Annotated in this window: 110 protein-coding genes, 1 tRNA gene and 3 pseudogenes (2 of these 114 cut by a window edge); 55 read left to right on the forward strand and 59 right to left on the reverse strand. The window is 73.0% G+C overall.

Features of this window, described 5'->3' with window-relative positions; translation table 11 throughout:
• The 4 genes in view from DER29_RS21350 to DER29_RS21365 are tightly spaced (at most 50 nt apart) and all read left to right on the forward strand, a layout consistent with a single transcriptional unit that may run on beyond the window.
• Nucleotides 1-317, forward strand: the final stretch of a protein-coding gene (locus tag DER29_RS21350) for a hypothetical protein (protein WP_121399474.1). The gene continues 2443 nt to the left of window position 1, outside the view; the window shows 317 of its 2760 coding nt (coding positions 2444-2760); its start codon lies beyond the left edge, outside the window; it ends in the stop codon at nucleotides 315-317.
• Between the two features lie 12 nt (nucleotides 318-329).
• Complete coding sequence (locus DER29_RS21355) at nucleotides 330-638, forward strand: H-type lectin domain-containing protein (RefSeq protein WP_121399475.1); 309 nt, start codon at nucleotides 330-332, stop codon at nucleotides 636-638.
• The gene (locus tag DER29_RS21360) at nucleotides 635-1501 is read left to right on the forward strand and encodes a peptidoglycan-binding protein (protein WP_121399476.1); all 867 of its coding nucleotides are present in this window, start codon (nucleotides 635-637) and stop codon (nucleotides 1499-1501) included. Before DER29_RS21355 ends, DER29_RS21360 begins: the two co-directional genes overlap by 4 nt.
• 50 nt (nucleotides 1502-1551) lie before the next feature.
• Nucleotides 1552-1881, forward strand: a complete 330-nt coding sequence (locus tag DER29_RS21365) for a hypothetical protein (protein ID WP_121399477.1) — start codon at nucleotides 1552-1554, stop codon at nucleotides 1879-1881.
• 127 nt (nucleotides 1882-2008) lie between these two features.
• Here DER29_RS21365 and DER29_RS21370 read toward each other — a convergent pair whose 3' ends face one another.
• Complete coding sequence (locus DER29_RS21370; protein ID WP_121399478.1) at nucleotides 2009-2302, reverse strand: hypothetical protein; 294 nt, start codon at nucleotides 2300-2302, stop codon at nucleotides 2009-2011.
• 26 nt (nucleotides 2303-2328) lie between these two features.
• Between DER29_RS21370 and DER29_RS21375 the strand changes: the two genes are divergently transcribed.
• The gene (locus tag DER29_RS21375) at nucleotides 2329-2637 is read left to right on the forward strand and encodes a hypothetical protein (protein ID WP_121399479.1); all 309 of its coding nucleotides are present in this window, start codon (nucleotides 2329-2331) and stop codon (nucleotides 2635-2637) included.
• 134 nt (nucleotides 2638-2771) lie between these two features.
• On the opposite strand, the gene DER29_RS21380 is transcribed toward DER29_RS21375, so the two are convergent.
• A complete protein-coding gene (locus DER29_RS21380) occupies nucleotides 2772-3239 on the reverse strand; it encodes a PIN domain-containing protein (RefSeq protein ID WP_158619071.1) in 468 nt (155 codons plus the stop codon).
• Nucleotides 3226-4053 carry a hypothetical protein gene (locus tag DER29_RS21385; RefSeq protein ID WP_148710097.1) on the reverse strand — a complete coding sequence of 276 codons (828 nt, stop codon included), beginning with the start codon at nucleotides 4051-4053 and terminating at the stop codon, nucleotides 3226-3228. The genes DER29_RS21380 and DER29_RS21385 overlap by 14 nt, the downstream gene beginning before the upstream one ends.
• A 78-nt stretch (nucleotides 4054-4131) precedes the next feature.
• Here DER29_RS21385 and DER29_RS35980 point away from each other — a divergent pair, with 78 nt between their 5' ends.
• The gene (locus DER29_RS35980; RefSeq protein ID WP_255421066.1) at nucleotides 4132-4257 is read left to right on the forward strand and encodes a hypothetical protein; all 126 of its coding nucleotides are present in this window, start codon (nucleotides 4132-4134) and stop codon (nucleotides 4255-4257) included.
• Nucleotides 4258-4552: 295 nt separating this feature from the next.
• On the opposite strand, the gene DER29_RS21390 is transcribed toward DER29_RS35980, so the two are convergent.
• Nucleotides 4553-4750: a hypothetical protein gene (locus tag DER29_RS21390; protein WP_121399482.1), complete on the reverse strand. Its 198-nt coding sequence runs from the start codon at nucleotides 4748-4750 to the stop codon at nucleotides 4553-4555.
• 86 nt (nucleotides 4751-4836) lie between these two features.
• On the opposite strand from DER29_RS21390, the gene DER29_RS21395 reads away from it, so the two are divergent.
• Nucleotides 4837-5034 (forward strand): hypothetical protein, encoded by a 198-nt coding sequence (locus DER29_RS21395; RefSeq protein ID WP_121400096.1) that lies wholly within the window; start codon nucleotides 4837-4839, stop codon nucleotides 5032-5034.
• Nucleotides 5035-5102: 68 nt separating this feature from the next.
• Here the strand turns inward: DER29_RS21395 and DER29_RS21400 are convergent, their stop codons facing one another.
• The 6 genes from DER29_RS21400 to DER29_RS21420 form a co-directional block, all read right to left on the reverse strand.
• Nucleotides 5103-5615, reverse strand: a complete 513-nt coding sequence (locus DER29_RS21400) for a hypothetical protein (protein ID WP_121399483.1) — start codon at nucleotides 5613-5615, stop codon at nucleotides 5103-5105.
• Complete coding sequence (locus DER29_RS21405) at nucleotides 5615-6208, reverse strand: hypothetical protein (protein WP_148710098.1); 594 nt, start codon at nucleotides 6206-6208, stop codon at nucleotides 5615-5617. Before DER29_RS21405 ends, DER29_RS21400 begins: the two co-directional genes overlap by 1 nt.
• Nucleotides 6208-6444, reverse strand: a complete 237-nt coding sequence (locus DER29_RS21410) for a hypothetical protein (protein WP_121399485.1) — start codon at nucleotides 6442-6444, stop codon at nucleotides 6208-6210. Before DER29_RS21410 ends, DER29_RS21405 begins: the two co-directional genes overlap by 1 nt.
• On the reverse strand, nucleotides 6444-6791 hold the full coding sequence (locus DER29_RS21415) for a hypothetical protein (RefSeq protein ID WP_121399486.1): 348 nt from the start codon (nucleotides 6789-6791) through the stop codon (nucleotides 6444-6446). Before DER29_RS21415 ends, DER29_RS21410 begins: the two co-directional genes overlap by 1 nt.
• A 74-nt stretch (nucleotides 6792-6865) precedes the next feature.
• Nucleotides 6866-7018: a hypothetical protein gene (locus DER29_RS34240; RefSeq protein ID WP_158619072.1), complete on the reverse strand. Its 153-nt coding sequence runs from the start codon at nucleotides 7016-7018 to the stop codon at nucleotides 6866-6868.
• A gap of 1 nt (nucleotide 7019) precedes the next feature.
• Nucleotides 7020-8483: a hypothetical protein gene (locus DER29_RS21420; protein ID WP_148710099.1), complete on the reverse strand. Its 1464-nt coding sequence runs from the start codon at nucleotides 8481-8483 to the stop codon at nucleotides 7020-7022.
• Nucleotides 8484-8540: 57 nt separating this feature from the next.
• Between DER29_RS21420 and DER29_RS35510 the strand changes: the two genes are divergently transcribed.
• Nucleotides 8541-8837, forward strand: coding sequence for a helix-turn-helix domain-containing protein (locus tag DER29_RS35510; RefSeq protein ID WP_121399488.1), 297 nt, complete (start codon nucleotides 8541-8543; stop codon nucleotides 8835-8837).
• Nucleotides 8838-9078: 241 nt separating this feature from the next.
• Here the strand turns inward: DER29_RS35510 and DER29_RS34680 are convergent, their stop codons facing one another.
• Nucleotides 9079-9228, reverse strand: coding sequence for a hypothetical protein (locus DER29_RS34680; protein ID WP_199729494.1), 150 nt, complete (start codon nucleotides 9226-9228; stop codon nucleotides 9079-9081).
• Complete coding sequence (locus tag DER29_RS21430; protein WP_121399489.1) at nucleotides 9225-9419, reverse strand: hypothetical protein; 195 nt, start codon at nucleotides 9417-9419, stop codon at nucleotides 9225-9227. Before DER29_RS21430 ends, DER29_RS34680 begins: the two co-directional genes overlap by 4 nt.
• 132 nt (nucleotides 9420-9551) lie before the next feature.
• Between DER29_RS21430 and DER29_RS21435 the strand changes: the two genes are divergently transcribed.
• The 3 genes from DER29_RS21435 (at nucleotide 9552) to DER29_RS21445 (ending at nucleotide 12512) form a co-directional block, all read left to right on the forward strand.
• Nucleotides 9552-9962, forward strand: coding sequence for a GntR family transcriptional regulator (locus tag DER29_RS21435; RefSeq protein WP_158619074.1), 411 nt, complete (start codon nucleotides 9552-9554; stop codon nucleotides 9960-9962).
• A gap of 997 nt (nucleotides 9963-10959) precedes the next feature.
• The gene (locus DER29_RS21440) at nucleotides 10960-11376 is read left to right on the forward strand and encodes an HPF/RaiA family ribosome-associated protein (protein ID WP_121399491.1); all 417 of its coding nucleotides are present in this window, start codon (nucleotides 10960-10962) and stop codon (nucleotides 11374-11376) included.
• Nucleotides 11377-11474: 98 nt separating this feature from the next.
• Nucleotides 11475-12512: an alpha/beta hydrolase gene (locus DER29_RS21445; RefSeq protein WP_121399492.1), complete on the forward strand. Its 1038-nt coding sequence runs from the start codon at nucleotides 11475-11477 to the stop codon at nucleotides 12510-12512.
• A gap of 125 nt (nucleotides 12513-12637) precedes the next feature.
• Here DER29_RS21445 and DER29_RS21450 read toward each other — a convergent pair whose 3' ends face one another.
• Entirely contained in the window at nucleotides 12638-13330 is a 693-nt protein-coding gene (locus DER29_RS21450; protein WP_121399493.1) for a hypothetical protein, read from the reverse strand.
• 165 nt (nucleotides 13331-13495) lie between these two features.
• Here DER29_RS21450 and DER29_RS21455 point away from each other — a divergent pair.
• From DER29_RS21455 to DER29_RS21465, 5 genes and pseudogenes are all read left to right on the forward strand, one after another.
• Nucleotides 13496-13568 (forward strand) — tRNA-Arg (locus DER29_RS21455).
• Nucleotides 13569-13736: 168 nt separating this feature from the next.
• Nucleotides 13737-14040, forward strand: a pseudogene (locus DER29_RS35515) (transposase); the annotation flags it as partial.
• Nucleotides 14041-14246: 206 nt separating this feature from the next.
• Nucleotides 14247-14531: pseudogene (locus DER29_RS35520) on the forward strand (cellulose binding domain-containing protein); the annotation flags it as partial.
• A 162-nt stretch (nucleotides 14532-14693) separates the two neighbouring features.
• Nucleotides 14694-15737: a glycoside hydrolase family 5 protein gene (locus DER29_RS21460; protein ID WP_233600135.1), complete on the forward strand. Its 1044-nt coding sequence runs from the start codon at nucleotides 14694-14696 to the stop codon at nucleotides 15735-15737.
• A 216-nt stretch (nucleotides 15738-15953) separates the two neighbouring features.
• On the forward strand, nucleotides 15954-17186 hold the full coding sequence (locus tag DER29_RS21465) for a hypothetical protein (RefSeq protein WP_121399495.1): 1233 nt from the start codon (nucleotides 15954-15956) through the stop codon (nucleotides 17184-17186).
• Nucleotides 17187-17376: 190 nt separating this feature from the next.
• Here DER29_RS21465 and DER29_RS21470 read toward each other — a convergent pair whose 3' ends face one another.
• Complete coding sequence (locus DER29_RS21470) at nucleotides 17377-17949, reverse strand: hypothetical protein (RefSeq protein ID WP_148710100.1); 573 nt, start codon at nucleotides 17947-17949, stop codon at nucleotides 17377-17379.
• Nucleotides 17950-18044: 95 nt separating this feature from the next.
• Here DER29_RS21470 and DER29_RS21475 point away from each other — a divergent pair, with 95 nt between their 5' ends.
• The 6 genes from DER29_RS21475 to DER29_RS21500 all read left to right on the forward strand — a co-directional run bounded on the left by DER29_RS21475 (nucleotide 18045) and on the right by DER29_RS21500 (nucleotide 23594).
• Nucleotides 18045-18602 (forward strand): DinB family protein, encoded by a 558-nt coding sequence (locus DER29_RS21475; RefSeq protein WP_121399497.1) that lies wholly within the window; start codon nucleotides 18045-18047, stop codon nucleotides 18600-18602.
• Nucleotides 18603-18687: 85 nt separating this feature from the next.
• A complete protein-coding gene (locus DER29_RS21480; protein WP_121399498.1) occupies nucleotides 18688-19581 on the forward strand; it encodes a septum formation family protein in 894 nt (297 codons plus the stop codon).
• A 187-nt stretch (nucleotides 19582-19768) separates the two neighbouring features.
• The gene (locus tag DER29_RS21485; protein ID WP_121399499.1) at nucleotides 19769-20947 is read left to right on the forward strand and encodes a sensor histidine kinase; all 1179 of its coding nucleotides are present in this window, start codon (nucleotides 19769-19771) and stop codon (nucleotides 20945-20947) included.
• Entirely contained in the window at nucleotides 20937-22112 is a 1176-nt protein-coding gene (locus tag DER29_RS21490; RefSeq protein WP_199729495.1) for a hypothetical protein, read from the forward strand. Before DER29_RS21485 ends, DER29_RS21490 begins: the two co-directional genes overlap by 11 nt.
• Nucleotides 22085-22798, forward strand: coding sequence for a response regulator transcription factor (locus DER29_RS21495; RefSeq protein ID WP_121399500.1), 714 nt, complete (start codon nucleotides 22085-22087; stop codon nucleotides 22796-22798). The genes DER29_RS21490 and DER29_RS21495 overlap by 28 nt, the downstream gene beginning before the upstream one ends.
• A 73-nt stretch (nucleotides 22799-22871) precedes the next feature.
• Nucleotides 22872-23594: a hypothetical protein gene (locus DER29_RS21500; RefSeq protein ID WP_121400097.1), complete on the forward strand. Its 723-nt coding sequence runs from the start codon at nucleotides 22872-22874 to the stop codon at nucleotides 23592-23594.
• Here the strand turns inward: DER29_RS21500 and DER29_RS21505 are convergent.
• The 11 genes from DER29_RS21505 to DER29_RS21555 form a co-directional block, all read right to left on the reverse strand.
• Nucleotides 23476-24456: a GlxA family transcriptional regulator gene (locus tag DER29_RS21505; protein WP_121399501.1), complete on the reverse strand. Its 981-nt coding sequence runs from the start codon at nucleotides 24454-24456 to the stop codon at nucleotides 23476-23478. The two genes, DER29_RS21500 and DER29_RS21505, sit on opposite strands and share 119 nt — an antisense overlap.
• 4 nt (nucleotides 24457-24460) lie before the next feature.
• Nucleotides 24461-25069 carry an isochorismatase family protein gene (locus DER29_RS21510; RefSeq protein ID WP_121399502.1) on the reverse strand — a complete coding sequence of 203 codons (609 nt, stop codon included), beginning with the start codon at nucleotides 25067-25069 and terminating at the stop codon, nucleotides 24461-24463.
• Between the two features lie 143 nt (nucleotides 25070-25212).
• Entirely contained in the window at nucleotides 25213-25971 is a 759-nt protein-coding gene (locus tag DER29_RS21515) for a 1-acyl-sn-glycerol-3-phosphate acyltransferase (protein ID WP_121399503.1), read from the reverse strand.
• A 162-nt stretch (nucleotides 25972-26133) separates the two neighbouring features.
• Nucleotides 26134-28194: a glycogen debranching N-terminal domain-containing protein gene (locus DER29_RS21520; RefSeq protein ID WP_121399504.1), complete on the reverse strand. Its 2061-nt coding sequence runs from the start codon at nucleotides 28192-28194 to the stop codon at nucleotides 26134-26136.
• A complete protein-coding gene (locus tag DER29_RS21525; RefSeq protein ID WP_121399505.1) occupies nucleotides 28194-28571 on the reverse strand; it encodes an SCP2 sterol-binding domain-containing protein in 378 nt (125 codons plus the stop codon). Before DER29_RS21525 ends, DER29_RS21520 begins: the two co-directional genes overlap by 1 nt.
• Before the next feature lie 132 nt (nucleotides 28572-28703).
• Complete coding sequence (locus tag DER29_RS21530) at nucleotides 28704-29306, reverse strand: hypothetical protein (RefSeq protein ID WP_121400098.1); 603 nt, start codon at nucleotides 29304-29306, stop codon at nucleotides 28704-28706.
• A gap of 222 nt (nucleotides 29307-29528) precedes the next feature.
• A complete protein-coding gene (locus tag DER29_RS21535; RefSeq protein ID WP_121399506.1) occupies nucleotides 29529-29945 on the reverse strand; it encodes a CBS domain-containing protein in 417 nt (138 codons plus the stop codon).
• Nucleotides 29946-30022: 77 nt separating this feature from the next.
• Nucleotides 30023-30463 carry a PPOX class F420-dependent oxidoreductase gene (locus tag DER29_RS21540; RefSeq protein WP_121399507.1) on the reverse strand — a complete coding sequence of 147 codons (441 nt, stop codon included), beginning with the start codon at nucleotides 30461-30463 and terminating at the stop codon, nucleotides 30023-30025.
• Nucleotides 30464-30620: 157 nt separating this feature from the next.
• Nucleotides 30621-31646, reverse strand: a complete 1026-nt coding sequence (locus tag DER29_RS21545; RefSeq protein WP_121399508.1) for an aspartate-semialdehyde dehydrogenase — start codon at nucleotides 31644-31646, stop codon at nucleotides 30621-30623.
• Nucleotides 31647-31905: 259 nt separating this feature from the next.
• Nucleotides 31906-33252, reverse strand: coding sequence for a pitrilysin family protein (locus DER29_RS21550; RefSeq protein ID WP_121399509.1), 1347 nt, complete (start codon nucleotides 33250-33252; stop codon nucleotides 31906-31908).
• The gene (locus tag DER29_RS21555) at nucleotides 33252-34544 is read right to left on the reverse strand and encodes a pitrilysin family protein (RefSeq protein ID WP_121399510.1); all 1293 of its coding nucleotides are present in this window, start codon (nucleotides 34542-34544) and stop codon (nucleotides 33252-33254) included. The genes DER29_RS21550 and DER29_RS21555 overlap by 1 nt, the downstream gene beginning before the upstream one ends.
• A gap of 89 nt (nucleotides 34545-34633) precedes the next feature.
• On the opposite strand from DER29_RS21555, the gene DER29_RS21560 reads away from it, so the two are divergent.
• A complete protein-coding gene (locus tag DER29_RS21560; RefSeq protein ID WP_121399511.1) occupies nucleotides 34634-35374 on the forward strand; it encodes a phosphodiesterase in 741 nt (246 codons plus the stop codon).
• Here the strand turns inward: DER29_RS21560 and DER29_RS21565 are convergent.
• A complete protein-coding gene (locus DER29_RS21565; protein ID WP_121400099.1) occupies nucleotides 35341-35556 on the reverse strand; it encodes a hypothetical protein in 216 nt (71 codons plus the stop codon). The genes DER29_RS21560 and DER29_RS21565 overlap by 34 nt on opposite strands.
• 92 nt (nucleotides 35557-35648) lie before the next feature.
• Entirely contained in the window at nucleotides 35649-36803 is a 1155-nt protein-coding gene (locus DER29_RS21570; RefSeq protein ID WP_121399512.1) for an alkaline phosphatase PhoX, read from the reverse strand.
• Nucleotides 36804-37107: 304 nt separating this feature from the next.
• Here DER29_RS21570 and DER29_RS21575 point away from each other — a divergent pair, with 304 nt between their 5' ends.
• From DER29_RS21575 to DER29_RS21590, 3 genes are all read left to right on the forward strand, one after another.
• Nucleotides 37108-38205 (forward strand): 3-deoxy-7-phosphoheptulonate synthase, encoded by a 1098-nt coding sequence (locus tag DER29_RS21575; RefSeq protein WP_121399513.1) that lies wholly within the window; start codon nucleotides 37108-37110, stop codon nucleotides 38203-38205.
• Nucleotides 38206-38879: 674 nt separating this feature from the next.
• Complete coding sequence (locus DER29_RS21585; RefSeq protein WP_199729530.1) at nucleotides 38880-39128, forward strand: hypothetical protein; 249 nt, start codon at nucleotides 38880-38882, stop codon at nucleotides 39126-39128.
• A 132-nt stretch (nucleotides 39129-39260) separates the two neighbouring features.
• On the forward strand, nucleotides 39261-39470 hold the full coding sequence (locus DER29_RS21590) for a hypothetical protein (protein WP_121399515.1): 210 nt from the start codon (nucleotides 39261-39263) through the stop codon (nucleotides 39468-39470).
• Between the two features lie 192 nt (nucleotides 39471-39662).
• Here DER29_RS21590 and DER29_RS21595 read toward each other — a convergent pair whose 3' ends face one another.
• Genes DER29_RS21595 through DER29_RS21605 form a run of 3 tightly spaced genes read right to left on the reverse strand, consistent with a single transcriptional unit; the run spans nucleotide 39663 to nucleotide 40882 of the window.
• Nucleotides 39663-40199, reverse strand: a complete 537-nt coding sequence (locus DER29_RS21595; RefSeq protein WP_121399516.1) for a DUF1360 domain-containing protein — start codon at nucleotides 40197-40199, stop codon at nucleotides 39663-39665.
• Nucleotides 40200-40235: 36 nt separating this feature from the next.
• On the reverse strand, nucleotides 40236-40556 hold the full coding sequence (locus tag DER29_RS21600) for a hypothetical protein (RefSeq protein WP_121399517.1): 321 nt from the start codon (nucleotides 40554-40556) through the stop codon (nucleotides 40236-40238).
• On the reverse strand, nucleotides 40556-40882 hold the full coding sequence (locus tag DER29_RS21605) for a DUF6158 family protein (RefSeq protein ID WP_121400100.1): 327 nt from the start codon (nucleotides 40880-40882) through the stop codon (nucleotides 40556-40558). Before DER29_RS21605 ends, DER29_RS21600 begins: the two co-directional genes overlap by 1 nt.
• 122 nt (nucleotides 40883-41004) lie before the next feature.
• Between DER29_RS21605 and DER29_RS21610 the strand changes: the two genes are divergently transcribed.
• Entirely contained in the window at nucleotides 41005-41439 is a 435-nt protein-coding gene (locus DER29_RS21610) for a hypothetical protein (protein WP_121399518.1), read from the forward strand.
• A gap of 26 nt (nucleotides 41440-41465) precedes the next feature.
• A complete protein-coding gene (locus DER29_RS21615) occupies nucleotides 41466-41795 on the forward strand; it encodes a DUF3817 domain-containing protein (RefSeq protein WP_121399519.1) in 330 nt (109 codons plus the stop codon).
• A 6-nt stretch (nucleotides 41796-41801) separates the two neighbouring features.
• Here the strand turns inward: DER29_RS21615 and DER29_RS21620 are convergent, their stop codons facing one another.
• Nucleotides 41802-42326, reverse strand: a complete 525-nt coding sequence (locus DER29_RS21620) for a DUF6232 family protein (protein ID WP_121399520.1) — start codon at nucleotides 42324-42326, stop codon at nucleotides 41802-41804.
• A 499-nt stretch (nucleotides 42327-42825) separates the two neighbouring features.
• Between DER29_RS21620 and DER29_RS21630 the strand changes: the two genes are divergently transcribed.
• Nucleotides 42826-43800, forward strand: a complete 975-nt coding sequence (locus DER29_RS21630) for a C40 family peptidase (RefSeq protein WP_121399522.1) — start codon at nucleotides 42826-42828, stop codon at nucleotides 43798-43800.
• Nucleotides 43801-43875: 75 nt separating this feature from the next.
• On the opposite strand, the gene DER29_RS21635 is transcribed toward DER29_RS21630, so the two are convergent.
• The 4 genes from DER29_RS21635 to DER29_RS21650 all read right to left on the reverse strand — a co-directional run bounded on the left by DER29_RS21635 (nucleotide 43876) and on the right by DER29_RS21650 (nucleotide 48221).
• Nucleotides 43876-44865, reverse strand: coding sequence for an RNA polymerase sigma factor RpoD/SigA (locus tag DER29_RS21635; protein WP_199729496.1), 990 nt, complete (start codon nucleotides 44863-44865; stop codon nucleotides 43876-43878).
• Nucleotides 44866-45299: 434 nt separating this feature from the next.
• Nucleotides 45300-46256 carry an N-acetylmuramic acid 6-phosphate etherase gene (locus DER29_RS21640; RefSeq protein ID WP_121399524.1) on the reverse strand — a complete coding sequence of 319 codons (957 nt, stop codon included), beginning with the start codon at nucleotides 46254-46256 and terminating at the stop codon, nucleotides 45300-45302.
• Nucleotides 46253-47167 (reverse strand): MurR/RpiR family transcriptional regulator, encoded by a 915-nt coding sequence (locus DER29_RS21645; RefSeq protein WP_121399525.1) that lies wholly within the window; start codon nucleotides 47165-47167, stop codon nucleotides 46253-46255. Before DER29_RS21645 ends, DER29_RS21640 begins: the two co-directional genes overlap by 4 nt.
• A 313-nt stretch (nucleotides 47168-47480) precedes the next feature.
• Nucleotides 47481-48221: a dTMP kinase gene (locus tag DER29_RS21650; RefSeq protein ID WP_121399526.1), complete on the reverse strand. Its 741-nt coding sequence runs from the start codon at nucleotides 48219-48221 to the stop codon at nucleotides 47481-47483.
• A gap of 101 nt (nucleotides 48222-48322) precedes the next feature.
• Here DER29_RS21650 and DER29_RS21655 point away from each other — a divergent pair, with 101 nt between their 5' ends.
• The 5 genes from DER29_RS21655 (at nucleotide 48323) to DER29_RS21670 (ending at nucleotide 50806) form a co-directional block, all read left to right on the forward strand.
• Nucleotides 48323-48961 carry a nucleotidyltransferase gene (locus DER29_RS21655; protein ID WP_121400101.1) on the forward strand — a complete coding sequence of 213 codons (639 nt, stop codon included), beginning with the start codon at nucleotides 48323-48325 and terminating at the stop codon, nucleotides 48959-48961.
• Complete coding sequence (locus tag DER29_RS21660) at nucleotides 48958-49233, forward strand: hypothetical protein (RefSeq protein ID WP_121399527.1); 276 nt, start codon at nucleotides 48958-48960, stop codon at nucleotides 49231-49233. The genes DER29_RS21655 and DER29_RS21660 overlap by 4 nt, the downstream gene beginning before the upstream one ends.
• Before the next feature lie 9 nt (nucleotides 49234-49242).
• On the forward strand, nucleotides 49243-50019 hold the full coding sequence (locus DER29_RS21665; RefSeq protein ID WP_121399528.1) for a metallophosphoesterase: 777 nt from the start codon (nucleotides 49243-49245) through the stop codon (nucleotides 50017-50019).
• Nucleotides 50010-50153, forward strand: a complete 144-nt coding sequence (locus DER29_RS34685; RefSeq protein ID WP_165947907.1) for a GPGG-motif small membrane protein — start codon at nucleotides 50010-50012, stop codon at nucleotides 50151-50153. Before DER29_RS21665 ends, DER29_RS34685 begins: the two co-directional genes overlap by 10 nt.
• A 158-nt stretch (nucleotides 50154-50311) precedes the next feature.
• Entirely contained in the window at nucleotides 50312-50806 is a 495-nt protein-coding gene (locus DER29_RS21670; RefSeq protein ID WP_121399529.1) for a TspO/MBR family protein, read from the forward strand.
• Nucleotides 50807-50872: 66 nt separating this feature from the next.
• Here DER29_RS21670 and DER29_RS21675 read toward each other — a convergent pair whose 3' ends face one another.
• Entirely contained in the window at nucleotides 50873-51649 is a 777-nt protein-coding gene (locus tag DER29_RS21675; RefSeq protein ID WP_121399530.1) for a M23 family metallopeptidase, read from the reverse strand.
• A 247-nt stretch (nucleotides 51650-51896) separates the two neighbouring features.
• Here DER29_RS21675 and DER29_RS21680 point away from each other — a divergent pair, with 247 nt between their 5' ends.
• The 5 genes from DER29_RS21680 to DER29_RS21700 all read left to right on the forward strand — a co-directional run bounded on the left by DER29_RS21680 (nucleotide 51897) and on the right by DER29_RS21700 (nucleotide 58178).
• A complete protein-coding gene (locus DER29_RS21680; RefSeq protein WP_121399531.1) occupies nucleotides 51897-53240 on the forward strand; it encodes an ABC transporter substrate-binding protein in 1344 nt (447 codons plus the stop codon).
• A 68-nt stretch (nucleotides 53241-53308) separates the two neighbouring features.
• Nucleotides 53309-54358 (forward strand): carbohydrate ABC transporter permease, encoded by a 1050-nt coding sequence (locus DER29_RS21685; protein ID WP_121399532.1) that lies wholly within the window; start codon nucleotides 53309-53311, stop codon nucleotides 54356-54358.
• Between the two features lies 1 nt (nucleotide 54359).
• Nucleotides 54360-55328 carry a carbohydrate ABC transporter permease gene (locus DER29_RS21690; RefSeq protein WP_121399533.1) on the forward strand — a complete coding sequence of 323 codons (969 nt, stop codon included), beginning with the start codon at nucleotides 54360-54362 and terminating at the stop codon, nucleotides 55326-55328.
• A gap of 61 nt (nucleotides 55329-55389) precedes the next feature.
• Nucleotides 55390-56436: a LacI family DNA-binding transcriptional regulator gene (locus DER29_RS21695; protein WP_121399534.1), complete on the forward strand. Its 1047-nt coding sequence runs from the start codon at nucleotides 55390-55392 to the stop codon at nucleotides 56434-56436.
• 62 nt (nucleotides 56437-56498) lie between these two features.
• The gene (locus DER29_RS21700; RefSeq protein ID WP_121399535.1) at nucleotides 56499-58178 is read left to right on the forward strand and encodes a glycoside hydrolase family 13 protein; all 1680 of its coding nucleotides are present in this window, start codon (nucleotides 56499-56501) and stop codon (nucleotides 58176-58178) included.
• Between the two features lie 74 nt (nucleotides 58179-58252).
• Here DER29_RS21700 and DER29_RS21705 read toward each other — a convergent pair whose 3' ends face one another.
• From DER29_RS21705 to xylA, 4 genes are all read right to left on the reverse strand, one after another.
• On the reverse strand, nucleotides 58253-59677 hold the full coding sequence (locus tag DER29_RS21705) for an MFS transporter (protein ID WP_121399536.1): 1425 nt from the start codon (nucleotides 59675-59677) through the stop codon (nucleotides 58253-58255).
• Between the two features lie 62 nt (nucleotides 59678-59739).
• Nucleotides 59740-60843 carry a DUF5925 domain-containing protein gene (locus DER29_RS21710; RefSeq protein WP_199729497.1) on the reverse strand — a complete coding sequence of 368 codons (1104 nt, stop codon included), beginning with the start codon at nucleotides 60841-60843 and terminating at the stop codon, nucleotides 59740-59742.
• Between the two features lie 40 nt (nucleotides 60844-60883).
• Entirely contained in the window at nucleotides 60884-62335 is a 1452-nt protein-coding gene (gene xylB / locus DER29_RS21715; protein ID WP_121399537.1) for a xylulokinase, read from the reverse strand.
• Nucleotides 62336-62346: 11 nt separating this feature from the next.
• Complete coding sequence (gene xylA / locus DER29_RS21720) at nucleotides 62347-63534, reverse strand: xylose isomerase (RefSeq protein WP_121399538.1); 1188 nt, start codon at nucleotides 63532-63534, stop codon at nucleotides 62347-62349.
• Nucleotides 63535-63609: 75 nt separating this feature from the next.
• Here xylA and DER29_RS21725 point away from each other — a divergent pair, with 75 nt between their 5' ends.
• Together DER29_RS21725 and DER29_RS21730 are read left to right on the forward strand one after the other, a co-directional pair.
• Entirely contained in the window at nucleotides 63610-64848 is a 1239-nt protein-coding gene (locus DER29_RS21725; RefSeq protein ID WP_233600097.1) for an ROK family protein, read from the forward strand.
• Nucleotides 64849-64975: 127 nt separating this feature from the next.
• Nucleotides 64976-66634, forward strand: coding sequence for a PP2C family protein-serine/threonine phosphatase (locus DER29_RS21730; protein WP_233600098.1), 1659 nt, complete (start codon nucleotides 64976-64978; stop codon nucleotides 66632-66634).
• Between the two features lie 81 nt (nucleotides 66635-66715).
• On the opposite strand, the gene DER29_RS21735 is transcribed toward DER29_RS21730, so the two are convergent.
• Complete coding sequence (locus DER29_RS21735; RefSeq protein WP_121399540.1) at nucleotides 66716-67249, reverse strand: MarR family winged helix-turn-helix transcriptional regulator; 534 nt, start codon at nucleotides 67247-67249, stop codon at nucleotides 66716-66718.
• 96 nt (nucleotides 67250-67345) lie between these two features.
• On the opposite strand from DER29_RS21735, the gene DER29_RS21740 reads away from it, so the two are divergent.
• A complete protein-coding gene (locus DER29_RS21740) occupies nucleotides 67346-68476 on the forward strand; it encodes a PP2C family protein-serine/threonine phosphatase (RefSeq protein ID WP_121400104.1) in 1131 nt (376 codons plus the stop codon).
• 32 nt (nucleotides 68477-68508) lie between these two features.
• On the opposite strand, the gene DER29_RS21745 is transcribed toward DER29_RS21740, so the two are convergent.
• The 9 genes from DER29_RS21745 to DER29_RS21785 all read right to left on the reverse strand — a co-directional run bounded on the left by DER29_RS21745 (nucleotide 68509) and on the right by DER29_RS21785 (nucleotide 79354).
• On the reverse strand, nucleotides 68509-69990 hold the full coding sequence (locus tag DER29_RS21745) for a sugar transferase (RefSeq protein ID WP_121399541.1): 1482 nt from the start codon (nucleotides 69988-69990) through the stop codon (nucleotides 68509-68511).
• Nucleotides 69991-70203: 213 nt separating this feature from the next.
• Nucleotides 70204-71964, reverse strand: a complete 1761-nt coding sequence (locus DER29_RS21750; protein WP_121400105.1) for a substrate-binding domain-containing protein — start codon at nucleotides 71962-71964, stop codon at nucleotides 70204-70206.
• Between the two features lie 143 nt (nucleotides 71965-72107).
• Nucleotides 72108-73145 carry a lactonase family protein gene (locus DER29_RS21755; RefSeq protein WP_121399542.1) on the reverse strand — a complete coding sequence of 346 codons (1038 nt, stop codon included), beginning with the start codon at nucleotides 73143-73145 and terminating at the stop codon, nucleotides 72108-72110.
• A gap of 132 nt (nucleotides 73146-73277) precedes the next feature.
• Nucleotides 73278-73880: an ATP/GTP-binding protein gene (locus DER29_RS21760; protein WP_121399543.1), complete on the reverse strand. Its 603-nt coding sequence runs from the start codon at nucleotides 73878-73880 to the stop codon at nucleotides 73278-73280.
• Nucleotides 73861-74250 (reverse strand): DUF742 domain-containing protein, encoded by a 390-nt coding sequence (locus DER29_RS21765; protein WP_121399544.1) that lies wholly within the window; start codon nucleotides 74248-74250, stop codon nucleotides 73861-73863. Before DER29_RS21765 ends, DER29_RS21760 begins: the two co-directional genes overlap by 20 nt.
• Nucleotides 74240-74659: a roadblock/LC7 domain-containing protein gene (locus DER29_RS21770; protein WP_121399545.1), complete on the reverse strand. Its 420-nt coding sequence runs from the start codon at nucleotides 74657-74659 to the stop codon at nucleotides 74240-74242. The genes DER29_RS21765 and DER29_RS21770 overlap by 11 nt, the downstream gene beginning before the upstream one ends.
• Complete coding sequence (locus tag DER29_RS21775; protein WP_121399546.1) at nucleotides 74659-77181, reverse strand: nitrate- and nitrite sensing domain-containing protein; 2523 nt, start codon at nucleotides 77179-77181, stop codon at nucleotides 74659-74661. Before DER29_RS21775 ends, DER29_RS21770 begins: the two co-directional genes overlap by 1 nt.
• A 230-nt stretch (nucleotides 77182-77411) precedes the next feature.
• Nucleotides 77412-78902, reverse strand: coding sequence for a catalase (locus DER29_RS21780; protein ID WP_121399547.1), 1491 nt, complete (start codon nucleotides 78900-78902; stop codon nucleotides 77412-77414).
• A gap of 32 nt (nucleotides 78903-78934) precedes the next feature.
• A complete protein-coding gene (locus DER29_RS21785; protein ID WP_121399548.1) occupies nucleotides 78935-79354 on the reverse strand; it encodes a Fur family transcriptional regulator in 420 nt (139 codons plus the stop codon).
• Between the two features lie 196 nt (nucleotides 79355-79550).
• Here DER29_RS21785 and DER29_RS21790 point away from each other — a divergent pair, with 196 nt between their 5' ends.
• The 5 genes from DER29_RS21790 (at nucleotide 79551) to DER29_RS21810 (ending at nucleotide 83845) form a co-directional block, all read left to right on the forward strand.
• Entirely contained in the window at nucleotides 79551-80144 is a 594-nt protein-coding gene (locus DER29_RS21790; protein ID WP_121399549.1) for a hypothetical protein, read from the forward strand.
• A 10-nt stretch (nucleotides 80145-80154) separates the two neighbouring features.
• Nucleotides 80155-81165: a hypothetical protein gene (locus DER29_RS21795; protein WP_121400106.1), complete on the forward strand. Its 1011-nt coding sequence runs from the start codon at nucleotides 80155-80157 to the stop codon at nucleotides 81163-81165.
• A gap of 236 nt (nucleotides 81166-81401) precedes the next feature.
• Nucleotides 81402-83060: a sodium:solute symporter family protein gene (locus DER29_RS21800; RefSeq protein WP_121399550.1), complete on the forward strand. Its 1659-nt coding sequence runs from the start codon at nucleotides 81402-81404 to the stop codon at nucleotides 83058-83060.
• Nucleotides 83061-83076: 16 nt separating this feature from the next.
• Nucleotides 83077-83385, forward strand: coding sequence for a hypothetical protein (locus tag DER29_RS21805; protein ID WP_121399551.1), 309 nt, complete (start codon nucleotides 83077-83079; stop codon nucleotides 83383-83385).
• An 88-nt stretch (nucleotides 83386-83473) separates the two neighbouring features.
• Nucleotides 83474-83845: a hypothetical protein gene (locus DER29_RS21810; RefSeq protein WP_121399552.1), complete on the forward strand. Its 372-nt coding sequence runs from the start codon at nucleotides 83474-83476 to the stop codon at nucleotides 83843-83845.
• A gap of 111 nt (nucleotides 83846-83956) precedes the next feature.
• On the opposite strand, the gene DER29_RS21815 is transcribed toward DER29_RS21810, so the two are convergent.
• Nucleotides 83957-85738, reverse strand: coding sequence for a glycoside hydrolase family 6 protein (locus DER29_RS21815; RefSeq protein ID WP_121399553.1), 1782 nt, complete (start codon nucleotides 85736-85738; stop codon nucleotides 83957-83959).
• A gap of 571 nt (nucleotides 85739-86309) precedes the next feature.
• Here DER29_RS21815 and DER29_RS21820 point away from each other — a divergent pair.
• Nucleotides 86310-87329 (forward strand): hypothetical protein, encoded by a 1020-nt coding sequence (locus tag DER29_RS21820; RefSeq protein WP_121400107.1) that lies wholly within the window; start codon nucleotides 86310-86312, stop codon nucleotides 87327-87329.
• Between the two features lies 1 nt (nucleotide 87330).
• Nucleotides 87331-88005, forward strand: coding sequence for a class F sortase (locus tag DER29_RS21825; protein WP_121399554.1), 675 nt, complete (start codon nucleotides 87331-87333; stop codon nucleotides 88003-88005).
• Between the two features lie 88 nt (nucleotides 88006-88093).
• Here the strand turns inward: DER29_RS21825 and DER29_RS21830 are convergent, their stop codons facing one another.
• Nucleotides 88094-93160, reverse strand: coding sequence for an NAD-glutamate dehydrogenase (locus DER29_RS21830; protein ID WP_121399555.1), 5067 nt, complete (start codon nucleotides 93158-93160; stop codon nucleotides 88094-88096).
• A 288-nt stretch (nucleotides 93161-93448) separates the two neighbouring features.
• Between DER29_RS21830 and DER29_RS21835 the strand changes: the two genes are divergently transcribed.
• A complete protein-coding gene (locus tag DER29_RS21835; RefSeq protein ID WP_121399556.1) occupies nucleotides 93449-95410 on the forward strand; it encodes a penicillin-binding transpeptidase domain-containing protein in 1962 nt (653 codons plus the stop codon).
• Nucleotides 95411-96500: 1090 nt separating this feature from the next.
• Here the strand turns inward: DER29_RS21835 and DER29_RS21840 are convergent.
• The 6 genes and pseudogenes from DER29_RS21840 to DER29_RS21865 form a co-directional block, all read right to left on the reverse strand.
• A pseudogene (locus tag DER29_RS21840) lies at nucleotides 96501-97416 on the reverse strand (arginase family protein); the annotation flags it as partial.
• Between the two features lie 87 nt (nucleotides 97417-97503).
• On the reverse strand, nucleotides 97504-98421 hold the full coding sequence (locus DER29_RS21845; protein WP_121399557.1) for a tetratricopeptide repeat protein: 918 nt from the start codon (nucleotides 98419-98421) through the stop codon (nucleotides 97504-97506).
• Nucleotides 98422-98645: 224 nt separating this feature from the next.
• Nucleotides 98646-100334, reverse strand: coding sequence for a methylmalonyl-CoA mutase (locus DER29_RS21850; protein WP_121399558.1), 1689 nt, complete (start codon nucleotides 100332-100334; stop codon nucleotides 98646-98648).
• A 108-nt stretch (nucleotides 100335-100442) separates the two neighbouring features.
• Nucleotides 100443-100856, reverse strand: coding sequence for an Asp23/Gls24 family envelope stress response protein (locus DER29_RS21855; protein WP_121399559.1), 414 nt, complete (start codon nucleotides 100854-100856; stop codon nucleotides 100443-100445).
• A 75-nt stretch (nucleotides 100857-100931) separates the two neighbouring features.
• The gene (gene meaB / locus DER29_RS21860) at nucleotides 100932-101867 is read right to left on the reverse strand and encodes a methylmalonyl Co-A mutase-associated GTPase MeaB (RefSeq protein WP_370040550.1); all 936 of its coding nucleotides are present in this window, start codon (nucleotides 101865-101867) and stop codon (nucleotides 100932-100934) included.
• A gap of 102 nt (nucleotides 101868-101969) precedes the next feature.
• Nucleotides 101970-103169 carry an acetyl-CoA C-acetyltransferase gene (locus tag DER29_RS21865; protein WP_121399561.1) on the reverse strand — a complete coding sequence of 400 codons (1200 nt, stop codon included), beginning with the start codon at nucleotides 103167-103169 and terminating at the stop codon, nucleotides 101970-101972.
• Nucleotides 103170-103230: 61 nt separating this feature from the next.
• Here DER29_RS21865 and mce point away from each other — a divergent pair, with 61 nt between their 5' ends.
• The 5 genes from mce (at nucleotide 103231) to DER29_RS21890 (ending at nucleotide 110966) form a co-directional block, all read left to right on the forward strand.
• Nucleotides 103231-103704: a methylmalonyl-CoA epimerase gene (gene mce / locus DER29_RS21870; RefSeq protein WP_121399562.1), complete on the forward strand. Its 474-nt coding sequence runs from the start codon at nucleotides 103231-103233 to the stop codon at nucleotides 103702-103704.
• Between the two features lie 284 nt (nucleotides 103705-103988).
• The gene (ccrA, locus tag DER29_RS21875) at nucleotides 103989-105344 is read left to right on the forward strand and encodes a crotonyl-CoA carboxylase/reductase (RefSeq protein WP_121399563.1); all 1356 of its coding nucleotides are present in this window, start codon (nucleotides 103989-103991) and stop codon (nucleotides 105342-105344) included.
• A 289-nt stretch (nucleotides 105345-105633) separates the two neighbouring features.
• Nucleotides 105634-106896 (forward strand): cell division protein DivIVA, encoded by a 1263-nt coding sequence (locus tag DER29_RS21880; RefSeq protein ID WP_121399564.1) that lies wholly within the window; start codon nucleotides 105634-105636, stop codon nucleotides 106894-106896.
• A 184-nt stretch (nucleotides 106897-107080) separates the two neighbouring features.
• A complete protein-coding gene (locus DER29_RS21885; RefSeq protein WP_121399565.1) occupies nucleotides 107081-109369 on the forward strand; it encodes a hypothetical protein in 2289 nt (762 codons plus the stop codon).
• A 307-nt stretch (nucleotides 109370-109676) separates the two neighbouring features.
• A complete protein-coding gene (locus tag DER29_RS21890) occupies nucleotides 109677-110966 on the forward strand; it encodes an AI-2E family transporter (RefSeq protein WP_233600099.1) in 1290 nt (429 codons plus the stop codon).
• 84 nt (nucleotides 110967-111050) lie between these two features.
• Here DER29_RS21890 and DER29_RS21895 read toward each other — a convergent pair whose 3' ends face one another.
• Nucleotides 111051-111638 carry the 3' portion of an alpha/beta hydrolase gene (locus DER29_RS21895; protein ID WP_121399566.1) on the reverse strand. The gene runs 222 nt beyond the window's last position, so the window shows 588 of its 810 coding nt (coding positions 223-810); its start codon lies beyond the right edge, outside the window — the gene reads right to left on this strand; its stop codon occupies nucleotides 111051-111053.

A 111638-nucleotide genomic window follows, 5' to 3' on the forward strand; every position in this document is an offset into this window, starting at 1 on the left:
CCGTGCCGCTCGCCATCCGCGCCGAGGTCAACGGCGGCCTGCTGCGCGCCCGCGTGTGGCCGAGCAACAGCCCCGACCCGGGCATCTGGCAGGCCACCGCCATCGATAGCGCCCTGCCGACCGGCACACGGGCCGGGATCGTGGCCCGCCTCATGACGGGCAACACCAACGGCACCGTCACGGTGCGAGTCGACAACGTGTCGGTGCAGCAGCCGCAGCTCGTCACCCTGTCGGCGCGCGGCGTCGGCGGGGTGCAGCGGGCGTGGCCGGCCGGCACCGAGGTGGACGTCTGGCAGCCCGCGATCGTGGCGCTGTAGGAGAGGAGACACGTGACGCACTGGAAATCGGGGATGCGGTTGACCCCGGCGCGGCTCGGGGAGCGGGAGTCCGGAGAAGTGCTGGTGTCGTTCACCGGCACCAGCAACACCAGCCACAGCGTGGTATTCGCGGAGCCGTTCTCGGCGCCGCCACGGGTGTGGGTCGAGATCACCTCCAACCTGGGGACCACCGCACAGTTCGAGGCCCGGCCCATCAACATCACCGCTACCGGGTTCCAACTGTGGATCAACGTCACAGACCTGGCGCGCACTGCGCAGACCTTCACCAACGTCCCTGTGCATTGGATGGCTGAGCTATGACGCGCGCACCGCAAAATCTGCTGGCGGTTCGCCGCCTGTTGCTCGACCACCTCAACATCGACCCGGACGCGGTCCGCGGTCAGGACCTCGAACCCGCCGAGGTTGGCATCGTCGGCGACCCCGCCCACCGGGGCGGCTACCACTGCGGATCCGACCGGGTCGTGACGCGGGACTACTCCGTCGTCGAGTCGCCCCGGGACTCCGCCGGCCTGACCCTCGACGCGGCGGCCCTCGACGTCGGCCTCTTCGAGGTCCGCGCCGGTGGCCGTACGCACAACCTGCGCACCTTCTCCACCTGGTGCGTCGCGCAGTGCGTCGCCGGCACCCCGGACAGCCGCGACATTCGGGAGATCATCTACTCCCCGGACGGCAAGGTCGTCCGACGGTGGGACCGCCTGCGCAAGCGGACCAGCGGCGACAGCTCGCACCTGTGGCACACCCACTTCAGCTTCTTCCGCGACTCGATCAAGGCGAACCGGGACCAGACGCCCCTGTTCCGCCGCTACCTGACCAGCATCGGCCTGACTGTCGCCGGCGGCGGGAGCGGCCTGACCACCCTGGGAGACGACATGATCGGACTCAAGTACGGCGACAGCGGGGAGCACGTCAAGGCCCTGCAGTACACCCTGGAGGCCGCCGGCTACGACGTGGGTGCCGTCGACGGCGGCTACGGCGCCAAGACCGCGGCCGCCGTTAAGGCCGCCTGCGGCGGGCCGGACGGCCGCTACTTCGGCGGCATCCACTACTCCCGCCTGCTGGTCAAGGTGGCGCAGGCACACGGCGGCCAGGAAACGCCCAACCCCGCCAGTGGCGTCACCATGCCGCAGGTGCTCGGCGAGCTGGCCCGCCGCCTGGCGCCGTGACGACCCCATCCGACGCCCGACCGCCGGGCGGCGACGCAGGAGGCAGCTTCTTGCTCTGGAGGGAAGTCGACCGCCTCGACAGACGCGTCGACGAGGTGGCCACGCGCGCCGAACGGCTGATCGCCGAAGCTCGAGCGGAGCTGGCCGCCGACGTCGACCGCATCAGCGGCCGGGTTGACCGCCTGGACGAGCACGGCTCACGCGGCGTGGAGGCCCTGCGGCTGGAGGTGGCGAGGCTGCGCGGCGACCTCAGCGCGCACGAGGAGATGCACACCCAGGCGGCGCGGGAGCAGCGGACGGCGCGACGCTGGACGATCGGCGTGGTGGCCGGCCTCATCGCTCCGCTGTATCCGTTCGTCATCGCTGCGGTCCTCCGGTGACCGAACAGCTGCGGTACCGAGGGGCCGGGCGGGACGTGGAGGGTTGGGGGCACACATCCCGCCCGGCGGTGGACAGCCGCGCACCTCGACCGTCCACTGTAAACAGGCGTCCAAGATCCGCTAGGCGTTACGTCGACAGGCGGGCACGAACCTCGGCCGCGTGTGCCTCGGCGAGACGCATGTCGGCGCCGGCCGCACGCAGCAACTCCACCGTCGGTCCGCTGATCCCGTGCGGGTCCGCGAGAGCCACGCCGGCCTGAATGCCGAGCAGCTCCGGGTCGGTGGTCACCGCATGCACGGCGGCGATCGCCTCATCGCGGGGCGCGTCTCGGTCAGAGCCGATGCCGTAGCGGCCGGCGACGCCCGATAGCTCGGCCAGCTTGATCCGCTGCCACGCCGGCAGCGACGGCACATGCACCATTCACCGACCGTACCGAGGAGGTACCCATGACCAGCAGACCCCGTCCCGTCCTCATCATCACGATGGCCCTCGCCGCACTGGCCGCCGTGACCGGCTTCGCCGGGCTCGCCGACCTGCTTCCGGCCACGGTGATCCTGTGGCTGCTGCTGGTCCAGGCGGTCGCGGTCGCCGTGTCGGGCGTCTACCTCCAGTCGGTGGTGACGCCGCTGTCCGACCCCCGCGCCAGCGACGGCACGCCGCTGCGCCGGCTCGCCATCGGCGGCCGCGTGCCGCCGGCGCCGGGCGTGAGCCGTGGCGACGACCAGGCGCCCCCGTACGGACACCACGGCCTGTAGGTCCTGTGACGCACGCGAGCGGCCCTTGCTCTCCCTGCGGGGAGGACAGGGGGCCGCTGCTGCGTGTCAGGTCCCACAAGCACTCCAGGCGATGCCCGTACACCCACGCCCCGGGACACAGAGCGCGTTGGCGCTCAGATCGTGCCGTCGAACAGGTCAGGACCGCCGTACTTGTAGGGCTTGTCCACCCAGACGCCGTCGACCTCTGTGCCGCACGGGAACCCGCCGTCGAACGTCATGAAGGCGTTCGCCTCGCCGATCACCGCCGAGGCGAGGTGGATAGCATCGGCCGGCTTCAGCCGATAGCGCCAAGACAAGTCGCGGGCCTTGAGCGCCACCGGCCGGTCGAACTCGACAAGCAACAACCGCGGGTTGTCGATCATCCGCCGGACGCGGTTCTCCCTGGCCATGTCGAAGTCAGCCGACCTCGGGGCACCGCGAACCTCAACCAGGATCAGAGGTGACGTCATGACGGTCACTTGGCCGGCGTCGGCGAGCCGCAAGAGATCCGCAACCGGCTCGTATCCCTCAGTCTGATTCAGGACGTAGAGGAAGGCGCAAGAGTCGAGGTAGACGGTCGAGGGGGTGTCAGGCCGACCCACGTAGGCCCTCCAGGTAGGTGACGGGGTCCAGGCCACCGGTCAGATCCGGGTACGCGCCGACCAGATCGGCCAGAGGCTGGGTGGCCTCTGGGAGGGGCTCGATGCTGGATGCACGCAGAAGCAGGATCTGTCCTGCGTCGTTACGACGGATCCGGCCGCGGACGTTGACGTTCTTGCCGAGAACCTCGCGCGCGGCGTCGACGAGTTCCTCTGTGGGCAGGTCAACCTGGATGCGACGGCCGCCGCGCTGGGCCCAAAGGCCCGCGTAGGGCTTCTTGTGGACGCTCATGCTGTCGATACGGCCGGTGACCGAGCCGATCGACTCCCGGCGGATCTGCAGTGCGCGGGTGAGGTTCACGGAGGACCGCCGGGTTACCAGGATGGTCTTCTTGGGTTGGCCGTCGACGAGCAGGGAGAGGCGCATTCCGCTCTGTTCGGTCACGCCGAGATGCCGGGTAAGCGCGCGAGCTTTCCTCGCGGCGGTGACGCTCCAACCGTCCGGGACGATCTCGGAGTCCTCGGCCTGAAGGAAGCCCTCGACTGTGCGAACAGGGACCTCGTCCATCGCGTGAAAGGAACCGCCAGGGCGAGGTTCCAGCGGCGCGAGGGCGGCCCGGACACTACCGAGGCCAAGGTCGGAGAAGGTCCATCGGCTGCGCGGAGGTGGGCGCCGCCGGCCGGCGGCGTCTTCGATCCGCTCGCCGGCCTCTAGTTCGGCGAGGAGATCGAGGAGGCCCTCCAGGCGCATCAGCGCAGTGCGCGCGTCAACGGCGGCGTGCCCGCTGTCGAGCGTCACTTGCAGTTCGGTCCCCACGATCGCAGCGTTGCATATTCGCACCAGCAATGCACGCCCGAGTGGGCGAACCGGCATTGTGGCGCCCAAAGGGCGAAATTGGCGATTGTGCTTAAGAATCTCTATTTCGTCCTAGCGGTGACGCCGCTGTCCGACCCCCGCGCCAGCGACGGCACGCCGCTGCGCCGCCTCGCGATCGGCGGGCTGGCGTCGCCGCCCCGGTAGGATCGACGGCTGCTGCCCGGCGGGTACCCCGGCCAGGACCGACCAACGTGCAACGGCCCCGCTCTCCCCTGATGGGAGGGCGGGGCCGTTTAGCGCTGTCCCCGGTTGTCGCTGAATCGGGTGACATCAGGGCGCGACCGCGACCCGGAAGGCGGACCAGCCGTTACGGGAAGCGACGGGCCCGCAGGCGTCCTTCATGCGGACGGTTGGGTGGCTTTCATCCTGCGGCCCGCCAACCCAGCGGCCCCGCTCACCCTGGTGGAGGGCGGGGCTGCTTCGTCGTGTCTGAGGCGGGTCAGGCCCGACGGGTGATCTGCCGGAGGCTGCGGGGGTGCCGGGCCTTGCGCGGGGTGTCGGCGCGGTGGTCGTTGACCGCGACCCGGATGTTGACCTTGGGGGATCGGTACCAGACGCCTCGGTCGAGGCCGTAGGTGAGGCGGTCGATGCGGATGCGCAGGGCTTCGTGGCGCTGCCGGGCAACAGTCTCGGTCATGCCAACGAGTGTGGCATCATTATGTGGCATACGTCAACTCGCGAGGCCACGCTGTGTGGCAACCTCATGTGTGGGAGCATCGCTGGGTGACCACACTCGAAGCCGCCGCCCAGACCTACCGCCAAGCCAAGGACGCGCTCGACAAGGCCCGACCGGAGCTGGCCGACGCCATCGTCGACGCGGCCCGCGCCGGCACCAAGCAGGCCGACATCGCCCGCATCTCCGGCTACACCCGTGAGCAGGTACGCCGCATCTGCCGCGCCGCCGGCCTCCAGGCCGAGTAGCCCTCCCCCGCACGCGACAGCGCCCCCGCTCGGCTCCGGCCGGCGGGGGCGCTGTCGTGCGTCTGGGGTCAGCTTGCTGCGGCGATCCGCTCGGCCCGGACGTCCCGAATCCGCCGCTTCGCAGTCGCCTCGGACACCTCGAACTCCTCCATTACGTGGCGCACGATCTCGGCGTACTGGTGGCCGCGGTCGAGCATCGTGCCGATCACGTCCTCGATCGTCGCCGGCTCCTCCTTGTCCTGGTCGCCGTCGAGGTCGAGGTCCAGCTCCTCGTCGACGGGCGCGGTCGGGGCGGTGGAGCGCACTCGCCGGCCGTCCGGCAGGGTGATCAGCCGCCCCCACCAGCCGCCGGTGTCACGGTCGGTGTCATCGGTGTCAGACACCGCGCTGACCTGCGCAGGGTCACTGACACCAGGGTCATCCTCCTCGGTGGGGGAGGGGGCCTCGTGCGTGCGCAGCCACCAGTCGTGAAGGGTGGCCCCCGTGATGTAGACGGCAAGGACGAGGCCGAGGGCGATGGGCCCGCCCCAGCCACGCGACGGCTCCTCGGCAGCAGCGAGCAGAGCGGTTGAGGTCAGCATCAGGCGTCTCCGAAGAGCAGACCGGGCAGGAACGCGACCAGCCCGGTGGCGATGTCGAGCAGCGAGCGGGTGATGTCGCCGATGAGACCACCGGGCAGGTCGGACATCATGCCGAGCAGGATTGCGACCAGCCACATCCGCCCGTTGAGCCGGTAGAGCGGCGACTGCGGCCAGGTGAGGGTGGCGAAGCGCCCCATCTTCTTGCTCAGCTTGACGGGCATCATGCAGCCGATGGTGTAGATCCACAGCAGGCCGACCAGGGCGCCGAGAACGAAGTTCACGGAGGCCCCGGCGATGTAGGCGCCGCCTGTGGAGTCGAGCAGTCTCTCGATAGCCCCGCCGAGGGCTTCGACGGTCGCCTTGTCGGCCGGTGACTCGTCGAAGCCCTCCTTGATCGCGGGCACGGCCATCAGGAAAGCCAGCCTGTCGCGCAGGCTGTTCGGACCGATGGACATGTAGTCGACGACGATGGCCAGCAGCAGCAGGATGGCCACCTCCGTCGGCGACATCGCGTGCTCCAGCAGGGCGGTGCCAGAGCCGGGATCCGGCATGGGGCTCGGGGTCGGCACGGCGGCCATGATCGCGTGCAGCATCACGCCCCCGACCAGTCGAGCAGCACTGTGCCGGTGCGCGCGTCGCACACCTCAAGGCGCGGGCTGTCCATCGGTTCGTTGGCGGCGAGGGCCTCGCGGGTCAGGGTTCCGAGCTGGCGATCGAGGACCCCGTCGAGGCCGGGGCTGTCGAGGTCCAGCGTGACCACGTAGTTGCGCTTGTGCAGCACCTCGTACTGCCCGTCGTAGATGCGCAGACGGTAGGTCAGGGCGGCCATCAGGCGCCCCTCTCCAGGTGCGTGAGGACGGGGAACAACGAGACGCCGAGGAGCACCATGGCGCCGGCGGCCACCCAGGCGGTGGTGGTGTGGTCGGTGAGGATGGCCGTCAGGGCGGCGACGAGCGAGGCCAGCACGCCGCCAGTGAGCGCCCAGGCGATGCCTGTCCACGGCACGGGCCGGGGCGCGGCCAGGACCACCGGCTGAACGCCGGCCTGGCGCAGCTCGCGGATCCGCTCGGCCAGCTCAGCCAGCGACCTGGCGGGCACCGTGACGATGCGACCGGCGAGCGCCCGCAACGGCGAGTCCTTGGGCACCTGCCCCCGGAGGAGGTGAGTCGTGGTCATGATGGTGGTTCCTTCCCTGTTGGAGGAGGTCCGGGGCGCGGCGCTGCTTTGGTCGGTGAGCCGCGCCCCGGGTGCTACTTCTGGTCGGGTCCGGGCCGGTTGATGGCCAGGACGGTCAGGCAGATCAGGAGCGCCACGGCAGAGGCCAACCGCGCGGGCCGGTCGTCGGAAGCGATGACGACCGGGGCGCTGATGGCGACTCCGAGCCAGGCGAGGTAGCGGCCCACGTCAGCTCTCCTTGGGGGTCTTGGTCCGCTCGGCGCGGACCAGGTTGATGGCGGTCTGGGCGTCGCCGGCACTGGTCCAGCTCATGCGGTCCATGACCGTCCGGCGCCCGGGGATGTCTCCCGGGTACGCCTCGCGGAGCGCCTGGACCATGGCCTCCACCCGGGGCGGCACCGGGCCACCGGCAGCCGGGCTGACGGGCCGAACCTGGTCCACGCGGACGGTGGTCCGCCGGGCCGTCGTGGTCCGGGCGGCGGGGACAGACCCGCTGGCCGGGGCCTGGTCCGCCGGGCTGGTCCGGGCGTGGACCTCGTCGCGCGGCCCGGCCTGGTCCGGGGTCTGGTCCACCTCGCTGGTCTGGTCTGGTCCGACCTGCTGGTCCACCGTGGTCCGCGGCTGGTCCAGGTCACCTTCCGGGGCCTGGTCCGCCGGGCTGGTCCGGAAGCGGTCCACCCAGTCGGCGGGGATCTGGTCCGGGATATGGGCCGCGATGTGCGCGGGCATCCGGATGCCCCCGATGGTCCGCATCTGGTCCACCTGGGCGCGCAGCTTCGTGGTCACCTGCCGCGCGTCCATCCGGATCTCGTCCAGCTCGGTCCGCAGCTCGTTGCTCACCGGCGCCATCGGACCGCGCTTGACGTCCTCGATGATGCGCCGCATCACCTCGGAGTCAGGCTGCACCGACGACACCACCACGTGTGCCACCGCGTACCGGCGCCGGGCGGCCTCGATCACGACCTCCTGGGCCTGCTCGGCGCGCCCGGTCAGGGCTCGCTGGCCGAGCCACGACCACGGCCAGCGGCCGTTGGCCCACCGCATCGCCCGGGCCATCCGGCGGATCTGCCACTCCTGGTGCTCGTCGCGGACGTCCTGGTCGGCGGGCGCGATGGCACCGATGGCGATCAGCAGCGCTCGGGGCGTCCACCGGAACCGGCTCGGAGCGCCGGACCGGCGTGTGACCCGCAGCAGGGCCAGGTACCAGAGGCAGGCGCCGAAGACGACGATCACGGCTCGGCCGATCATCGCTCCGAAGGTGGCGCCGGCGATGACCGCCAGGATGCCGCCGAGGACGGAGAACAGCCAGAAGAACGGGCCGGCCGGCCCGAACCCGACGTTGGGCTTCCCGTCCTTGTCCTTGCCTTTGCCGTGGTCGTAGATCATGCCGACGGTCACCCAGGTCGCCGCCTCCAGGAAGACCGCGAACGCGCCGGCTTCCCAGTCGGGGAGCTTGAAGACCTTGGTGCAGAACTCGTACGTGCCGGTGACGACGGCCCAGGTGACGCCGGCCTGAACGAGGGCCTGGCCGACGGCCAGCTTCAGGTTCGGGGCGGCGCCGCGTACGGAGCGGACGGCCTTCACCACGAGCCGGACGGTCAGGGCGACGGCGACTACGGCGATCAGCGCCGTAGCTGCGGCCCCGACGACGACCAGCCACGGGCTCCGCTCCCACCATTCGTCGATCTGCATGCCGGCCAGCATGGCACAGGATTGACAGATTCGGAAGTTCTGACAGACTCGGCTTCCATGAAGCTCGCTCACTCACCCAGCCCGGCTGTCGCCCACCGACGGCGCGATCTGCCAGACTTGGTCAACTCGGCAGGTCTGACAGGGGGTCCGGTGGTAGGCGACGGCACGTGGCTATCGATCGGCGAGGTGCTGGCCAGGCTCCGAGCGGCCGGGTTCAGCGAGAGTGAGTCGACGGTGCGCCGGATGATCGACGAGGGCGCGCTCGACTCCTACCGGACCGAACGGGGCGGGCACCGGCGGATCAAGGCCGAGTCCGTCGCTGAGCTGATTCGCCGCCGGACCGAGGGCGAGTAGTCCGGACACGACAGCGCCCCCACCCGTCCCGGGTGGGGGCGTTTTCACGCGTCCAGGGCCCGCCGCCGTGACGGCCGTCCCGCCGGCCACTGCCCGCCCTGCCGCCGCCGGCACTCTGGCTCCGGGCAGACGCACCGCCAGCCGAGCTCCTCGGACGGGATGCGGTCGCCGCCGCAGTCGTGGGACAGCGGAAGGATGGTCGGCGCGCAGCCCAGGCACCGTGACGCGACGGGCCCGGCGCTCACGGCCGGCGCATCTGGTCGACGAGCCGTGCGGCGAACGCTGCGGCCCACGGCCAGCAGCGGCGCCGGGTGCCGCAGAGTCGGCAGCGGCCGTTGATCTGGCGGTGCTCGACGAGGTCCCGCTGCCAGCTCGCCGCGGGCGCGGTCATCGGAGTGCGCCGAGGACGATGGCGGCCAGGACCACGATGGCCGCGACGACCGCGACGAGCCGGTACCGGCGCAGCTCGCGCGGCGGCAGCGGGGTGGGCTGCGGCACGCCCAGGCCGTCCGGGAGCGGGGGCCGGCCGTCCATGACCGGGTGTGCGGGTGGGAGCTGCTCGCCGTCGTAGCGCTCTACCATCGCCGGGATCTCCTCACAGCGGGGCGGGAGTGGGGCGTGACCATGCGATCACGCGCAGCTCACCGACCATATACGCATATGCGCGTAGACCCCTAGCCCCTCATGCGCACGCGTGTCCGTACCGTCCCGATCGTGATCAACAGGTCCGCCCGGGACCCCGCCTATCAGCAGCTCGCCGACCTGCTGCGCGCCGAAATCACCTCTGGCCGCATTCCGGCAGGTGAGTTACTGCCGTTCGAGGGCAGGCTGGCCCAGGAGCACGGGCTGGGGCGGCAGACCGTGCGTAAGGCGCTTGACGTGCTGCGTCGGGAAGGCCTGGTTGTCACAGAGCGCGGCTACGGTACCCGCGTGGTCCAGCAGCAAGAGCGCGAGAAGGTGCCGGTGCCGCGTGGGGCACTGATTCGCATTCGGATGCCGAGCGAGGCGGAGCGCGCCGAGCTGGGCATTGAGGCGGGCTCGGTGGTGCCGGTGGCCGAGGTCTGGCTCGGGGGCCGGTTGCGTGGCACGTATGTGGGGGATCGCACGGATCTCACCACCTCATGACTACCTCATGATCGACGATCTTTGCCCCGTCCTGCGCGCATGTAACGCGTTTGTTGCTGAAGGCAACAACTAGCGGGATTCGCAAATCCCATGGGGCTGTCGCCGCCCTGCGACATGCATCGCACGGCCCGCGAGAATCGACAGTCAGTCATCAAGTTCGGGGCTTAGACCGGATGGGATGATCACGGTGCGTATCGCATACCACGAGGCACCATGGCTCGCACGGCGACGAGTCCCGTGAGCCGTACCTGACCACTCCTCGGGGTCTACCACTTTTCTTCGTACGGGTGTTTCATCAGAGGCTTAATCCGCGCCGAAGAGATCCGGGGGGCCTCTCTTGCCACACGCCACCACCCTGCCGCCTAGCCCGTCCAGCACCTCACACGCCCTGGTCCTCGCCGCCATCGCCGCAGGAACCCTCACCGCCTGCTGGTGGATCCGCCGAGAGGGCAACCGCGTCACGTCTGCGGTACGCGTTCAGAGCGTCATCGACCCCGAGGCCGCCGCAGCCGCCCAGCGCATTCACCTTCGGCTCGTGAACGGCGCGGAGCGGAGCCGGAGAACACGACCCGTTAATGGCAGTTTCTGATCCGTCACGATCGTGACGTAGGTGTCGAACATCGTCCCTCCAGGGGGAGATCGGGCTTGCCATCGCGAGTCGACTCGGTGCCGAGCCTGGGCCCTCGGCGCGGGCGTCGCCAGCACCGCGCGCCGGCCTGTGGACAACCGGACCGCCTGTGGACAAGAACCTGATCAAGGTCCCGGTGTGCTAGGTGGCCGGACGACCCTGGGGAGCCCGCACGATCGGCTCGACGATCGGGAGGCGGGGCCGCGCTTCCGGCGCCGCCACGGGCGGGGCGACACGTCACGTTCCGGACGGAGCCCGGCGGGGTATGGATTCGATCAACCGCACCGCCGACAGCACGACGAACGAGAGGTCAGCGATCATGAAGATGACCAGCACCGCAGCCGCCATCGTCTCCGGCGGGGTGCGGCGATGAGCGCCGTCGCCAACCCGGCCACCGTGGCGGAGTGCCTGCGGGTCGGCGCGGGGTTCTCCCAGGGCGACCGGAACTGGATCGCGGAGCAGTTCGCCACGCTCGACTCCCGGCTGGCCGGCTTCCACGCCGACGCCACCGAGCTGGAGGTGTCGGTCAAGGACCGGGAGGCCAGGGGCCAGAAGGTCACCCTGGAGTGCTGGATCGCCGGTCGGCAGAAGATCGTCACCACCTCCGCCGAGGATGACCTGCACGCCGCGCTCAACGACGTCCGGGACGACCTGCGGCGGCGGCTCAACGACGCGAAGACCAAGCAGGAGCCGCGGCACAACAAGCACCTGCGTGACGTGCCCCCGCCGGCCGCCGAGGTCGAGCCCGACACGGACCCGGCCCGCGCCGAGGCCGAGACCGTCTGACGCGTACGCCCGAGGCCCCGTCCGCCGGGTGCGGGCGGGCGGGGCCGGGCAGCACCCAGGGCTACCGCCCGGTAGCTTCCCGGCGTACCGTCGCGGTCGTGGAACCGGACGTGCTGGGCCCGCCGTACGAGCGGCAGACCATCGACCTGGGCACCGACGACGAGGGACCGGTGGTCGCCACCCTGGTTCGTCGCCGGGCCGACCGCCCGACGGGGCGGGCCGTGCTCTACGTGCACGGCTTCACCGACTACTTCTTCCAGGGCCACCTCGGCGACTTCTTCGCCGAGCGGGGCTGGGACTTCTACGCCCTCGACCTGCGCAAGTACGGACGCAGCCTGCGGCCCCACCAGACGCCGAACTTCTGCCGCGACCTCAGCGACTACTTCCCCGAGCTGGACGCCGCCGCGAGGATCATCCGCGAGGACGACGGGCACGACACGCTGCTCGCGATGGGCCACTCGACCGGCGGGCTGATCATGCCGCTCTGGGCGCACGCCCGCCGCGACGCCGGGATCATCGACGGGCTCTTCCTGAACAGCCCCTTCTTCGACATCAACGCCCCGTGGCTGGTGCGCCGGCCGCTCGCCGCCGCCGTCGGCCGGCTGGGCCGCCGGGCGCCGCGCCGGGTGCTGCCGTTCGGGCTGGGCACGGTCTACAGCGAGAGCATCCACGCCGAGCACCACGGCGAGTGGAACTACGACCTGACCTGGAAGCCGCTCGCCGGGTTCCCCGTCCGGGCCGGCTGGCTGAACGCCGTCCGCACCGCCCAGCGGCAGCTGCGCGCCGGCCTGGACATCCAGGTGCCGGTGCTGCTGGCCTGCTCGACCCGCTCGTTCAAGGGCACGAAGTGGCACGAGTCGGCCGCCCTCGCCGACGCCGTCCTGGACGTCGAGCACATGGTCCGCTGGGCGCCCCGCCTCGGCCGGCACGTCACCGTGGCGCGCTTCGACGGTGGCATGCACGACCTCACGCTCTCCGGCACCGCCGTACGGGAGAAGGTGTTCCAGGAGGTCGGACGCTGGGCCGACGCGTTCTTCGACGCCGGGCCGACGGTCCGCGCCGGGGAGCGCCCACCGGCGAGCCGGCAGCCGGCGGACGAGGCCGACCCTGCGGGCGCCCCCGCGCAGGGCGGCTGAACGCCGGCCGCCGACAGCCCCACGCGCCGCTGGCCACCCACCGACCGCCGACCGCGCGCCGACCGCCGCCGGCCGCCCATCCACCGCCGACCGCGCCGCGCGCCGTCGGGCTCACGCCGTCGGGCTCACGTCGCGTCGAGGGCCTCGCGGATGCGGTCGAAGGTCGCCAGCGGGTGGCCGCCGTCGCGGGCCGGCAGCACCAGGCCCAGGCACCGCAGCCCCGGCTCGCCGTCGCCGCCGGCCTGCACGCCGAAGACCGGCGCGCCCACGTAGCCGGCCGGCAGCTCCGCCGTGAGCCGGACGGCGTCGCCCACCCGCGCCACCCGCTCGATCGCCACCTCCAGCGGCCGGGCGCCACCCGCGCCGACGCCGTGGGCGAGCACGACGGCGGAACCTGGCTCCGCGCCGATCCGGGCGATCGCGTCCCGATCGGCCGCGATCGCATCCGGCACCTGTTGGGTACGCCACCGCCAGCCCTCCCCGGCGGCGTGCTCGTGCAGGCCGCCGGTGGGCATGACGGCGACGCCGAGATCCTCGTGGTGCCGCCACCGGTCGGGCAGGGCCACGGCGTCGGCTGCCACCCCGGCCGGCTCGGTCACGCTCGCCCGCAGCCCGATCTCCCCCGCCCCGGATCGCGTGAGCGCGTCGGCGGTCAGCAGGTACTCGGTCCCCTGCCCCGTGAAGAGGAACGCGGTGCCCTCGCCCCGGTCGCCGTCGCCCGTCCCGGCGTCGGTCCGGCGGATGGGCAGGATCGCGCGGCCGAGGAGCTGGCACAACTCGTACGCGACGTCGTTCTCGATCTCGGGGTCAAGCAGCACCAGCCGAGGGTACGACCCGCCACGTCCCGAGCTGCGCGGGTGCCGGAACCCGGGTGACCGGCACCGGAGGCGCGTGCGACCCTGGTCCGCGACGTGGCACGCGACCACCCGTTCCACCGGTCAACCGGCGGGCGGCGGTACCCTTCTCGCGCGACACGCTCGCGCGCGCCCGTAGCTCAGCGGATAGAGCAGGGGACTTCTAATCCCAAGGCCGCAGGTTCGAATCCTGCCGGGCGCACCCTCACGCAGCAGGCTTGACCTGCTGCTTCTTGCCCTTCTTGAGATCTTTCTTAGCGCCATCCTTTGATGGCTTGGCCCCAGGTGAGCCCGAGGCGAGCCCGGAGGTGCCCTTGGTGGCCCGACGAGACACAAGCCGGACCGTAGCCTCGGCTGCCTCCCTAGCAAGATCCCCCGAATCAGAGGCATCGGCGGCAGGCCAGGGCAACGTCCCGACCGGATCTACGCCGACCGGGGCTACGACTTCGACTGCTACCGCCGCGAGCTACGCACACCCGTCATCGCCCGACGCGGCACCGGCCACGGCTCCGGCCTCGGCACCCGACGCTGGGTCGTCGAGCAGACCATCGCCCTGCTGCACTGGTTCCGCCGCCTCCGGATCCGTTGGAATCCGAGACGACATCCACGAAGCACTCCTCACCCTCGCCTGCGCCATCGTCTGCTGGCTCCGGCTCCAACGCTCAAAGAGTTGAGAGTTCTGCTACCGCCTCGGTCCTCCATGCTGCCTCCATCCATTACTCAGGCCCGGCTCGTCAACGTATTGACTTCCGTAACTGACCTAATAAAGGATGACGTGCAAGCGCTCCCATCGATCTCTGAGCACCAGCGAGGAGATCAGATGAAAGATCGTCATGTACTGCTGGCCGCCGGCGCCACCAGCATGCTGATGCTGGGCAGCATGGCAACGGCTAGCCTCCCCGCCGCAGCGGCCTCTACCGGCTGCGCGGTTGAATACACGGTGCAGAGCCAGTGGCCGGGCGGGTTCACCGCCACTGTCGCCGTTACCAACCTCGGCGACGCGGTGTCGAGCTGGAAGTTGACCTTCGACTTCCCCAGCGCGAGCCAGAAGGTCACCCAGGGCTGGGGTGGCACCTGGACCCAGGCCGGCACTCGGGTGACGGCCGCCAGTATGAGCTGGAACGGATCACTGGGCACCGGCGCCTCGACCTCGATCGGGTTCGGTGGCTCGTGGAATGGCACGAACCCGGTACCCGCGTCGTTCGCCCTCAACGGCACCACGTGCACCGGGTCGGTGACTTCGCCAACCACGAGCCCGACCACCCCTCCGCCCACCACCGCTCCGCCCACCACCCCTCCGCCCAGCGGGGCGGCACCGGAGCTACGGGTGTCCGGAAACAAGATCGTCACCACGGACGGCAAGCCGTACCGGCTGCTGGGCGTGAGCCGGTCCGGCGGGGAGTTCGCCTGCGTGCAGGGCAAGGGTCTGTGGGACTCCGGGCCGGTCGACCAAGCCTCGGTCGACGCGATGAAGACCTGGAACATCCACGCCGTGCGCGTCCCGCTGAACGAGGAATGCTGGCTCGGCGTCAACGGCTCACCCAGCGGCGCCACCTACCAGCAGGGCGTCAAGGACTACGTGAACCGGCTCGTCGCCAATGGCATCAACGTCATCCTCGACTTGCACTGGACGTGGGGGGCCTACCCCAACAGCCCGGACTGGCACTGCAAGGACGAGCACGCCACCTGCCAGAAGCCGATGCCGGACGCGCGGTACGCCCCCCAGTTCTGGACCGGCGTCGCCAACGCGTTCAAGGACAACGACGCGGTCGTGTTCGACCTGTTCAACGAGCCGTACCCGGACATGCCCGCCGACTGGAACAAGACCCTGGGCTGGCAGTGCCTACGTGACGGCGGCACCTGCGCCGGCCTCCCCTACGAGGTAGCCGGCATGCAGGACCTCGTCGATGCGGTCCGGGGCACCGGTGCCACCAACCTACTCATGGTCGGCGGCCTGGAATGGACCAACGACATGCGGGAATGGCTGACCTACAAGCCGAACGATCCGCTGAACAACATCGCCGCTTCCTGGCACGCGTACAGCTTCAACGCCTGCGCCAGCCAGTCCTGCTGGGACAGCCAGATCGCACCGCTGACGCAGCAGGTGCCGGTCGTGCTCGGCGAGTTCGGCCAGGACGACTGCGGCTTCGACTACATGCAGCGGCTGGTGAACTGGGCCGACTCGCACGACGTGAGTTACCTGGCCTGGACCTGGAACCCGTGGGGCTGCACCGGTGGCGCCGTGCTCATCAAGGACTGGGCCGGCACACCGGAGCCCGGCCTCGGCGAGGGTTACAAGGCCCACCTGCTGACCCGGAGCCCGCACGGGGATCAATTCGTACGCGATCCCATCATTGCGGGCGGCTCGTAGCGATGCGCGGACGTGTCGGCGGGTGTCGGGCCGACCGGGCGACGCAAACCAGGGCGTCGGGCCTCCAGGGAGCGGCCAGTCGGCAGAGGCCGAGCGAGTGTGATCGATGTGTATCAATGTAACATTTCATCGATGTGAAGTGACGGGTCGCTGACGGCCTGTCGGGGCAACGCCGCCTCCACCGTACGAAACGACGATGTCTAGGGAGAACAGACCATGAACGAACATCGGGAGGGGCGGCTACGGACGCGATGGCGGCGGGCAGCCCGATCCGCCGTCGCGGCGGCGGCCTCCATCGGGATCACCATGCTGGCCATCGGGCTCACGGCGGGTGCGGCCACGGCGGGCGTCAGCTCTGCCGACCGCGGCACACCGGACGCCTCGCTCGCCGCCGGGCCGGTGTCCCGGGTCGCCGCAGGCGATCTGCACACCTGTGTGATCCGCACCGACGGAGCCCTCTGGTGCTGGGGCAACAACTTCTACGGCCAGCTCGGCGACGGGACCACGACGGAACGGACCGCTCCGGTCCGGATCGGCGACGCCACCACCTGGGCGCGGATCGACGCCAGCATGAGCACCACCTGCGGGGTACGCACGGACGGAACGCTGTGGTGCTGGGGCAGCAACCACAACGGGCAGCTCGGCGACGGGACGACCACGAAACGGACCAGCCCCGTACGGATCGGCGACGGCACCACCTGGGCCAGCGTCAGCACCGCCGCCAATCACACCTGCGCCGTCCAGACCACCGGCACGCTGTGGTGCTGGGGCTCGAACCGCCACGGCCAGCTCGGCACCGGCGTGACCCCCTATCTGGCGACCGCCCCGGTGCAGGTCGGCACCGCGACCACCTGGGCGAGCGTCACGACCGGGTACGCGCACACCTGCGCCACCCGCACCGACCGGACCCTGTGGTGCTGGGGCAGCAGCTCGGACGGACAGCTCGGTCTCGGCATCCGGGACTACCGGGCGACACCGACGCAGGTGGGCACCGCGACCACGTGGACCGGCGTGACGGCCGGCTACGTGCACACCTGCGCGGTCCGCGCCGACGGGACGCTGTGGTGCTGGGGCGAGAACGGGTACGGCCAGGTGGGCGGGGGCGTCGGCTTCCAGACCACCCCACTCCAGGTCGGCACCGCCACCACCTGGGCGAGGGTCGAGGCGAGCATCGACTCGTCGTGCGCGACGCGCACCGACGGCAGCCTGTGGTGCTGGGGCAACAACGCGTCCGGGCAGCTCGGCGACGGCACCACCACCCACCGGTCGACCCCCACCCGGGTCGGTAGCGCCACCACCTGGACGGACAGCCTCGCCGCGTCCTACCACGCCTGCGCGTTGCGCACCGACGGCAGCCTGTGGTGCTGGGGCGACAACTCGTTCGGGCAGCTCGGCGACGGCACCACCACCCACCGGCCAACCCCGGCACAGGTCGCCCTGCCGGGCTGACCGCCACCGGTGGACGAGCGGGGCCGTCGGTCCGCGCCGCTGCCGCGTCGGCGACGGCACGGACCGACGGCACCGCTCCATCAGCTGGTGTCGGGGAGAGCGGAAGCACCTACCAGAAGGTGGTCCGAGCGGCAGACCTACGACCGATGCCGCAGCGTGCACCTGCCCAATGTGACGCTGTAGCCCGCCGTCAGCGGAGCCGGACGTCGAGGGCCGGGAAGTCGTACCAGGTCAGTTCGAAGGACGACCCGGTCTCCGGGACCACCGGGAACAGGCCCCAGCTGTCCACCCGCTCGCCCGGGGCGATGCTGAAGGACTCGTCGGGCCGCGTCTCGGTGCACCAGGTGGACTCGGGCCGCACGGTCCGGCCGTCCGCCAGGACGATCCGCGAGGAGGTGCGGTCGACCTCGGCGGTCGGGCAGCTCACCGGCCACGCGACGGGCGAGCCGTTGCGGTACGTGAGGTTCAGCCGCAGCTTGCCGCCGCTGACCTCCGCGCTGACCAGCGTGACGGTCAGGCCCGACTGGCGGTAGACCGACTGGTCGAGCGGGTACGTCCGGGCTGCGGGCTGCGACGGCGACGGGCCCGAGCCGCTGGCCGGAGAGCCCGCGGAGGGGCCGCCAGTGGTGGCAGCGGCAGTGGTGGGGTCGACCGGCCCGGACGCGGTGCGGTCGGCCAGGTACCAGCCGCCGAGGGTGCCGACGACGGCGAGGCACGCCGTCGCCACGACGACGGCGAGCAGGCCCACGTACCTCTTCTGCACGATCGGCTCCCGGCTCGGTGCGGCGGCGATGGCGTGAAAATAGCACCAGGGTCCAAAGTCGGCGGTACGTCGCAGGCACGGCGTAGCGTCGGGACATGGACGTCGACTGGAACGGTGAGCTGCTCGAACAGCTCGACTGGCACTGGCGGTTGCAGGCCCGCCCGCGCCTCGACGGATTGACCGACGCCGAATACCACTGGGAACCCGTCGCGGGCGCCTGGGGCGTCCGGCCGCGCGGGCGCAGCACCGCCCCGATGGCGGTCGGGCAGGGCGACCACCTGATCGACTTCGCGATGCCGCAGCCCGAGCCCGCGCCCGTCACCACTATCGCCTGGCGGCTCGGGCACCTCGTCGTGGGGGTGTTCGGCGCCCGCGTCGCCGCCCACTTCGGCGGTCCCCCGGTGGACTACGGCTCCTTCGCGTACGCCGGCACCGCCGACGCGGCGCTGGCGCAGCTCGACGAGGCGTACGACCGCTGGGTCGCCGGGGTGCGCGGCCTGGGCCGCGACGGCCTGGCCCGGCCGTGCGGCCCGGCGGAGGGACCCTACGCGGACCGGTCGCTGGCGACGCTCGTGCTGCACATCAACCGCGAGGCCATCCACCACCTCGCCGAGGTGGCGCTGCTGCGCGACCTGCACCTGCGGCTCGGCTGACCTCGGCGGCACGCCCCGCGGGCATCCGGTCCGCCCCCGGGTGCCATATGCTGCGCCGGTTGTCACGGGGCGCGGGGAGGACCACATGCGACGCTGGCTGGGCGTCACGGCTTCGGCCGCGCTGGTCGCGGCGGCGGTGAGCGGGTGCGGCACACCGGCCGGCACGGACGGGGACCTGACCGACGACTGGCGGCCGGTGGCCGAGGCCCGCCAGTTCGCGCCGCGGGCCGGCGAGTGTCACGTGGTCGCCGAGCCGACCGCCTACCTCACCAGTCACCAGCCGGTCGACTGCGCGAAGGCGCACCTGGTCGAGACGTTCCACATCGGCACGTTCACCGGCGACCTGGCCGCCCGCCCGATCCCGCCCCGCGTCGGGTCGGCGGCGATGCGCTCCGCGTTCGCCGAGTGCGACGCCAAGGCCAAGGAGTTCGTCGGCGGCGAGTGGCGCGACGCCCGGCTGTCGGTGCAGGTGGCGCCCACGTCGCCGGCCGGCTGGACGGGCGGCAGCCGGTGGTACCGGTGCGACCTGTTCGAGCTCGACGCGGTGAGCGGCGCCAACGGCGACAACGACCGGCCCGTCAACCGGGCGGGCAGCCTCCGTGGCGTGCTGAAGGCGGCCACCCCGCTGCGGTACGGCTGCGCCGAGGAGGACGAGTGGTCGAACCTGCTCGCGGTGCCGTGCACGAAGGTCCACCGCTTCGAGTACGTGGGCGTCTGGACCGCGCCCGACGTGTCCTACGACGACGCGACGAAGGACGAGGACGCCGTGCACGCGAAATGCCGGCCGGTCATCGCCCGCTACGCGAAGGTGCCGGTCGACGGCATGCTCCGCTACCGCACGGGCAGCACGTACCGGTTCCCGTCCGAGGAGGCGTGGGCGCGCGGCGACCGGGGGGTGCGCTGCTGGTACTGGTCCAGCGGCAAGAAGCTGACCCGCTCAATCGCGGGCGGCGGCACGAAGGTCCTGCCGATCAACTGACCGGGCGTCCGTCGGCGCGGTGCGCAGGTTCCGTCGGCGGTCCGGATCCGCACCGGGAAGGGCTGACCGACCGGCGACACGGCAGGCACCGAGGGTGATCGCGGGCGGTCGCTCGTGCTATTCTCCGGCGTCGATCCCCCGTTTTGGCCCGGATCGGGTCGTTGTCGCAGAAGGACCCTCTTTCCCGATGCCGGCCGTTGCCGCCCCGACCACGTCGCCCACCACGCCGGACACTCCGGCCGGCGGCGCGTTCACTCTGATCTTCACCCGCCTGCCGGCGCTGCTGCGCCTGGCCTGCGGCCTGGTCGGCGCGGTGGTCGCCCTGTCGGTGCGTACTCCGCCCGTCGAGCCGGCGCTGCTGGTTCCGGCCGTCGCGGCCCTGACCGCCTGGTCGGTCTGGTACGCGTTCCGCGCGCTGCGCCACGGCATCGGCCGCCCGATGGTGCTCGGCGACGTGGCGCTGACCGCCGCCGCCTGCCTGGCGATGCCGGTGCTGGTCGCCCCGGAGGTGCTGCCCGGCGAGGTGAGCTGGATCGCGGTGCTGGCCAGCACCACGGTCCTCAACGCGCAGGCCAACGCCCCCATCGGTTGGTCGGTTCCGGCGGGGCTGTTGGTGACGGCGGCCTATGCGACCGGCGCGCACGCCGCCGGCCAGCCCGACGAGGCCGCCGCCCACGCGGTGACGCTGCTGGTGCAGACGGCCTGCGGCGCGCTGATCACCGCCATCATGCGGCGGCGGATCGGTCGGGCCGACGACGCCTTCGTGGCGCACCAGCGGCTCACCCGGGAGGCGCTGGTCGCCCGGACCGCGCGGGAGGCGGAGCGGCGGCAGAACCGGGATCTGCACGACACGGTGCTGGCCACCCTGACGGTGGTCGGGCTGGGCGCGGTCGCCGGCCCGTCCGCCGCGCTGCGCGAACGGTGCGCCGCCGAGCTGCGTACCCTCACCGCGCTGGCCGACGCGCGGTCCGCGCCCGAGGAGGGGCCGGTGCCGCTGGACGGGCGGCTGCGGGCGGTGCGCGCCCGGCTGCCCGAACTGCCGGTCACCACCGAGCTGGCGCCGTGCGTCGTGCCCGCCCCGGTCGCGGAGGCCCTCGCGGAGAGCACGTACGCGGCGCTGTCCAACGTGCTCCGGCACGCGCCGGGCGCGTCCGCCGCGCTGCGACTGAGCCGGGTCGCCGACACCGTCGTGGTCGAGCTCGCCGACGACGGTCCGGGCTTCGACCCGGCGGCCGTTCCCGCGCACCGGTACGGGCTACGCGAGTCGGTACGCGGCCGGATGTCCTCCGTCGGGGGGCGCGCCGAGATCGACTCGCGCCCCGGCACCGGTACGCGGATCCGGTTGGAGTGGTCCGGTGTCGACTGAGACGACGACGGCTCCGGCGACGGCGGTGCCGGCGGCGCGTACGCCGGACGCAGGCCGGTCCCCGGTGGACCCGGCGGCGGCGGTGGCCGCCGCCTCCGACGGCGGCGCCCGGGTCGTGGCGGTGGTCATCGCGCTGGCCTGGCACACGGCGATCGCGCTGCCCGCGGTGCTGGGCGCGTGGGCGGAACTGGCCGCGCCGACGGTGGTCCTCGCCGGCTGGCTGCTCGCGGCGGTGATCGGGGTGCTGGCCGGCCTGCGGCTGCTGCGCGACGCGCGCCTGCCGGCCTGGCCGCTGGCCGCGCTGCTGCTGGTGGTCGACGCGGTGGTATTCGCGGCGGCCGGTGAGCGGCACCTCTTCACCGCCGCGAACTGGGTGTGGGGCACCCTCGGCTGGTTCTTCGTCATGGTGCTGTGGGGGCGGCGAGCCGCCGGGCTGATCGCGACGCTGGGCGTCCACGCGCTGATCGCGCTGGCCGGGGTGCTCGGCCACGGCGCGACCGCCCCCGCCGACCTGGCCCGGTACGCCATGTCCGTCTACGCCACGTCGACCCTTCAGGTGGCGGTCTTCGTGGGCGGCACGGCGATCGCGCGGCTGGCCCGGCAGCGGGCCGTCGCGGCGGCGGCCGCCCACGCGGCGGAGGCCGAACGCGACGCCGCCGAACGGGCCCGGCGGGAACGGCACGCCCGCCTGACGCTCGTCAGCGGCGCCGCCGAGGAGGTGCTCGCGGAGCTGGCCGAGGGTCGGGCGGACCCGGCCGACCCGGACGTGCAGCGGCGGGCGGTGCTGGCCGCCGCCCGGCTGCGCAGGCTCATCGCCGAGTCCGACGACGTGCCCGACCCGCTGCTGCACGAGCTGCGGGCTGCCGCCGACCTGGCGGACCGCAACGGGCTGCCGATCGACCTGGTGACGATCGGCGACCCGCCGCCCCTGCCGGTGCAGGTGCGCCGCCGGCTGGGCGACCCACTCACCGCGCTCCTGGCCGACGCCCGGGGCTGGGCCCGGCTGACCGTCGTCGCCGGGCCCGACGAGGTGGTGGTCAGCCTGGTCACGCCCGACCGGCCCGGTCCCGACACCGCCGGACCGCCGGGCGACGACGGGCGGGTGGAGTACCTCTACGAGCGGGACGGGGAGATCAGATGGGCGCAGACCCGGTGGCGGGGGTGACCGGCGGTCGACCGGTCGGCGTGGCGATCGTGGACGACCACCCGGTCGTCATCGAGGGGGTCCGCGTCTGGCTGGCCACCGAGCCCCGGCTGACGGTGCTGGCGACCGGCGACGACCCGGACGCCGTGCTGCGGGCCGCCCCCGACGCCGACGTGATCCTGCTCGACCTGCGGCTGCACGGGCGGATGGCCCTCGACAAGCTCGCCGAGCTGAGCGCGGCCGGCCGGCGGGTGGTGGTCTACTCGGAGCACACCGAGCCGCAGACGATCCTCGCCTCCCTGGACGCCGGGGCGGTCGCGTTCCTGGCCAAGCACGAGGGGCGGGAACACTGCGTGGCCACCGTGCTGGCCGCCGCCAGCGACCGCCCGTACGTGCCGCCGGCGCTCGCCGGGGCGATCGTGGGTGACCCCCGCCCGGACCGGCCCGCCCTGTCCGACAAGGAACGTGAGGCGCTGCTGCTGTGGTTCCAGTCGATGTCGAAGGCGTCGGTGGCCCGTCGGATGCGGATCAGCGAGCACACCGTCAAGCAGTACGTCGACCGGGCGCGGATCAAGTACACCCGAGCGGGGCGACCGGCCGCCACCAAGGCGGCGCTGCTCGCCCGGGCGATCGAGGACGGCCTAGTCCGGCCGGAGGAGATCGGCATCTATCGGTCACAGGCTTCCTACGACCGGCCGACCCCCTAACGGGCGTCATGACAGCCGGCCGGGGGTCGGCGACGCTCGTAGCGAGATGCCGTCGGCACCGGAGGTCATGACGATGCACGATGACGCGTCCCCCTTCTTCATCGCCCCGCACCGCTTCGACGCGGACGACGAGGTGGCCCCGGCGCTGGACCGGCGGCACGAGCTGGTCGTCGAAGCCGGTGAGCGGGTGCTCGCCCGGCACCGGCTGCACGCGTCGGGGCACCTGCTCGGCCCGACGGAGGCATGGCGGCGGTGGACGCTGCCCGAGCCGGTGGCGGTGACCGTCACCGACCGGCGGATCGCGTACGTCGGCGGCGGGCCGCAGCTCGCCCTGGTCGACGGGGCCGTTGACGGCGCGCGGCACCGCCGGGGCGTCCGGCTGCCGGGTCTGGTCAGCGGTCAGATCCGCTGGCAGTGGCCGTCCCGCCTGGAGCTGCTGGCGGGGCCCGCTGCGCACGCCCGCCTGCTGGTGGTCTGCGACGCGCTGCGCACCATCCAGCAGCCGGCCCTCGGCCTCACCGGCCCCGCCGGGGAGGTCGTCGAGCTGACCCGCCGGGTGCGCCGGGCGGTGGCCGGGTTCCGGCTGGCCCACCCCGAGCTGGTGGACCTGTCGCCGCCCGAGCGGGACGTGCTGGCGGTGCGGGCCGGGGCCGGGCCGGGCGCCGGCGAGGCCCGGATCACCCTGCCCGGGTCGCTGCCGGTCGAGTTCCACTCCCGGGACGACTACTACCGGCCGGGACGCCTCGACCGTGGGTGGCACGGGCCCGCAGCCGGCGCAGCATCCGGGCATCGGTGAAGCCGACCGTACGGGCGGCCCCCTCCACGGTGGCGCCGTGCCCGATGAGGTGCTCGGCGCGTTCCACCCGCAGCAGCTGCTGGTAGCCGAGCGGGGTCAGCCCGGTGGCCTGCCGGAACAGCCGGGTCAGCGTCCGCTCGGCCACCCCGCCGACGGAGGCGAGGTCGGCCAGCGGCAACGGCTCGGCGAACCGACGGTCGATCAGGTCCTGCACCCGGTGCACGGCGTCGGAGAGGTGCGACCGGTGCCGCAGCATGGCGCCGGCCTGCGGCTCATGCCCGTTGCGCCGGGAGTGCAGGACGAGGGTGCGGGCGATCCGCGCCGCCACCGCCGGCCCGTGCCGGGTGGCCACCAGGTGCAGCGCCACGTCCATGCCGCTGGCGATGCCGGCGGAGGTGACCACCCGCTCGTCGACCACGTAGAGCACGTCGCGGACCACCCGCGCCGCCGGGAACCGGCGGGCCAGTTCGTCCTGCACGTCGTGGTGGGTGGTGCAGCGGCGGCCGTCGAGCAGGCCGGCCCGGCCGAGGGCGTACGCGCCGGCGCAGACGCTGGCGACGGTGCCGCCGCCGGCGTGGTGGTCGGCCAGCCGCCGCAGGTCGCCCGGCCCGACGGGCCCCTGCGGCCCGTGTGCGCGCAGCCGCCATCCGGGTACGACCACCAGGTCGTCGCGGGTCAGCTCGGGCCACCGGAGCCCGGCCACCAGCGGTACGCCCTGCACGGTCGGCACGACCTCCCGGTCGGCGACGTAGTGCAGCCGGTAGTCGTACCCGAGGTCGGCGGCGGCGGAGAACACCTGGGCCGGGCCGGCGAGGTCCAGCAGGTGCAGCTGCGGGACGAGCAGGAAGACGACCCGGGGCATCGGCTCAGGCCCGCGCGCCGGCCGGAACCGCGCCGGTCACCTCGGCCACGGTGCGGATGGTGGCGAAGCGGCCGGCGAGGGCGTACTCGGTGCGGGCGGTCATCTCCTCGCTCGACAGGGTGCGCGGGTCGGCGAGGATCTCCTCCTGCGTGGCCGTGGCCGGCAGGTCCCGGTGCGGGGTCGGGAAGGTCACCGTCGCGTCCGTCACGAAGGTCACCTCGTAGCCGAGGTCGCAGCCGACCCGGGCGGTGGTCTCGACGCACTGTTCGGTGCGGATGCCGCAGACCGTGATCTCGCCGACGCCCGCCGTCATCAGCAGCTGCTGGAGGTTGGTGGTGGTGAAGGCGTTGTGCGACGTCTTCACCAGCGTGGGTTCCCCCGCCGCGGGCGACAGCCCCTCGATCAGGCGGACGTGCCCGTTGGCCGGGTCGAAGACCCCGCCGGTGCCCGGCTCGGCGTGCAGGACCCAGACGACCAGGTCGCCGCTCCCCCGGGCGGCGGCGACGAGCCGGCCCACCTGCCCGACGATGTCGGGGTTGGAGGCGTACGCCCAGCTGGGGCGGCGGCGGAAGGACTCCTGGACGTCGATGACGACGAGTGCTGATCTGCTCATGGGTTGAATCCTCGCCGGGTACGCGCCGGCGCGGCAGGCACCATCACGCCCCGCTGCGGAACGATCCGGCCACCCCGGCGACCGCCGACCGACCCGCCGACCGGGAACCTCCGTCGGGCGTCGGGTCGATCGGGAGACGCTTCTCAGGCGTCGGGGTCGACCGCGGCGGCCCGGCGGCGGACCTCCAGGTCGGCGGCCTCCTCCAGCGTGGGCGCGGTGCCGCCCAGGTGCGCCGGGAGCCACCAGGTGTCGTCGGGGCCGGCGGGGGCGTCGGGGTACTCCCGCTGGGCCCGGTCGACCAGCGCGGTGAGCCGCTCCTTCAGGTCGACGGTCATCGCGTTGGCGTCCGGGTAGGCCGCCGGGTCCATCGGCTCGCCGACCAGGATCGTGATCGGGGTGTGCCGGCGGGTCAGGGTGCGCGGTCGGCCCTTGGTCCAGAGCCGCTGGGTGCCCCAGATTGCGACCGGCAGCACCGGCACACCTGCCTCGGACGCCATCCGGGTCGTCCCGCTCTTGAGTGACTTGACCGTGAACGACCGGCTGATCGTCGCCTCCGGGAAGACGCCGACCACCTCACCGCGCCTCAGCGCGCTGACCGCCGTCGCGTACGACCCGGCGCCCGCCCGCCGGTCCACCGGGATGTGCCGCATGCCCCGCATCAGCGGGCCGGACACCTTGTGCGTGAAGACGGACTTCTTGGCCATGAACCGCACCAGCCGCTTCGCGGGGTTCGCGCCCAGCCCGCAGAAGATGAAGTCGAGGTAGCTGACGTGGTTGCTGGCCAGCACCGCCCCGCCCGTACGCGGCACGTGGTGGGCGCCCTCGATGGTGATCTTCAGGTCCAGGACCCGGAACATCGTCTTGGCGGCGGCGATCACGGGCGGGTACACGAGTTCCGGCATGGCGCGAACTTACCCTGCCCGGCTGAACCCCATGCCGACCCGCCGGGCCGCCGCGCCCGGCCCGCTCCCGCCCGCCCGTGCGGGCTGGCCCCCGGTCGCGGGTGGCCGGCGGCGCCCGGTCCGCCCGGTCGCCGCCGGCCTCCCGCGGGAGCCGGGCCCGCGCTAGTCGGTGAGCCGGTGCATGTCGAGGCGGCCCCGGGCGAACGCGTCGACACGGCCCCACCGGCCCGGGATGTCCAGCACCTCGATCCGCCCCATCCCGATCGGCAGCCGGGGCTCCACCGCGAGGTGCCCCTCGTGCGGCTCCAGGCCGAGCATGGTCCGCAGCAGCAGCAGCGGCGTGCCGGTCGACCAGGCCTGCGGGCTGCACGCGGTCGGGTACTCCACCGGGAACTTGGTCAGCTCGCGGGGGTAGCCCCCGAACGCCTCCGGCAGCCGGCCCTCGAAGTAGGTGGCCGCGTCGAGGATGCCGTTGGCGATGACCGCCGCCTCCTCGGCGAAGCCGTACCGGCGCAGGCCCCAGGCGATGAAGGAGTTGTCGAACGGCCAGATCGTGCCGTTGTGGTAGCCGATCGGGTTGTAGCGGACCTCGCCCTCGGCCAGCGTCCGCACCCCCCAGCCGGTGAAGAGCCGGGGACCGACCAGGTGCTCGGCGATCTTCTCGGCCCGGTCGTGGTCGACGATGCCGCTCCAGAGCAGATGACCGATGTTGGAGCTCAGCACGTCGCACTGGCGGCCGTCCGGGTCCAGGGCCAGGGCGTAGTACTGGCCGTCCTCCACCCAGAAGTCCCGGTTGAACCGCTCCTTCAGCGCCGCCGCCTCCCGCTCCAGCCGGTCGGCGAAGTCCGGGTCGCCCCAGAACTCGCGCGCCAGGCGGGCGGCCCGCAGCTTCGCGTCGTACGCGTACCCCTGCACCTCGCAGGTGGCCCGGGGGAACGGCGGCAGCTTGCCGTCCCGGTAGGAGATGGAGTCCCAGGAGTCCTTCCAGCACTGGTTCTCCAGGCCGGTGTCGGTGTTGCGCCGCTCGTACCAGATGTAGCCGCTGCCGACCAGGTCGGCGTAGTCGTCGATCCACTTCAACGCGGCCCGGCACTCCCGCTCCAGCTCCATGACCAGCTCGACGTCCCCGCTCCACTTCTCGTACTCGTCGAGCAGCACCAGGAACAGCGGGGTCGCGTCCACCGACCCGTAGTACGGCGAGTGCGGCTGTTCCTCGAAGGCGGCGGTCTCGCCGTACCGCATCTCGTGCAGGATCCGGCCCGGGTCCTCGTCGCGGAAGTCGTCGAACCGGGTGCCCTGGAGCGAGGCCAGGATCCGCAGCGTGGTCTTCGACAGGTCCGGCGTGAACGGCAGCGTCTGCAGACAGGTCAGGATGCTGTCCCGCCCGAACATGGTCATGAACCAGGGCAGGCCGGCGGCCGGCAACGACGCCCCGCCGAGGGAGAGCGGCGAGAAGCGCAGCGCGGCCAGGTCGATCAGGCTGCGCCGGTACGTCGAGGCGACCCGGTCGTGCTGGCTGTTGACCTTGGGAGCCCTGGCGATCCACTCCTCGAGGTCGTGCTGGAGGGCGAGCCGCTCGGTGGTGTGCGCCCGCAGGCCCATCCGCAGGTCCCGCCCGCCCGGCGAGAGCGCCATGGTCTTGACGTCGATCTCGGACTCCCACCGCTCGTTGGGCTGCAGGTGGATGGAGTAGGCGAAGCCCTTGCGGTCGTACCGCGGCGCCGGGGACGCGGAGATCAACGTCTCCCGGATGAAGTTGCCCCGCCGGTAGCCCAGGCGCAGCCGGTCCGACTCGACCTCCGTGTAGATCTCGCCCTTCTTGTTGAGAATCTCGTCCTTGACCTGGAAAAGGTCGGCGAAGTCGGACGCCGCCTCCATCCTGATCTCCAGGTCGACCGGCTTCTCGTCGTGGTTGAGGATGGTGAGCGTCTCCCGGAAGCTGCCCCCCACCGCCCGCTCCCGGATGATCGACAGCTTGGCGTCGATGTAGTGCGTCGCCATCCCCGGCACCAGGAAGAAGCGGGCCTCGTAGTACTGGAGGTCGTCGTACGACAGGGGGGTGAGCCGGTCGCCGTTCACCGTCAGCACCCACGTCGACAGGTACCGCGTGTCCAGGGAGAAGAACCCCGTCGGCTCGCTCGGTGTCGCCTCGATGTCACCGGTGTCCTCCGACACCACGAAGGTGCTGCCGTCCAGGATCCGGATCGTGTTGCTCTGCGCCATCACCGCACCTCCTGATGGGCCTCGAAGTGCCGGCGTGGTCCACGGGCGTCCGGATGGCCGGGGAAGAGCCGCTCCATCTGCACCACCAGTCGGAGGTCCCCGCTCACCGTCATGTCCCCCCGCAGCAGCGCCGCCACCCCGTGCTCGCGGCCGGCGGCGAGTTCCTCGAAGAGCTCGGGGCTGGTCCCGACGACCGTGTCGGCCTCCTGGTCCTCCCGGCTCACCTGGAGCCGGCCGTGGTCGATCCGCAGCAGCCAGTGCGTCGTGTGCGCCCCCTCGTGCAGGTCCAGGCGCAGGGTCCCGGAGGACTTCGCCAGCAGGGGGTCGTACCCCCGCCGGTCGAGGTCCTCGAAGAACCTCGTCGTCGCGTCCACCATCGGGTCCTCTCCTCCCCCCGTCGGTCAATGTCCCGAGCAGGGGGTCCCCGTCCGGTGCCGGGCCAACCTCGCCCGGATGGGGTGAGTCGCGCGTCGCGACGGTGCGCTCGCTCCCCGTCCGGGGCGCATCGGCTAGATCACCAGAGTGTCGTAGCGGCCCTTCCACCGGCGGACGTGGCCGCGCCACCCGGCGAGCAGCGCGATGACGGTCCAGCCGACGCCCCCGAGGAGCAGTGCCGCCAGCATGCCGCCGGAGTCGACCCGGTCGGCGGCCTCGAGGTCGACCACCCCGTCCGGATCGGTGAGCACGGCGAGCCTGTCGCCGACCCGGTGGCCGGGGTTGCTGCCCTGGTGGACCAGCGGCTCGTCGAGGCGCCCGTCGGCGCCCTGCAACGTGAACTCGTGCCGCTTGCCGACGACCTGCACGTCGACGATGGTCACCTCCTGGCGGACGCCGCGCGCCTCCAGCACCGCCTCCGGGGCGAGCTGCACCGATCCCACGAGGACGAACAGGGCCGGAACCACCGCGAGGAAGGCCAGCCACGCCGCCCGGTGCAGCAGACGTACGGCGAACACGAAGACCAGGCAGAGGAGCAGGCCGGTGATGATCGGGACGACCGTCGCGCCCACCGCCACGTACGCGACGGCGGTGTTCAGCGCGATCACGACCAGACCGAGCAGCACCACCAGCATCGTCGTCGTGATCGACCTGCCGGCCGACCAGGCTCCCGCCATGGGTCCGGAACCGGTGGGCGGCGCCGTGGCCGGCGCCGTCATCGTTGATCGGTGCTGGGGCGGCCATCCGTTCGGCTGGCTCCGGCCTGGTGTGGGGGGCTCTGCGGACACGGCAGGATCATAGAACTGGCGGTCCATCACCCCGGGGCGACGACGCCACGCCCGCGGTGAAGACGCGACGCCGGCTCCCGCCTCGGGGAGCCGGCGCGCCGCGGCGGACGGTCAGTTGTTCGGTTCGTCGGCGCTGATGTCGGCGAGCACCGACTGTGGTTCCCGCTCCACGGCGAGGTCACCCATCGAGACCAGGCCGACCAGCCGCCCGTCGTCGATGACCGGCAACCGGCGTACGGCGTACGTCCGCATCAGGTCGGCGGCCGCGACCGCGTCGTCGTGCTGGCTGACCGTGATCACGTCCTTGCTGGTGATCCGGTTGAGCGGGGTCGAGTTCGGGTCCATGTTCTCGGCCACGCCCCGGACCGTGATGTCCCGGTCCGTCACGATGCCGATGACGTCGTCGCCGTCGGTCACCACCACGTCGCCGATGGCGCTGTCGCGCATCTCCTGCGCCGCGGCGGTCAGCGTGTCGTTGCCGTCCATCGTCACCAACCGGGTCGTCATGAACTCTCCGACCGTTGTCATGGTGCTCCCCTCTCGGTGTCGGCACCGCCGTCTACCCGCCGACCGGACGGGGTAACGCGAGCGACCCCGGCCCGGGGTCAGGCGCGCGGCGGGAGGCCGTAGAGGCGCTCGACGCGCAGCCGGAGCACGAGGCGTCCCTCGGCGACCATCGCCCGTCGGTAGTCGGCCCAGTCCGGATGCTCACCCTGGATCGCCCGGTAGAGGTCGACCAGCTCCGTCACGGTCGCGTCGTCCGGGTCGGCGGCCACCGGCGTCAGCTCGGCGCGCCCCTCCGCGACCGCGTACGCCCAGCCGTCGTCGCTGCCGACGTGGAAGGAGGCGCGCGGGTCCCGGCGCAGGTTGGCGGTCTTGGCCCGGCCGTCGGTCACCGAGACGCGGATCAGGGCCGACGTGCTGTCGAAGGCGTAGATGACGGTGGAGAGCTGCGGGCGCCCGTCCCGCTTGAGCGTGGCCAGCACCCCCAGCCGGTGGCCGGCGATCAGCTCCGTCAACGCCCGCTGGGTCTCGTCGTCCGCCACGGCAACCTCCCGCTCGACCGGTCACGGCGTACCCATCGAACCACGGCGGACGCCCCGCCCGCGCCCGCGTGCCTGTCGAACGCCGACGCGGCGGGCCACACCGGAGGACGTGGCGGGCCCCCGCCGAATCCGGCGGGGGCCCGGGGAGGCGCGTCGGTCAGCGGCGCTCGGCGGCGACCAGCTCGGCGAGCTGCACCGCGTTGAGCGCGGCGCCCTTGCGCAGGTTGTCGTTGGAGCAGAACAGGGCGAGGCCGTGCTCGACGGTCTCGTCGGCGCGGATCCGCCCGACGTAGGTGGGGTCCTGACCGGCGGCCTGCAACGGGGTCGGCACGTCGGCGAGCGCCACGCCGGGGGCCCCGTCGAGCAGCTCACGGGCCCGCTGCGGGCTGATCGGGCGGGCGAAGCGGGCGTTGATCTGGAGCGAGTGGCCGGTGAACACGGGCACCCGCACGCAGGTGCCGGAGACGCGCAGCCCGGGGATCTCCAGGATGCGGCGGCTCTCGTTGCGCAGCTTCTGCTCCTCGTCGGTCTCGAAGCTGCCGTCGTCGACGATCGAGCCGGCGAGCGGGAGCACGTTGAACGCGATCGGCCGGGCGAACGAGCGGGGGGCCGGGAACTCCACGGCCGCGCCGTCGAAGGCGAGGCCGGCGGCGTGCTCTGCGACCTTGCGGACCTGCTCGTCGAGTTCGGCGACGCCGGCCAGGCCGGCGCCGGAGACCGCCTGGTACGTCGAGACGACCAGGCTGACCAGCTCCGCCTCGGCGTGCAGCGGACGCAGCACGGGCATCGCGGCCATCGTCGTGCAGTTCGGGTTGGCGATGATCCCCTTGGGGCGTACGGCGGCGGCGTGCGGGTTGACCTCGGCGACGACCAGCGGCACCTCCGGGTCCATGCGGAACGCCGAGGAGTTGTCGATGACGACGGCACCGGCGGCGGCGACCCGGGGCGCGAGCTCCTTCGCGGTGCCCTTGCCGGCGGAGAAGAGCACGATGTCGAGCCCGGAGTAGTCGGCGGTGGCCGCGTCCTCCACGGTCACCTCGCCGTCCCGGCAGGGCAGGGTGCGCCCGGCCGACCGCGCCGAGGCGAACAACCGCACCTGCTCCGCCGGGAACTCCCGCTCCGCCAGCACCTGCCGCATCACGCCACCGACCTGGCCGGTGGCCCCCACAATGCCGATCCTCATGCCCGCGAGGCTACCCAGCCCGGCGACCCGACAGGGAACGCTTTCCCACCCACCGGGGCCGCCGGCGCTCCCGCCCGGCGGTGGCCGTGGTCACCCCGGGCCTCGACCGGGACGGAACGACACCGCCGGAGGGGCCGGTGGGACGGGAGGATCGTCAGCCGGCGGGGCGGCCCGCCGAAGCATCCACGCCGGCCGCCCCGCACGGGCCACCCGCACCGGCCGGGGGCGGCGCGACCGATGTCACATCGCCCCGGGCCGGTCAGGAGGCGTGCTCGACCAGCTCGCCCAGGCCGGTGGCGACGAGTTCGTCGCGGATCACCGCGGCGTCGCCCTCCACGACGAGGGTGAGCTCCTCCGGGCGCAGGTGCGTGGCGGCCGCCGCGGAGACCTCCGCCACGTCGGCGGCGAGCAGCGACTCGCGCAACCGGGCGTGGTAGTCGTCCGGCAGGTCGTGCACGACCAGGGTGGTCAGCGCGGAGGCGATCGCCCGGGGGCTCTGCAACTCGACCGAGAGCTGCCCGGCCCGCCAGGAGCGCGCGACCGCCAGCTCCTCCTCGGTCACCCCGGTCTCCCGGGTACGGGTGATCTCGCCGACCGCCTCGACGACGGCCGGCGCGGTGACCGCCGTCTGCACGCTGGAGCTGACCCCGAAGCGGCCGAAGCGGCGGGACGAGGCGAAGTCGCCCCGGATGCCGTACGTGTAGCCGCGCACCTCGCGGATCAGGTGGTTGAGCCGGGAGGTGAACGCCCCGCCGAGCACCGTGCCGGCGAGCGTCATCGGCACGTGGTCGGGGTGGGAGCGGTGCGGCGACGAGTGGCCCAGCCGCAGCGTGGACTGCACCGAGCCGGGCCGGTCCACCAGGATGATCCGCCGGCCGGGGCGGGTCGGCACCTCGATCGGGCCGCCCCGGTCGACCGGCCCGCCGCCGGTGCCGGCGAACGCCGCCGCGCCGAGCGCGTCCAGGTCCAGCCGGTCCAGGTCGCCGGCGACGACCAGCGTGCCGGGGCGGATGAACCACTCGGAGTGGAAGACAGTGACGTCCTCGACGTCCAGCGCCGCCACCGACTCCGGGTCGCCGTAGAGGGGGCGGCCCCAGCGGTTCCCGGCGCCGAACAGGTCCGCGCGCAGCGCCGCGTCGGCCCGCGGGCCGGGGTTGGCCCAGTCCATCCGCAGCGCGGTCGCCTCGTCGTCGCGGACCCGCCGGACGTCGTCCGGGTCCAGCTTCGGGGTGCGCACCGCCTCGGCGAGCAGCTCCACGGCGGCGTTCAGCCGCTCCACCGGCACCTGCACGCTGACTTGGAAGGAGTCCCAGTCCAGTCCGATCACCAGCTCGGTGCCGAGCCCTTCGATCGCCAGCGCGTACGCCGTCGCGTCGCGCTGCGCGGTCCCCTCCTCCAGGGCCTTGGCGAGCACCGCGCCGAGCCCCTCCTTGCCGGTCGGCTCGCGGCCGGCACCCGCGTCGAGCAGCAGCAGGGCCACGGCCAGGTTCTGCCCGGGCAGGTGCGCGGCGACCACCTGACCACCCGCCACGGTGCGGCGGACCACCTGCGGGAACCGGTACGGGCGGGCGGCGCCGGGCCCGGGACGGTCGGCGATCAGCGTCATCAGGGCTTCTCCTCGGGCAGGTAGGTCAGGGTCACCCGGTCGTCGGCGGCGAGCACCTCGGCGGCGGCCTCGGCGATCTGCTCGGCGGTCACCGCGAGCCAGGCCGGCAGCCGCTCCGCGGCCTTCGCCGGGTCGCCGAACTGGGTGGCGTAGCGCCCGAGCGTGTCCGCCCGGCCGTCCACCGTGGCCATCTGCCGCCACCACGAGGTGCTCAGCAGGGACTTGGCCCGGTCCAGCTCGGTGGTGGTGACCGGGACGGTGGCCAACTCGTCGACCACCTCGGCCAGCCCGGCGCCGAGTCGTTCGGCGCTCACCCCGGGGCGGGCCGTGGCGGTGGCGATCAGCGGCGCGGGGGCGTGCGCCAGGTCCACGCCGTAGGCCCCGACCAGGTCGGGCTGGGCGATCCGCTCGCCGTCGGCGAGGCGCTGGTAGAGGCGGCTGCCCCGGCCGCTGCCCAGCACGGTGGCGAGCACCGTCATCACGTCGTAGCCGGGGCTGCCGAAGGGGTGGGTGCGGTGCGCGACGTAGACGCGCGGCGCCGGCACCTCGGCGGTGACCGTCTCCACGGCGGGTCGACCGGTGGCCGGGACGGTCCGGCCGTCCGGCGCGGGCGGGATCTCCGCGCGGGGCGGGATCGCGCCGAAGTACTTGTCGGCCAGCGCGAACACCTCGGCGGCCGAGGCGTCGCCCACGACGGTGAGCACGGCGTTGTTCGGCGCGTAGTACGTCCGGTGGAACGCCTGGAAGGTGCCCAGATCGGCGGCGTTCAGGTCGGCCATCGACCCGATCGTGGCGTGGTGGTAGGGGTGCCCGGGCGGGTAGAGCAGCGGCAGCAGCCGCAGCCAGGCGTCGCCGTAGGGCACGTTGTCGTAGCGCTGGCGCCGCTCGTTCTTGACCACGTCCCGCTGGTTGTCCAGCGTCTCCTGGGTCAGCGCGGGGACCAGGCCGCCCATCCGGTCCGCCTCCAGCCACAGCGCCAGTTCCAGGTGCTCGGCGGGGACGGTCTCGAAGTAGTTGGTGCGGTCCGGGTTGGTGGTGGCGTTGAGCGAGCCGCCCGCGCCCTGCACCAGCTTCATGTGCTCGGTCTTCGCCACGTTGACCGAGCCCTCGAACATCAGGTGCTCGAAGAGGTGCGCGAAACCGGTCTGCCCCTCGGGCTCGTGCCGGGAGCCGACGTCGTACCAGAGGTTCACGGCGACCGCGGGTGCGGTGCGGTCCTCACTCACCACCACGCGCAGGCCGTTGTCCAGTCGGGTGGTCTCGATGGGCCAGGGGTAACCGCTGTCGGGCATGGCACGACGCTATCCGATCAGGTGCGCGGGAAGGGGACGCGCCGCACGCGGCGAGGCATCGACCGCCGGCGGCCGGGTACCGGGGGAGGATGCCGCCTGCCGCCACCGTGACCGATCGGGCCGCCGTCGCGGTCGACCGCGCGACCGCCGCCCTGACCCGGCTGCGCCGGGCCCGCCTCCTGCACCCCGCGGGCCGCTCGTTCGCGGGCGAGGTCGTCGTCTGGGGTACGCCGGGACCGCCGACCGGGGTGCCGCTGCTGGACAGCCCGGGTCGTTTCCGGGCGACCGTCCGGCTCTCCAAGGGCGTGCCCACGCCGGGCAGCTGGCCGGACGTGCTGGGGCTGGCCGTGCGGCTGCACCGCGACGGTGGCCGGCCGTTCGACCTGCTGGTCAGCTCCAGCGGGGCCGCGCCGCTGCTGCGGAACCTGCCGCTGCCCCGGCGGCGCTTCACGGGGACGTACAGCACGATCATGCCGTTGCGCGCGGGCCGGCGGCGGCTCTTCCTGGCCGCGCTGGCCGACCCGGAGTCGCCCGACCTGGGTCGCAGCCTGGCCGAGGTGGCCGCCGCGGCCCGGTCGGACGCGCCGCGCCTGGTGCTCGCGGTCGCGTCCGCCGTCGGGCCGTGGCGGCCGTTCGGCCAGGTCGGCCTCGGTGCCCAGCTCAGCGCCCGGGAGGACGCCGCGCTGGCCTTCGACCCGATCGGCAACCTGCCGCCGGGGCTGCGGGCGGTCGGCCCGATCGCCTGGCTGCGGGAGCACACCTACCGGGGCTCGCGACGGGCCCGGGGTGCCGTGGCTCAGTCGGGGGGCTCGATGGGGGTCACCGTCTGATCGGAGGTGCGTCGTTCCAGCACGGTGTCGGGGGCGGCGTTGCGGTCCTCCTCCCGGATGTCGGACTCGGCGAGGATCGCTTCCGCCTGGGCCTGGGGGTCGTCGCTGCCGACCGCCGCCTCCTCGGGCAGCAGGTGCGCGCGGGACTCCACCCGTTCCTGGTCGCTCTGCTCGTGACTCATGACCGCCCACATACCCCGCCGCCGCCTCCGGCACGCCGCATGATCGCCGATCGACCCGGCGGGGCGGGCGGGCGCGGGCGGAGGCGGGCCGCTCAGGCGCGGAACGGTCCGCGCACCTCGTAGGTGATGCCGCCCGAGGACGAGCCGGACGTGCCACGCTGCGACGAGAAGTAGAAGCGGCTGCCGTCGGGCGAGAACGCCGGCCCGCAGATCTCCGACGAGGACTGGCCGGTGATCCGCAGGAACGGGGCGACCACCCCCGCCGGCGTGATCACGTTGATCTCCATGTTGCCGCCGTCCTCGGCGACGTAGAGGTCACCCGAACGGGCCCCGGTGATGTTGTCCACCCCGGTCAGCGGTGCCGTCCCGGAGACCAGCGAGTCGTCGTACGCCAGGTCGATGCGCTGGTTGACCGCGTCGTAGGCCCAGACCCGGTTGTCGCCCTTGGTGGTGAACCAGCAGGTGCCGCCGGCGTACCAGCAGCCCTCGCCGCCGTTGAACCTCTTCGCCCCGGCGACCTGGTCGCGGGTGAGTGTGGGCGAGCCGTCCGGGTCGGGCACCCGCGCCCAGCTCACCGGGCCGCTGGTGCCGGTGCCCGCGACCAGCACCTCCAGGGTGCCGGCGGATAGGTCGCCCCAGGTGGTCGGCCGGAACCGGTAGAAGCAGCCGCTGGTCTCGTCCTCGGTGAGGTAGACGACCCGGCGGTCCGGGTCGCAGGCGGCGGCCTCGTGGTTGAAGCGGCCCATCGCGGCGCGCCGCACGCCGGCCCGGCCGCCCTCGGGGTACGTCTCGTAGACGTACCCCCGACTGACCTCCTCGCCGGAGAGCCAGGTCCCCCACGGGGTCGCGCCGCCCGCGCAGTTGCGGTTGGTGTTCGACAGGATGCGGTACGCCGAGACGACGCTGCCGTCGGCGGCGAAGCGCACCGCGGACGCCCCACCGGTGCTGAGGATCTCGGAGTTCGAGACGTAGATCCAGCCGGTGCCGGCGACGAAGCAGGCGCCGCCGTCGGGCGCGTCGTGCCAGGTGTACGACGTGCCGGGCACCGCCTGCCGGGATCGGGCGACCACCCGGCTGGTGAAGCCGGCGGGCAGTTGGATGCCGTTGGCGTCGGCCGCGCCGAGCGGCCCGTACGGGCTGGCACCCGGCTGAGCAGGGGCGGCCTGGGCGGCGCCGGCCCAGAGACTGCCGGCGAAGGCGGCGGCGCCGCCGACGACGGTGGCACGCAGGACGGTACGACGGTCCATCGGGAACCTCCGGAGGAGCAGCGATCGGTGTCGATGAAACTACCGTCGCAGGCATCGACGAAGGTGAACGCGAAGCGAGTCCTTCCCGACGACCGGGTGGACCTTCCCCCACGGTCGGGTACGCTGGGCCGCGTGACGCGTTCGTATCGATGGTTTAGGCAGCCGGCTCGCAAGCCGGTGACTTCACCATGATCTGACGTCACCACATTCGAGCCGGCCGGGCAGGAACTCTCGTTCCTGCCTTTTTGCGTACGAGCAGCCGGCTCGACCCGGGCACCGGCCCCGGGGCACGGTCGGCGGAAGGATTCCCACCGTGACGACCCCGGAGACCGATCGGGTCAGCGATCAGCGGATCGACCGTGTCGTGCCGCTGACCACCCCGGCCCTGCTGCACCACGAGCTGCCCCTCGACGACACGCTCGCCTCGGCCGTGCTGGCCGGGCGACGCGCGGTCGGCCGGGTGCTGGACGGCGCCGACGACCGCCTGCTGGTGGTGGTCGGCCCGTGCTCGGTGCACGACCCGGCCGCCGCCCTTGAGTACGCCCACCTGCTGCGCGACGCCGCCGCCCGGGTGGCCGACGACCTGCTGGTGGTGATGCGGGTCTACTTCGAGAAGCCGCGCTCGACGGTGGGCTGGAAGGGCCTGATCAACGACCCCGGGCTGGACGGTTCCGGCGACGTCAACGCCGGCCTGCGTACCGCCCGCGCGCTCCTGCTCGACGTGCTCCGCCTGGGGCTCCCCGTCGGCTGCGAGTTCCTCGACCCGATCACCCCGCAGTACATCGCCGACACGGTGGCGTGGGGCGCGATCGGCGCGCGGACGGTGGAGAGCCAGGTGCACCGGCAGCTCGCCTCCGGCCTGTCGATGCCGATCGGCATGAAGAACCGCCCGGACGGCAGCATCGGCACCGCCGTGGACGCCATCCGGGCCGCCGGCGTACCGCACGTCTTCCCCGGCATCGACGTCTCCGGCACGCCGGCGATCCTGCACACCCGGGGCAACGCGGACGGGCACCTGGTGCTGCGCGGCGGCGGCGGACGGCCGAACTACGACGCCGACTCGGTGGCCGGCGCCCTGGAACTGCTGCGGGCGGCGGGCCTGCCCGAGCGCGTGGTCATCGACGCGAGCCACGCCAACAGCGGCAAGGACCACCGCAACCAGCCGAGGGTGGCGGCCGACGTGGCCGCCCAGCTCGACGCCGGCCAGCGCGGCATCGTCGGGATCATGCTGGAGAGCTTCCTGCTCGCCGGCCGCCAGGACCTCGACCCGACCCGCGAGCTGACGTACGGCCAGTCGGTCACCGACGCCTGCATCGGCTGGGACACCACCGAGGAGGTCCTCAGCCACCTGGCCGCCGCCGTCCGCACCCGCCGCCGCACCCCCGCCCCCACCCCCGCCTGACCCCCGCCCCCACCTCTCCCCACCCCGCCCCGCCCGCCCGCCCGCCCGCCCCCGGTGATCATGAGGTTAGCGGCGAAGCCGATCTTCATCACTGCCGCCAACCTCATGATCGCCGGGAGGCCGGCGGGGCGGGAGGCGGGCGGGTGGGGAGGGCTGGGGGCGGAAGGCCGGCGGGAGGCGGAGGCTTGGCGGGGAGGGTGCGGGAGGGCGGGGCGGGAGGTGGAGACGGACAGTGCCGCCCCCGGGCCCTGGGGCTCGGGGGCGGCACCGGTGTCGGTGTGCAGGTCGCCTCTCGGCGAGTGGCACGACGCGGCTCCAGCCGGACGGTATTCCGCGAAGGCAATTAGGTGAGGCCCGGGGACACTGGACACACCGACACCTGACTCAACCGGCGACCCGCCACCGGTGTTCCGGCCCCCGTCATGACCGCCGTCACAGCCCCGTGGCGACTCCGCGTCGGCCGAGCACGGCGCGGGCGCCGTCGGCCTGGCGCGGGGCACCCTCGGCACGGCGCGGGGCACCCTCGGCACGGCGCTGGCACCGCGGGAACCGCCGGCACGCGGGAGCATCAGCACAGCGCGGGCACCGTCGGCATGGCGCGGGCACCATCGGCGCGGTGGGGCGGACCCGTGGAAGGCGAGGCGGTGACGTTTGACCGGTTCGGACGCGGGTAGCTGACCGTCGTGACCGACGACGCACCCGTGACGGACGCGCCCGTGACCGAGGAGCCGGACATCCGACGCCTCGACGACCTCCTTGAGGATCTCTACCACGGCCAGGAGCGGATCAGTCAGGCGGACATCTACCGCCGGGCCGTCGCCGCCGAGCTTCCCGCGCAGCTTCTCACCCGCATGGCCGCCCTGCCCGAGGGCGAGTACGCCGTGGACGAGGTGGCCGACCTGCTCGGCGGTTCGGTCACCTGACGCCCGGCGGCCCGGGACCGGCACGGCCCTGACGGGGCCGTGGCGACCCGCCGTGGGGCGATACCGCCCACCCGTCCCCCGGGGGCGGACGGCCTCTCGCACCGGAGGCCGACGAGCAGTGAGGAGAGCGAGATGTCCCACCACGAGGAAGAGCACGAGAAGCTGCCGGCGCTCGGTCAGCCCCCCGAGGGCCGGGACACGCTGCCGGAGCCCGACTTCGCCAACGAGCACGACCGCACCGCGGTCGACCGGGACATCATCACCGGGGCGGACGCCGACGAGCGCGAGCCGGAGGCCTCCCGTGGCTGGGCCGGCGAGGACCACGGCACGACCCCGACCTGACGCGGCGGCGACGACCACGGCGCACGCCGACCCGGCGCCCCGGCAGGGCCACGACAGCATCGCGGGCCGCCGGGCGGAGCGGAGACAACCGGGGCGACGGGCACAACAGGCACGACGAAGCACAGCCACGACGATGGACAGGCAGCGACGAAGGGGGCCGGCTCAAGCGCCGGCCCTCTTCGTCGTACGTGCTCAGTCCTCGTCGTGGTCGCCACCCTCGGCGGCCTGCTGCGCCACCGCGTACGCCATCTGGAGGAAGTCCGAGGCGGCCACGACGGTCAGCGCGGTCGCCACCAGGCGGGTCAGCCGGGGGGCGAGCACCAGCCCGCCGGTGAACCCGGTGGCGACCCAGACGGCGAGGCAGAACGGGCAGCTCAGCAGCTCCCCGATCGCGTGCCGGGTGGAGCTGCCCTGGTCGCGGACCTGCTCCATCACCTCGCCGCTGCCGATCGGCTTGTCGTAGCGGGTGAACGGCGCCCGCAAGGGGCTCGTCACCGCGTCCTTCGTCAGCAGCCGGCTCAGCTTGTGGGTGGCGATGCTCAGCAGCACCACGTCGGCCGGGGCGGGACGCTCGGGCACCGGGCGGCCGGTCGCCCGGACCAGACCGGCGATGCCGGCGGTCACCCCGGCGTAGGTGCCCATCGCCGCCAGGTAGCCGCCCAGCGGCCGGTGCTCGTGCGGCGCGTACGCCTGGCGCAGCCGCGCCACCTTCTCCTTCAGGGCGGTCACCCGGTCTCCTCGGTCTTCTCGGTGGTGCTGGCCGGCTCAGCCGGCCTGCAGGTTGTCGGCCACCTCGCGGGCGAGGCTGTCCAGGGCCTCGTCGGCCAGCCGCCCGGCGTCCGGACCGCCGGTGAGGTCGAGCCGCGTCCGGGCGCCGCCCGCCTGGGCGGGCTCCACCCGGATCTCGGCCGACCACTCCCCGGCGGCGCTCCACCGGGCCCGCAGTTCCTCCGCGCTGACCTCGTCCGCCGGGCTGCCGTCGGCCCGCAGCGGCTCGGGCAGCCACGCCGACGCCCGGGCGGGGTCGGTGGCGGTGTTGAACACCACCTCCGGCGGCGCGGACATCCCGCGCTCGGCGGACGCCATCACGCGTCCCGCAGCCGGTTCGGGTCGACCTCGCGGCCGGGGTGCCGGGCGAGGTACTCGGTCTCCAGCTCGGCGGTGCGCCGCAGGTGGTTGGCGAGCGCGGAGTCCGCCGCGTGGCGCAGGGTGTCCAGGCGGGTGCGGTGCAGGCTGTGCATCTCCCGGATCAGGTCCTCGTCGGCCAGTTCGGCGGGGTCGACGCCGAGCAGCTCGCCGTCGGGCGGGTCCGCCTCGCCGGAGGCCCTGTCGTGGACATGGTCGCCGTCCCACTCGGGCATCCGCTGCTCCGGGCTGCCGAAGTCGTCCTGCCGTACCGATCCCGTCATGATCGACCCCCTGCTCTGGTTTGGGCTCGCGTCTAGACGGATGCCCACACCGGAAGGCACCAAACCATCCCCGCGCCTACGACGCCGCGTCGGAGACCCCGGCGGCCCCCGGTACTCTCGATGCCATGAAACGGCTCTGGACCCCGGCGTGGATCGCACGCCACGTGGCCATGGTCGTGCTCGTCACCGGTTTCCTGGGGCTGGGCTGGTGGCAGGTCAGCCGGGCCGCCGCCGGCAACGCGATCAGCTGGGGCTACGCGGTGGAGTGGCCGATCTTCGCGGGCTTCGTGGTCTTCGTCTGGTGGCGTGAGGTCCGGCACGCGCTGCGTGGGCCGGCGGCGGCCGCCGCGCCCGAGGAGGCGTCGACTGCCGCCGGGACGCGACCTGCCGAGGCCCCACAGGCCGCCGCGACGCGCCCGGTCGTACGCCGACCCGTGCGGGTAGCCCGCGTGTCCGCGGCTGCCGACGGCGGCGACGACGGCGACCTGGCCGCCTACAACCACTACCTGCAATGGCTGAACGACAACCCGGGCGCCAAGCCCGGTGACTACCCCGGCTGAGGCCGGGCGCGAAAGGACGGACGACGGTGGGCGCAGCCCTGACCCGGTACCGAGTCATCGCCTGGATCGTCGGCGTGGCGCTGATCCTGCTGGTCGTGATCGGCATGCCGATGAAGTACGGCTTCGACGACCCGATCCTGGTGGAGACCGTGGGCCAGGCGCACGGTTTCCTCTACATGCTCTACCTGCTGGCCGCCTTCGACCTGTCCCGCCGGGCCGGCTGGCCGCTGAAGCGGATGGTCCTGGTGATGCTGGCCGGCACGGTGCCGTTCGTCTCCTTCTACGCGGAGCGCCGGGTCAGCTCCTGGGTGACGGCGGAGCAGTCCGGGCGCACCCCGGAGCCGGTCGCCGGCTGACCCCGGCTACCGGGTGGGCCGCCACGGGTCGACCGAGGCGAGCGGGTCCTCCCAGCCGCCGTACCGGTTCATCTCCCGGGCCCGGCGCAGGGCCCGGGAGACCTGGCCGAACTGCCGCTCGTCGTCGCTGCTGAACAGCAGCACCCGTTCGCCCCGGCGCCGGCCCCACAACTCGTACGCGGGCGGTCGCCACCGGTCCCCCGCCAGCGCGACCAGCACCGGCAGCAGGAACACCAGGCCCAGGACGAGGTACGCCCCCGCGGTGAGCCGTTGCAGCCCGCCGGTGAAGCCGAGCAGCAGGCCGACGCCGCCGATCATGGCGCCGGTGACCAGGACGGCCCGTACCGCGACGCGGTCGTGCGGGCCGCGGCCGGTCTGCAGGTGGGTCAGCTCCGTGACCTGCCAGCTGTTGCGGCCGACGGTGAACCGGTCGACCGTCACGATGATCCCGGGTCGGGCGTAGAGGAGGGTGTTCTTCCGCGCGGTCGTCCGCGATGACCGCGTCTGTCGGGTGGCGCCTTGAGGGTTCACGGTTCTACCTCCCGCGGCTGGTTGCCGGGTCGGTTCCCGTCGACGGTCCCGCATCGTGCCGGTCGACGGGATTCCCGGCTGCGCGCTTCATTGTGTGGCGCACGTGCCAGCCCGGACGGCGATTTCGGTTCGCGTCCGAGAGCTGCGATCGCGCGGCCCGCCGGTTCCGACCGCCATGTCGGTCTTGTCGGTCATAACGGCTCAGGTTGCGGCGGCATGCGTCGACAACGACGAACGGCGCGGATCGCCCGATCGCTGACAATAGCCGCCGCCTACCGCGGCGGGCCGGACGAGTCGGTCACGCACCGCGCCCCTCGTGATCAACAATTTCCGTCACTCGGCCAACATTCGACCCTGCTTCAACTGCGCATCACTCCTGCCCCGGGTTAGGTTGTCCGGGCCGGCCCGGTCGATCGCCGTCCACCCGGACAGCACCGGCCCGGTGTCGCCGAGGGCGTCAGCAGCCCGCGGCGGCCGGTGGGAGAGGAGCCTTTCGCTCTTGTCGTCCCTCAGGAACACGCTGCGCGCCCTGGCGGTCGCCGTGGTGTCGGCCACGCTGCTCGCACCGGCGGTACCCGCCCGGGCCGAACCGTCCCCCGCCGAGCTGACCCGGCGGATCGAGAACTCCTCCGCGAAGCTGGAACACGTCGTCGAGGCGTACAACAAGCTCCGGGAGGAGATCAAGGCCAACCAGGCCGCCGTGGCACGGGTGCAGAGCCGGATCGGTCCGCTGGAGCAGGAGACCGAACGGAGCCGGGCGGACGTCGGCGAGATGGCGGTGACCGCGTACAAGACCGGCAGCAACCTGACCACCGCGGAGGCGCTGCTGCGTCCCGGCGGCGCCGACAACCTGCTCGACCGGCTGAGCATGCTCGACCAGCTCACGCGGCAGCGGCAGGAGAAGATCTCGAACTTCACGGGCAACCAGCGCCAGCTGCTCGACGAGAAGACCCGGCTGGAGGTCACGCTGGGCCGACAGGCGGCGCAGGCCCGCGAGATGACGGCCGCGAAGAAGCGGATCGAGCGCGACCTGGCCGAGCTCTACGAGCTGCGCCGGCAGGCGTACGGCCGGGCCACCGAGAAGCCGGCGGCCCGACCCGACAGCGCGAAGGAGGCGCCGGCGGTCTCCGGCCGGGCCGGCGTCGCGGTGCGGTACGCGTACGGCGCGCTCGGCAAGCCGTACGTCTGGGGCGCCGACGGGCCGAACGGCTACGACTGCTCGGGCCTGACCTCGGCGGCCTGGCGGGCGGCCGGCAAGTCGCTGCCGCACAACACCCGGATGCAGTGGGGCGCGGTGGCCCACATCAGCCGGAGCGAGCTGCGCCCCGGCGACCTCGTCTTCTACAGCGGGCTCGGGCACGTGGGCCTCTACGTCGGCGGCGGACAGGTGATCGACGCGCCGAGCGCCGGGCGCAACGTGCTCAAACGGGGCATGAACCTGATGCCCATCCAGGGCTACGGTCGGGTCCGCTGACCGCACCCGGCAAGACGGCGAACGGCCGGCGTCCCCCTATCGGACGCCGGCCGTTCGCCGTTGTTCCTACCCTGCTCAGGCCGCCTGTAGCCCCTCGGCCCGGGCCAGCTCGCGGAGCCGGCCGAGCGCCTGGATCTCCAGCTGCCGGATCCGCTCCCGGGAGAGCGAGAACCGCGAGGCCACCTCGGTGAGGGAGTGCTCCCGGCCGTCCTCGAGCCCGTAGCGGGCCCGCATGATGCCGGCCGAACGGTCGTCGAGGTGGTTGAGCAGACCCTCGATCCGCTGCCGCTCCAGCCCCGTCAGGACGATCTCCTCCGGCGACGGCGCGTCGCTGTCGGCGACCAGGTCACCGAGGTTGGTGTCGCCGTCGTCGCCCACCGGGGTGTCCAGCGAGACGGTGTCCTGCGACCAGCGGACCAGCTCGTTGACCCGCTCGACGGTGACCCCGAGGGACGCCGCGATCTGCTCCGGCTCCGGGTCGCTGCCCAGCTCGCGGGTGAGCTGCCGGGCCACGTTGCGCATCCGGTTGACGTCCTCGACCAGGTGCACCGGCAGTCGCACGGTGCGCTCCTGCTGGGCGATCGCCCGGCTGATCGCCTGGCGGATCCACCAGGTCGCGTAGGTGGAGAACTTGTAGCCGCGCACGTAGTCGAACTTCTCGACCGCCCGCACCAGGCCGGTGTTGCCCTCCTGAATCAGGTCCAGCATGGGCATCCCCGAACGCACGTAGCGGCGGGCGATCGACACGACCAGCCGCAGGTTGGCCCGGATGAACAGGTCCTTGGCCCGCTCACCCTCGGCGACCAGCCGCTCCAGGTCGTCCCGGTCGGCGCCGGCGGGGACGCGGTCCTCACCGAGCAGGTGCTCGGCGTAGAGGCCGGCCTCGATGGCCTTGGAGAGGTCCACCTCCTTGGCGGCGTCCAGCAGTGGCGTCCGGGAGATCTCGTGAAGGTAGACGCCGACCAGGTCGCGCTCCTCGGCAACCTCGTCGGTTCGCATGCCGATGTTCTTGTCCACGTTGCCCACGGTCCCCTCGCTCGCGCCGGTTGCCCGGTTCCTTGCCATCCCCACGTCCATCAGCCCTCCCCCGTAACTTCCGCTGTGCCCACCGGTGCTGACACCTACACAACAGTTGAGACGCGCCGGGGATTCCATGTCGTGAGTCGAAAGTGTCACGAATGCCTGATAATCCGCTGAGAGCGCGGTCCATGTTTCCTGTCAGCACCCCGGGTGGCGGCTCTCCGATGGGCACCACGCCAGGGGCGGCGGATCGACGTGTCGCCGTGTCCCGGTCCATGGCAGCACCGCCACGCCCGCAGACGCAGCGACCCGGGTCACCGTCGCGCTGCGATCCTGGTCACTGCGGAGACACGCACGGGCGGACCGGTCGGTTCATCCACGCCCGTGCTAATACCCCACCCCCCGGTGAACAATCCGGGCCGCGGGCCCATGCCCGTACGTGACGGGGGTCGCAGGGCGGGTGGGAGGGGTGGGTCGGCTCAGGAGGCGAGCAGGGCCAGGGCGCCGCGGACCTGGTCGGCGGAGCGGGCCAGGGCGGCCCGCGCGGCGGACACCTCCACCCCGGAGACGAGCGAGACCAGCGCCACCTTCATGTCGCCGTCGGCCTCGTGGAGGGCCCGCCGGCAGATCTCCTCCGAGCAGCCGGTCGCCTCGATCAGGATCGAGATCATCCGGCCCCGGAGCTTGGCGTTGGTGGCGACCATGTCGATCATGAGGTTCGAGTAGACCCGGCCCAGGCGGACCATCACGGCCGTGGAGAACGTGTTCAGCACCAGCTTCTGCGCGGTGCCCGCCTTCATCCGGGTCGACCCGGTGACGACCTCCGGTCCGGTGTCCACCCCGATGAAGACGTCCACCGACCGGGCGGCCTCCGCCTCCGGGTTGGCACAGAGCAGCACGGTCGAGGCCCCCTTGGCACTCGACGCGGCGAGCGCCCCCAGGACGTACGGTGTGCGTCCGCTGGCGGCGAGTCCGACCACCAGGTCCCCCGCCCGTACGCAGTCGGCGGCCTCCGCCGCGCCGCCCCGGTCGTCGTCCTCGGCGTCCTCGACCGCCCGCCACATGGCCTCCGACCCGCCCGCGATGTGGGCGCAGAACCAGTGCCGGGGTGAGTTGAAGGTGGGCGCCAGCTCGGCGGCGTCGAGCACGCCGAGCCGGCCGGAGGTGCCGGCACCGAAGTAGTGCACCCGGTGCCCGCCGCGCAGGGCGGTCACCGCCAGGTCCACCGTCGCGGCGATCTCGTCGAGGACGGCCGCGACGGCGCCGGGCACCCGCCGGTCCGCCTCGTTGATCACCGTGAGCACGTCCCGGGTCGACATGAGGTCGAGGTCAGCGCTGAGCGGGTTGCGCCGCTCCGTCGGCGCGCCGACCCGGATCACCGGCCGGGCCGTCACCGGGGCCGTCACCTCGTGGGGTTCCACCGCGCCCGCCGTCATGCCCGCCTCCGTCCCGGGCCGACCCGGTGCGACCGGACCGCCTCGGCTGTCGCTTCGAGGGCCTTCCTGGCCCGGGACCGGTTGCGCGCCGCCACCCCGACGAAGAGGCAGTCGACGACGGTGAGCTGGGCCAGCCGGCTCGCCATCGCGCCCGAGCGGTAGGTGGTCTCGCGGGCGGCCGTGGTGAGCACGAAGTCGGCCACCTCGGTGATCGGCGACCGGGGGAAGTTGGTGAGCGCCACCGTGGACGCTCCCCGGGCCCGCGCCTGTTCCAGCACCTCGATCACGTCCGAGGTGGTGCCGGTGTGCGAGATGCCGACCGCCACGTCGCCCCGCCCGAGCAGCGCGGCCGACGTCAGCGCGGTGTGCACGTCCGGAAAGTAGAAGGCGATGCGACCGATGCGGTGCAGCTTCTGCTGGAAGTCCGAGGCGACGAAGCCGCTGGCGCCAGCCCCGTAGACGTCGATCCTCCCGGCGCCCGCGATGGCTTCGACGACCTGCTCGCAGATCGCCGGGTCGAGCTGCTCGGCCGTCTCCTCGACGGCCCGCGCGTCGTTGAAGGCGATGGTCGCGATGATCTGGGCGAGGTCGGCCCCGGGTGGGATGTCGCCGCCGACGACCCGCGCGTCCGGCGGCTCGACCCGGCGGGCGGCCTCGGCGGCGAGCCGGATCCGCAGCTGCGGGTAGCCGTCCATGCCGACGGAGCGGCAGAAGCGGATGACGGTCGCCTCGGATGTCTCGGCGGCGGTGGCGAGGTCGGTGATGGTCCGACGCGCGGCGTCGGCCGGGTCGGCGACCACCAGCCGGGCGACCCGCTGCTCAGCCGGCGACAACGACGGGAGCAGGCCGCTGATGTGGACGATCAGCCCACCCGGCTCGTGACTCGCAGAAATCTTCGGACTCTTCGCCACGGATGAAACTTACTTTCACGAGGCGTGAGCGTCAACCATGACTCCGCGTATTGAGGAAAGTACCGCCTGCCCGGACGTGGCGTTTCGGCCAGCGTGCCATCCGTACCGCCCAGCGTGCCATTCCCACGCAGGCAGGCGCCTCCCCCGCCGGACCTGCGCGGAGAGGCCGTACGGTCGCCACCGGCCCGCACGCGACCCCTCGTGCAGACGATGCCATCCCGCCGCCTCCCGCGGGGCCCCGGCCACCCGGCCGCGACCCGGGCAGTCCGGCCCCGCGGGCCGGCGGCTCAGCCGGCTCAGGCGCTCAGCCGGCTCAGGCGGTCAGCCGGCCGATCGCGACCGGCTCCGCGCCCGGCGGCGCGGGGACGACGGCGGGCCGGCCGTCGCGACCGTCGGTCGACCGGCCGTCGCGACCGTCGGCGGGCGCCAGCCAGCCCGCCATGTGGGCCTGGATCTGCCGGGAGACCTCCTCCGGCGGGCGCCCGGCGTCCACCACGACGAAGGTCGGGTACTCCGGCAGGGTCCGGTACGCGGTGTCCGCGGCGGTCAGGTAGCGCATGCTCTCGTGGTCGGTGCCGCGCTGCTCGATCCGCCGGTACGCCTCGGCGGGATCGACGGTCAGCAGGAAGGTCACCTGCGGTCGCGGGAACATCCGGTAGCCGGCCCGGGCCAGCCGCTCCCAGCGCTGGCCCCCGTGCGCCCGGATGCTCGCGAACTGGCAGGCGGAGTAGCGGTCCATCACCGCGACCCGGCCGGTGGCCAGGCAGCTCAGCAGGGCGACGGCGATCGCCAGCCAGCGGAGCACGGACTCCACCGCCAGCATGCCGCTGCGCCCGACGAGCCGCTGGGCGTCCGGACGGCCGAGGCGGTGCGCGAGGCGGCCCAGCCAGCGCCGCCCGCCGGCGTTGCGGTGGTAGGTGGCGGGGCGGCCCGCCGCGGTGAGCGCGTCGGCGAGCCGGTGCGCCTGGGTGGTCTTGCCCGAGCCGTCGATGCCGATCAGGGCGACGGCGCGCAATCGGGCCCTGCCGCGCCGCGCCCCCGGTGATCTGGACACTCTGCACAGGCTATCCGACCCGCGCTCGCGTACCCGGAGATTTGTGCCGTGTCCTCCCGGTTGACCCCGACCGTGCCACCTGCCAGGTGTGGCCCGCCGGGATGCCGGGTACCGGAGTTGGATCAGCCGCCCACCACCATCGACGGGAGACGCCAATGGCAGAGCGCGGGGACGAGAGCCTGGTGCACACGTTGAAGAAGGTCGCCGCCGTGCTCAAGCAGGAAGAGATTCCCTTCGCGCTCGGGGGCAGCTTCGCGGTGTACGCCCACGGCGGTCACTCCAGCGAGCACGACGTCGACTTCCTGATCCGCGAGGTCGACGTGGAACGCTCCCTGGAGGCGCTGGTCGCGGCGGGCTTCACCGCCGAGCGGCCGCCCGAGGACTGGCTGGTCAAGGTCTTCGACGACGGCCGCATGGTGGACCTGATCCACCGGCCGATCGAGACGCCGGTCACCGAGGAGACGTTCGCCGACACGGTCGTCCGGCCGGTCGACGCGATCCACATGCCGGTGCTCTCGGCCACCCAGCTCATGGTGCACAAACTGCTGAGCTTCTCGCAGCACTACTGCGACTTCGCCCGGGGTCTGCCGCTGGCCCGTTCCCTGCGGGAGCAGATCGACTGGGAACGGGTACGCAAGGAGACGCAGCACTCCCCGTACGCGGAGGCGTTCCTGGTGCTGCTGGACCGGCTGGAGGTGGTGCCGCACTCCGGCACCGGCGAGGGAGAGGGGACACCGTGACCGAGCACCGCGACGTCGCCACCGGACCGCCCGACGAGTACGTCGAGGCGGAGATCCACCGGCTGCTGACCGAGGACCCGGACGTGGCCGAGCAGGGGATCACCGTGGTCCGCCGGGAGCGCGGCCTCGTGCTCTACGGCGAGGTCGAGAGCCCGCACCGGCGGGAGGAGATCCTGCGCCGGGTGGCCGAACGCTTCCCCGACGTGCCGGTCACCAGCGACATCGGGGTGATCCGCGCGCAGGCGCCCACGGAGATCGAGCAACTGCCCTGAGGAGGTTCCATGGTGATCCGGATCGCCGCCGTGGGCGACGTGCATCTGGACGAGGACGTGGTCGGCCGGTTCCGGCCGGCACTGGACGAGCTGCCCGAGCACGCCGACGTGCTGCTGCTCGCCGGCGACCTGACCCGGCACGGGACAGAGTCGGAGGCCCGGTGCGTGGCCACGGAGTTCGGCGGGCTCGGCGTGCCGGTGGTGACCGTGCTGGGCAACCACGACCACCAGTGCGACCAGGTGCCGCAGGTAATCAAGGTGCTCGAGGACGCCGGGATCACCGTGCTGGAGGGCGACGGCGTCGTGCTGGACTGCGCCGGCGGCCGACTGGGCGTGGCCGGGGTGAAGGGGTTCGGCGGGGGGTTCGCCGGCCGCTGCGCCAGCGACTTCGGCGAGCCGGAGATGAAGGCGTTCGTCCGGACCACCACGGAGAGCGCCGACGCCCTGTCCGCCGCGCTGCGGGGGCTGGAGTGCGACGTGCTGGTGGCGCTCACCCACTACTCGCCGGTGCCGGACACGCTCGCCGGTGAGCCGCTGGAGATCTACCCGTTCCTGGGCTCGTACCAGCTCGGTCAGGCGATCGACTCGGCGCCGACCGCGCTGGCCCTGCACGGGCACGCGCACGCCGGCTCCGAGCGGGGCACCACGCCCGGCGGGGTACGCGTCCGCAACGTCGCCCACCCCGTCATCAAGCAGGCGTACAGCGTCTTCCACCTGGGCGAGCACCTCGACCAGGCACAGGTTTCCGGCATCGGCAGCTCGGGTATTCAGCAAACATGGAGCTGATTCTCTGGATTCTCGCAGTCGTACTCGTGGTCGCCGGCATCCTCGCGCTGTTCCGGCGGCAGATCCTGTGGGGCGTCGTCCTCATCGTGGTCGGCCTGCTCGTCGGGCCGGGTGGTGTGAGCATCTTCAATTGACGAGGCGGCTACAGGCCGCCGTTCAGGACCCACCGGGGTCGTCGTGACCGGAACTCTGTCCTCCCGACAGGAGCCTCCGGCCATGACGACCCCGGTGTCGTGCCGTCCGGAGGGTGACGGCGGGTTTACCGCCCATCTCCGGCGGAAATATCTCGACCATGGAGATGTCTGGGAGCGCTGAACGGGCCGGCGGCGCCCGGCAGTGGTGGGCACTGCTCGGCTTCGGGGCGGCGGTGTTCGTCGCCGCGGCGATCGGCGGGCTCGGCGTGCAGGGCACCTCGGCCGAGTACGCGAGCCTCGAACAGCCCGCCTGGGCTCCCCCGTCCTGGCTCTTCGGACCGGTCTGGAGCCTCCTCTACGCGATGATCGCGGTGGCCGGCTGGCTGGTCTGGCGGCGGGTCGGCTTCGGCCCGGCCCTCTGGGCGTGGATCGCCCAGCTGGTGCTCAACGCCGTCTGGACGCCGCTCTTCTTCGGCGCCGGCCGCTACGGGCTGGCGTTCGTCGAGATCCTGCTGATGTGGGTGGCGATCGGCGTGACGGTCGCGCTCTTCCGCAAGGTGTCCCGCCCGGCGACACTGCTGATGCTGCCCTACTGGGCGTGGGTCACCTTCGCGGCCGCCCTGAACTTCGCCATCTGGCGCCTGAACAGCTGAGCCGGGCGGCGCAGGACACGACGACGGAACGGGGCCCCGGCGCGCGGCCGGGGCCCCGTCGCCCGCTCAGCAGCGGGGCACGCCGGGGATGTAGCCGTCGGAGCCGGTGTAGACGTACGCGTCGGCGATGAAGCGGCCGGCGCCGATCCGGTCCCAGATCGTGCTGGTGCCGTAGGTGCCGGTGACGCTGGTGCCGCTGGTCTGGCACTGGATGGTCACCCGGGTGCCGTCGGCGACGGTGCCCACCGCGGCGTAGCCGGTGCCCGGGCCGGAGCGGACGGTCAGCGCCGTGCCGCTGGTGTTGACCGTGCCGGAACCGGCGCTGCTGCCGCAGCCGTTGTCGCTGGTGTAGTTCTTGGTGCCCCAGTAGAGGGCGAGCGCGCCGTTGAACCGCACCTGGATGTCGGCGCCGTTGAGCCGCTGCTCGTAGTGCAGGTGGGGGCCGGTCGAGCCGCCGGTGCTGCCGACCCAGCCGATCACCTTGCCGTAGCCGACGCTCTGGCCAACGGAGACGTTGAAGCCGTTGAGGTGGGCGTAGTAGGTGTGGTAGCCGCCCGCGTGGCTGATCCGGACGTACTTTCCGTAACTGGTTCCGCCGAGGTCGGTCACCCGGTCGACCGTGCCGGGGGCGCTCGCCACCACCGGGTCACCGAGGTCGTCCGTGCGGTTGAAGTCGACCGAATACGCCGGGCTGTGGTTGGTCCGGGTCTGCCCGGACCAGGACTGCCCGCACGGGAACGGGACCTTGAACGTGGGGGCGGCCATCGCCGGGGCCGCCGGGACCACCAGCGCACCCACGGCCAGCAGACCGGCCGCCAGCAGGCCCAACCACCGCTTGCCCATCCAGCACCTCCTATGTCGAAATCCTTCGATCACCTGCTCCCAGCGTGTCAGAAAATGACATTGATGGAAAGGGGTCCAATCCCCGTGTGGGAGCGTGCCCAACAGGGAGCTTACGGGTTTCCGGATTGTTACTCGCTCGTGTCCGGATAGGGGTGGACCAGGCCAGATGCAAGCGCTTACATGTGGTGACGCCCATCGGACCGGCGCGGGTTCGATCCCTGACGCGCCGGCAAGGAAGGAGAACGGCATGGCGTTTGCCAGATCACGCCAGGCTTTCGCGATCGCCGGCGTACTGGGGCTGGCGCTGAGCGCCACGGCCTGCGGCACCGGCAACGACAAGAAGAGCGACTCCGCGGGGGGCTCCGCGGAGTGCGCCGCATACGAGAAGTACGGTGACAACGACGGCAAGAAGGTCACGATCTACTCGTCGATCCGGGACATCGAGGCCGACCGCCTCGCGGAGTCCTGGAAGCAGTTCGAGGACTGCACCGGCATCGAGATCGACCACGAGGGTAGCGCCGAGTTCGAGGCGCAGCTCGGCGTCCGGGTCGACGGCGGCAACGCCCCCGACCTCGCGTTCATCCCGCAGCCGGGTCTGGTCAAGCGCTTCGTCGACTCCGGCAAGCTCAAGCCGGTCGGCGCCGACACCAAGAAGATGGCCGAGGAGAACTACCCGGCCGACTGGCTGAAGTACAGCACCGTCAACGGCCAGCTCTACGGCGCCCCGCTCGGCTCCAACGTGAAGTCCTTCGTGTGGTACTCGCCGAAGACCTTCAAGGAGAAGGGCTGGACCGTCCCCACCAGCTGGGACGAGCTGATCAAGCTCAGCGACCAGATCGCGGCCACCGGCGCCAAGCCGTGGTGCGCCGGCATCGAGTCCGGTGACGCCACCGGCTGGCCGGCCACCGACTGGATCGAGGACGTGATGCTGCGGACGCAGACCCCCGAGGTCTACGACCAGTGGACGAGCCACGGCATCCCGTTCAACGACCCGAAGGTCGTCGAGGCCGTCGACAAGGCCGGCACCATCCTCAAGAACGAGAAGTACATGAACGGCGGCTACGGCGGCGTGAAGAGCATCGCCACCACCGCCTTCGGTGAGGCCGGTCTGCCGATCACCACCGGCAAGTGCGCGCTGCACCGCCAGGCGTCCTTCTACGCCAACCAGTGGCCGAAGGGCACCAAGGTGGCCGAGGACGGCGACGTCTTCGCCTTCTACTTCCCGGCGATCGACGCCAGCAAGGGCAAGCCGGTGCTGGGCGGCGGCGAGTTCGTCGCGGCCTTCAACGACCGCCCGGAGGTCCAGGCCGTGCAGACCTACCTCGCGTCCGGCGAGTACGCCAACAGCCGCGCCAAGATCGGCGACTGGGTGTCGGCCAACAACAAGCTCGACCTGGCCAACGTCACCAACCCGATCGACAAGCTCTCCGTCCAGATCCTCCAGGACAAGAGCACCGTCTTCCGGTTCGACGGTTCGGACCTGATGCCGGCCACCGTCGGCGCGGGGACGTTCTGGAAGGGCATGGTCGACTGGATCAACGGCAAGGACACCGCGACCGTGCTGCAGGGCATCGAGAGCAGCTGGAAGTGATCTGAACCGGTGGGCCGGTCCGCGCACGCGGGCCGGCCCACCGGCTGATCAAGGACCTGGGAGGGTCGATGGAGTTCGACTTCGCTGAGGAACAGCCGAAGTTCCTCATGCTGATGTACGGGCTGATCGCCTTCGTCGCGGTGGTGGGCGGTCTGCTCCTGCTCCTCGACGTGGTGCCAGCCTGGTTCGCCCGCCGTCGGGAGGCGCAGATCGTCGCCGCCTCCGCGAGCGGCGCCCCGCTCCCCCGCCGGCGCAAGCCACGGGAGGGCATGTTCGCGCTCTTCTTCCTGCTGCCGACGCTGCTGCTGCTCACCATCGGGCTGGTGGTCCCGGCCATCCGCACCACGCTGCTGTCGTTCATGGACGGCAGCAGCAACGAGTGGGTCGGGCTGCGCAACTACGGCTGGATGTTCTCCGAGGACTCGATCGTCCGCGTGCTGATCAACACGCTGGTGTGGGTGCTCCTCGTCCCGCTGGTGGCCACCTCGTTCGGCCTGCTCTACGCCATCATGGTGGACAAGGCCCGGTTCGAGTCGGTGGCCAAGTCGCTGATCTTCCTGCCGATGGCGATCTCCTTCGTGGGCGCGAGCATCATCTGGAAGTTCGTCTACGCCTACCGGGGCGACGGGCAGGAGCAGATCGGCCTGCTCAACCAGATCGTGGTCAGCCTCGGCGGCGAGCCGAAGCAGTGGCTGTTGGAGTCACCGCTCAACACGCTGCTGCTGATCGTGATCATGGTCTGGATCCAGGCGGGCTTCGCGATGGTGGTGCTCTCCGCCGCGATCAAGGCGATTCCCGCCGACATCGTGGAGGCGGCCCGCCTCGACGGGGTCACCCCGTGGCAGATGTTCTGGCAGATCACCCTGCCGAGCATCCGACCGGCGCTGATCGTGGTCGTGGTGACGCTGTCGATCGCCACCCTCAAGGTCTTCGACATCGTCCGGACGTCCACCAACGGCAACTACGACACCAGCGTGATCGCCAACGAGATGTACAACCAGGCGTTCCGGTACGGCCAGAACGGGCAGGGCTCGGCCCTGGCGGTGTTCCTGTTCATCCTGGTGATCCCGATCGTGATCTACCAGATCCGCAACATCCGTCAGCAGCGGGAGGGCTGAGATGACCACCGCAACGCCCACCGTCGCCGCCGGCACCCAGAAGACCGACGGCCGGCGCACCAGCACCGCCGGGCGGGTTCGCAGGCGGCTGAACAGCCGCACCGCGACCCTCGTCTCGATCGTCATCGCGATTGTCTGGACCATCCCCACCTTCGGCCTGTTCATCTCCTCGTTCCGGCCGGAGGACGAGATCAAGAGCAGCGGGTGGTGGAACTTCTTCACCAACCCGTCGTTCACCCTGGAGAACTACCAGGAGGTGCTGTTCGGGCGCTCCTCGTCGTCGGGGCAGCTCGCCAGCTACTTCATCAACTCGCTGGCGATCACCATCCCGTCGGTGCTCTTCCCGCTCGCCTTCGCGGCCCTCGCCGCGTACGCGCTGGCCTGGATCAACTTCCGGGGCCGGGACTGGATGTACATCGCGATCTTCGCGCTGCAGATCGTGCCGCTGCAGATGGCCCTCGTGCCGCTGCTGAAGTTCTTCTCCACCGGCGTCACCATCGGCGGGATCACCGTCATGCCGGCCTGGGACCTGGTCGACGAACAGAAGTTCGCGCAGGTGTGGTTCGCGCACACCTGCTTCGCGCTGCCGTTCGCCGTCTTCCTGCTGCACAACTTCATCTCGCAGCTGCCCGGGGAGCTGATGGAGTCGGCCCGGGTCGACGGGGCCACCCACCCGAAGATCTTCCGCTCGATCGTGCTGCCGCTGATCACCCCGGCGCTGGCCGCGTTCGGCATCTTCCAGTTCCTCTGGGTCTGGAACGACCTGCTGGTCGCGCTGATCTTCGCCGGTGGCGGCAACGAGACCGCTCCGCTCACCGTCCGGCTGGCCGAGATGGCCGGCACCCGGGGCAACGAGTGGCAGCGGCTCACCGCCGGCGCGTTCGTCTCGATCGTCGTACCGATGATCGTCTTCCTGTCCCTCCAGCGCTTCTTCGTGCGCGGCCTGCTCGCCGGCAGCGTCAAGGGCTGAGGCGTCTCCGCCGCCGCCGGGCCAACCGGCGGCGGCGGAGCCGGGCGGAGCGGGGGATAGCGTGACGAAGATCGACGATGTCGCACGCCTGGCCGGGGTCTCCACCGCCACCGTCTCCCGGGCGTTGCGCGGGCTGCCGACGGTCTCGGCCGCGACCCGGCGCCGGGTGCTCGCGGCGGCCGAGCAACTGGAGTACGCCGTCTCGCCGAGCGCCTCGCGGCTGGCCGGCGGGCGCACCGGCACGGTCGCCGTCGTGGTCCCCCGGATCACCCGGTGGTTCTTCGGCACCGTCGTCGAGGCGGTCGAGGACATCCTCCAGCAGGCCGGCTACGACCTGCTGCTCTACAACCTCGGCGGGCGGGAGCAGGTCCGGCAGCGGGTGCTGCGCACCGCCAACCTGCACAAGCGCGTCGACGCGATCATGCTGGTCGCCACGCCGCTGCGGCCCGCCGACCTGACCGCCCTGACGAAGCTGAAGCTGCCCGGGGTGACCATCAGCTCCGGCACGGTGGTGCCCGGCTGGCCCTGCGTACGCATCGACGACGTGGGCGTCGCGTGGACCGCCACCCGGCACCTGCTCGACCTGGGGCACCGGCGGATCGCCCACATCTCCGGCGACCCGGACGACGAACTGGCCTACACCACCCACCTCGACCGGCGGCGCGGCTACCGGCAGGCGCTGCGCGACGCCGGGATGGTCCCCGATCCCGGCCTCGACGTGGAGTCGCAGTTCACCATCAGCGGCGGTACGCGGGCCACCGAGGAACTGCTCCGGCGCGGCGACCCGCCGACGGCGATCTTCGCGGCCTGCGACGAGATGGCGATGGGGGCGATGACCGCGCTGCGCGACGCCGGCCTGCGGGTGCCGCAGGACGTCAGCGTGATCGGCGTCGACGACCACGACCTGGCCAGCGTCCTCGGGCTGAGCACGATCGCCCAGCCGGCGGCGGAGCAGGGCCGGCTCGCCACCCGGATCCTGCTCGACCCGCTGCACGGCCGGGCCCTGCCGCCGGGGAGCAACCCCTATCTCGACACGCCGGGGTCACCGGTGATCCTGCCCACTCGGCTGATCGTGCGTGAATCGACCGCACCGCCCCGGGCACACTAAACGGAAAAACCGCCGACGCCCGGCAGCATCCGACCGTCCGGCTCGACACACGGGAGAAGGCCCTGAACAGCAACCCGACGCACCACCAGGACACGCCCGCCGGCCCGGCCACCGGTTGGTGGACCAGGGCCACCATCTACCAGGTCTATCCGCGCTCCTTCGCCGACTCCGACGGCGACGGGATCGGCGACCTGCCCGGCATCACCGCCCGCCTGGACCACCTCGTGGAACTGGGCGTGGACGCGCTCTGGCTGTCGCCGTTCTATCCGTCCCCGCAGGCCGACGCCGGGTACGACGTGGCCGACTACCGCGACGTGGACCCCCTCTTCGGCACCCTCGCCGACGCCGACCGGTTGATCGCCGAGGCGCACTCGCGCGGGCTGCGGGTCATCGTCGACCTGGTGCCCAACCACACGTCGTCGGCACACCGGTGGTTCGCCGCGGCGCTCGCCGCCGCCCCCGGCAGCCCGGAGCGCGACCGCTACATCTTCCGCGACGGCCGGGGGCCGGACGGCGCGCAGCCCCCGAACGACTGGCAGAGCGTCTTCGGCGGGCCGGCCTGGACCCGCGTCACCGAGGCCGACGGCCGCCCCGGCCAGTGGTACCTGCACCTGTTCGACTCCGGTCAGCCCGACCTCAACTGGGACAACCCCGAGGTGCGGGAGGAGTTCCTGGAGGTGCTCCGGTTCTGGCTGGACCGCGGCGTCGACGGCTTCCGCGTCGACGTGGCGCACGGCCTGATCAAGCAGGCCGACCTGGCCGACTGGCAGGAGCCGCAGGAGATCCTCTCCGGTCAGGAGATCGACAAGCCGCGCCCGCCGATGTGGGACCAGGAGGGCGTGCACGAGATCTACCGGGACTGGCGGCGCCTGCTGGACGGCTACCCGGACGAGCGGATCCTGGTCGCCGAGGCGTGGGTCGAGCCGGCCGAGCGGCTGGCCCGCTACGTCCGCCCGGACGAGATGCACCAGGCGTTCAACTTCGAGTACCTGCTGGCCGCCTGGACCGCCCCCGCCCAGTACGCGGTGATCACCCGCTCGCTGGAGGCCACCGACGCCGTCGGCGCCCCGACCACCTGGGTGCTGTCCAACCACGACGTGGTCCGGCACGCCTCCCGGTTGGGGCTGCCGATGACCGGCAAGCGGCCCAACGGCATCGGCATCGGCGACCCGCAGCCGGACACCGCGCTCGGCCTGCGCCGGGCCCGGGCGGCCACGCTGCTGATGCTCGCCCTGCCCGGCTCGGCCTATCTCTACCAGGGCGAGGAGCTGGGCCTGCCGGAGCACACCACGATGCCCGACGAGGCCCGGCAGGACCCGACCTGGGCGCGCGGCGGGCACACCGAGCGGGGTCGCGACGGCTGTCGGGTGCCGATCCCGTGGGAGGCCGACGCCCCGTCGTACGGCTTCGGGCCGACCGACGCGAGCTGGCTGCCGCAACCGTCGCTCTGGGCGGAGTACGCCCTGGACCGGCAGCGGGACACGCCCGGCTCGACGTACGAGCTGTACCGGACGGCCCTGCGGCTGCGCCGCGAGCACGGACTCGGCGAGGGCACGCTGGAATGGCTCGCCTCCGGCGACGAGGTGCTCTCGTTCCGCAACGGCGCGCTGACCGTACTGACCAACTTCGGCGACGCCGCCGTGCCGCTGCCCGCCGGGTCCGAGCTGGTGCACGCCAGCGCCCCGTTGGACGCCGACGGCGCCGTGCCCACCGACGTGACGGTCTGGGTCCGCCCGGCCTGACGCGGCAGGAGTCCCTCGGGCAGCGCCACACGCTGCCCGGGGGACCCTCCTCGTGTCCCGGTCGGCCCGTACGCCTACAGGCGCTCGGCGCGGTCGTGCAGCAGGTCCCGCACGTCGCCGATGTCGCCCGGCGAGGTCCGCGAGGCCAGCCAGTACATGACGCCCGTCGGGATGAAGAAGAGCTGGAAGGCCGCCAGCCCGACGGCGTAGTTCAGCGGCGGCGGGAAGGCCGCCCGCAGGCCGTGGAAGGCCACCCCGACCAGCCCGTTGCCGGCCGCCCGGCCGACGCCGTTGACCAGGTTGCCGAGGCTGTAGACGGTGCCCCGGTGCTCCGGCGGGTTGACGTCGGCGATCAGGGCGAACCAGTTCGGCGAGTTGGCCGAGGTGAGCGCCAGCGCCACCACGGCGGTGAGCAGGCTCAGCCCGACCGTCGGCTCGGTGAACACGCTGGCCAGCACCGCCCGCACCACCGAACCGGCGCCGGCGCCGTCCGGCACGTCGATGCGGATCGGCACGAAGAAGAGCACCAGGTAGAACGGCAGCGCCGCGAGGATGCCGACCGCCGCGACCAGCGCCCGGCCCCGGGGCGTACGCCGTTGCAGCGCGTCGCCGACCAGCCCGCCCACGATGGAGAGCACCCCGCCGAGCTGGAACAGCGTGGCGAAGACGCTGCCCACGACCACGGCGGTGGCGGCGGAGTAGCCCTGGTCCTCGGCCCGCTCGGCGAAGAGCACCGGCAGCCAGACCAGCGACCCGAAGGCCGCCTGGGCGGTGAGGCCTTGGAGGATCAGCCAGCGGTTCGTGCGCCGGCCCAGGATCCTCGGCAGGTCCGCCCGGCTGATCCGGTAGTCGTACTCGGCGCCGGTGGCGAGCGCGTCAGCCAGCTCCGGCTCGCTCTGCCCGCGCCGGATGTCGTAGGTGAACAGGTAGGCGAGGGTCGCCGCGAGGCCGACCACGGTCAGCAGCAGGAACGGCCGTCGCCAGTCGGCCGCCCCGAGCAGCCCGCCGACCAGCGTGCCGGCCAGCGTGCCGACGCCCTGGGACAGCCCCCAGAAGCTCATCACCAGCCCTCGGCGGCGGGGCGAGATCAGGTCGGTGACGACCGAGAAGCCGACGGAACCGACCGCGCCCAGCCCGACCGCCGCCACGATCTGCGCGGCCAGGAAGGCGGGATAGTTCACCGCGACCGCGCTGCCGCCCGTGCCGAGCGCCCAGATCAGCGTGCCGACCATCAGCAGCGGCTTGCGGTTCGCGCGGTCACCCACGTACGCCCAGCCCACCGCGGCCACCGCGCTGGCCAGGAAGCTCACGGCGGTGACCAGGCCGAGCAGCCGCTGCGGCACGTCGAAGGCGGCGGAGATGGGCCCGTACAGCGGGGGCACCAGACCGATCGCCACGTTGTCCAGCGAGGCGAGCAGCACGAAGACCACGACGCTGTAGAACCGGTGCGCGGGCGTCCCGCCCCGGGCCCGCGCCGGCCCGCCCCTGGTCAAGGTCATGAGCGGCAGCCAACCAGGATCAGGTCACGAGCGGGTGACGACGCGCGGGCGCGCCGGGGCGCTCAGAGGTAGCCGCCGATCGCGGGCGGGGCGGCGGGCGCGGCCGGCGTGCCCGCCCGCAGCGCGTACAGCTCGGCGAGGGTGGCGCCCTGGGGCGGCACCCCCGCCGCCGTGCCCAGCCACCCGGTCGCCTCCTCGTACGACAGCGGGCCCACCTCGATCCGGGCCAGGCAGCGCCCCGGGCGGACCACCGCCGGGTGCAGCCGGGACAGGTCCTCGTTCGTGGTGATCGCGACGAGCACGTCGCGCCCCTGCCCGAGCAGCCCGTCGGTCAGGTTGAGCAGCCGGGACAGCGCCTGCCCGGCGGCCTGCTTCGCCTCGCCCCGGATCAGCTCGTCGCAGTCCTCCAGGATGAGCAGCCGCCACCGGCGGCCCGTCCCCTGCTCGCCGTCCTCGTCCCCGACCGCCACCTCGGACAGGTACGCCGTGTCCGCGAAGAGCACGTCCGGGTCGAGCACGGCGTCGACCTGGCACCAGTCGTGCCACTGGCGGGCGAGGGCGCGCAGCGCGGTGGTCTTTCCCGTCCCGGGCGCCCCGTGCAGCAGCACCAGTCGGCCGGAGAGGCGCTCCGGGGTGGTCGCCATCAGCTCGTCGAGCGCGCCGCGGGCCGCCGCTGCGTAGTTCGGCCGGATCGCCGCCCACTCCGGCGCGGCGATGGCGCGTACGTCGCGCTGGCTGCCCCGCCGGGGGTTCTGGTGCCAGAAGCCGATCCGGCCGGCGCCCGGATCCTCCGGTTCGGCGGCGCCGTCGACGATCCGGTCGAGGGTCGCGCGACCCACCTCCTCGGAGACCGCCGTGACCGTCACCTCCGCGCCGCGCCCCTTCCAGGTGACCACCCGGGCCGTCCAGCCGTCGCCGGCCAGCAGGCGGGACTTCTGCCGGTTCTCGACCGCCGTGCGCAGCAGCCGCCCGTCCGGGGCGGTCAGCGGCGCGTCGGGGCGCACCCGGGAGAGCCGGACGGTGTGCGACCACGGGTGCCGGCCGGTGACGAAGTCCGCCAGGACGAGCGCGTCGATGACGTCGCAGGGGGTGTCCGCGTCGTCGTACTGGAGCATCGAGGGAATGCCGGTGCCGGGCGCCTCGTCCGCTTCGGGGGTGGTTCGCATCCGTCGATGATCGCGAGCCGGAGCGCGCCCGTACAGTCGTTTACCCCGCCACGGCGTCGACCCGGTCGAGGAAGTGCTCGCGGGCTGCGGCGTACCGCTCCCGGATGGCGGGAACGGGGGCGGCGGCGTACTCCTCGGTGCCGTGGACGGACCACGTGGGGGGCGCCGCGCCGCCCAGGGCGACCCAGGCGGCCTGCCGCGCGGCGCCGTCGGCGACGTACTCGCCGGGCGGCGGGACGACCACCGGCACCCCGAGGACCTGCGGCGCGATCCGGCGTACGGCCGCCGAGCGGGCGCCGCCGCCGACCAGGATCACCCGGCGGACCGTGGCGCCCTGGGCGACGAGCGCGTCGAGACCGTCGGCGAGGGCGCAGAGCAGCCCCTCGACGGCGGCGCGCGCCAGGTGGGCCGCCGTCGAGGTGCGCAGGGTCAGCCCGTGCACGGCCCCGGACGCCAGCGGCCGGTCGGGCGTCCGCTCGCCCTCCAGGTAGGGCACCATGACCAGCCCGTCCGCGCCGGCGGGGGCGGAGAGCGCCAGCGCGGCCAGCTCGTCCAGGTCGACCCGGAGCATCGACGCGGCGGCGTCGAGCACCCGGGCCGCGTTGAGCGTGCATACCAGCGGCAGGAAGCGGCCGGTGGCGTCGGCGAAGCCGGCGACCGCGCCGCTCGCGTCGGCGGCCGGCGCGTCGGCGACGCTGAAGACGGTGCCGGAGGTGCCGATCGAGACGACGACGTCGCCCGGGCCGGCGCCGACGCCGAGCGCGGCGGCGGCGTTGTCCCCGGTGCCGGGGCCGAGCACCGCCCCGTCGGCGGGCAGGCCCCGCAGGGCGTCGGGGCGTACGGCGCCGGCCGGCTCCGCCGGGCCGAGCACCGTCGGCACGTGCGGCCGCCGGCCGAACGCGCGTTCCAGCAGGTCGAGGCGGTAGTCGCCGGTGGCCGGGGACCAGTAGCCGGTGCCGCTGGCGTCGCCCCGGTCGGTGCGCAGCGCCGCCAGTCCCGGCGCGCCGGCCAGCCGCCAGGTCAGCCAGTCGTGCGGCAGGCAGACCGCCGCCACCCGGGCCGCGCGCTCCGGCTCGTGCCGGGCCAGCCAGCGCAGCTTCGTGGCGGTGAAGCTGGCGACCGGCACGCTGCCCACCGCCTCCGCCCAGAAGCGACGGCCGGTCTCCCCGCCGCCGGCCTCCTCGACCAGCTCGGCGGCGGCCCCGGCGGAACGGGTGTCGTTCCACAGCAGCGCGGGCCGGACCACGTCGCCCGCCTCGTCGAGGCAGACCATGCCGTGCTGCTGGCCGGCGACGGAGACCGCCGCCACGTCGGCCAGCCCGCCGGCGGCGTCGACCGCCGCGCCCAGCGCGGCCCACCACGCCGCCGGGTCGACCTCGGTGCCGTCCGGGTGCGGCGCCCGGCCCTGCCGGAGCAGGGCGCCGGTCTCCGCGTCCCGGACGACCACCTTGCAGGACTGGGTCGAGGAGTCGACCCCCGCGACGATCGGCATCGCCGGCGGCCTCAGCGGGCGCCGAGCAGGTGCTCGACGGCGAGCTGGTTGAGCCGGACGAAGCCGAAGCCCTTCGCGGCGGCGGTGTCGACGTCGAACTCCTCGAACGCGGAACGGTCGGCGAGCAGGTCGACGTAGCCCTCTCCCGGCGCCAGCGTCGGCGTGCCCAGGTCGGCGACCCGGCTCGCGGCCAGCGCCTCGGCGACCTCCGGGTCCGCCCGGAACGCCGCCGCCCGCTCCTTGAGCAGGAGGTAGGTGCGCATGTTCGCCTCCGCCGACGCCCAGACGCCGGTCATGTCCTCGGTGCGCGAGGGCTTGTAGTCGAAGTGCCGGGGGCCGTCGTAGGCGGGCACCCCGCCGGGACCGCCGTGCTCCAGCAGGTCGACCAGGGCGAACGCGTTCAGCAGGTCGCCGTGGCCGAAGACGAGGTCCTGGTCGTACTTGACGCCGCGCTGGCCGTTGAGGTCGATGTGGAACAGCTTGCCCTGCCAGAGCGCCTGGGCGATGCCGTGGGCGAAGTTCAGGCCGGCCATCTGCTCGTGCCCCACCTCCGGATTGAGCCCGACCAGCTCGGGGCGGGCCAGGGTGGAGATGAAGGCCAGGGCGTGCCCGACGGTGGGCAGCAGGATGTCGCCGCGCGGCTCGTTCGGCTTGGGCTCGATGGCGAAGCGCAGGTCGTAGCCGGAGTCGACGACGTACTGGCAGAGCAGGTCGACGGCCTCCCGGTAGCGGTCCAGCGCGGCCCGGACGTCCTTGGCGAGGTCGTACTCGGCGCCCTCCCGGCCGCCCCACATCACGAAGGTGCGGGCACCGAGCTCCGCGGCGAGGTCGACGTTGCGCAGCACCTTGCGCAGCGCGTACCGCCGGACGTCGCGGTCGTTGCTGGTGAAGCCGCCGTCCTTGAAGACCGGGTGGGTGAAGAGATTGGTGGTCACCATCGGGACCACCAGGCCGGTCTCGTCGAGCGCCTTGCGGAAGCGGGCCACGTGCCGGTCGCGGGCGGCGGCGTCCGCGCCGAAGGGCACCAGGTCGTCGTCGTGGAACGTGATCCCGTACGCCCCCAGCTCGGCGAGCCGGTGCACCGCCTCGACCGGGTCCAGCTCGGGGCGGGTGGCGTCGCCGAACGGGTCGCGGGCCTGCCAGCCCACCGTCCAGAGGCCGAAGGAGAACTTGTCGGCGGGGGTGGGACGGGGTGCCATGGCAGACCTCCGAGGTGTCGTCCGCTATTTGTTCAGTGGTTGAATTATTTGGTCGGCCTGTGGCAGTGTCAAGGGGTGACCCGACCCGACGCCCCGCCCGGACCGGTGCGGCAGGGCAGCCTGCGCGAGTGGAACCTCGCCGTGGTGCTCGGCCGGATCGCCGCCGCCGACCGCCCGCCCTCCCGGGCCGAGCTGGCCGCCGGCACCGGCCTCACCCGGGCCACCGTCTCGGCCGTGGTGGAGGACCTGCTCGCCGGCCGGTTGGTCGCCGAGTCGGAGCCGACGCCCCGGACGGGCGCGGGACGGCCCTCGCGGGGCCTGGTGCTCGCCACGGACGGCCCGGCCGGGCTCGGCCTGGAGGTCAACGTCGACTACCTGGCCGCCTGCGTGGTCGACCTCGCCGGCCGGGTCCGCCACCACACCGTGCACCGCGCCGACCTGCGGCCCGTCTCCCCCGCCGAGGCGCTCGCCCGGCTGGCCGACCTGGCCGCCCACGCCCGCGCCGACGCCACCCGCGAGGGGCTCACCCTGGTCGGCGCGGCCCTCGCGGTGCCCGGCCTGGTCGACGACGCCGGCCTGGTCCGGCTCGCGCCGAACCTCGGCTGGCGCGACGTGCCCGTCCCCGCGCTGCTCGGCGGGGGTACGCCGCTGACCGCGCACGTCGACGGCGTACCGCCGCTGGTGGTCGACAACGAGGCCAACCTCGCCGCGCTGGGTGAGTTGCACGCCGGGCCGACCGGCCGGGCCAGCTTCCTGCACATCTCCGGCGAGGTCGGCATCGGCGCCGGGATCGTGCTCGACGGGTCCCTGTACCGGGGCGCGCGCGGCTGGAGCGGGGAGATCGGTCACCTCCCGATCCGGCCCGACGGCCCGCCGTGCCGGTGCGGCGGGCGCGGCTGCCTGGAGACGTACACCGGTCAGGAGGCGATCCTCGCCGCGGCCGGCCTCGCCGGCGCGGACCTTCCGGCGGACACCGCGACGACCCGGCTGGCCGAGCTGGCCGGGGCCGGCGACCCCGGCGCGCTGCGGGCCCTGGCCGAGGCCGGAACCGCGCTGGGGGTCGCCGTCGCCGGCGTGGTGAACCTGCTGGACCTGGACACCGTGGTGCTCGGCGGCGGGTACGCCCCGCTGGCGCCGTGGCTGCGCCCGCCGGTGCTCACCGAGATCTCCCGGCGGGTGCTCACCGCCGCGTGGTCACCGGTCACCGTCCGCCCGGCGGCCCTCGGCGCCGCCGCCGCGGCCGTCGGCGGGGCCGGTTCGGTGGCACGCCGGATCCTGGCCCGCCCGGCCGGCTGGCTGGCCCGTCCGGCCTGAGCCGGATTCCTCCGATGGCGGCGCTGCTGCGCCTCGGTACGCTTGCCCCGAGGCAACGACCCCCATCCGAGGAGTGCACGACCAGCATGCGCACAGGTCGACAGACCGGGGCGCCCGGCGAGCGGCGGTGACCACCGCCCCCGGGGGCGGTGGCACGGGCCCGGCCGACGGCGGGCAGCCCGCCCGCTCCCGCTCCGGCCCCACGCGCCCGGCCGGCTCCCGGCTCACCCGGGAGGTGCTCGACGGGCTGACCGAGGCGGTCGTGACCGCCGATCGGGCGGGGCTGGTGACCCTGGTCAACGCGATGGCGACCGCGCTCCTCCCCGAGGTCGTGCCCGGCACGGACCTGCGCACCTGCCCGATACCGGCCATGGCCCGGTCGGTGGGCGCCGGAGCGGACAGCTTCGACGCCGAACACGGCGGTCGCCGGCTGCGCGGAATACGACGCGACCTGCCCGACGGGCGGCACGCCTGGTACGTGCGGGACGTCACCGAGGAACACGCGCGCACCGAGGCGCTGAGTGTCGAGCGGTCCCGGACGACGTTCCTCGCCCAGGCCGGCAGCCGCCTCGGGCTGTCCCTCCAGCGCGAGCAGACGCTGCGGACCATCACGACCCTGCCCGTGCCCTACCTGGCCGACCTGGCCATGGTGGTCCACCTGCCGCCCCCGCCCGCGCAGGGCCAGCCGCACTGGATCCGGTACGACGGGGTCGATCCCGCCCCGGTGACGGGGCTGGCGACCTGGTCGCTGACCGGCTCGCTGCCCGGCCTGGCCGAGGCGCTGGCCGGGCACGCGGTCGGCCCGGCCCCGTGGCCGGACGGGGAGACGGCCGCCCTGTCCACCGTGCTTCCGCCCGGCTTCGGCCGGCCCGGCACCGTGCTGGTCAGTCCCATGCGGGGTGCCGGACGCACCACCGGCGCCCTGGTGCTGGTCCGCCGCGCCGGGCGGGCCGGCTTCGCCCGGCGCGACGTCGAGCTGGCCCGGGAGTTCGCCGCCCGCGCGGGCGCGGCCCTCGGCGCCGCCGAACTCTACGGCGAACAGGTCCACCTGGCCCGGGTGTTGCAGAACAGCCTGCTCCCGCCCGACCTGCCGGCCGTGCCGGGCGCCACGCTCGCCGGCGGGTACCGGGCGGCCGGGGACCGGCTGCGCATCGGCGGCGACTTCTACGATGTCTTCCCCATCCCCGGGGGCGCGATCTTCGCCCTCGGGGACGTGGCCGGCAAGGGCGTCGGCGCGGCCGTCCTCACCGGGCGGGTCCGCCAGTCCCTGCGGACCCTGCGCCTGGTCGAGCAACGGTCGCTGGAGTTGATGCGGCTGCTCAACCAGGCGCTCTTCGACGCCCCGGACGCGGCCCGGCGCAACCAGTTCACCACCCTGCTGCTCGGCACCCTCGACGCCGCGCCCGACGGCGGGTGCACCGTCCGGATCGCCGGCGGCGGCCACCCGTCCCCGCTGCTTCTCCGGGCCGACGGTGGGGTCGCCCCGGTCGCGGTCGGCGGGATGCCCGTGGGCGCGCTCGCCGCCGCCCGGTTCGCCGAGGCCGAACTCCGCCTCGTCCCGGGCGAGCTGCTGCTCGCGTACACCGACGGGGTGGTGGAGGCGCGCGGCGGCCCCGGCGGCCAGGAGATGTTCGGCGAGGAACGGCTGCGCGCGGCGCTGGCCTCGGCCGCCGGGGCGGCCCCGACCGCGCTGGTCGACCGGCTCCTCGAAACCGTCGACGAGTGGCTCGACGGGCAGAGCCAGGACGACATCGCGATGCTGGCCGTCGCGGCGGCACCGCCCTGACCGGCCGAACCGTCGCGGCCGGACGTGCCCGACCCCTTGGCGGAGCCGTCGACGCGGGAACGCGTGCTCCCTACGCCCGGGTCAGGCCGACCTGGCCACCCGCGGGGCGTCCCCCGGCCGCTCCTGCGTCGGTAGACCGACCGGGTGCTCGTGCGGCACCGCCGGCCATGGGTCGGCGGCCTCGACGGACTGCACGGAGGCGTTCCGGTGCCGCGCCGCCTCGTCGAACTCCCGCATGCCCCGCAGCAGGGCCTGCCGCCCCTCGTCGGTCATGTCGGCGAGGATCGCCGCGAGCTGCTGGCGCCGGTCGTCCCGCAGCTCGGCGAGGAGCCGGCGGGACTCGGGGGTGAGGTGCAGCGAGATCTCCCGCCGGTCGAACCGGCCGGGCTCCCGTTCCAGCATGCCCGCCGCCACCAGGCGGTCGCAGAGCCGGCTGGCGGAGGAGAGCAGCATGTCGAGCCCGGTGGCCAGGCCGCGGAGGTTGATCCCCTCGTGCTGCTCGACCAGCATGATCGCGCGCAACTGCGCGCCGGAGACGCGACTGGTCGTCCGCTCCCGCGCGGCCTCCCAGACCGTCAGCAGGGCGTCCGCCACCGTGTCGAGCTCGACGGCCATACTCGTCTCGGGTCCGGAGGGACCGTGCACATCCGCCATGGTGGGCCCGAGACTACTCCGAATCCACAGGTCTGGGCTCGTGACGAGGGAGTGACGATGAGCGAACCGGTCAACCGGGCACGGCAGGTCCTCAACGAGGCGCCCGCCGACCTGCTGCTGGACCGGATCGCCGGCGTCCTGGCCGCGGACTACGGGATCGCCCGGGTGGAACTGCTCCAGGTCGACTACCGGCTGGCGGCGCTGCTGCCGCTCGTCGGGGACGAGCCCGTCACCGCGCCGGGGCACCCCGCCTGGCGCTGCTTCGACCACCAGGCGCCGATCGTCGCCGACGACACCGGCTACGTCCCGGTGTCCATGCGCGGGGAACGCCGCGGCGTGCTGGTGGTGACTCCCGCGCCGGCCCGGCCGGCCGCGCTCGACGAGCTGACGGAGATCGCCACCGCGCTGGCCCACGAGATCGCCGCGGTCACCGCGGGCACGGACGTGTACCGGTCCGCGCGGCGTAGCAGGCGGCTCACCCTCGCCGCCGAGATGCAGTGGGAGATGCTCCCGGGCCGCAGCCGGACCCGCCCGTCGTTCAGCCTCGCCGGGCAGCTGGAACCGGCGTACGCGGTGCGCGGCGACAGCTTCGACTGGTCCGACGACGGCACCCGGGTCTGGTTGGCGACCATCAACGGCATGGGCGAGGGGGTGGCCGCCGCGATGCTCACCTCCCTCGCCACCCACGCGCTGCGCAACGCCCGCCGGTCCGGGCTCGGCCTCGCCGACCAGGCGGCCCTCGCCGACCAGGCGGTCTACGACCTGCACCGGGGAGACCAGCACCTCGCGGCGCTGCTGATGGAGCTGGACCTGCGCTCGGGGCTGCTCACCGTGGTCGACGCCGGGTCGCCCCGCCTCGTGCTGCTGCGCGACGGGCAGGTCCGGGAACTGCCGCTGGAGGCGCAGTTCCCGCTCGGCATGTTCGAGGCCACCGACTACCGGGAGCAGCGCTTCGAGCTGTGCCGCGACGACCGGCTCTTCGTGGTCAGCGACGGCGTCATCGACGCCACCGGGCAGGACGTCCGCTACGGCGAGACCGCGCTCGACCGGTTCCTGCGCCGGACCGGACCGATGGAGCCGCTGGACGCCGTCCGCTCGCTGATCGGCGACCTGCGCGCGTTCGTCGCCGGCGACCTGACCGACGACGCGGTGGTGGTGTGCCTGGACTGGACGGGCCCGAAGGACTGAGCGTCCGGCCGGCGACGGCGGGCTGGCGGCGCTCAGTACGCCCCGCGGCTGTTGACCACCGCGCCGAAGGTCTTCCAGAGGATCGTCAGGTCGGCCGCGAGCGACCAGTTCTCCACGTAGTAGAGGTCGAGCCGGATGCCGTCCTCCCAGCTCAGGTCGGAGCGGCCACTGACCTGCCAGAGCCCGGTCATGCCGGGCTTCACCAGCAGCCGACGGGCCACGTCGCCGTCGTAGCGGGCCACCTCCGAGGGCAGCGGCGGGCGGGGGCCGACCAGGCTCATGTGCCCGAGCAGGACGTTGACCAGCTGCGGCAGCTCGTCCAGCGACCACTTGCGCAGCAGCCGCCCGATCCGGGTCACCCGCGGGTCGTCGCGCATCTTGAACATCAGGCCGTCGGTCTCGTTGCGGGCGGCCAGCGCGGCCAGCAGGGCGTCGGCGTTGACCACCATGGTGCGGAACTTGTAGACGCCGAACTCCCGCCCGCCCTGCCCGACCCGGGTCTGCCGGAACAGCACCGGCCCCCGACTGTCGATCTTGATGGCCAGCGCGATGGCGGCCAGCAGCGGCAGCAGCAGCGTCAGGGCCACCGAGGAGACGGCCCGGTCGACGAAGCCCTTGACCAGCTTGCGGGCCCCGCGGAACTCGGGCGCCTCGACGTGGATCAGCGGCAGGCCGGCGACCGGCCGGGTATGGATGCGCGGGCCGGCGACGTCGGTCAGCGCCGGGGCCACCACCAGGTCGATGCCGGTGCCCTCCAGCTGCCAGCCGAGCCGGCGCAGGCGGGTGGCGGTCAGCTCGCCGGAGGCGGTCACCGCGACGGTGTCCGCGCCGATGGCGGTGGCCGCCTCGGGGATGCCCCGGAACGACCCGACCACCGGCACGTCGCCCAGCCGCTGCGCGACCGGGGCGAGCAGCGCGTCCGGGATGCAGGCGCCGACCACCTGGTAGCCCGCGTACGGCTCGCGCCGCAGGGTGTGCACCAGCTCCAGCACGTGCGCGGTGTCGCCGACCACCAGCACCTTGCGCGACCAGCCGGCGCCCTCGGAGCGCGCCCGGTGCAGCCGCTTGCGGGCGGCGAACCGGGCCAGTTCCAGGCCGAGCATGCCGACGGCGAACGAGATGCCGAGGAATCCCCGGGAGACGCCCACGTCGGCGATGTAGCCGGCGATCGCGATGCCGCCGGCGAGGCGCAGGCTGGCGGTGCCGACCCGCCGGTACTCGTCGGCGCCGTAGCCGAGGACGCGGTCGTCGTAGCAGCGCAGCACCCGCAGCGAGACCAGCCAGGCGAGGACCAGCCCAGGGGCGACCAGGACGTACGGGATCTTCGAGCCGCCGGGGGTGTCGCCGCCGAACCGGGCCACGTATCCGACGAGCACGGCGACGGTCAGGACGGTGGTGTCCAGCACCACCAGCGAGCGGACGTAGGCGCGCTCGCGGGTGCGGGCCGGCCCCGGCCGTGGCTCGTCCGGTCTCGACGACGTGCTGGCGGGGGTCAACAGCGTCGCTGAGGTCACCGGCCCTCCCCACTTCGGTCGCCGACGGCCCGTACGACGGGCCCGGGTCGCGGGTCGGCCGTAGGGGCACCAGGACATCGTGCCCCGGCGACCACGCTCGCCGATTGCTTCGGACGCATTACCGTCACTACTTTCCCCGAGGAACCCCTTGCGGGGAAAGGGCCCACGGCACCGGATCCCGTGCGGCGGTTCCGCCCCGCGCTACGTTGCGGCTCAGGCCGGGGCCTTGCGCAGCGCGATCGCCTTGAGGAAGATGTCGCCGATCTTGGTCGGGTCCTCGGTGACGAAGGCGCCTCCGCCGGTGACGTCGGTGATCGACTTCAGCTCGGCCTTGCTCACGTCGCTGCCGATACCGATGATCACGACCTGCACCGGCCGCTCCGGATCCTTGATCTTGTTCAGCTCGCCCAGCAGCTTCTGCTGCGTGATGCCGTCGGAGTCCTCGTTCTTGCCGTCGGTGAACAGCACGATCGAGTTGACCCGGCCGGGCTCCCAGTTCTCCTGCACCTCTTGGTACGCCGCCAGCACTGTGTCGTAGAGGCCGGTGTCGCCGTCCGACGACCGGATCGAGCCCAGGGACTGCTCCAGCTTGCCGCGCTGGCGGGACAGCGGCCCGATGGCGAGCAGTTCCCGGTGGTCGCGGGGACCCACCAGCTGGGTGGAGAACGTCCAGAGACCGATCGACCAGGAGTCGTCGAAGAGGTTCAGCCCCCGCCGGGCCGCCTCGACGGTCACCTGCTGGCGGGTCGCGTTGCCGGCGTTGGCCACCTTCTCCTTCATCGACCCGGAGACGTCGATGACGGCGAGCATCCGGCCGGACTGGGTGGCGATCGACCAGCTGGAGACCGCGCGCTCCATGGCCTGCGGGTCGAGCCCGCCCGGAGCCGATCCGCCGCCGTTGGCCGGCGGGGCCGGCGCGCCGCCGGCCGGGCTGGGCGCGCCCTGCGGCGCGTCGAAGCCCGCGCCCCAGTTGCCGTCCGGCGCGCGCAGCGACCGGCTCGCCAACTGGTCACGGAAGTCGTCGGTGACGAGCACCTCGTAGAGCACCCTCGCCGCCGCCGCCTTGGCCGGTTCGATGCCGGGCAGCACCGCGTACGGGTAGTCCAGCGGCGCGGGCGCCGGCTCCAGGTAGAGCGCGGCCAGCCGCACCGGCGGCTTCTTGCTGTTGTACTGGATCACGTCCTCTTCCGAGAGCGCCGCCGCACCCAGGCTGCTCGCGATCGTCGTGGGATCCGAGGCGGTGGGGAACCGGGCGAGCAGGTCCGGCCGCAGCGCCGAGCGGTCGGTGGCCAGCGCCCGCAGCGCGGCGACCTTCTCCTTCTCCGCGTCGGGGCCGCCGGAGGCGCTGGCGGCGGCGGTCAGCGAGAGCAGACCGGACAGGCCGGCGGCGTCGCGGGTCGGTTCGACGATCCCGGTGCGCAACGGCTTGTCGCTCTGCACCTGCTGCAGGAGCTGGGTCCAGCTGAACTTCTTCTGCGGCCAGCCCAGCCGCGTGGCGATCGGCTCCGGCATCGCCACGACCACCGGGCTGCGCGCGATGGACGCCCCGTTGCCCGGCTCGAAGGCGGTGGCGCCACCGGTCTTGAGCCGCAGCAGCCAGGTGGAGGAGTCGGGCACCCAGACGTCCGGGCTGACCGACGTGCCGCTGGCCTGCCCCACGCCGGCCAGGGTGACGCCGTGCTTGGCGGCGACCGTCGCGGCCACCTCGACCGGATCGGACGCCGCGACGTTCACCGCGATGCAGGTGCCGCCCACCGCGGCGCCGTCCTTCACCCACCGCGCGGCGGCGGCGTCGACCGCCGGGGCCAGCTCGGCCGCGACCGCGACGGACAGCTCGATCCGCCCCGAGCAGTTCGGTTGCGCCAGCTGCTGGTAGCCGAACCAGCCGCCGGCCGTGACGGCGAGGACGCCCACGGCAGCGGCGGCGGTGGCTGCGTGAAGATTCGTACGCATGCGATGGCGGCCTGCTGACACGGTGACCATCTTGCGGACCCGCCGGGACGACTGCCACGGGCCGTTCGGACGAAAGTTACGCAGGAGAAATAGTTGATCGCCAAATCGCTACGGTGAGTGACGACATCGACCCGTGGCGTCGATCTCGCGGACATGATGGCTGGTCAGGGCACCACACAGGTGGGGCTCATCACAGCCACCGGCTCCCCGACCGGGGCCGGGACGCCGGTGCCCGGGTCCACCCGGAGGACCCGGATCATGTCGGCCCGCTCGTCGGCGACGTAGAGGTGCTCCCCGGCCAGGGCGAAGTGCCGCGGCCACTCCCCGCCCGTGTCCACCTCGGCGACTAGCTCCGGCAGCTCGCCGGCGACGGCGAAGACCGCGACGGTGCCCACCCCCCGGTTGGCGACGTAGAGGAAGCGTCCGTCCGGCCCGACCGCGATCTCCGACGGCTGGACGGGCCCGGGCCGGTCGCTGGCCTCGACGCGGCCCCGCTGGTGCAGCGCACCGTCGCCGGTCAGCTCGTAGGCGGTGACCGAACCGTCCAGCTCCCCCGCCACCCAGCAGCGCCGCCCGCCCGGATGCCGGGCCAGGTGCCGGGGACCGACGCCGGCGGCCGTGCGCACCCGGGGCGCCCGGGGCACCAGCCGGCCGGAGGCGGCGTCCAGGTCGTAGCGGTAGATCGAGTCGGTGCCCAGGTCGACCGCGAGCAGCGGGCCCCGGCCCGGGTCGGGGTTCACCATGTGGGCGTGCGCACGCTCCTGGCGCTCCCGGTCCGGCCCGTGCCCCTCGTGCTCCACCAGGTCACTGCGCTCGTCGGGCACCCCGTCGGGGCCGAGCGGGAACACCGCCACGCTGCCGCCGCCGTAGTTGGCCACCACGAGGTGGCCGCCGTCCGGGACGACCGCCAGGTGGCAGGGCTCCGCGCCCCCGGTGGGCCGGGTGCCGAGCGGGGTGAGGTCGCCGCCGGCGCCGACGCGAAAGGCGCTGACCTGCCCGTCGGGCAGCTCGTTCACCGCGTAGAGCACGGGCAGCCGCGGGTGCCGGGCGAGGAAGGAGGGCGAGGGGGTGACCGCGACGGTGCCGAGCGGGGTCAGCTCACCGGAGACGGGGTCCCGCCGCGCCGCGACGATGCCGGCGGCCCGGCCCCCGCTGTGCGCCGTGTAGCCGCCGATGTGGACGATCTCGTCCTGACCTGTCACCGTATCCGCCTTCCGCCGATTCCTCCGTCGATCCCACCAGCCTTCCCACCCGGCCGCCCGCTTAGCCCCGAAAACCCCGCCCGATCGCGGCGGTCCGGCCGCGGGACACCGCCGGGGCGCCGCCGCTCCGGCTCAGGCCGCCGGCACGGGCTCGCCGCGCTGCCGGGCCACGTGCTCGACCAGCGCGATCAGCACCTCCTTGCCGGACTGCCGGTCCCGCGCGTCGCAGAGCACCAGCGGCACGTCGGGGTCGAGGTCCAAAGCCTGGCGTACGGACTCCAGGTTGAACCGGCGGGCGCCGTCGAAGCAGTTCACCCCCACCACGAACGGGACGCCCCGCTGCTCGAAGTAGTCGATCGACGGGAAGCAATCGGCCAGCCGGCGGGTGTCGGCGAGCACCACCGCCCCGAGCGCGCCGAACGCCAGCTCGTCCCAGAGGAACCAGAACCGGTCCTGGCCCGGGGTGCCGAAGAGGTATACCTGGAGGTCGTCGTTGATCGTGATCCGGCCGAAGTCCATCGCCACCGTGGTGGTCGACTTCGCCTCGACGCCGGAGAGGTCGTCGGTGCCGATGCCGGCACCGGTCAGCACCTCCTCGGTCTGCAACGGCCGGACCTCGCTGAGCGCGCTCACCAGCGTCGTCTTGCCGGCGCCGAACCCGCCGGCGATCAGGATCTTCAGCGCGAGCGGGATCCGGGAGCCGGATCCGGTTCGGTCACAGCGCACGGAGTCCACTGACCACCGCCTTGAGGATGTCGTCGTCGGGCAGGTACGCGGCGGGCGTCGGCTGGTGCACCGCGACCAGCCCTCGCGCCAGCAGGTCGCCGAGGAGCACGCGGACCACGCCCACCGCGAGGTCGAGGTCGGCCGCCAGCTCCGCGACGGGGACCGGTCGGGCGGCCAGCTCCACCAGGCGCCGGTGCTCGGGGTGCAGCTCCGGGTGGACGGTCGGGTCGGCGGCCGCCTCGGCCAGCACGTACGCGACCAGGTCGAAGCCGACCGCGCCCGACCGGACCCGGCCGCCGGTGAGGGTGTAGGGCCGCACGACCGGACCGGCGTCGTCGTCCAGCCACTCGTGCTGCGGCCCGGGCGACTCAGCCCGCATCGGCGGCCCCCGCCGTCGTCCGGGCCGGCGCGCTCAGGTTCTCCCCGACCCGCGTGACGAGCATCGCCATCTCGTACGCCACGAGGCCGATGTCCGCGTCCGCCTCGGCAACCACGGCCAGGCAGGCGCCCTGCCCGGCCGCGGTGACGAAGAGGTACGCGGACTCCATCTCCACCACGGTCTGCCGGACCGCCCCGCCGGCCACCTGCCGGCTCGCGCCCCGGGCCAGGCTGGAGAAGCCGGACGCCAGCGCGGACAGGTGCTCGGCGTCGGCACGGTCCATCCCGGCGGAGGAGCCGATCAGCAGCCCGTCCGCCGAGAGCACCACCGCCTGTCGGGCGGGCGGCACCCGTTCCACCAGCTCGTCGAGCAACCAGTCGAGATCGGCGCTCTGCCTCGTCGGATGCATCAGGCGTCCCTCTCAGTCGCGGTCATGGGTTCGGTGTCCACCGGCCGCTCGGCCGGCGTCGTGCTCTGGTCCTCGCGCGGCGGGTCCGGCCGCTCGGCGGCGGGGGCGGCAGCTCGCGGTGTCGTCCCGGTGGCCGCCGCGCGGCCACGGGCGGTGCCGGCCTGGAGGGCGGACATGATCCGCCGCGCCTCCTCCGGGCTGCGCGGGGCGGGACTCTCGATCACCGGTTGCCGCAATGTCGGGCCGTCCAGCGCGGACCGCCCCGTGCCGTCGGCGACGGACGGCTGTTCCCCGGTCGTGTTCGGGTGCCGGGGCCGGACCGCCGGGGGCCGCCGGCGGACCCGGCGGGGCAGCCCGTCGATCTGCCCGGCCGCCTCGACGGGGGCGGGACCGCCCGGGGCCGCGCCGTCCCGGCGGCCCGCGGACGGTAGGCCGGCCGGGGCCGGCCGCGCGGAGCCCGTGCCGGCGTGCGCGGCGCGGGAGGAGGCCGCAGTCCCGGTCGAGGATGCCGTGGCGGGCCCGGCGGAGCGGGCCGGGCGGGGCAGCGTGCCCAGCCGGCTCGCCCGGGCGAGCCGCCGCTCCTCCGGCGTCGCGCCGGACCGGGGCGCCACCGGCGGGCCGCCGGTCGGGGGCAGGGCGGGCTCGTCGGTGACCAGGTCGGCGGGGATGAGCACCACGGCAGTCAGCCCGCCGCCGTCGGACGGGCGCAGCCGCACCCGGACGCCGTGCCGGGCGGCGAGGCGGGCCACCACGAAGTGTCCGAGGCGGGCGGTCTCGGACGGCTCGAAGTCGGGCGAGCGGGCCAGCCGCCGGTTCGTGTCCTCCAGCGCGGCGGCGGTCATGCCCAGGCCCCGGTCGGTGATCTCCACCGCGTAGCCGTTCGCCACGTGCTGCCCGGAGACCTCCACCCGGGTCTTCGGCGGCGAGAACGCGGTGGCGTTCTCGATCAGCTCGGCGAGCAGGTGGATCACGTCGCCGACGGCCCGCCCCAGCACGCCGGCGGGTGCCACGGCGGTGATGTCGACCCGGTCGTACGACTCGACCTCGGAGATCGCGCCCCGGACCAGGTCGACCGTCGCGACCGGGTTGCGCCAGCCCCGCCCGGGGGCCGCGCCGGCCAGGATGACCAGGTCCTCGGCGTGCCGCCGCAGCCGGGTGGCGAGGTGGTCGACGCGGAACAGCTCCGCCAGCTCGTCCGGATCCTCGGTGTGCCGCTCCATCCGGTCGAGCAGCGCGAGCTGCCGGTGCACCAGCCCCTGGCTGCGCCGGGCGATGTTGAGGAACACCTCGTTGAGCCCCCGGCGCAGGGTGACCTCGTCGACGGCCGACTGCACGGCGGTGCGCTGCACCTCGGTGAACGCCCGTGCCACCTGGCCGATCTCGTCGCCGCCGTACTCCAGCGGGGGCGCCTCCCGGGCGACGTCGACCTGCTCGCCCCGGCGCAGCCGGGCCACCACGTCCGGCAGCCGGCGCTCGGCGGTCTCCAGGGCGGCCGTGCGTACGCCGCTGAGCCGGTGGGCGAGGTTGCGGCCGACCCGCAGCGCCACGAGGACCGAGACCACGACGGCGGCCAGGCCCAGCACCCCGGCGGCGGCGAGCCGGACCAGGATGCGCACGGCCGACGGCACCGACCGCTCGGCGAGCCCGTCGGCCTGTGCCAGCTCGAACTCCCGCAGCGCCTCGTGCACCGCCTGGTAGCTCTCCTGCCAGGCCGTCGGGTCCACGGCCGGCCGGGTGGCGGAGCCAGGACCCAGCAGCGTGTCCTGCATCGCCCGCAACCGGCCGAAGGCCGGCCCCTCGGTCATCCGCTGGAACGCGGCGCGCTCGGCGTCCGGCAGGTCGGCGATCGCCGTCTCGGCGAGGAACCGCTGGTTGCCGACGGTCTGCACCAACTGGAGGTGCTCGCCGTCGGCGAACCGGCCGGCGGTGAACGCCCCGGCGAGCAGGGCGTCGGTCTGCCCGAGCAGCTCCCGGGAACGGCCCAGCCCGGTGACGGCGAGCGCCTGCCGGTTGAGGTCCCGGTCGGGCAGGTTGGCCATCGCGGAGAACGCCTGGAAGGCCGAGTTGATCATCCCGCTGTAGAGCCCGACCGCGCCGGCCCGGTCCACCGCCCGCCGGTCGATGAACCCCCGCCCGGCGGGCAGCGCCTCCAGCGCGGTGACCAGCTGGTCGAGCCGGGCGTCGAGGATCTCGTCGGCGGCGTCGCGCAGTTCCTCCCCGGCGACCCGCCGGCGCAGCTCCGCGATGGCCCGGTCGGTCCGCTGCCGCTGCTCGGCGAGCCCGGGAGCGGCGTCCTCGCCGGCCAGGTGGACCACCGAGAGCCGGCGCTCCCGTTGCAGCTCGGCCACCACCGTCTCGCCGGGGCGGCCGAGGTCGTAGAGGAGCGTCCGGGCGGCGAGCAGATCGAGGGCGGGCCCGAAGGTGAGCGTGGTGGCGAAGATCCAGAGCGCCAGCAGCGCGGTCACCGGCACGACGACCAATGCGGTCAGCTTCGAGCGGATCGGCCAGTCGCGGGTGTTCAATCAGACCTCGCCCGGAAGGTGTGGCTGCGGGGGCGCCGGCGCCGGCCGGGCAGCGTCGCGGTCGGACTGTTCCGGCCCGCGGTGCCGGGCAGGTCCGGCTGACGCCTTGGGCAGGATACGTAATCCTCGCCCGATGCACTACCGTCCGTCGCGCCCGGCCCACCGGCCGAACGTCCATCGTCGACGAACGCCCCGCCGGGGGCCGGCGGGGCGTTCGTGGGCGGTGCGGATCAGGCGTCGACGGAGATGCCGAGCCCCTCGGCGACCCGGCGGCCGTAGTCGGAGTCGCACTGGCTGAAGTGCCAGACCATCTTCTCCTGGATGTGCTTGTCGCACTGGGCCAGCAGGGTGGTCAGGTTGAGGATCAGGTCGTCGCGCTCCCAGTCGGCCATCTCGCGGTAGCGCCGGCCGGCCTGGGAGTAGTTGTCCTGCCGCTCGATCGGGGCCTTCATGACCTGACCCGAAACGAACGGGCGGTACTCCCGGTAGGACTCGTCGGCCTCCCGGAGACCGGCGACCGAGGACGGCTCGAAGTTGATGTGCGGGTTGGCACCGCGGTTGTCCACCCCGTACGACATCTGGCCGCCGGTCTGGTTGGTGCTGACCTGCACGTCCTCGCGCGGCCGGTTGACCGGCAGCTGGAGGTAGTTCGGGCCGACCCGGTAACGCTGGGTGTCCGAGTAGGAGAACGTCCGGCCGACCAGCATCTTGTCGTCGGAGAAGTCGATGCCGTCGACCAGCACGCCGGTGCCGAAGGCGATCTGCTCGTTCTCGTTGTGGTGGTCGGTGATGTTGCGGTTGAGCGTCATCATGCCGACCGGCAGGTAGGGGAAGTCCTCCTCCGGCCAGATCTTGGTGTCGTCGAGCGGGTCGAAGTCCAGCTCCGGGTGCTCGTCGTCGCTCATGATCTGGACGTTGAGCTCCCACTTCGGGTGGTCGCCGCGCTCGATCGCCTCGTAGAGGTCCTTCGAGGCGTGGCCCAGGTCGGTGGCCTGGATGGCGTCCGCCTCGGCCTGGGTGAGGTTGTGCTCACCCTGCTGGGACATCCAGTGGAACTTGACCAGCACGCCCTCGCCCTCGGCGTTGACGAGGCGGTAGGTGTTCACCCCCGAGCCGCGCATCGTCCGGTAGTTCTTCGGGATGCCGTACGGGGAGAAGAGCCAGGTCAGCATGTGCATCGACTCGGGCGTGTTCGACATGAAGTCGAAGATCCGGTTCGGCTCCTGACGGAAGGTGACCGGGTCCGGCTTCAGCGAGTGGATCACGTCCGGGAACTTGATCGCGTCGCGGATGAAGAAGACCTGGAGGTTGTTGCCCACCATGTCCCAGTTGCCGTCCTCGGTGCGGAACTTCACGGCGAAGCCGCGCGGGTCGCGCGCCGCCTCGGAGGAGTCCCGGCCACCGATGACGGTGGAGAAGCGGATCGTGACCGGGGTCTTCTTGCCCCTGGTCTGGAACAGCTTGGCCCTGGTGTACTTCGACGCCGGCTCGTCGCCGATCGTCCCGTACGCCTCGAACTCGCCGTGCGCGACGAAGCCGCGGGCGTGCACCACCCGCTCCGGGATGCGCTCCCGGTCGAAGTGGCTGATCTTCTCCAGGAAGTGGTAGTTCTCCAGCGTCGCCGGGCCGCGCGAACCGACCGTCCGCTGCTGCTGGTTGTTGTGCACGGGGTGACCCTGGCGGGTCGTGAGGATCGGCCGGTTGGCCTGCGGGTCGCTCATGGCTCTCCTCCTGATCGGTGTGGCGGCTGGCGTCAGTCGTGCTGCGGCTGGCACCCGGGGCACCGGCCCCAGTAGGTGACCTCGGTGAACTCCACCGCGAAGGCGGCGGCCCCGGGGTCGAGGCAGGGCCCGGGGGCCCGGTCGCGCCGGGTGTCGACGATCGCGCCGCAGTCCCGGCAGACCAGGTGGTCGTGGTCGTCCCCGCCCAGCTCGTACCGGGCCGGTCCGCCGGCCGGGGCGAACCGGCGCAGCATGCCCGCGCCGGTGAGCGCGTGCAGGACGTCGTAGACCGCCTGGCCGGAGATCCGCCCGAGGCGGGCCCGGGCGAGTCGGGTGATCGTGTCGGCGTCCAGGTGCGGCCGGTCGCGCACCGTGGCGAGCACCGCGAGCCGGGGCTGCGTGACGCGCAGCCCCGCCGCCCGTAGGCGTTCGACGTCGGGTCCGACCGGCATCACCCCACCCAAGCGCGTTTTCTGGAACGAGTCAAGTTTTGGCCGCCGATCACGCTGTGTGACTCGTCATGCTGTGGCGGGGAATCAGCAGGGGTCGGGTCCGTCGGGTCGCGGGGTCGGGTTCGTCAGGAAAGTGCGCCGGAACGGGATTGGCGATCAGTGAGCGGAGGGAATACCACCTGATGAAGGAGGAGCCATGTCGCCCACGCAGATAGTCGTCATCGTTCTCGTCGTGCTGGTGATCGCGGCCGTAGCCGTGGCCGCCCGGTCGTACGCCCGCCGCCGCGCGCTGCGGTCGCGGTTCGGTCCCGAGTACGACCGTGCCGTCGCCGAGCAGGACAGCCGGACCGCCGCCGAACGGGAACTGCGGGAGCGGGAGCGCCGCCACGCGGAGCTCACGCTGACCCCCCTCGCCCCCGAGTCCCGGGCCCGCTACTCCGCCGCGTGGGAGGAGCTCCAGGTCCGCTTCGTCGACTCCCCCGCCGAGACCGTGGGTGAGGCGGACGAACTGGTCACCCGGCTCATCGCGGAACGTGGCTACCCCACCGGTGAGTTCTCCGACCAGATCGCCCACCTCTCCGTCGAGCACGCCCGCACGTTGGGCCACTACCGCGACGCCCACGAGATCCACCTGCGCAACTCCCGGGGCGAGGCGAGCACCGAGGAACTCCGCCAGGCCGTCGTCCACTACCGCGCCCTCTTCGCAGACCTGCTCGGTGAGGAGCCGGTCGGCGCCCGACCGTCCGCGCAGCACGACCCGGACAGCCAGCACGATGTCACGAGCCGCTAGGAGGATGACCATGCGCCAGGAAGAGCAGCGGGTGGGCAACGAGCACCCCGAGGCCGTCCGCTCCGAGCCGGTGCCGGTGCCGGTGCCGCCTCCGGGCGACCGGGCCGGCCGGGCCGACGTACCCGAGGACGTCCTCGACGACCGGGGCACCTTCGACGATCCGGCGGTCGCCGACCGCGACCGGACCGACCGCGACGACGAGCCGTCGCGCGGCCGGGACTCCGGCAAGGGCCGGCCGGACGACCGGGACGCGGACCGCGACCGGGCCGGGTTCCACGAGCCGGGGCCGGTGCCGACCGCCTTCGGGGCCACCAGCGTCGGCGGCGCGGTCGCCGCGTCCGCCCTGGCCAGTCCCCTCCCCGAGGACGAGCCCGACCCGCGTACGGAGGCGACCGCGCGGCCGGGCGACGGCGCCGCGGACGGCCCCCGGGAGGGCCGCCGGGCGGACCCGACCGCCGAGTTCCACCGTTCCGTCGGGCTCGGCGACAACCGCTCCGACGACCGGCAGGCCCGCCGCGACGGCGCCGAGGTGCTGCCGCCGGACGCCGCCGACGGCCGTCCCGAGCGCCGGGCCGACGTGACCGGGTGGGCCGGCGACCCGGAGGGCGGCGCGGCCGGCGCGGCCGGGTACGGCAGCGCCACGCCCGCCATGGTCGACCCGGACGCCGAGCACGCGCCGGCCGGACGCGCGGCCACCGGGGAACTGGGGTCCGCCGGGACCGACCGGCCGGCGGGCGCGACGGTGGCCGCCGAACCGGCCAGCCTCTTCGACCCGGCGACGGCGCAGGGTTTCCGGGACCGCTGGCGCAACGTCCAGCTGCGGTTCGTGGACGATCCCCGCGCGGCGGCCGGTGAGGCCCAGTCGCTGGTCGACGAGGCCATCCAGGCGCTCTCCTCGGCGCTGTCCGCGCAGAAGAACAAGCTGGGCGGCTGGCAGGACGCCGGCTCCGCCGACACCGAGCAGCTCCGGATGGCCGTCCGCCACTACCGCGACTTCCTGGACCGGGTGCTCGGGCGCTGACCCGGTTCCCCACCGACGCCCCCGGCCGACCGGCCGGGGGCGTCTCCGCGTCCGGACTCCGCGCGCGCGGTGCGGCGACGGCGCCCTCCGGGCAGCGGCGTCCGGTCCGTGCCCCGGGGGCCGGAAACCGGGGACGTGGGCGGGTTTTGGACGCCCCAGGCGTGAAACCGCGCGTTCGGGGTAATTGGGCGCGCGCGCACTCATCCGGCACGCGCGGTTGACGAAGGGTTACAGGGATGGATGGCGATGGCCTGCGGCTGAACATGAACGTCCTGGACTACGGCATCCTGGCGCTCTACTTCGTCACGGTGCTCGGTGTCGGCTTCGCCGCCCGGCGGGCCATCAAGACCAGCGTCGACTTCTTCCTCTCCGGCCGCTCCCTGCCCGCCTGGGTGACCGGCCTGGCCTTCGTCTCGGCCAACCTCGGGGCGTTGGAGATCATCGGCATGGCCGCCAACGGCGCCCAGTACGGCGCGATGACCCTGCACTACTACTGGATCGGCGCCGTGCCGGCGATGGTCTTCCTCGGCATCGTGATGATGCCGTTCTACTACGGCTCCAAGGTCCGCAGCGTGCCCGAGTACCTGCGGCTGCGCTTCAACCGCCCCACCCACCTGCTGAACGCGCTCAGCTTCGCGGTCGCCCAGGTGCTCATCGCCGGGGTGAACCTCTACGCCCTGGCGCTGATCATGCAGGCGCTGCTCGGCTGGCCGCTCTGGGTCGCCATCGTGATCGGCGCGCTGATCGTGCTGGCGTACATCACCGTGGGTGGGCTCTCCGGGGCGATCTACAACGAGGTGCTCCAGTTCTTCGTGATCATCGCGGGCCTGCTGCCGATCACGATCCTGGGACTGGTCAAGGTGGGCGGCGTCTCCGGCCTGATGGACGCGGTGCGCGAGTCCAAGCTGGGCGAGGCGGGGCTGCACACCTGGCAGGACACCGGCGGCACCGACAACCCCCTCGGCGCGCACTGGATCGGCATCGTCTTCGGCCTCGGCTTCGTGCTCTCCTTCGGCTACTGGACGACCAACTTCGCCGAGGTGCAGCGCGCGCTGTCGGCCAAGAACATGAGCGCCGCCCGGCGTACGCCGATCATCGCCGCGTACCCGAAGCTGCTCATCCCGGTGGTCACGGTGATTCCCGGCCTGGTCGCCCTCGTGACCGTGCAGGGGCTCGGCGCGGAGAGCGGCGACCTGGTCTACAACAACGCGATCCCGCTGCTGATGCGCGACCTGCTCCCCAACGGCGTGCTGGGGATCGCGGTGACCGGCCTGGTCGCCTCGTTCATGGCCGGCATGGCGGCGAACGTGAGCGGCTTCAACACCGTGTTCACCTACGACATCTGGCAGCAGTACGTGCGCCGGGACCGCCCGGACGACTACTACATCCGCATCGGCCGGTGGGCGACGGTCGGCGGCGTGCTGGTCGGCATCGGCACGGCGTTCATCGCCGCCGGGTTCAGCAACATCATGAACTACATCCAGGCGCTGTTCTCGCTGTTCAACGCGCCGCTGTTCGCCACCTTCATCATCGGCATGTTCTGGCGGCGGATGAGCGCGGCGGCCGGCTTCCTCTCCCTGCTGATGGGCACCCTGGCGGCGCTGGCGACCTACCTGCTCTACAAGGCCGGGGTGGTGCACTTCAACTCCGACCTGGAGGAGAGCTTCTGGGGCGCCGGCATCGCGTTCGTCACGGCGGCCGTCGTCGCCGCCGTGGTGACCCCGTTCACCGCGAAGAAGCAGGACGAGGACCTGCGCGGGCTGGTCTACGGCATGGGCGCCGTCGACATGAAGGGCGACCTGCTGACCGGGGACGCCGTCTGGTGGCGCTCCCCGGTGCTCCTCGGCCTGATCGCGGTGGCGCTGTCCCTCCTCCTCTACGTGCCGTTCTTCTAGGAAGGGGTGCTCGGCCATGAGCATGGAAAACCTCAACCCGCACGGGCACGACCGGTCGGTCGAGGCCACCGAGGAGGCCCGCCGCCGCTCGGCCGCCGCCCGGCTGTTCGACATCCGCCGGGTGATCGGTGGCCTCTTCACCGCGTACGGGGCGATCGTCACCCTGATCGGCGTCTTCGACGGCGATTCCGCCGTCCAGAAGGCGCAGGGAGTCCGGATCAACCTCTGGGCGGGCCTCGGCATGCTCGCCTTCGGCGTGCTGATGCTGCTCTGGCAGTGGCGCAATCCGGTCGAACCGCCCGACACCTCCGACGAGGAGCGCTGAGCCGCCCCGCCGGCCCCCGGCATGGGCACCGCCACGCCGGGTACGCGAGCAGGATCAGGAGACCACCTGGCGACAGGAGGGCAGCGACATGACGGACCGTGACCGTGACCGACCGCTGGAGGAGAGCCCGGAGGTGGCCGCGGCGGTCGAGGACGACACCGGCATCCCGCAGCTGATGACCGGCGGCGGCGCCGACCGCGACACTCCGTCGTTCACCGGGCCCGGGGACGAGGCGGGTGGCGACGAGCTGATCGGCGACCCGTACGCCGCCGGCACCGGCGCGACCGGCACCGGCACGGGCGCGGCCCCGGACCACATCCGTACCGGGGCGGAGCAGCCCTGGGAGCCGGAGGACCTGGTCGCGGCCCGGGGGCAGGACCTGACGCCGGAGAACGTCGAGCGGGCCCGCCGGGACCTGGCCGAGCTGGGCCGCGCGGCGATCGAGAAGACGGTGCCCTGACCGGCGTACGCGAGGGGCCCCCGGCCCGACCGTCGGACGGTCGGACCGGGGGCCCGGGGAACCTGCCGCTGGAGCGCCTCACCTACTGCCAGCGGCGGGTGGGCACCGCTCTCAGAGCGCCGGGTACGCGTTCTGCATGAGCTGCGCGAACTGCGCCGGGAACCAGGCGCCCGAGATCGGGGCGTCCGGCAGGGCGCCGCTCATGCTGTTGCCGTTGCGGGCGTTACCGGTGTAGGTCGGGTCGCACATCCGGTCGAAGCCCTTACCCTCGTTGTTCGGGATCTCCTTGCTGGAGCCGTCCGACTCGCCCGGGGGCTTCACCCAGACGTACGCGTCGATGCCCGGCTCCGGCGCGGCCTTCGGACGCTCGCCCAGGCCGGCCCCGGCCTGGTTGCACCAGTTACCGGCGTGGATCCGCCGGTCCACCCGACCGCCGTTGACGTACGTGTCCACGTTGGTCGTCGCGCCCGGGCCGGTGGGCCGGGCGGAGCCGCCCCAGCCGTTGCGGGACGTGTCGATCAGCATGCCGATCTTCGAGTCGAAGCCCTTGGCGACGAGCTCGTTGCGGAACGCCTGGGCGAACGAGAGCTCGTCCACGTAGAAGTTCCAGTCGATCCACTTGGACTGCCGAACGCTGGTGCCGTTGACGTTATCAGTGATCTTGATGTAAGGCTCGCGCAGCGCCGAGTAGTTGGCGGTGTTGACGATGAAGCCGTGGACGTTGTTCACCGTGCTGCCGGAGGCCACGGCGGCGTCCTTCAGGATCTGCGCGGTCGGGCCGAAGTTGCTGTCCCAACCGATCCAGCCGTGGTGGGCGGCGTCGATGTAGTTGTAGACGTTGCCGATCGCGCCCAGCTTCGACAGGGCGTACCCGACACCGTTGACGTAGGCGCCGTTGGCCTTCACCGTGTCGCACATCGCGGTGCCGCCGGGGTTGCCGGAGGTGTTGGTCACCAGGTTCGGCAGCGAGTCGATCTCGATGATGTTCACGATCCGCAGGCTGGCGTACTTCGGGTCGGCCTGGATCGCGGCGATCGGGTCGATGTACTCGGCCTTGTACCGGGGCAGCTCGTCCGCGCGCAGCTCACCGTTCGAGGCCAGCGCGGCACAGTCCCGGCCGGGCAGGTTGTAGATGACGAACTGGATGTAGTCCGCGCCCTGCTCGAGGGCCTTGTTCAGGTGGTCGCGGACGCCCATCGCGCCGTTGGAGCTGCTGTCCGGGGTGCCGTTGATGGCGGCGATCCGGTCGATCCACACGGCGGTCGGGTTGTTCGACACCCGGTTGCCGCCCGCGACCGACTCGGCCTTGGCCTTCCACTCCGGGTTCACGTACCCCTGGGCGTTCAGGTAGGGGTTGTCCACCTTCTGCCCGGGCGGCGGGGTGGTCGGCGGCGGGGTGGTCGGCGGCGGCGTCGTGGGGGGCGGCGTCGTCGGCGGAGGGGTGCTGGGCGGCGGGGTGGTGGGGCCCCCGTTGCAGGTCACGCCGTTGAGCGTGAACGAGGTGGGCTTGGGGTTGCTGCCGCTCCAGGCACCGTTGAAGCCGAGGCTCACCGTGGCCCCGCTGGCCACCGCGCCGTTGTAGGACTCGTTCTGCGCGGTGACGTTCCGACCACTCTGCGACCAGCGGGCCGACCAGCCCTGCTGCACCCGCTGGTTGCCGTCGGGGAAGGTGAAGCCCAGCGTCCAGCCGTTGAGGGCGTCGCCGATGTTCTTGATGTTGACGGTGGCGGTGAACCCGCCCTGCCAGTCGCTGGTCGTGTACGACACGTCGCACTGGGTGGCGGCGTGCGCCACGGTGACCGGCAGGGTCACCAGTCCGCCCGCGACCAGAGCGCCCGCGCCGCCGAGCGCGAGGGCCCGGCGGGGGCCGGACAGCCTTCTCCACACATTCATGCCACTGATCTCCTTGGGCGAGACCGGATCCGCGAACGGCCCGGCGAATACGGCCCGATGGGCGTCCTGCGCGGACGTCCGCCGGTACCACGGGTTCTTCGGGGTGTGCCCGACCCGGTCGGGCGTTTGGTGGTGGTCCGACCGGCGACGATGGGCCGGTCGGGAGGCGGGACGTCGTCCGGCGGACCGGTGCCCTCGACTCCTGCCTTTCGCGGTGTGGCTCCCCGAACCGCGTGCAGCGATTCTTGCATGGGAGCGCTTCCATGGCAATGCCTCGATGTGGCGCGGGGGTCCGACGGGGACCGACGGTGCCGGCGGGGGCGGAGATGACGGGACGGGAAGGCCGGGGCGGGCACGGGCCGCGCGACCGGCCCTCCGGGCGCTCAGGAGGGCGGGAACCACCCGAGGGAGCCCGACATGCCGCCAAAGCGGCGTAGCGCTCCTAGCGCGCTTAGCCTGCCTAAATACCAAAACACGAATCTTTCCCTTCATAGGTCGTGAAACGGTCTAACGTCGTCCGTAGCTCGGTTGTCGCCGAGCTCAGGACAACAGGGATGGAGTGACGCAGGTCATGGCAAACAAGATGCTCGGGAAGGTCGTTGCTGGCGCGGCCCTCGGTGGCGCCTCCTTGCTCGTGTTCACGCCGGGGATCGCGTTCGCGGACGGCCACCAGGACCACGAGGGCAAGGTCTACGCCAAGCCGCACGTCGTCAAGGCGGGCGAGACGGTCAAGCTGATCGAGGTCTGCCCGGACCGGCAGGAGCACGCCTTCGTGTGGTCGAAGGTCACCGGCAAGGTCAAGCTCAAGCCGGCCCAGGGCCGTACCGACTGGCGTGGCGGGGAGGAGGACTCCCGCGACCACGACAAGGGCCGGGACCACGAGGACAAGGGCCGGGACCACGACAAGGGCCGCGACCACGACAAGGGCCGGGACAACGGCAAGGACGACAACGGCAAGGACCAGAGCCCCAAGCCGCAGCCGTCGGCCAGCGGCACCAACCAGCCGCAGCCGCCGGCCAACGGTGGCCAGCCGCCCGCCGACGGCCAGGGTGGCGGCGCCGCCGACGCCGCCGGTGACGAGGGCAACCGCGACTGGAAGGGCTACGAGCACGGCCAGGACGCCGAGGGCGACCGCGGCGACAAGGGCCACGACAAGGGCGACCGTGAGGGCCGCGAGGGCCGCGAGGACAAGTACGGCTCGCACGAGTACGACCGCGAGGACCGCAAGGACCACGCCGGGTACGGCTCGGACGGGTACGACCGGAAGGGCCACGACAACGGCGGGTCGGACGAGGAGTCCGAGCGCAACGGCAAGGACAAGGACCGCTGGGAGCACAAGCGGGACTTCGTCTACTACGGCGAGGCCGAGGTCTCCGAGGACGCCAAGCCGGGCCGTTACGAGCTCAAGGGCTCGTGCGGCGAGGGTGAGCTGGTCGTGCTGCCGCGCGGTGGGGTCGACGGTGGTGACGGTGGCGTCGGCGCCGGCACCGACCGGGGCCTGGCCGCCGGTGGGGCGAGCCTGATCGGCGCGGCCGCCCTGGGCGGCCTCGTGCTGATGCGCCGGCGTCGGACCGATGAGTCCTTCGTCTGACATGACGGCGACACCGGCCGGCGGCCGTCACGGGACACCGTGGCGCGCCGCCGGCGCGGCCGTCGTCGTCGTGGTCGCCATGGTCGGCGCCGGCCTGATCGGCGCTTCGGTCAAGACCGGACCCGCTCCCCGCCCCCCGCAGCCCCTGGCCGCGTCCGCCAGCACCGGGCCGGCGGTCGCCGACGCGCCGGACCCGGACGTCGCCGCCGGCACGGGCCTCGCCCGCTCCGCCCCCACCACGATCGCCATCCCCCGGATCGGGGTCGACGCCGCGATCATGCCGCTCGGCACCAACCCGGACGGCACCGTCCAGGTGCCCCCGCTGGAGCGGGCGCAGCTGGCCGGCTGGTACGAGCCGGGGCCGAGCCCGGGTGAGATCGGCAACGCGGTCATCGTCGGGCACGTCGACTCGGCGGCGATCGGGCCGGCGGTCTTCTTCTCCCTCGGTGCGCTGCAACCGGGCGACACCATCACCGTCACCCGGGAGGACGGGCAGCAGGCCACCTTCACCGTCGAGTCGGTCAAGGCGTACCCGAAGACGGAGTTCCCGACCGAGCAGGTCTACGGTCCCAGCGACCGACCCGGCCTGCGCGTGGTCACCTGCGGCGGGACCTTCGACCAGGCCGCCGGCAGCTACCCCGACAACGTGGTCGTCTTCGCCTCCATGCCGGCCTGAGCCGGCAACCGCGCGGCACCTCCACCGCAGGACACGACGAGGTCCGGCCGGTCGGAACACCGACCGGCCGGACCGCGTGCCGTGCGCGTCAGGCGGCGGCGGAGGTCCGCACCAGGGTGCGGATCTGGCGCAGCAGCACCGACAGGGCGGCGAGGTCCGCCCGGGACTCGTCGAACTCCCCCATCGCCCGCTCGGCGCGGTGGATCGAGGTGGCGTTCGACTGCTCCCACTGGAGCACCCGCTCCTGCGGCGACAGGCTGCCGGAGGTGGAGTCGAGAACCTCCGCGGTCAGCGCGGCCAGCGCGGCGTACAGGTCGTAGCGCAGCGCCATCCGGGCCAGCGTCTGCCAGCGGTCCTCACGCGGCAGCAGGGAGATCTTCGACAGCAGCGAGTCGACCCGGAACCGGTCGGAGAGCACGAAGTAGACCGAGGCCACCTCGCCGACGTCCCGCCCGCTGCTCGCCGCGGTCTCCACCACGTCGAGCAGGCCGAAGCTGTACATCAGCCGGGTCGCCTGCTCGGCCAGGTCGCGCGGCAGCCCCCGCTCGGTCAGCGAGTCGATGTGCGCCGCGAGGGATTCCCGCTCGCTGCCGTAGAAGCGCTCCTCCAGGTCGGGCAGGAGCCGGGCCACCCCGTCGCGCAGCCGGGCGATCTCCGCCGGCACGTCGATCGGCGAACGGCGGTTGGTCACCAGCCACCGCACCGCCCGGTCGAGCAGACGCCGCGTGTCCAGGTAGACGCTGGTCTGCAACTCGGGGTCGATCCTGTTGTCCAGGGCCTCCACCGCGTCCCACAGCGCGCGCAGCCCGAACACCTCGCGGACCACCACGTACGCCCGGATCACGTCCGCCGCCGAGGCGGCCGTCTCCTCGACCACCCGGAAGACGAACGAGATGCCGCCCCGGTTGATCGCCTCGTTGACCAGCACCGTCGTCACGATGTCCCGGCGCAGCCGGTGCTGGCCCATCCGGTCGGCGAACCGCTCGCGCATCGGCGTCGGGAAGTAGTTGACCAGGACCTCGGTCGTCCACTCCTCGTCCGCGAGCCCCTCCGCCAGGATCTCCGTCTCAAGGACGATCTTGACGTACGCGAGCAGCACCGCGAACTCCGGCGCGGTCAGCCCGGACTCGGTGCGCACCGCCATCTCGTCGTCCGGCGGCAGCGCCTCCAGGGACCGGTCCAGCGCCCCCGAGCGCTCCAGGTCGGTGATCATCCGCCGGTGCACCGGCAGCAGCGAGGCGGCCTGCGCCTGCGCGTTGTTGATCGCCCGGGCCTGGTCGTAGTTGTCCCGCAGCACCAGCTCGGCGACCTCGTCGGTCATCCCCGCGAGCAGCTCGTCCCGCTCGGGCAGGGTCAACGCGCCGTCGGCGACCGCCGTGTTCAGCAGGATCTTGATGTTCACCTCGTGGTCGGAGCAGTCCACCCCGGCCGCGTTGTCGATGAAGTCCGTGTAGATCCGCCCGCCGGTCTGGGCGTACTCGATCCGGCCGAGCTGGGTCCAGCCCAGGTTGCCGCCCTCACCGACCACCCGGCAGCGCACGTTCCTGCCGTCCACCCGGATCGCGTCGTTGGACTTGTCGCCCACCTCCGCGTTGGTCTGGCTGGAGGCCTTCACGTACGTGCCGATGCCGCCGTTCCAGAACAGGTCGACGGGCGCGGTCAGGATGGCCTTCATCAGCTCCTGCGGCGAGAGCTGCGTCACGTCGTCGTCCAGGCCCAGCACCTCGCGGACCTGCGGCGAGATCGGCACCGACTTGGCGGTACGCGGGTACACGCCGCCGCCGGCGGAGATGAGCCCCCGGTCGTAGTCCTCCCACGACGAACGGGGCAGGTCGAACAGCCGCCTCCGCTCGGCGTACGAGGTGGCGGCGTCCGGGTCCGGGTCGAGGAAGATGTGCCGGTGGTCGAACGCGGCCACCAGCCGGATGTGCTCCGACAGCAGCATCCCGTTGCCGAACACGTCGCCGGACATGTCGCCGACACCGACCACGGTGAAGTCCTGGGTCTGGGTGTCGTGGCCCATCTCGCGGAAGTGCCGCTTCACCGACTCCCAGGCGCCCCGGGCGGTGATGCCCATCTTCTTGTGGTCGTACCCGGCGGAGCCGCCGGAGGCGAACGCGTCGCCGAGCCAGAACTGGTGCGCCGTGGAGATCTCGTTGGCGATGTCCGAGAACGTCGCCGTGCCCTTGTCCGCCGCGACCACCATGTACGGGTCGTCGCCGTCGTGCCGGACCACGTCCTCCGGCGGCACGATCTCGCCGCTGACGATGTTGTCCGTGACGTCCAGCAGCGCCGAGATGAACTCCTTGTAGCAGACGACCGCCTCGTCCCGGTCCCCCGGCTTCTGCTTGAGCACGAAGCCGCCCTTGGCGCCGACCGGCACGATCACGGCGTTCTTCACCATCTGCGCCTTGACCAGGCCGAGCACCTCGGTGCGGAAGTCCTCGCGGCGGTCGGACCAGCGCAGCCCGCCCCGGGCCACCGGCCCGAACCGCAGGTGCACGCCCTCGAAGCGCGGCGAGTACACGAAGATCTCGAACTTCGGCCGCGGCGCCGGCAGGTCGGGGATCGCCTGCGGGTCCAGCTTGAGCGCCACGTACGACTTCGGCCGCCCGTCGGAGCGCTTCTGGTAGAAGCTGGTGCGCAGGGTGGCCTGGATCATCGTCAGGTAGGCGCGCAGGATCCGGTCCTGGTCGAGGCTGGCGACGTCGTCCAGCGCGGCCCTGATGTCGCCCACCAGCTCGGCGCTGCGCTGCTGCCGCTGCTCGTGGCCGTCCGCGCCGGGCGCGAACCGCACCTCGAACAGCTCCACCAGCAGGGCGGCGATCCTCGGGTACGCGATGAAGGTCTGCTCCATGTACTCCTGGGAGAAGACCGTCCCGGCCTGGCGCAGGTACTTCGCGTACGCGCGCAGCACCACCACCTGCCGCCACGTGAGACCGGCGCGCAGCACCAGCTCGTTGAAGCCGTCCACCTCGGCCTCGCCCCGCCACGCCGCCGCGAAGGCGTTCTCCACGTGCGGGCGCACCTCGGCCAGCTCCTGGTGGCCCTCGGGCAGCCGCAGCCCGAAGTCGTAGAGGTAGACCCGGCCGTCGATCCGGTCCACCTCGTGCGGGTGCTCGTCGACCACCTTGACGCCGAGCGAGTGCAGCACCGGCAGCACGGCGGAGAGCATCATCGGCTCGCCGTAGCGGTAGACCTTGAAGCGGACGTCCATCGCCTCGTCGACGTCCGGCCCCCGCCCGCCGGCGCGAGGCGCGAGCTGCTTGCGGAACAGGTGCATCTCCAGCTGGCCGGGCTCCTCCAGCAGCTCCAGCTTCGCCAGGTCCTTCATCGCCTCGTACGGCGTGTGGCCGTCCTTGTAGCCCTCCGGGAAGGCGTCGGCGTACCGGGTGAACAGGTGCTTGGCCTGCTCGTCGCCGAGCTTGCGCTCCAGCACCAGCCGGTAGTCGTCGTCCCAGAGCCGGGTGGCGTCGGCCAGTTCCTCGGCGAGCAGGTCGGCGTCGATGTCGCCCGGAGTGTTGGTCGGGTCGGTCCGGACGATGAAATGCACCCGGGCGAGCATCGACTCGGTGACCCGGGTCGTGTAGTCGACCCCGACGCCGTTCAGCTCGCGCAGCAGGATGTCCTGCATCCGCAGGCGGTTCTGCGTGGTGAACCGGTCCCGGGGCAGGTAGATCAGGCAGGAGATGAACCGCCCGTACGCGTCGCGGCGCAGGAACACCCGCAGCTGCCGGCGACCGGCCATCCGCAGCACCCCGATGACCGCGTGGTAGAGATCCTCGGTCTTGATCTGGAACAGCTCGTCGCGCGGGTAGGTCTCCAGGATCTGGAGCAGATCCTTGCCGGAGTGGCTGCGCTGGCTCAGGCCGGAGCGGTCCAGCACCTCGGCCACCTTGCGGCGGACCACCGGCAGCTCCTGCACGCTGGTCCGGTACGCGGCCGTGGAGAACAGCCCCAGGAAGCGCCGCTCGCCGATCACCTCGCCGGCCTCGTTGAAGATCTTGAAGCCGATGTAGTCGAGGTAGGCGGAGCGGTGCACGGTGGCCCGCGAGTTCGCCTTGGTGATGATCAGCAGGCGCTTCTCGGTGACCTTGTCGTGCGCCTCGGGCGTCATCGACGACAGGGGCCGGGCCTCCGGGGAGTCCTGGCGCAGGATGCCCAGCCCGGTGCCGAGCACCGCCTCCAGTGCCTGTCCGCTGCCCCCGGCACCCGACTCGCCGGTGTCGACCAGCCGGTACTCCCGGTAGCCCAGGAACGTGAAGTGGTCGTGGGCGAGCCAGCGGAGCAGCTCCACCGAGTCCGTGATGTCCTTCTCCGGCACCGGCGGCCGGTTGTCCGACGTCCGCGCGGCGGCCAGCTCGTCGGCGAGGGCGAGGGCCCGCTGGCGCATCTTCGGCCAGTCCTCCACCGCCTCCCGCACGTCGGTGAGCACCCGCTGGAGCTCCCGGCGCAGCCGGTCCCGCTCGGCGGCGTCGCGCACCGGGTCGATCTCGATGTGCATCCAGCTCTCGACCAGGTCGCCGGCGATGGCGTCGTCGGGCTCGACGTCGGCGGAGACCTCGACCAGCCGGCCCAGCGGCTCGCGCCGGACCACCACCAGCGGGTGGACCAGCAGGTGCACGTCCAGGTGGTGCGAGTTGAGCAGGGCGGTCACCGAGTCGACCAGGAACGGCATGTCGTCGGTGACGATCTCGATGACGGAGTGGTGCTGATCGGCGTCGGGCTCGTGGATGCGCAGCTTCAACTCGCCCGGTACCCGCTGCTGGGCGAGGTCGCGGTGCGTGCGGGCCGCCTCCAGCATCTCCTCGGCGGTGAAGCCGATCAGCTCCTCGTCCGGCGCGAACCGCCAGAAGCGGCTGACCAGGGTCGCCGCGTCGTGGTCGTCGCCGGCGAGCGCGACCGCCTGGGCGACCAGGCGCTCCACGTTGGGAACCGGCTCGTCGAGTTCGTTGTCCTCCACGTCGTCGGCCAGCGCGTCGGCGGGCAGACCCAGATCGTAGAGGGTGTCGATACTCGAACCGGTCATCCCGGTCACTCCTGTGTCGAGTCGGCCGTAGCCGTCCCCGTCGGTCGCCGAATCGAAGCTGTCGTCCCGGCCGGTGTCATCCTGCCGGAGGTCGGGTCCCGGTTTGATCGCCGGACGCCGGTCCATCGGTGCCACTCCCCTCGACCCACCGCATTGTGGGTCACTCTGCCGCCCAGCCTAGGCCCTGCCGTTCCGCCCCTTGCTCGGCGGACCACAGTGCGGACGTCCGGTTCCGGACTTCGTCCTTTCACCCGTTGCGGGTACGAGGTTGGCCGGTTCGGGAGTACCCCGCCACCAGTCGTTCATCACCCGGGCGACGGCCTCTCTTTCCGCACGTCCCGGTGCGGGGGGACGGTGCGGACGGCGCCGCCGTACTAGCGTGCAGGGCAGTTCCGAGATCGGAGAGCTGCTTCCATGCGCCTGTCGTACCCCCGCCGCCCCCGCCGCAACCGGCTCCGCCCGCCGCTGGCGTTGCTCGCCGCGACCACGCTCGCGGCCGGCGCCCTCACCGCGTGCTCGGGCGGTGACGGGCCGGAGCGCAGCGTCGACGCGTTCCTGGCCGGCTGGCGCTCGGGCGACCTCCAGGCCGTCGGCTTCGTCGACCCGACCGGCGCCAAGGTGCCGGCTGCCGACGTCGCCCGCGAGCTCAAGGAGCTCTCCGGCGAGCTGGCGGCCACGCCGCCGACGCTGACCCGCCGGGGCGAGGCGAAGGTGACCAAGGACGTCGCGACCGCGGTGGTCAAGGTCGACTGGGCCCTCCCGGGCCAGGCCCGCTGGGCCTACGAGCGTCCGGTGCGGCTCAGCCGGGGCGGCGAGCAGTGGCGGGTGATCTGGGAGCCGCAGGTGGTGCAGGAGCAGCTCACCCGGGGCGACCGGCTGGGGCTGCGCCGCGACACCGCCACCCGCGCCGCCGTGCTCGACGCCGCCGGCCAGCCGATCGTGGCGCCCCGGCCCGTGGTGCGGGTCGGGCTCCAACCGGGCGAGGTCACCGACCTCCCGGGCCTGACCCGGAAGCTGGACTCGGCCTTCCGGGCGATCCGGCCGGCGATCACCCCGCCGGTGGACCTCTCCGGGCTGCCCAAGCGGCTCGCCGACGCGGATCCGGGCGCGTTCGTCGAGGTGGTGACGCTGCGGGAGGAGGCGTACCGGCAGATCAAACCACGCATCTACGACCTGCCGGGCACCAAGTTCCGCAGCGACAAGCTCGACCTGGCGCCCACCCGGGAGTTCGCCCGGGCGGTGCTCGGCTCCGTCGACCCGGCCCAGGCCGACGACCTCGCCCAGCACCCCGACCGCTACGAGGCCGGCGACCTGGTCGGCCACGGGGGCCTCCAGGGCCGCCACGACGAGCGGCTACGCGGCGTGCCGGGGCTGACCGTGATCACCGAGCGCCCCGGCCCGGACGGCACGCTGGTGTCCACCGGCACCGAGGTGTTCCGCAGCGAGCCGAAGCCGGGGCAGCCGGTGAAGACCACGCTCGACGTGGCCACCCAGAACGCGGCCGATACCGCCTTGCGCAGCGAGAAGCGCCGGGCGGCGCTGGTGGCGGTGCGGATCAGCGACGGTGCGGTGCTCGCCGCGGCCAACGGTCCCGGCGGGGCCGGGGAGAACCTGGCCTTCACCGCCCAGGTCCCGCCGGGCTCCACCTTCAAGATGGTCAGCGCGCTCGGCCTGCTCGACCGGGGTGCGGTCACGCCGGACGCGACGGTGGACTGTCCGAAGACGTTCACCGTCGACGGCAGGCCGTTCAAGAACTCCGACAACTTCGCGCTGGGTCCGGTGCCCTTCCGCACGGACTTCGCCAAGTCCTGCAACACCGCGTTCACCGCGCTGGCGCCGAAGCTCGGCCCCGACGGGCTGGCCGTGACCGGCCGTTCCCTCGGGCTGGAGGGGCAGTGGGACGTCGGCCTCGACGCCTTCACCGGCAAGGTCTCGGCGAACGGCGGGGCGACCGAGCAGGCAGCCGCCGCCATCGGCCAGGGCACCACGCTGGTCAGCCCGCTGGCCATGGCGTCGGCCACCGCGGCGGTCGCCCGCGGTCGCTTCGAGCAGCCGAAGCTGGTGCTCGACCCCGCCCCGGCCCAGCCTGCCGCCCCCGGCCCGCAGCTCAAGCCGGAGTCGGTCGAGGGGGTCCGGGCGATGATGCGGGAGGTGGTCACGGCCGGCTCCGGCAGCGCGCTGCGGGACGTGCCGGGCGCGCCGGTGCACGGCAAGACGGGCACCGCCGAGTACGACGACAACCCGGCGCACACGCACGCCTGGTTCGTCGGTTGGCAGGGCGACGTCGCGTTCGCGGTCTTCGTCGAGAAGGGCGGAGCCAGCACCGCCAGCGCCGTCCCGGCGGCCGAACGCTTCCTCCGCGCCCTCTCCCGCTGACCAGCCCTCACCGGCACCCAGACGAACGACCTCCGTCAGCAGCCGCGGCACCTTCCGCACCCCCACACCGGCGGCGTGGGCACCCGACACCGTCCGTGCCCCGGTGTGGTCCGCATCCGGCGCGGTCCGCATCGGGCACCGTCGGCACCGTCGCTTCGCGGTTCACCCGGCCACGTCCTGGTCGGCGTCGTCCGATACTCGACGGCGACGGCGAGCGCCTGTGCCGTTGCGGCGGCTCCCGGCGGACGCGCGGTCCCGCCCAACCAGCCCGACGCTGTAGAGCTGCCCCTACAGACGGGGCAGGCGCCGACGCGGCCCGGCGCACGTCCGGCCATCCACCGGTGGAACGTCATGGCTGTCAAACCCCGTCGGTGACAACCGTGACGTTCCACCGGTGGCCCCGGGTGCCACCGGCCGCCCCGAGCAGCCCCGCCCGCCACGACGGACGGCAGGTGGGCGCACAGATGGGGCAGCTCGACAGGGAGTCAGGCGATACCTGCGGCGGACGGCGAGGTGCCGTCCTCCGGCGCGGGCAGCGGGTCGCCCGGGCCCGCGAGCGGCGCCCGGCGCAGCAGGCCCGGACCGGCGGAGGCGGGCGGGCCGACGGGTTCCGGCACGGTGGGACCGTTGGAGGCGACTGCGACCGGGGCCACCGGCCCGAGCGGCCGGAGCGGGGCTGGCGGAGCGCCCTCGGCACGTTCCTCGCCGCCGCCGGGGTGCCGGTCGTCGCCGTCGCTTCCTGCAACGGGGGCGGGAACGAGAGCCGGGGCGGAGGCCGACGAATGTACGACCGGGACCTCGGGACGGCCGTTGCTCCGCCGCGCCGAGGGCACGGCCGAGACCGCGGAGACGGCCGACTCGGCAGACGCCGAGGACCCGCCGGGGGCGGCAGACGCCGACGGTACGCCGGGGGCGGCAGACTGCGCGGTCGGGGCGGCAGACGCCGAGGGCACGGTCGGGGCGGCAGACGGCGACGGCGGCACGGTCGGGGCGGCGGACGCGGAGGGCCTGGTGGGGGCGGTCGACCGGGACGGCCCGGACGAGGCGGTCGACGCCGACGGGCCCGGCAGCAGTCGGGGCGGCGACGCCGTCGGCGCGGAGACCGGGCGCAGCCCGGCCACCACGGTGTTGACGATCTCGGCCGCGTACGCGCCGTCCGGGTCGTAGTCGGGGTCGAAGACGGTCAGCTCGACGCCGAGGCAGTGCGGGGTGTCGACGAGGCCGGCGAGCAGGATCTCCAGCTCGGCGAAGGCAATGCCGCCCGGGTCGGGGGCGTCGACGGCCGGCATCACGGCCGGGTCCAGCACGTCCACGTCGATGTGCACCCAGTAGCCGGCGCAGTCGGCGAGCTGCTCGTGCGCCCACTGGGCCGTACGCGCGGCGCCCTCGGCGCGCAGCGCCGGCACCGGCCGGGTGGTGATCCCGGCGGCCTGGAGGTCCAGGCGGTACTCGTCCTGCGCCCGGATGCCGAGCACCACCACGTCGATGTCCCGGAAGTACGGCCGGCGCCCCTCGATGGCGGCCAGGTCGGCCTGCCCCCGCCCGGTGACCAGCGCGAGGTCCTCGCCGGCCGCCGCGCCCACGTAGGAGGCGTTGCCGGGGTGCCGGAAGTCGGAGTGGCCGTCGACGAAGACCAGCCCGATGCGCCCGCCGACCGCCTCGCCGAGCCGGTGCATGGCCAGTGCCGAGCCGAGCAGGATGGAGCAGTCACCGCCGAGCACCAGCGGGAACTCGCTGCGGTCGATGATGGCGCCGATCCGCTCCGCGAGCGCCACCGAGTAGTCGGCGATTTCCCGAGCGTGGCAGACCCCGTCACCCGGTCGCCAGTCGCCGGGGTCGTAGCGGGGCGCGGTGAGGCAGCCGGCGTCACGGGCCCGCAGCCGGGCGAGCAGCCCCTGGTCGCGCAGCGCGCCCGGGGCCTTGCCGCAGCCGGGGACCGAGGTGGACGTGGGTGGGCGCAGGCCGAGGTTGCTGGGCGCGTCGAGGACGGCGATCCGGCGCATCATGGGCTCCCGTCCTCGAGGTGTCGGGCGGGCCGGCCGGAACGCCGGCCCGCGCTGGCGTGCTACGTGCTCACAAACAGGGCGTGGTGCTCAGAACAGGGCGCTGGCGAGGGCCCGGCGCGCCGAGGCGACCGCGGGGTCCTCCGGGCCGGCGACCGTGAAGAGGCTGACCAGGTGCTGGCGTACCTTCTCCCGCTCCTCACCGGCGGTGCGGCGGACCACGCCCACCAGGCGGGCGTACGCCGCCTCGGCCTGACCGCTGAGCACCTCGATGTCGGCGGCCAGGAGCTGGGCCTCGACGTCGTCGGGGTTCGCCTGGGCGGCGGCGATCGCCGCGCCCGGGTCGGCCCCGGCCACCCGGCGGGCGAGCCCGACCTGGGCGAGGCCCGCCTCCGCCGCGGCGTCCGCGGGCGACTCGGCGAGGATCTTGCGGTACGCCCGCTCGGCCGCGTCGAGGTCGCCGCTCATCAGGGCGTCGTCGGCCTCGTCGAGGCGCGGGTCCTCCGGCTCGGCGACGCTCACGCCACCGGCCTTGAGCACCGCCTGGATCCACTGCCGAAGCTGAGCCTCGGGCACCACTCCGGAGAAGGCGTCGATCGGCTGGCCGCCGACCACCGCGTAGACCATCGGGATGCCCTGTACGCGGAACATCTGGGCGATCCGCGGGTTGGCGTCCACGTCGACCTTGGCGAGCACCCAGGCGCCGCCGCCCTCGGCGGCCAACCGCTCCAGCACGGGGCTCAGCTGCTTGCACGGCTCGCACCACTCGGCCCAGAAGTCCACGATCACCGGTGTGGTGAGCGAGCGCTCGAGAACCTCGGACTGGAATGTCGCCTCGCTCACGTCGATGACGGCGACGCCGCCACCGGCGCTGCCGGGAAACTCGGCGGAGGGGGCGGACTGTGCCGGGGCGGCGGGGCGGGCGGGGGCCGGTGCGGGGGTGCGCAGCGCGCTGAGGTCGACCGCGCCGCGGGTGAAGATCGACGAGGTGATCCGTGGGTCGCTCATGGTTACCTAGTCTCGCACGCGACCCGCCGAACTCAGATCAACCGCGACGGCGACAGTTGCGACTGTCACGGCTGCTCCCGCCCTTCCCCGCGCCCCTGCCCGACCAGCCCGCCCGGCACGCCGCGATCCCGCACCCACGGTCCTCGGTACGAGGCCTGTCGCGGCGTCCGCCGGGACGCGAGGTGCGGGATCGCGGATGCGGGATCGGGCTCGGGGAACGGGGGTCAGAAGCGGGCGGGTTCGCGGTAGACGCCCCACTCGGCGCGCAGGGCGTCGCAGATCTCGCCGAGGGTGGCCTCCGCGCGTACGGCGTCCAGCATGGCCGGGATCATGTTGCCGTCGGTCCGGCCGACGGCGACCATCCGCTCGATCGCGGCCTTGACGGCGGCCCCGTCGCGGCCGGCCTTCCGCTCGGCGAGCACCCGGCGCTGCTCCAGTTCCACCTCGTGCGAGATGCGCAGGATCTCCAGGTCCTTGGCGACCGTGCCGGTGTGGCAGTTGACGCCGACGATCCGCTTGTCGCCCTTCTCCAGCGCCTGCTGGTAGACGAAGGCGGACTCGGCGATGTGGCCGGTGAACCAGCCGTCCTCGATGCCGCGCAGGATGCCGGAGGTCATCGGGCCGATCCGGTGCGGGCCCTCGCCACCGAGCTGCCGGATCCGGGCGAAGATCTCCTCCGCCTCGGCCTCGATCTTGTCGGTGAGCGCCTCGACGTACCAGGACCCGCCCAGCGGGTCCGCCACGTTGGTCACCCCGGTCTCCTCCATCAGCACCTGCTGGGTACGCAGGGCGATCTCGGCGGACTCGTCGGTGGGCAGCGCCAGGGTCTCGTCCAGGGCGTTGGTGTGCAGCGAGTTGGTGCCGCCGAGCACCGCCGCGAGTGCCTCCACGGCGGTACGCACCACGTTGTTGACCGGCTGCTGGGCGGTCAGCGACACCCCGGCGGTCTGCGTGTGGAACCGCAGCCAGAGCGCCTTCTCGCTGGTCGCGCCGTAGACGTCGCGCAGCCAGCGGGCCCAGATCCGGCGGGCGGCCCGGAACTTGGCGATCTCCTCGAAGAAGTCGACGTGCGAGTCGAAGAAGAAGCTCAGGCCGGGCGCGAAGACGTTGACGTCCAGCCCCCGGGAGAGCCCCAGCTCGACGTAGCCGAACCCGTCGGCGAGGGTGTACGCCAGCTCCTGCGCGGCGGTCGAGCCGGCCTCGCGGATGTGGTAGCCGGAGACCGAGAGCGGCTTGTAGCGCGGGATCTCCCGGGCGCAGTACTCCATCAGGTCGCCGATCAGGCGCAGGTGCGGCTCCGGGTCGAAGAGCCACTCCTTCTGCGCGATGTACTCCTTGAAGATGTCCGTCTGCAACGTGCCGTCCAGCTTGGACAGGTCGGCGCCCTGCCGCTCGGCGGCCACCAGGTACATGCAGAACACCGGCACGGCCGGCCCGGAGATGGTCATCGACGTGGTGACGCCGGCCAGGTCGATGCCGTCGAAGAGGGCCTCCATGTCGGCGGCGGTGTCGATGGCGACGCCGCAGTGGCCCACCTCGCCGAGCGCCTGCGGGTCGTCGGAGTCCCGGCCCATGAGCGTGGGCATGTCGAAGGCGACGGAGAGGCCCCCGCCGCCGGCGCCCAGGATCATCTTGTAGCGCTCGTTGGTCTGCTGCGCGTTGCCGAAGCCGGCGAACTGCCGGATCGTCCAGGTCCGCCCGCGGTAGCCGGTCGGGTAGAGGCCCCGGGTGTACGGGTACTCGCCCGGCCAGCCGATGCGCTCGAAGCCCGGGTAGGCGACACCCTCCGGCGGCCCGTAGACCGGGTCGACGGGCATCCCGGAGAGCGTGGTGAAGTCGGCGTCCCGCTTGCGCGCGGCGTCGTAGCGGGCCTGCCAGCGCGCCCGTCCGGCGGCGATCTCGTCGGCGTTCATCGGCGGGGCTCCTCCTCGAGTCCTCGACTGCACTGCGAGTGTAGAGCCCAGACCTGAACGATCGCTAAGTAAGTTCGTACCGGCAGGTAACCTGCGCCGCCGGGCGCGTCACGCGACGGGCTCGGCGGAACCGCCCAGTGCCACGTCGTCGACCCTGATGTTGACCTCGTCGACCCGCAGTCCGTACGCCTCGACCGCCCCGGCGACCTGCGCCCGGACGTCGGCGGTCACCTGCGGCACCGCGCGGCCGGCCTCGATCACGATGACCAGGTTGACCACCGCCGCGCCGTTCGTGACGTGGGCCGAGCAGCCGCGCCGGGCGTCGCCGACCTGGTCGAGGCCGACCTTGTCGAGCACCGCGTTGAAGAACCGGGCCACGTCCCCGCCCAGCTCGACCACCCCGGGCACGGACCGCGCGGCGGCCACCGCGATCTTCTCCACCACCTCGTCGGAGACGAGCGTCGTCCCGCCCGGCACCGCGTCCGGCGTCACCGACAGCTCCTGCGTCGCCTCGTCGCCCATCCGTCTCCCCACTCCGCCGCGCACCGCCCCACGCCGACCGTGGAGCGGTGCGAGCGTACTAGCTCGGAGGGCCCCTCAGGAGCCGAGTTGGGCGAGCAGCTCGTCGGCCGCCGCGTACGGGTCGAGGGCGCCCTCGGCCACCTTCGCGGCGAGCGCCGGCAGCTCCGTACCGTCGCGCAGGGAACCGATCCGGGCGCGGAGCACGCCCAGCGCGATCGCCTCGACCTCGGCGGCGGCCCGCGCCTCCTGGCGGCGGCGCAACTCGCCGTGCTCGACCAGCCAGCCACGGTGCTTGTCGATGGCGGCGGCGATGTCGTCGATCCCCTCGCCCCGGGAGGCGATCGCGCGCACCACCTGCGGCCGCCACTGACCCGGGCCGCGCTCGCCCAGGGCGATCATGCCCTGGATGTCGCGGTAGGTGGCGTCGGCGCCGTCCCGGTCGGCCTTGTTGACCACGAAGACGTCGGCGATCTCCAGGATGCCGGCCTTGACCGCCTGGATCGCGTCACCCATGCCCGGGGCGAGCAGCACCAGCGTGGTGTCGGCCAGCGAGGCGACCTCCACCTCGGCCTGCCCGACGCCCACGGTCTCCACCAGCACCACGTCACAGCCGGCGCCCTCCAGCACCCGCACCGCCTGCGGCGTGGCCGCCGACAGCCCGCCCAGGTGGCCCCGGCTGGACATCGACCGGATGTAGACGCCCGGGTCGGTGGCGTGGTCCTGCATCCGGACCCGGTCGCCGAGGATCGCCCCGCCCGTGAACGGGCTGGACGGGTCGATGGCCAGCACGCCCACCCGGTGACCGCGGGCGCGCAGCGCCCGGACCAGCTCGTTGGTGGTGGTCGACTTGCCCACCCCGGGCGAGCCGGTCAGCCCGACCACCTGGGCCTGGCCGGCGTACGGCGCGAGGGCCGCCGCGATCCGCGGCAGCGTCTCGTCGCCCGACTCGACCAGGGTGATCAGCCGGGCCACCGCGCGGGGATCGCCCGCGCGGGCCCGCTCGACCAGCATCGGCACGTCCCGGCTGCGGCGCACCGGGGGTGCGCCCGCCGCCGGGACGTCGTCGACGATCTCGCTCACTGTGCTGCCTCTACGGGATCGGCCGGCCGGCGGTCAGTGACCGCTCTCGCCGGGGGCCGGGACGTGGATGATCAGAGCGTCGCCCTGGCCGCCGCCGCCGCAGAGCGCCGCCGCGCCCGTGCCGCCGCCCCGGCGCTTGAGCTCCAGCGCGAGGGTGAGCACCAGCCGGGCGCCGGACATGCCGATGGGGTGGCCCAGCGCGATCGCCCCGCCGTTGACGTTGACCTTGTCCGGGCTGACCCCGAGGTCACGGGTGGACTGGATGCCGACCTGGGCGAACGCCTCGTTGATCTCGATGAGGTCCAGGTCCTCGATGCCGAGCCCGCCCTTCTTGAGCGCGTGCTGGATCGCGTTGGACGGCTGCGAGTGCAGGGAGTTGTCCGGGCCCGCGACGTTGCCGTGCGCGCCGATCTCGGCCAGCCAGGTCAGCCCCAGCTCCTTGGCCTTGGCCTTGCTCATGACGACCACCGCGGCGGCGCCGTCGGAGATCGGCGAGGAGGTGCCGGCGGTGATCGTGCCGTCCTTGGCGAACGCCGGGCGCAGCTTCGCCAGCGACTCGACGGTGGTGTCCGGGCGGATCCCCTCGTCCTCGCTGATCACCAGCGGGTCGCCCTTGCGCTGCGGGATGACCACCGGGGTGATCTCGTCGGCGAAGTGGCCGTTCTTCTGCGCGGCGGCGGCCCGCTGGTGGCTGGCCGCGGCGAACGCGTCCTGCTCCTCGCGGGTGATGCCGTGCCGTCCGTTGTGCCGCTCGGTGGACTCGCCCATCGCGCAGCTGTCCCAGGCGTCGGTGAGCCCGTCGAGCGCCATGTGGTCCTTGACCACCACGTCGCCGTACTTGTAGCCGCCGCGCTGGCCGAGCAGCAGGTGCGGGGCGTTGGTCATCGACTCCATGCCGCCGGCGACGACGATGTCGAACTCGCCGGCGCGGATCAGCTGGTCGGCCAGGGCGATCGCGTCCAGGCCGGAGAGGCAGACCTTGTTGACGGTCAGCGCCGGCACGGACATCGGGATGCCGGCCTCGACCGCCGCCTGGCGGGCCGGAATCTGCCCGGCACCGGCCTGGAGCACCTGCCCCATGATCACGTACTGGACCTGGTCGGGGGCGACGCCGGCGCGCTCCAGCGCCGCCTTGATCGCCACGCCGCCGAGTCTGGTCGCCGGGAGGTCCTTGAGGTTGCCCAGCAGGCGCCCCATCGGGGTCCGCGCGCCGCTGACGATCACCGAAGCCATGCCTGCCTCCGAGGGGGTGCCGACCTGTACGCCTTAACGATTGTTCGGTCAGACTAACGCCATGGCTGAGAACTCCCCCGTCGAGACCGCTGCCGACTATGTCACAGACATCGGCCTGCGCCGCATCGACCACGTCGGGGTCGCCGTCGCAGACCTGGACGCCGCGATCGACTTCTACCAGCGCACCTTCGGAATGCGCTGCGTGCACACCGAGGTGAACGCCGAACAGGGCGTACGCGAGGCGATGCTGGCCGTCGGCCCGGACGCCGAGGGCGGCTGCGTGCAGCTGCTCGCCCCGCTGACCCCGGAGTCGACCATCGCCAAGTTCCTCGACAAGAAGGGCCCGGGCGTGCAGCAGGTGGCGTACACCGTCGAGGACATCGACGCCGCCTGCGCGAAGCTGCGCGAGCGGGGCGTGAAGCTGCTCTACGACACCCCGAAGCGCGGCACCGCGAACTCGCGGGTCAACTTCGTCCACCCGAAGGACGCCGGCGGGGTGCTGGTCGAACTCGTCGAGCCCGCCGCCGGGCACTGACCCCACCTCCGGCCCCCGCCGACCGGGCGGGGGCCGGAGCCCACTCCTCCGCCGAGCGCGCCGGTGCGTGGTTGCACCGCCGCCCGGACAGCACCACGCATCGGCCAATGCAGTTTTTCACAGAGGACTTCCGGCCCTACCTACTGTTCAGTAACGTCCCGCCCCACAGGAGCGCGGCCGGTACCGGATGTGTCGGACACCGACATGGTGGTGGGCCGCACCGACGCCGACGATGGCAGCACCCAGGCCCGCGTGGGCGGGGTGCGGACGAACGGGAGGTCGACGTGCAGGACATCCTCGAAGCGATCATGGCGGCGGAGGGATCCGACCAACCGGAACGGGAGCTCGCCGGAATCGCCGGCCTGCCGGTACCCGAGTCGTACCGCGGCGTCGTGGTGCGCGCCGACGAGACCCGGATGTTCGACGGCCTGGCCACCCGGGACAAGGACCCGCGCAAGGCGCTGCACGTGCAGGAGGTGCCGACGCCGGAGCTGGGGCCGGGCGAGGCGCTGGTCGCGGTGATGGCGAGTGCGATCAACTACAACACGGTCTGGACCAGCATCTTCGAGCCGCTGCCGACCTTCAAGTTCCTCCAGCGCTACGGCCGGATCTCGGAGCTGACCCGCCGGCACGACCTGCCGTACCACGTGGTGGGCTCGGACGCGGCCGGCGTGGTGCTGCGCACCGGGTCCGGCGTGACCCGGTGGAAGGCCGGCGACGAGGTCGTCGCGCACTGCCTCTCCGTCGAGCTGGAGGACGCGGCCGGGCACGACGACACCATGCTGGACCCGCAGCAGCGGATCTGGGGCTTCGAGACCAACTTCGGCGGCCTCGCCGAGCTGGCCGTGGTCAAGGCCAACCAGCTGATGCCCAAGCCGCGCCACCTGAGCTGGGAGGAGGCGGCCAGCCCCGGGCTGGTCAACTCGACCGCGTACCGGCAGCTGGTGTCGCACCACGGGGCGAACATGAAGCAGGGCGACGTGGTGCTGATCTGGGGCGCCTCCGGCGGCCTGGGCGGCTACGCCACCCAGATGGCGCTCAACGGCGGGGCGATCCCGGTCTGCGTGGTCTCCTCCCCCGACAAGGCGGAGCTGTGCCGGCGGATGGGCGCCGAGCTGGTCATCGACCGGGCCGCCGAGGGATTCCGGTTCTGGAAGGACGAGCAGACCCAGGACCAGGACGAGTGGCGGCGCTTCGGCGAGCGGATCCGGGAGCTGACCGGCGGCGATGACCCGGACATCGTCTTCGAGCACCCGGGCCGGGAGACCTTCGGCGCGAGCGTCTACGTGGCCAAGAAGGGCGGCACCATCGTCACCTGCGCCTCCACCAGCGGCTTCCTGCACCAGTACGACAATCGCTACCTCTGGATGCACCTGAAGCGGATCATCGGCAGCCACTTCGCCAACTACCGGGAGGCGTGGGAGGCCAACCGGCTGGTGGCGCTGGGCAAGGTCCACCCCACCGTGTCGAAGACCTACGCGCTGGAGCAGACCGGCCAGGCCGCGTACGAGGTGCACCGCAACGCGCACCAGGGCAAGGTCGGCGTCCGCTGCCTCGCCCCGTCGGACGGGCTCGGCGTACGCGACCGCGAGCTGCGCTCCCGGCACGAGGACGCGATCAACCGGTTCCGCGGTCACTGACCCGACGGATGAGGCGCCGTCGACCATTGCGGTGAACGGCGATTGCCTTTCCGCCGGGGCCGTCGGACGCTCATTCGAGTGACCCGCGCCATGACACGACAAAGGGCCGCGGGGTGCTCCCGCGGCCCTTTTCCGATGTCACGCTCCGTGCCGTCCGACCCGCCCGGGACCTGCCAAGATCGGCGATCTGTCCGGCCATCGGCGGACCCGCAGTTGACCATGTAAAGAGGACACGAAAGCTCGGCACCGCTCTTGCGAAGCACCCTGGGGGGTCTGCGAGTATGTCCCAATGCCCCAGCAGTCCTCCCCTCTTGCGTTCTTCGATAACGCGAACTCGCAGCCCGATTTCACCGTTGGCCTGCGCGGCTACAACACCCACCAGGTCGATGACTTCATCGGCCGGATGACGGCCGCGCTGACCCAGTCCGAGCAGGCCCGCGCCGAGGCCGAGCAGCGGATGAACGACGCCCAGCGCCGCCTGCGCCAGGCCGAGCAGCGCATGAGCGCGCTGGAGCAGAAGCTCGCCGACACCAACAAGCAGCTCGAGGAGAACAGCCGGCCCACCCTCTCGGGCCTCGGCACCCGCGTCGAGCAGATCCTCCGGCTGGCCGAGGAGCAGGCCAACGACCACCGCAACGAGGCCAAGCGGGAGTCGGAGGGCATCCTCTCCGCCGCCCGCCTCGAGGCGCGCGAGATCACCGACAAGGCGCGCGCCGAGGCGGCGGCCATGAAGGCCAACGCCGAGCGGGAGGCGGGCAGCGTCCGCACCGCCGCCGAGCGCGAGGCCGCCGAGGTCCGCGTCCAGGCCCGGCGCGAGGCCGACACGCTGCGCGCCGACGCCGACCGGGAGACCAAGCAGCTGCGCACGGTCACCGCCCACGAGGTCGCCGAGCTGAAGTCCACCGTCGAGCGCGAGGTCGCCACCATGCGGGCCACCGCCGAGCGGGAGATCACCCAGCAGCGGGCGAAGGCCGCCCGCGAGGCCGAGGAGAAGCGCGCCGAGGCGACCAAGCTGCTCACCGACGCCCGCGACAAGCGCGACAAGGACCTCCAGGCCCTGGAGCTCCAGCTCGCCGAGCGCCGGGAGAAGGCCGAGCGCGAGGAGTCCGAGCGGCACGCCGCGCAGGTCGCCCAGACCCAGAAGCTGGTCAGCGAGGCCGAGCAGCGGGCGCACGCCGCGCAGGAGCGGGCCAAGGAGATCGAGCAGCGCGCCGAGGCCCGCCGGGTCGAGTCGGAGCGCACCGCCAACGAGACGGTCGACAAGGCCAAGGCGCTGGCCGACAAGACGCTCACCGAGGCCAAGGCCGAGGCGAACCGCCTGCTCACCGAGGCGCGCACCGAGGCCGAGCTGACCACCCAGGCGGCCCGCCGCGAGGTCGAGGACCTCACCCGGCAGAAGGACGCCGTCACCTCGCAGCTCGGCCAGATGCTCTCCGGCCTCGCCGGCATCGTGCCGGGCGTGCCCGCCCAGCCGCCGGCCGCACAGGCCAAGCCGGAGGCGAAGAAGGCCGACAACGCCGACGAGCGGGTGGCCGCGGAGACCGCCAACTGACCCAACCGACCCACCCGACCGGGGCATGATCCGCGGCGCGGGGTGACACCGGGTGACCGGTGCGCCCCGCGCCGTATGCGTTTTCCCGTAAAGCGAATTGCCCGGGCGTGTCAGTAGTGAAGTAGGTCCTATCCGGGGCGTCCGTATCGCCCCAGCCGGACGGGATGCGTGTGAGGATGGGGGCATGTCGCACGGCGAGGAACTGTTCGCTCTCGGCGGGGACGTGACCACGGAGCCCAGCTTCGAGTCCGCTCTGCGGGGGTACGAGAAACGACAGGTCGACCGGTACGTCGCTCGCGCGGAGCACGAGATCGCGGCCCTGGCGGCCGAGCGGGAACAGGCCTACACACAGATCCACAAGCTGGCCGGCCAGGTCGAGGTGCTCCAACGCGACCTCGCCCAGGCGCGCAAGTCGTCCGGGGCGCTCGAGAACGTCTCCTACCGGCACCTCGGCCCACGGGTGGAGCAGATCCTCACCCTCGCCGAGGAACAGGCCGACGCGATCCTGGTCGCCGCCAACGAGGAGATCGAGGCTCGCCGGGCCGCCGCCGAGCACATCGTCGAGGAGGCCCGCGAGCAGGCCGCCACCGCCCTCAAGGACTTCGAGATCGCGCTGGCCGCCCGCCGCACCGAGGAGGAGCGGCACACCGCGGCCCGCAAGGCCGAGGCGGACGCCGCCGTCCGGACGGCCAAGGACGAGGCCGCCCGGCTCCGCAAGGCCGCCCAGGAGGCGCTGGCGAAGGCCCAGCAGGAGGCCACCCAGCTGCGGGACGCCGCCAAGGAGATCCACCACCGGGCCCAGCAGGAGGCGACCAAGCTGCGCGAGGCCGCCAAGGAGGTGCACGCCAAGGCGCAGCAGGAGGCCACCCAGCTGCGCGAGGCCGCCAAGGAGGTGCACGCCAAGGCCCAGCAGGAGTCCAGGCGCCTGGTCGACCAGGCCACCGAGGCGGGCCGGGCCACCCACGCCAAGGCGCAGCGCGACGCCAAGCAGATCATCGACGACGCCGCCGACGCCGGCCGGGCCACCCGGGAGAAGGCCCGCCAGGAGGCGGAGCGGCTGACCACCCAGGCGGCCGAGACGGCCAAGCGCAACCGCGCCGAGACCGAGGCGTACGTGCAGCGGATGCGCACCGAGACCGAGGCGTACGTGCAGCACGCCCGTGCCCAGACGCAGCAGGAGCTCGGTGCCTGGCGGGCCGGGGTGGAGCAGGAGGTCAACAGCCGGCGCGAGGCCGCGGACCGCGAGCTGACCCAGCGCCGCGCGGCGGCCGAGCAGGAGTTCACCAAGCGCCGCGAGGAGCTGGAACAGCAGTACAAGACCCGGCTCGCCGAGCTGGAGAAACAGCACACGAGCCGGCACGACGAGCTGGAGTCCGGGTTCGAGGCGCGCCGCGCCACGCTGGAGGCGGAGTACACCGCCCGGAAGAACGAGATCGAGCAGGGCGCCGTCGCCGTCCGCCAGGCCGCCGAGCAGGACGCGCTGACGATGCGCCGGCAGGCCGAGGAGGAGGCCGCGGCGCTGCTCGGCCGGGCCGAGTCGGAGGCGGCCGACAAGCGCCGCAAGGCCGACGAGCACGTGGCGACGTCGCGCCGGCAGTTCGAGGAGTACGCGGCCACGACGCAGCAGCACCTGGCCACCACCCAGCAGCACCTCGCCGCCACGCAGCAGGAGGCCGCCGCCAGCCGTCAGCAGCTCGCCCAGGTGATGCTGGAGATCGCCCAGGCCCAGCAGGAGCTGGCCGACCTGCGGCAGGAGACCTGGAAGTCCCGGCAGGAGTCCGACGAGCTCCAGCGGCAGGTGGCGGAGCTGCGGTTGGGCCTGCTCGGCGCGGCCGACCGGCCGGGCGGGACGGACGGCGCCGTCGCCCCGGTGGTCGCGGACGGCAGGCCGACGCCGGCCACGGCGAACGGCGGCAGGCCCCGCCCCGACGCGGACAAGTCCCCGGCCGACAAAACCGGCCACCCCGCCCCGGCGGGAGCGGGCGCGACGGACACGGCCCTGGCGGGAGCGGGCGCGGCGGACACGGGCACTGCCCCGGCGGGAGCAGGCACGGCCACTGCGGGCGCGGGCACTGCGGACAAGACCCCGGCGGGAGCGGGCTCCCCGGACAAGGCCCCGGTCGGCGCGGGCGGGGCGACGGGCTCCGCAGCGGCCGCGTCCCCCTCGGGCGGCAAGCCCGCCGCCGGCAAGGTGGAGCCGGAGGACGCCGGGCAGCCGGCCAAGGGCCGGATCGAGCCGGCCGACGCCGGGCAACCGGCCAACGGCAAGGCCACCGTGACCACCGTCGACGGGGGCACGGCCAGTGCCGGCGTGGACGGGGAGCCGACCGTGGCGGCGGTGCCCGGCGAAGGGGGCCGGGACGCCACCCCGACGAAGATCACCAGCACCGGCGAGAACGGCAAGCGCCCGGCGAAGCCGACCACCGACGAGCGCAGCGCCAAGCCGAGCAAGGTCGTCGTCGAGAAGGACTGACCGCTCCACCGCCCCGGTCGCCTGGCAGATCTTGGAAGACTCGGGCCCCTCCGGGGGCCGTCCCGTCCCAAGATCTCAGGACTCGGACCACTCCGCACCCAAAGGGCGCGGAGGGCGGTGGCGGCGGTTCCGGTGGCGCGGTCGGGCGACACGGTCCGGTCCGGGTGGCATGGCCAGGTCTCGGTGGCATGGTCGGGTCGGGTCGGGTGACACGGTCGGGTCGGGCCTGCGGCGTACGCTCCCGGGTGGGATCCGCCGACGTGAGCCGTGATCGGGCCGTCCGGCGGGAGTCGATCAGGGAGGTCCGATGGCAGACGACGGACCGACGGCGTCGAGCGGCGACCGGGAACCCGGCAGCGCCCCCGGACCGGGCGACAGGAACCGGAAGCCGGAGCACGCCACCGCGCCCGAACACACCACCGCGCCGGAGCACGCCACCGCGTCCGAACACGCCACCGCGTCCGAGCACACCAGCGCGCCTGAGCACGCCGGCAGGACGACGGACACGACGGGCACGACGGGCGACGGCGGGCCGGCGGCGAACGGATCGGGCCGGTTCGGCACGCCGGGGTTGCCGCTGAAGCGCAGCAGCTTCCTGGTCGGCTTCACCGGCGCGGCCGGGGTGCTGCTCGCGTACGCCCTCTATCTGGGCCTGCGCAACGCGGCCGGCATCCTGGTCCTGGTGGTCATCGCGCTCTTCCTCGCCGTCGGCCTGCATCCCGCGGTGGTCCGGCTGCGGTCCTGGGGGCTGCCGCACGGGATCGCCGTGGCGGTGGTCGCGCTGACGGTCGTGCTGCTGCTCTGCGGTGGCGTGTTCGCCCTGGTGCCGCCGATCGTCACCCAGAGCGGGCAGTTCATCGAGCAGCTGCCGAGCTACCTGGAGGCGTTGCGCCGCAACGAGACGGTCAACGACCTGGTGATCCGGTACGACCTGATGGAGCGGTTGCAGAGCGCGGCCAACGCCGACACCGTCGGGCAGGCCCTCGGCGGGGTGCTCGGCGGCGCCCAGTTGGTCTTCGGCACCGTCTTCCGGGGGCTGACCGTGCTGGTGTTGACCATCTACTTCCTGGCCTACTTCGACCGGCTGCGCGACCTGGGCTACTCGCTGGTGCCCCGCTCGCGCCGGGAGCGGGTGCAGCTCATCGGGGACGAGATCCTGGCCAAGGTGGGCGCGTACATGGTCGGCGCGCTCAGCATCGCGGTGCTGGCCGGGATCTCCACGTACGTGTTCGCGCTGATCGTCGGGCTGCCGTACCCGTTCGCGCTCGCCGTGGTGGTCGCGGTGACGGACCTGATCCCGCAGATCGGCGCGACCCTGGGCGCGGTGATCGTCAGCCTGGTCGGTTTCGCCACGGACCTGCCGGTCGGCATCGCCTGTGCGGTGTTCTTCCTGATCTACCAGCAGGTGGAGAACTACCTGATCTATCCCAAGATCATGCGGCGGTCGGTGTCGGTCAACGAGGTGGCCGCCCTGGTGGCCGCCCTGCTCGGGGTCTCCCTGCTGGGGGTGGTGGGCGCGCTGATCGCGATCCCGGCGGTGGCCGCGCTCCAGCTCATCCTGCGGGAGGTGGTCCTGCCCCGGCAGGAGTCCCGCTGACCCCGCCCGCGCCGGCCCGGGCGGCCACGGTCGACCGGTCGGCCGGTCGGCCGGCTCCGCGACGGGAGCGCGGCGGAGGCTGGGTCAGCCAGCCTGGCCGGCGGGCGGGCCGGGCACCGGGCGGTCCGCGAAGGAGGCCACCGTGCGGTCGGCGTACGCGCTGACGTCGCCGGTCTCCATCGGGCCGTCCCAGGTGGTCGGCAGCGGCACGGCGGCGGCCGGGTTGACCCGACGGACCACCTCGTCCAGCACGGTCTCGGCGTCGCCGACCCAGAGGTGCTTCGCCCCGGGCACCCCGACCACCTCGGCCTGCGGCACCGCCGCGAAGCGCTCCCGGGCCTCGTCGGGGCGCAGGTAGTCGTCGAACTCGGGCACCAGCGCGGTCAGCGGCTTGCCGGACTCCGCCCAGTGCTCCAGGTCCGCCGGGGCGGAGAAGCGCAGCGGCGGGGAGAGCAGGATCGCCCCGACGACGGCCGGGTCGCAGCCGTACTTGAGGGTCAGGTCGGTGCCGAACGACCAGCCGAGCAGCCAGACGTTCGGCAGCTCGTGGAACTCGGCGTACTCGATGGCGGCGGCGACGTCGAAGCGCTCGCCGACCGCGTTGTCGAAGGCCCCCTCGCTGGTGCCGCGCAGGCTGCTGGTCCCCCGGGTGTTGAAGCGGAGCACCGCCAG

The sequence above is a fragment of the Micromonospora sp. M71_S20 genome (genome assembly GCF_003664255.1).
In the GTDB taxonomy this organism is placed as follows: domain Bacteria; phylum Actinomycetota; class Actinomycetes; order Mycobacteriales; family Micromonosporaceae; genus Micromonospora.

Excerpts from the sequence above, each read along its gene's own strand:
- DER29_RS21830 (WP_121399555.1), bottom strand. The coding sequence starts at position 93,160 with ATGGACCGGCGTCCGGCGATCAAACCGGGACCCGACCTCCGGCAGGAT.
- xylA (WP_121399538.1), bottom strand. The coding sequence starts at position 63,534 with ATGGCACCCCGTCCCACCCCCGCCGACAAGTTCTCCTTCGGCCTCTGG.
- xylB (WP_121399537.1), bottom strand. The coding sequence starts at position 62,335 with ATGCCGATCGTCGCGGGGGTCGACTCCTCGACCCAGTCCTGCAAGGTG.
- DER29_RS21415 (WP_121399486.1), bottom strand. The coding sequence starts at position 6,791 with ATGACCACGACTCACCTCCTCCGGGGGCAGGTGCCCAAGGACTCGCCG.
- DER29_RS21550 (WP_121399509.1), bottom strand. The coding sequence starts at position 33,252 with ATGACGCTGATCGCCGACCGTCCCGGGCCCGGCGCCGCCCGCCCGTAC.
- DER29_RS21375 (WP_121399479.1), top strand. The coding sequence starts at position 2,329 with ATGACCAGCAGACCCCGTCCCGTCCTCATCATCACGATGGCCCTCGCC.
- DER29_RS21590 (WP_121399515.1), top strand. The coding sequence starts at position 39,261 with ATGTCCCACCACGAGGAAGAGCACGAGAAGCTGCCGGCGCTCGGTCAG.
- DER29_RS21805 (WP_121399551.1), top strand. The coding sequence starts at position 83,077 with ATGAGCATGGAAAACCTCAACCCGCACGGGCACGACCGGTCGGTCGAG.
- DER29_RS21820 (WP_121400107.1), top strand. The coding sequence starts at position 86,310 with ATGGCAAACAAGATGCTCGGGAAGGTCGTTGCTGGCGCGGCCCTCGGT.
- DER29_RS21765 (WP_121399544.1), bottom strand. The coding sequence starts at position 74,250 with ATGCGGGCTGAGTCGCCCGGGCCGCAGCACGAGTGGCTGGACGACGAC.
- DER29_RS21780 (WP_121399547.1), bottom strand. The coding sequence starts at position 78,902 with ATGAGCGACCCGCAGGCCAACCGGCCGATCCTCACGACCCGCCAGGGT.
- DER29_RS21795 (WP_121400106.1), top strand. The coding sequence starts at position 80,155 with ATGCGCCAGGAAGAGCAGCGGGTGGGCAACGAGCACCCCGAGGCCGTC.
- DER29_RS21845 (WP_121399557.1), bottom strand. The coding sequence starts at position 98,421 with ATGAGCGACCCACGGATCACCTCGTCGATCTTCACCCGCGGCGCGGTC.
- DER29_RS35510 (WP_121399488.1), top strand. The coding sequence starts at position 8,541 with ATGAAGCTCGCTCACTCACCCAGCCCGGCTGTCGCCCACCGACGGCGC.
- DER29_RS21370 (WP_121399478.1), bottom strand. The coding sequence starts at position 2,302 with ATGGTGCATGTGCCGTCGCTGCCGGCGTGGCAGCGGATCAAGCTGGCC.
- DER29_RS21670 (WP_121399529.1), top strand. The coding sequence starts at position 50,312 with ATGGAGATGTCTGGGAGCGCTGAACGGGCCGGCGGCGCCCGGCAGTGG.
- DER29_RS21815 (WP_121399553.1), bottom strand. The coding sequence starts at position 85,738 with ATGAATGTGTGGAGAAGGCTGTCCGGCCCCCGCCGGGCCCTCGCGCTC.
- DER29_RS21495 (WP_121399500.1), top strand. The coding sequence starts at position 22,085 with ATGGGCGCAGACCCGGTGGCGGGGGTGACCGGCGGTCGACCGGTCGGC.
- DER29_RS21525 (WP_121399505.1), bottom strand. The coding sequence starts at position 28,571 with ATGGTGGACGCGACGACGAGGTTCTTCGAGGACCTCGACCGGCGGGGG.
- DER29_RS21770 (WP_121399545.1), bottom strand. The coding sequence starts at position 74,659 with ATGCATCCGACGAGGCAGAGCGCCGATCTCGACTGGTTGCTCGACGAG.
- DER29_RS21510 (WP_121399502.1), bottom strand. The coding sequence starts at position 25,069 with ATGAGCAGATCAGCACTCGTCGTCATCGACGTCCAGGAGTCCTTCCGC.
- DER29_RS21565 (WP_121400099.1), bottom strand. The coding sequence starts at position 35,556 with ATGAGTCACGAGCAGAGCGACCAGGAACGGGTGGAGTCCCGCGCGCAC.
- DER29_RS21635 (WP_199729496.1), bottom strand. The coding sequence starts at position 44,865 with ATGGCAAGGAACCGGGCAACCGGCGCGAGCGAGGGGACCGTGGGCAAC.
- DER29_RS21640 (WP_121399524.1), bottom strand. The coding sequence starts at position 46,256 with ATGACGGCGGGCGCGGTGGAACCCCACGAGGTGACGGCCCCGGTGACG.
- DER29_RS34685 (WP_165947907.1), top strand. The coding sequence starts at position 50,010 with ATGGAGCTGATTCTCTGGATTCTCGCAGTCGTACTCGTGGTCGCCGGC.
- DER29_RS21485 (WP_121399499.1), top strand. The coding sequence starts at position 19,769 with ATGCCGGCCGTTGCCGCCCCGACCACGTCGCCCACCACGCCGGACACT.
- DER29_RS21360 (WP_121399476.1), top strand. The coding sequence starts at position 635 with ATGACGCGCGCACCGCAAAATCTGCTGGCGGTTCGCCGCCTGTTGCTC.
- DER29_RS21810 (WP_121399552.1), top strand. The coding sequence starts at position 83,474 with ATGACGGACCGTGACCGTGACCGACCGCTGGAGGAGAGCCCGGAGGTG.
- DER29_RS21705 (WP_121399536.1), bottom strand. The coding sequence starts at position 59,677 with ATGACCTTGACCAGGGGCGGGCCGGCGCGGGCCCGGGGCGGGACGCCC.
- DER29_RS21865 (WP_121399561.1), bottom strand. The coding sequence starts at position 103,169 with ATGGCTTCGGTGATCGTCAGCGGCGCGCGGACCCCGATGGGGCGCCTG.
- DER29_RS21410 (WP_121399485.1), bottom strand. The coding sequence starts at position 6,444 with ATGGCCGCCCTGACCTACCGTCTGCGCATCTACGACGGGCAGTACGAG.
- DER29_RS21735 (WP_121399540.1), bottom strand. The coding sequence starts at position 67,249 with ATGGCCGTCGAGCTCGACACGGTGGCGGACGCCCTGCTGACGGTCTGG.
- DER29_RS21520 (WP_121399504.1), bottom strand. The coding sequence starts at position 28,194 with ATGGCGCAGAGCAACACGATCCGGATCCTGGACGGCAGCACCTTCGTG.
- mce (WP_121399562.1), top strand. The coding sequence starts at position 103,231 with ATGGCTGAGAACTCCCCCGTCGAGACCGCTGCCGACTATGTCACAGAC.
- DER29_RS21835 (WP_121399556.1), top strand. The coding sequence starts at position 93,449 with ATGCGCCTGTCGTACCCCCGCCGCCCCCGCCGCAACCGGCTCCGCCCG.
- DER29_RS21505 (WP_121399501.1), bottom strand. The coding sequence starts at position 24,456 with ATGCCCCGGGTCGTCTTCCTGCTCGTCCCGCAGCTGCACCTGCTGGAC.
- DER29_RS21500 (WP_121400097.1), top strand. The coding sequence starts at position 22,872 with ATGCACGATGACGCGTCCCCCTTCTTCATCGCCCCGCACCGCTTCGAC.
- DER29_RS21685 (WP_121399532.1), top strand. The coding sequence starts at position 53,309 with ATGGAGTTCGACTTCGCTGAGGAACAGCCGAAGTTCCTCATGCTGATG.
- DER29_RS21880 (WP_121399564.1), top strand. The coding sequence starts at position 105,634 with ATGCCCCAGCAGTCCTCCCCTCTTGCGTTCTTCGATAACGCGAACTCG.
- DER29_RS21655 (WP_121400101.1), top strand. The coding sequence starts at position 48,323 with ATGCCGGGTACCGGAGTTGGATCAGCCGCCCACCACCATCGACGGGAG.
- DER29_RS21535 (WP_121399506.1), bottom strand. The coding sequence starts at position 29,945 with ATGACAACGGTCGGAGAGTTCATGACGACCCGGTTGGTGACGATGGAC.
- DER29_RS21610 (WP_121399518.1), top strand. The coding sequence starts at position 41,005 with ATGAAACGGCTCTGGACCCCGGCGTGGATCGCACGCCACGTGGCCATG.
- DER29_RS21885 (WP_121399565.1), top strand. The coding sequence starts at position 107,081 with ATGTCGCACGGCGAGGAACTGTTCGCTCTCGGCGGGGACGTGACCACG.
- DER29_RS21390 (WP_121399482.1), bottom strand. The coding sequence starts at position 4,750 with ATGACCGAGACTGTTGCCCGGCAGCGCCACGAAGCCCTGCGCATCCGC.
- DER29_RS21560 (WP_121399511.1), top strand. The coding sequence starts at position 34,634 with ATGCCGCCTGCCGCCACCGTGACCGATCGGGCCGCCGTCGCGGTCGAC.
- DER29_RS21890 (WP_233600099.1), top strand. The coding sequence starts at position 109,677 with ATGGCAGACGACGGACCGACGGCGTCGAGCGGCGACCGGGAACCCGGC.
- DER29_RS21400 (WP_121399483.1), bottom strand. The coding sequence starts at position 5,615 with ATGCTGACCTCAACCGCTCTGCTCGCTGCTGCCGAGGAGCCGTCGCGT.
- DER29_RS21480 (WP_121399498.1), top strand. The coding sequence starts at position 18,688 with ATGCGACGCTGGCTGGGCGTCACGGCTTCGGCCGCGCTGGTCGCGGCG.
- DER29_RS21690 (WP_121399533.1), top strand. The coding sequence starts at position 54,360 with ATGACCACCGCAACGCCCACCGTCGCCGCCGGCACCCAGAAGACCGAC.
- meaB (WP_370040550.1), bottom strand. The coding sequence starts at position 101,867 with ATGCTGGTCGAGCGGGCCCGCGCGGGCGATCCCCGCGCGGTGGCCCGG.
- DER29_RS21710 (WP_199729497.1), bottom strand. The coding sequence starts at position 60,843 with ATGCGAACCACCCCCGAAGCGGACGAGGCGCCCGGCACCGGCATTCCC.
- DER29_RS21825 (WP_121399554.1), top strand. The coding sequence starts at position 87,331 with ATGACGGCGACACCGGCCGGCGGCCGTCACGGGACACCGTGGCGCGCC.
- DER29_RS21570 (WP_121399512.1), bottom strand. The coding sequence starts at position 36,803 with ATGGACCGTCGTACCGTCCTGCGTGCCACCGTCGTCGGCGGCGCCGCC.
- DER29_RS21405 (WP_148710098.1), bottom strand. The coding sequence starts at position 6,208 with ATGCTGCACGCGATCATGGCCGCCGTGCCGACCCCGAGCCCCATGCCG.
- DER29_RS21785 (WP_121399548.1), bottom strand. The coding sequence starts at position 79,354 with ATGCCGGTCGGACCCGACGTCGAACGCCTACGGGCGGCGGGGCTGCGC.
- DER29_RS21420 (WP_148710099.1), bottom strand. The coding sequence starts at position 8,483 with ATGCAGATCGACGAATGGTGGGAGCGGAGCCCGTGGCTGGTCGTCGTC.
- DER29_RS21855 (WP_121399559.1), bottom strand. The coding sequence starts at position 100,856 with ATGGGCGACGAGGCGACGCAGGAGCTGTCGGTGACGCCGGACGCGGTG.
- DER29_RS21675 (WP_121399530.1), bottom strand. The coding sequence starts at position 51,649 with ATGGGCAAGCGGTGGTTGGGCCTGCTGGCGGCCGGTCTGCTGGCCGTG.
- DER29_RS34680 (WP_199729494.1), bottom strand. The coding sequence starts at position 9,228 with ATGACCGCGCCCGCGGCGAGCTGGCAGCGGGACCTCGTCGAGCACCGC.
- DER29_RS21465 (WP_121399495.1), top strand. The coding sequence starts at position 15,954 with ATGAACGAACATCGGGAGGGGCGGCTACGGACGCGATGGCGGCGGGCA.
- DER29_RS21545 (WP_121399508.1), bottom strand. The coding sequence starts at position 31,646 with ATGAGGATCGGCATTGTGGGGGCCACCGGCCAGGTCGGTGGCGTGATG.
- DER29_RS21600 (WP_121399517.1), bottom strand. The coding sequence starts at position 40,556 with ATGGCGTCCGCCGAGCGCGGGATGTCCGCGCCGCCGGAGGTGGTGTTC.
- DER29_RS21440 (WP_121399491.1), top strand. The coding sequence starts at position 10,960 with ATGAGCGCCGTCGCCAACCCGGCCACCGTGGCGGAGTGCCTGCGGGTC.
- DER29_RS21790 (WP_121399549.1), top strand. The coding sequence starts at position 79,551 with ATGTCGCCCACGCAGATAGTCGTCATCGTTCTCGTCGTGCTGGTGATC.
- DER29_RS21475 (WP_121399497.1), top strand. The coding sequence starts at position 18,045 with ATGGACGTCGACTGGAACGGTGAGCTGCTCGAACAGCTCGACTGGCAC.
- DER29_RS21680 (WP_121399531.1), top strand. The coding sequence starts at position 51,897 with ATGGCGTTTGCCAGATCACGCCAGGCTTTCGCGATCGCCGGCGTACTG.
- DER29_RS21430 (WP_121399489.1), bottom strand. The coding sequence starts at position 9,419 with ATGGTAGAGCGCTACGACGGCGAGCAGCTCCCACCCGCACACCCGGTC.
- DER29_RS21740 (WP_121400104.1), top strand. The coding sequence starts at position 67,346 with ATGAGCGAACCGGTCAACCGGGCACGGCAGGTCCTCAACGAGGCGCCC.
- DER29_RS21850 (WP_121399558.1), bottom strand. The coding sequence starts at position 100,334 with ATGAACGCCGACGAGATCGCCGCCGGACGGGCGCGCTGGCAGGCCCGC.
- DER29_RS21665 (WP_121399528.1), top strand. The coding sequence starts at position 49,243 with ATGGTGATCCGGATCGCCGCCGTGGGCGACGTGCATCTGGACGAGGAC.
- DER29_RS21555 (WP_121399510.1), bottom strand. The coding sequence starts at position 34,544 with ATGCCCGACAGCGGTTACCCCTGGCCCATCGAGACCACCCGACTGGAC.
- DER29_RS21800 (WP_121399550.1), top strand. The coding sequence starts at position 81,402 with ATGGATGGCGATGGCCTGCGGCTGAACATGAACGTCCTGGACTACGGC.
- DER29_RS21530 (WP_121400098.1), bottom strand. The coding sequence starts at position 29,306 with ATGGCGGGAGCCTGGTCGGCCGGCAGGTCGATCACGACGACGATGCTG.
- DER29_RS21515 (WP_121399503.1), bottom strand. The coding sequence starts at position 25,971 with ATGCCGGAACTCGTGTACCCGCCCGTGATCGCCGCCGCCAAGACGATG.